This is a genomic window from Glaciimonas immobilis, from assembly GCF_011947285.1.
Classification (GTDB): domain Bacteria; phylum Pseudomonadota; class Gammaproteobacteria; order Burkholderiales; family Burkholderiaceae_D; genus Glaciimonas; species Glaciimonas immobilis.
This window is the reverse complement of sequence record NZ_JAAOZT010000009.1, coordinates 403,698-519,040: the sequence shown is the minus strand read 5'-3', so window position 1 is coordinate 519,040 and position 115,343 is coordinate 403,698. Positions and strand designations below refer to the sequence as shown.

The window sequence follows — 115,343 nt, the reverse complement described above, 5'->3', positions numbered from 1 at the left end:
TGTCCCAATGCCGACCGGAAGTAGTCTCTTTATTTATTCAGAAGCAGGCACACCCCAAAACCCAATAAGCTAGTAGCCAGAAAAAATAAAAATGAAAATCCATACGGACAATCCACACTAAAACCGCTCCGTGGTGCTGATTAAGTCGTACTGAAAGTCTCGATCACACACATTTGTACGGGATTAAAAAATTTCGTTACACTCTGCGCATGAACAAGTCTGCCCCACCTTCGTCACTTGATACCCGCGATCCTGCCAAATCCGCCATCGCGCCTAACGCTTTGATCGGCCAATGGCAACAACAACGTTGCTTTACCCTACTGGATACAGCGTTTGAGGCGGGACAGAATTTTCTCGCTACATGGCAGCTCTGGCGCGACCATCCGGAACAGCCGCAGCAATTGCATTATCTGGCGCTACTGCCAACACCTTTATCGATCGCGGACCTTGCCCAAGCGCATGAAACGTGGCCCGCATGGGCGCAACTTGCTGACGCGTTGCGTGCCGTCTGGCCCATTCTGGTGCCGGGTTTTCATCGCCTGTATCTGGATAATAACGCCATCGTCTTAACGCTGATGATCGGCGACGGTGGCAAATGCTTGCGGCAGATTAGCGCTACCGTGGACGCTTTTTACGTTCATGGTGCGGTTGCCCGTGACTGGGCGCCGCCGATGCTGGCAAGGTTAGGCAGGCTGGCGAATACGCACGCAAAATTAACAATTTTTGACCTGACCGCCGTTAAACAAAAAGTACTGGAAGCAGCGGGGTTTATGTTCGATGCCGCTCTCCCTGCGGACGCGATGCCAGTCACAAGCACCACGAACACCACTAATTCAGCTAACCCAACTAACGCCACCACAAAGGATAGCGATCCTGCGCAAGCTTACTTTCTGCCACGCTGGAAACCAGCGCTAAGCAATTCAACAATCCCAAGTCAACGTCACGCCATTATTATCGGGGCTGGTCTGGCAGGGGCTGCAGCTTGTCAGCGACTGGCATTGCGCGGCTGGCGCGTTACGCTAATTGAACGTCATGCCGCCATTGCACAAGAAGCCTCCGGTAATGCGGCGGGGATTTTTATGCCGGTTCTATCGCGGGATGATAATCCGACCGCGCGTTTAAGCCGTAGTGCCTATCTTTTTGCGCGCCATGTCTGGGATAGTCTGGGCGGCATTGGTGATGCGATCAGCGGTGCGCATTGCGGGGTTTTGCAGATTGCGCGCGATGCGGTTCACGCAGATGCACAGGCGCGTTGGGCACTGCAGGCACATCTTCCAGTCGATTACGCGCGCTGGTTGTCGCAACCGGCAGCCAGCGCACTGCTCGGCACTACCACCTCCCATGGTGGCTGGCTATTTCCGGCAGGCGGGTGGGTACATCCGCTTAGCTTGTGCGCCGCCATGCTTCAGGCGTGCGGTGAGCATGTGCAAACGCATTTTAATATAGCGGTGACCCGCTTGAAAAAAACCGCAAACGGTTGGGACGCGTGCGATGGGAACGGTGCCACCATTGCCAGCGCACCGGTAGTAATTCTTGCAAACGGAATGGGTGCATTGCACTTAGCGCAAACGCATGATTTGCCGCTGGTCCCCGTCCGCGGGCAAGTGACCTATGTCAACGCGGGTAGCGCGCCGACTTTCACGCAAGTATTGTGCGGCGACGGTTATCTGACACCATTGATAAACGGCGTCAGTAGCGCTGGCGCCTCATACAATATGGACCTGGACGCTGGGTTGCGGCAAACCAGCCAGGACGAGAATATTGCGCGGCTTCAAAAAATTCTGCCTGCGTGGAATATTGATGGCGTACCACTGCCGCTTGCCGGACGGGTCGGGTTTCGTTGTGTATCTGCCGACCGTTTGCCGTTGGTCGGCGCGCTTCCGGACCTTCTGGTAAAAGCGGCGATGCGCGAACCGCAACTAAAGCAGGTTCCACGTTTGGGTGGACTATACGGATTGCTGGGATTTGCGTCGCGGGGATTAATCTGGGCGCCGCTCGCTGCGGAATTACTGGCGGCAGAACTAAATGGGGAGCCGTTGCCGATAGAAGCGGAACTCGCAGCAGCGCTGGACCCTGCACGCTTCATGTTAAAAGTGCAACGGCGCGGAAGCGCCCTCACTTGAGAGTCCAGTCAACTGCTAACACGGCGCCACGACGATTATCTTTCCCAGCCATGCTCGCGGAAGCGCCAGTCGCCCCGAGGGTCATGCTCCCACCGAGGCGCGTTGTAGCGATATCCCCGATGCGCACGTAAATAGTGACCGCCTACCCAGATATGGCGTCTGCCGTTCCATCGCCAATAACCGGGTGCCCAAACATAACCAGCGCGCGGTCCTGGTACGATTTCATAGCGCGGCTGTGGCGGCGCGACAACAACATCACCGATGACTTGCGCCTGCACGGAAGTCATCGGTGCCATAAACCCTGCACTGGCGGCGAGCAAACTAACGCAGAGGATTGATTTGAATTTCATGAAAACTCTCCTTTAATCTAGGCTTATCGTCATAAAGAATATAGGCCGAGGAGAACAGGTGAGCTGTAAATTATTGTTTCCAGATTGACCAAAATATCCGGTTTTTTACGGTTTTTGACACAGTTTGAAACACCTGCTGCTTTGCCCCCGCCGTCCCGGGACTAATCCGTTCGGTAAAGGTCGCATTGGAGGAACCCTAATGTAAAATGCCCCCTTGAGCCGTTTAAACGCACAGACAACTCCATTCGATGACGACGGCAACACCTACCAACAAAAAATACCGGAACACCCATGTTGCGATTGAACGAACTACAACTTCCGCTAGACCACCCGGAAGACGCGCTCCGCAGCGCGATTCTGGAACGATTAGGAATTAAAGGGGACTCCCTCCAAAGCTTCACCATCTTTCGCCGGAGTTATGACGCACGCAAAAAAAATGCCGTCACCCTGACCTACACCGTAGATGTTGCGCTGGAAGATGAGGCGAAAGTAGCACAGCGCCTGAAGGCGCATAAGCATGTCACGCCGACGCCGGATATGCAGTACACCTTTGTTGCGCACGCTAACGGCGCTGAGAAGTCACGCCCGGTGGTGATTGGCACCGGGCCTTGCGGTCTGTTTGCGGCCCTTATTCTGGCCCAGATGGGTTTTAAACCGATTGTGCTCGAACGCGGAAAGGCAGTACGTGAGCGCACCAAGGATACCTGGGGGCTATGGCGCAAACGGGAGCTGCAACCGGAGTCGAACGTACAATTCGGTGAAGGCGGCGCTGGTACTTTTTCTGACGGGAAACTCTGGACGCAGATCAAAGATCCTAAACATTATGGCCGCAAAGTACTTACCGAGTTCGTCATCGCTGACGCACCAGAAGAGATAATGTACGTCAGCAAGCCGCACATTGGGACCTTCCGTCTGGTTAAGATGGTCGAAAAAATGCGCGCGTCGATTGAGGCCCTGGGCGGTGAGTTCCGGTTTGAGCAAAAAGTGCAGGATCTCGACATCATCAATGGTCAGATCAAGGCAGTGATACTGAGCAGTGGCGAAACCATCGTCACCGATCACGTGGTACTGGCGATCGGTCACAGCGCCCGCGACACGTTTCGCATGCTGTTTGACCGCGGCGTGTATATGGAAGCGAAAGCGTTTTCCGTCGGGTTCCGGATTGAACATCCGCAGTCGCTGATCGACAAATGCCGATTCGGGCCGAGCGCCGGCCACCCTATTCTGGGCGCAGCCGACTACAAACTGGTCCACCACTGCGCAAACGGGCGCGCCGTTTATAGTTTCTGCATGTGCCCGGGCGGTACCGTGGTTGCCGCGACGTCCGAGCCAGGTCGCGTCGTCACCAATGGCATGAGTCAATACTCACGCAATGAACGCAACGCTAACAGCGGTATTGTGGTCGGGATCACGCCATCCGATTATCCTGATCATCCCCTGGCGGGTATTGCCTTGCAAGAATACTGGGAGTCGCGTGCCTACGAGCTGGGCGGCAGCAACTACAACGCACCGGGCCAACTAGTTGGCGATTTTCTCGCCGGACGCGCTTCTACCGAATTTGGAAGCGTTCTCCCATCCTACAAACCCGGTGTGCAACTCGGCGATCTGAGTCTGGCGTTGCCGGAATATGCGATTACCGCCATGCGCGAAGCATTACCGGCGTTTGACAAACAAATCCGTGGTTTTGCGATGGCCGACGCTGTGTTGACCGGGGTCGAAACCCGTACCTCGTCGCCGGTACGCATCAAGCGCCACGACGATACATTGCAAAGCCTGAACACGGTTGGGTTGTTCCCCGCTGGCGAAGGTGCCGGCTATGCAGGCGGTATTATGTCGGCTGCGATTGATGGCATCCGGGTGGCGGAAGCGGTGGCAATGAGCATGTTAAATTCAGCGCGATAGCATCTGCGAACCGCGTAACCATAGCCCGTTGTGGCGCGGGGACGAAAGATAACCTAGCCTTGCCGCTCGACTTTCTGTCGCCTCCACTACAACGGTCACAGGACTGATTTCAGGACGAGACACTACACAAAAAAGGGCCGCGTAGCGATAAGCTAGCGGCCCTCTTGTTTACACAACGAACCTGCTTGCGGTTCGCTGGTAGTTAAGTACTCAATGACTAAGTATTGAACGACTCAATACTAAAAAATTAATGATTACTTCTTAGTTGCACGTGCAGCTTTGTCGGCTGTTTGAGCGAACTGCGTTGCAGCGTTGTTCACGTTGGCTTCCAACGTTTCAACTGCTTGCTTAGCCGACTTAGTCAATTGCTCGTAACCAGCGTTAGCGTTACCGATGACTGATTTCAATATTGCGATGGCATTTTCTGAACCGGCGGGAGCATTCTTGCTCACTTCGTCGATCAGCGCAGAGACGCGGCGGCTGGTTTCAGCAATTTGTACTTCGGCAGCTTTAGTGATTTCAGCTTGTGTACCAGATGCAATACCTTGCAAATGACGACCATAAGCGGCTGCCTTTTCTGCATTTGGTTTAGCTTGTGATGCCGAAATCGACATAAATTCCTGTGCGTCTTTTGCGCCCATCAATTGCTTAGCAGAGACACTCGACTCTTCCATTGATGCTTTAGCTGCGCTCATATTGAGTTCGATTACTTTTTCTACGCCTTCAAATGCTTTAGAAGTCAGGGTATTCAGTAATGCAAGTTGTGCTTCGAAATGTGCTTTAGTGGCTGCGGAAAACTGCTCTTGAAATGAAAACATGTTTCTTCTCCTAAGTTATAAGTTATTTACCAGGGTCAGCCACCAAATGGTGCGCTGCAACAAATCTTATTTTACAGATAGAAATTATGACGTCAAGATTTATTGTGCGGTGCAGCAAAAATAAAATTTGAATCCGCATTTTTACCACAGAGTGTCTTTATCCCACCACAAACCTATTCAGTCAGGGCGCACACTTTGCCCACTTGAAACACCTTGGGACGGCGGTCCATGCAACGTCTATACCTCACGACGCTTTGTTCAAAATAGGCTCTTCCCTCTTTGATTCCCAATCCTGCCAAGTGTTCCGCCGTTTTCCGACTGACTTGAAAATGCTGATAATCAATAGGTTGATGCCAATTGCCGCCCCATATAATAAAGCCATGGGTGGCAAAAATGTTAACTATTTGATCATCGACCATCCCGCGACGTATCGGTAAACGCTTAGTGTATGGCTTTGCCGCGGGCGGACTCACCATGTCCTGACCGTTGGCAGCGCGATGTACATAGGGGTTTTGCACAGGATTGATATCAATCGCTAAACCGTAAGCATGCAGCGATGGCGCACCGCCGCCGGTGATCACCCTGTTATTGAAAGCGGAGGAATTATTGTCGGCCATGGCGGCATCGTCATCCCCCTGATAATTATCCATCAGGCGCGCACGCGCTAAAGGAAAGCGGCGCGCAAGCAACAAGTCGAATATCTTGCGGACTTCCGGTGCTGCGGCGCCCATCACCATAATTTTACCGTCGGCATGCACCTTGTCGTCGAAACCCAGATATGAAAATCGTACTATTTGCAGACGCGAGCAATCCACGGAAACATTCGGTCCCTTCCGTTCCGTAACCTTGGGTTCCGTTACCACATGCGCGCTTTTAAGGCTTGCGCAACGCGCATCGTCGATTGCTGTAATGCGATCATCGCCGGCTGCCTGGGCAATCACATTGTGTTCCGTGGCGACTGGGTTGACGGCGAACACTTCCAGATGGGATCCACTAATAAGCAGTAAAAAAAACACCCGCACTGCCAACGGTAACCATCTCCGCGCCCGCCCTATTTCAGACCTATAGCGAGCCTCGTGCAAACAGAGCGCAGAAACTCCCGCAACCCTTAAAACCTGTAAACCTTTAAGGTCGTCTGCAGTGCATAGTTCTGTTTTTGCGACAAGCTTCATGGCAAATTTCATGCCAAATTTCATGGCAAATTTCGGGTGACCGCCGCGCAGCAAGTGAAATAAAGTCTGCTGGCATTGGCGTCAAGCAGGTATTTCAATCAAATCGTGAATTACCAGACCTGCATCGCTTTGTCCAAATAATTCCAGATTAGCATTTTTTATTGCTTTTAGTGCATCCTGATAACCTTGGTCCCAGCGCCACGTTACCGAACCGCGTGAGAAATTGACGTCTTTTGACGCCATATTCCAGTCGTGACCGGAATAGCGCAAGCGTACCAGGTGGATGGTGCTGGTATCCGCCAGGCCAGCAAACTGTTTCATATCTGCCTTGCTGCGCTCCTCTACCGGCAATTTATCGTAGAGCGCGCGGGCGGTGCGTCGCAACTGGTGGTTGAGCAAATAGTTATCAATGTGACGCTGCGAGCGCGACGCAAATGTGACATCTTTCTGGCGCGTTTCCACTTCATCCAGCGTGCGTGGCTCGTCGCCTTCAGCGCTCCAGAGGTCTACCATCACGCAGATTGTGTCAACCCGCGGTTTATCGGGCCGGTCATCCTGATCGTCCAATACGATTTCCAGTGGCGTGTTTGAATACAGGCCACCATCCCAATACAGGTCGCCATCAACGCGCACCGGTGCAAAACCTGGTGGCAATGCGCCACTGGCCATGACGTGCTCTACGCCGATCTTGCGCTGTTCGGAGTCAAAACAAACCAACTCACCGCTGGTTACCTTCATAGCACTGACCGTCAGCCGAATACTATCGGGGCAGTTTAAAAAGTCCAGGTCAAGCAGTCGGGTCAAGGTATCTGAGAGCGGCGAAGTATCATAAAAACTTGCCCGTTCCGGTTCGACCGGCAAGCCCAGCGCGAATGGATTGAGTGGGCGCGGCTTAAAAAATCCGGGAACACCGCGCAATACCGTGTCTACAGTTGTCCACCAGGTGCTCGATTTACGCACGGCGTCCGGTACTTTGGCCATATCGACCAAATCGTTATGCGAAACAGAATCCCAGAATTCTTTTAACCGAGACAACCGCAAATCCCGCGAGTTGCCCGCGATGATCGCCGCATTGATGGCACCGATGGAGGTACCCACGACCCAATCCGGCGTCATATTGTGCTCGTGCATGGCTTGATAAACGCCCGCCTGATAAGCACCAAGCGCACCGCCACCTTGCAGGACGAGGACAATTCGCGGCTTGAAGACCGCCGGGTCTTCGGTAACCTTGGCTTCACTGGGGGTGGCGACTTTAATTGGCGGCGCGCTGGCCGCATTAGTAGCGCTGAAAGGGGCCTCAATGGTTGCAGCGCGCTTGCGAGTAACTTTACTGGTCATGTTGACGCCATTCTTTGCAATGATCGAATCCCAATCTTACCCGACCTTTGTGCATGCGCACATTAAATGCCATTTTTGAACATGGTCACATTAATCCCGCTTCCGCGGTTATGCAGAACTCATTTCTTTTTGATTAAATAGATGGCTAATCCAATAATCACCACCACACTAAATTCCAATCCGACCACCACATAGTTCGCTAACATTTCTATTCCACCGTTCTTTGATATCGCTACATTGCCGTTAATTGCTTTAGCGCAGCAGGTATAGCAGACCAAAAATGAAGCTGCATGCCGCTCTGCTCGTCAAACACAAGCATAGCACCAACGCACGTAAAGTCATGTTGAATTAGTACTTAAGCGAGTAGGCTCGGCAAGCCCGAAAAGAGCGTGGAGCGGACGTAAAGCGGGCGTGAAGCATGACCCCAGACAGCAGGGATCGCCGCAAAATATCGGATTATTTCCTTTGGAAAATAAAAATGCAGGCGTGAAGATGATCAAACTGCTATAAAGTCAGCCGCTAGTTTTAGCCGCTGTTAGCCGCCAGTTACAGCGCATCCACGCGCAAGCGGGCCAGGCTCGCCGCTAGCCTGAGCCGCGCGGTCTGTCCCCGCGTCAGCGCCAGAATACGCTGCTGAGCGGAGGCAGCCAGTTCACTTTGGGCCTTTAGTAATTCCAGCATAGTGCCGATACCCGCTTTATATCTTCCTTGCGCGACCACCATCGATTGCCGGGCACTTTGCATCAAAAGTCCGGTCGCCGTGGCGTTCTCTAATTCAGCGTGCAAACTTTGTGCGCTGTTCCATACCTCCAATGCCACCAGTCGTTGCGCCTCCGCCAGAGCAGCTTCTGCGCCTTCCACCTGAGCCAGCGCAGCGCGCACCTGATAGTGGCGACTCACGCCATCCAGCAATGGAATATTAAGCTGGATACCGATGCTACGACTGCTGATAACCTGCCTGGAAGCTGCCGTAGCAATCGGCGTATCGCTGCGATCTCCGCTCATGAATAACGACACCGTCGGCTTGCCTTGCGCCCGCGCCGCCGCTACCTGGGCCTGCGCTGAGCGCAATTGCGCAGCGGCCGCCAGAATTTTAGGATGCACACGCAAAGCCATCTCGATCAGCTCTCCCACCGCTTGCTCAAAAGCGGGCGCTTGCGCCGTGTTTTCCTCACCGGTGCTCAGCTCGGCCAAATGCAAAGGGGTGTCCGGGCGCAATCCGATCACGCTCGCCAGACCGCCAAGGGCCGTTTGCCAGTCACCGCCCGCACGCATGCGCTCTACCACCGACGCCGCGGCGGCGGTCTGGGCCTGCAAACGGTCGGCAAGTGTGCCAGCCCCGGCGGCATATTTTCCGGCCGCCGCGCGTAAACTCTGCGCCGCCGCCTGCTCCGCATCCTGCGTTGCTATCAGTCTGGCCTGCGCCGCCTGCGCCGCATCGAAAGCAGACACAGCACTTAGAAATACCGTTTGCAGTACATCGTCCTGCGTGGCAACCGCGGCATTCAATAGCTCGCGCGCGCTCGTCAGATTGGCGGCGCGCAATCCAAAGTCGTACAACACCCAGTTCAGGCTCAGGCTCACATCACTGTTGTGGGTATTGAGCGTGCTATCTGCAGCGGGGAAGTCAGGAATCGTAACCCGGTTGGCCGATTTAGCGATGTTCCCGCGCGCCTCGACTGTGGGCAAATAAGCGGCCTGACTGCTACCAATCCGCGCAGCCCGTAACTTGACCTCCGACCAGCTTTGCTTGGTTTGCGGGTTGCTGCACAAGGCGCGACTGACCGCGTCGACCAGCGTTAATAACGGCGGTAATTGCCCGCCGCAGAGGCCCGCTTGCGCCATGTTCTTGTCGACCGTGGTCGAAATCGCAGTGCCGCTATTAAATGGATCGTCCAAAAAATTCAGCGCCATCACTATCTGCGGCACTAGCGCAAGCAACCAGAAGACTGGCCAAAGCCGCTTCATACCGGCTGCACCGTCAGCTCCGGCGTCGTCGGACGCAGTGATTTTTGATGCGCAGCTGGCTGCATGAGTTCAATCAGTTTGCCATCCTCCAGCATCAGGACGCGGTCAGCGGAGGCAATGGTTTCGGGCCGATGGGCCACAATCACGCGCGTGATCTGCAGCGATTGTATGGATGCATTGACCGTCTTTTCCCGCGCGATATCGAGATGACTGGTCGCTTCATCAAGAAACAAAATCTGGGGCCGCTTATACAACGCGCGCGCCAGCAACACACGCTGTTTCTGGCCGCCTGACAGCACGGTTCCCATATCCCCGACCAAGGTGTTGTAAGCCATCGGCATGGCAGCAATATCATCATGAATCGCCGCCATTTGCGCGCATTGCGTGATCCAGGTGCGATCAGCCACAGGATCAAAAAAACAGATGTTGTCCGCAATCGATCCGGCAAACAACACGTCATCCTGCAACACCGTCGCCACCATGCCGCGCACAGTCGCCAGGCCGACTTGTTGCAGGTCACGGTGTCCAATCAACACCTGACCTTCAGTCGGCGTCAGCACGCCCAATAAAATATTGATCAGCGTGGTCTTGCCGCCGCCAGATGGCCCAGCGATGGCCACCGACTCACCGGCGGCAACCGTGAACGAAATATCGCTGAGGACATCCGGTTCGCGCTCGCCGTAACGGAAGCGACAATTTTTTACCTCCAGCGTTGCTGGCAGCGCTGCGTCATCTTGGGCGGCGGAAAAATCCATGGCAGAAGTCGGTTGTGGTTCCGGCGCTTGCAAGACAATATCGGCAAGGCGTTCGGCTTGCAATTTCAACATTTTGACTTCAACCCATTTGTCGATCAGCGCGCTCACCCGAGAATCGAACTGCCCTTTATACGCCACGAAAGCGATCAGTACACCGATACTAAAACTGCCATCCATAATTAGTTTGGCACCAAGACTAATAATCAAAATGTTCTCAATACCAAAGATCAGGCCATTCAGGGAGCGGTATAGCAAACTCAGTTTTTGTGTGCGCAAATCGGCGTTAATCTGGTCCACCAGCAACGCCAGCCAGCCCCCGCGACGCGCGTCGCTACGCTGAAACAGCTTGATGGTTTTGACGCCGCGTATGGTCTCCAGAAAATGGGTTTGCTGCACGGCTGCGTGAATAATCTGTTCCTCCGTCGCACGTCGCAGCGGCGCAAACCAGGCCCAGCGTACTAACCCGTATAACACCATGGCACCAACCGCTATCCATGCAAGCAAAGGACTATAAAGAAACATCAATACCAGCGTTAAAGCCGCCATTGCGCCATCCAGCAGCGCCTCCAGAAACGAGATAGTGAGCGTATGCTGAATCGCCCCCACAGCACCAAAGCGCGATACCACATCACCGAGATGGCGCTTCTGAAACCAGTCGACCGGCAAGCGCAGCAAATGGGTGAAGACGTTGCCCTGCCATTGCACATTGAGCGTCGTGCTCATATACATCGTCGCCCAGCTACGTGCCAGGCTGATCAATTGCTGCACCACCAGCAACAGGCCAAATCCCACCGCCAGCGTTAACAGCAAATCGCGATCAGCCGTCACCAGAACATTATCGATCACCCATTGCATAAAGAACGGGCTCACCAGCGCAAATGCCTCCAGCGCCAACGATAGCAAAATAATCTGGCCGAACGAGCGATACAAACCGCTGACACGTCCTACCAGATCGCGCAAATGCACGCGCCGGACTTCCTGCGCTGGCCGGAATCCCGCATCTGGCCAGCATTCCAGCGCGACGCCGGTGAATGCATCGGAGACTTCTTGCAGCGAACATTGACGGATGCCTGCCGCAGGATCGTAAATCGTTACCGTGCGCCGACCCACTTTTTGCAACACGACAAAATGATTAAAGTTCCAATGCAAGACACATGGCAAGCGCAACTGGTCCAATGCATCGACATCAAGTTTGACGGCGCGCGACGCCAGCGACATTTGGGCGGCGACGTGGATTAAATCGCGCAAGGTTGCGCCCTTCAAGGAGATCGGAAAGCGTTGCCGCAACGTCCCCAGATCGCTGCGATAGCCGTGAAAGCCGGCGACCATCGCCAGACAGGCCAGGCCGCATTCTGCGCTTTCGGTTTGCAATATCAACGGTAACGTGGCGCTAAAACCAAAGGACAATGCAGCGGCCATAATCAGATTGCATCCATCAGCGTTTTCCTGTCACTGTATATAACGGCTCAAGCACCCATTCGTACAGATGCCTTTTTTCTTGTGCAATATCGGCCTCCAGCGTCATACCAGCCCGTAGCGGCTGCGGACTTCCGTGGGCCAGTACAGACTGGTTTTGCAGACCTACGGTAATCCGGTACAAGGATGCGCCAGCCGCATTGTCTCCACCGTTAGCATTACTCGCGTCGCCTAATTCGCTGCGCGATAAGGCAGTCCGTGCCACGGTCTCGACGACGCCGTGCTGATGACCAAATTTTTGATAGGGGAAGGCTTGATAGCGCAACAAGACCTGATCGCCCGCATGGACAAAACCGATCGCGCTACTAGGTGCATACAGTTGCGCACGCAGGGTTGCGTCACTCGGCACGATGCTGAGCAAAGGCCGCGTGAGATCGACTGTTTGTCCCACTTCGGCCAGCACCGCCGTCGCTCTACCGGCCTGCGGCGCGGTGACCGCTAAGCGGCGTCGGGCCTCGCTCTCACTCAACTCCTGCACGGCGCTGCTGAGGGTACGTTCGATTTGCGCTGACTGATTTTGCTGTTGCAGGGACAAGGCAGCAAGCGCACTACGCTGGGCCGCCAACTCGCGCATAATCCCCATCCGGTCGCGCTCCAGACTTTGCTGCCGATTGCGTTGATCGAGTAATTCCTCCTGCTTTTGTTGCCACTGTTCCTGCGAGATAAAGTCTTGCTTTAGCAAGTCCTGATAGCGCACCTGTGTCATCTGCGCCAATGCAACCCGCGCTTTCTGACCCTCAATCTGCGCCACCAGATTCTCGCGCTCCGCATCCAGCCCGGCGATCTTATCGACCAGCGTGCCGCGCTCCTGCGGCTGCAAACTATGCAGGGCCTGCAACTCACGTCGCAGACTGACCTGCCGCTGCGCTATCGCGGCGCTGATCGCCGCCTGCGTAGCGCCGCCGGTGGTACTGTCGCGCTCGCTGGATAACACATAAAGGACTTCCCCGGCCGCCACCTCGCGATCCTCGGTGACGTGCTTCTCCACCACGATGCCGGGCTGCGATGCATACACCTTAATAAAACCGGAATCTGGTATTAGTTGCCCCGCCACAGTGCTGTGCCGGGTATAGCTACCCCATGTCAGGAAAGCCGCGAGCAACAACGCCAGCGCCACCGCAAAGCCGGTCAAAAACATCAGAGACGGCGGACGAATCAATAGGATCGAGCCCAGTTGCCTGGTCTGCTGCGCGGCGATTGCTTGTTCTCGGAAAAGGGCCATAGGCAACGTTCAGGAAGCTAATGCGGGTACGCGTATGACACGGCGCACGCTGCGCAAGATTTTTTGTTAGCGTACAAAAAAGTACATGGCTATGAGATTTTTTAGCGGTCTTCCGCCGCTCTGGCAAAGCAATTTTCATTCATTAATTCGGTGGCAATTCGACGATTAATCGGTGACACGTGTGCGCAGAGCATCGCACCCGATTGATCTCGACCCACCTGCGCAACCAAGAATATAAACAGTTGAGGGTCATGAAGATACGTATTTCTATGTCCCCTCGTATAAGTGACAGGAGCAGTCAACATCCTAAATTATTTCCTTGTGGAAATACAAAAAGATTCTATGATTAAATCGTCAGACGCACTACCGATCAACAAAACTTTCAAAGATTTTTGTCGTAAATAGTGTTTTAACTACCTAAAGGTAAATATGATGAATCATCCCAAATTGGTCCTTTTGCAACCGACAGAACTGGATGCTGTCGCTGGCGGTGTGCCCGAAAGTCCCGAGCAACTCGTCGCCAACGTAGTGAACACGGTCAGCAGCAACGTAAGCGATGCTGAGCTTAATATTTTTGGCTAAATAAGTACGTTGCCGCTACTTACTGTTACATCCAGCCCGTGCGTCCAACACCAAATTCGAAAAAAAACCCTGTAAACTATTTCCTTGTGGAAATAAATCAATGTCGTATGCTTCAAAACGTTAGCTGCACTGAAACTTCAGCATGGCCGACAAACCTGAATACCTTGCCGTCGCTGGCAAGGGGAAGAAGAGGCCTCAAACCTCTGACGGAAATCTATCTCAACCAACTGAAAGATAAAAATCATGACGCATAAAAATCTGGCCGTATTGAACGCCTCTGAAATTGATGCTGTGGCTGGCGGAGGCCTATCATTCGCCCAAATAGTACAAAATACTGCAATTCTAGTTAGCGCTGGGGGAGCCTCCAAAGCAGCCACCGTGGTTTCTCAAGTGGGTAATGCCACCACACAAATTGCGCCAACCCTCAACACACAGGGTACCCTCGGAGGCGAAGTGACGCCCTTACAGTTACTACAACTAAACTAGCATCCCGCCGTTGAACCTCAATACGCTGCGGAAAGATTCCTACCAATCCGTGCGTACTGATACCAACTTAAGCGAAAAATTAGCGCATTAAGCGAATATTCGCTAAAAAATTTCTCAATCTACTGAATGGTGAAAATCATGACGCATAAAAATCTGGCCGTATTGAACGCCTCTGAAACTGATGCTGTAGGCGGGGGATATACAAATTTCGCGAACGCTTTGTCAAATGTAACAAATACGCTCAACTCTGGGGGGCTTGAAGCGGAGGCTAGTTTAGTTACAAAGACCGTTGACACCATTGTGACCATAGCGCCGATCGTGAACACACCCATCTCACTGACTGGCAAGACCACCTGACCTTTCAGAGGTGAGGTTGATGACACCTCCTAAGAAAATCAACACTCTCTGGGCGGTCCCAATGACTTGGCTATGTTGATGCTTGCACTGGAAAAAAGTGCACGGCAGTATGGATTGTTGATTAAAAACTCTTAAACTTTAAAGGTTGAATATCATGACGTATAAAAATCTGATCGTATTGAACGCCACTGAACTTGATGCTGTAGGCGGGGGATCTACATATGCAGCTTATCTTGCATCAACTGCGAAAGAAGCATTAGGGGAAGCCGGGTTTTACAGCCCCGAAGTTAGCACAACACTTGACACCGTTGTGACGACAGTGCCGCTCCCTTAAGACCCGCATCTCTCTTTAACTGGCAAGACCAACTGATCTTTTAAAAGGAAGGCTGATATCACCCGCCTAGAAAATCAACACACTCTGGGCGGTCCCAATGACTTGGCTATGTTGATGCTTGCACTGGAAAAAAAATGCACGGCAGTATGGATTGTTGATTAAAAACTCTTAAACTTTAAAGGTTGAATATCATGACACATAATAATCTAATCAAATTGAGCGACACTGAATGCAATGCTGTAGCTGGGGGAAGTTGGCGCACGGTAGCCATTAGTAGCACAAGTAATGCCGCCGATAAAGCCGTCAGTGGCGTGGCTCAGACAGTCAATACTGGGAGTAACACCACTACTACTGCAGTTGGTAGTGCGGGGCATGTCGCCACCACTGCCACCACTGATGCCGCTACGCAAACGCATTTTTGATAGCCTCACGACACAGTGACGTTGCAATAAACATTACTGTGCAAAGATAACTGATCGAGGCCGGCATAACGCCAGTGCCGCCTGCTGCTCTCGATTAAACAGGCTTAAACGTAAAGCATCGATAATGGATTGTTGCATAAACCGTTTTAATGGCTTTGGGGGTTTAATGTTTTGCCTTGCGTGCGTCATGCATTCACCTGACAGGCAAAAGACGGAATGTAAAACCCGTCGTACCGCAATCTCCCCACTTTCCTGGAGTAAAACGTCAACCACGTCAACCGCTCCTATGACGCGTAAAATCGGGCATCAATCAGACTTATTGCCAGTACGGCGAGCCATCCCATGACCGTTCAAATGTGAATTTTGTTTGTCGGCGCTGGATAAAACTGCGTGGCCGTTTGTATTGGATATTTTTTGGCGGAACTGGCGTCACTGCACGCGTGCGGTGACAGACTGTTCAAGTTTGTTGATCGTACTTTCAATCTGAACGTTAAAACCAGTCTGAGGATTCTACAATTCTTTCTCGACAAACTGGAAGCGCAGCCGGAGGATACTGTGTTTGCGCATTTTGAGTTGGTCCCGAACCATTTTGAACTGGATGCTTTCGCTGGCGGTGTGCCCGAAAATACCGGGCAAGTCGTCGCCAACGAAGCGCAGGCGGTCACCCGCGACGTTAACCGGGCTAAGCATAGATTCTTGGCTAAATAATTACGTTGCCCCTGCTTACCGCTACATCCAGCCCGCGCCGCAACACCAAATTTCAAAAACAAACCTGTAAACTATTTCCTTGAAGAAATAAATAAATGTCGTATGCTTCAAAACGTTAGCCGCACTAAAGCTTCAGAACGGCCAACAAAGCTGAACACCTTGCTGTCGCTGGCAAGTGGGATAAGAGGCCTCAAGCCTCTGACAAAAATGTATTTCAACCACTTCAAGGATAAAAATCATGACGTATAAAAATCTGGTCGTATTGAACGCCTCTGAGCTTGATGCCATAGCCGGGGGAGCTACATCTGTCAAGAACATTTTATCAAATATAACAAATGCACTTAACGCATTGGGGCTTCATAGCGCGGCGGCCGAATTTACCACAACGCTTGACACCGCTGCGCTCATACTGCCGTTCCTTGACGCTCCCCTCTCTTTTACGGGCAACACCTAATCGATTAAAAAAGAGGCTAATGCCACCTCCCAGAAAATCAACACACTCTGGGCGGTCCGAATGACGTGGCGGTGGTGATACTTGCACTGGAAAAAAGTGCAGGGCAGTATGGATTGTTGATTAAAAAATCTTAAACTTTTAAAAGTTTTACTCGATAAATAGTGTTTTAACTACTTAAGAGGTGGATATCATGAATCATCACAATATAATCCTTTTGCAACCGGCAGAACTGGAGGCCGTCGCTGGCGGTGCGTCCTCTCCCGATTCGGCCTTGAAAAACCACAGTTGTTATAGCCACTAGCGACGTTAACGGGGCTACGACCAAGGTTTATGTATTTAATGGCGCAGTCACTTCCGATGCCCTAATTGTCGAAGGGATAGCCAACACGACTATCACGCCAAAACCCGCATAAAAAAGTTGGTGCCATCGCTAAAAAAAGCCGACCAGCATTAGCTAAGCCGCTTTTTAATGCTATTTACGATAACTGAACGTCATCAACGTGGTTGCTCAGATATGAGCAACTTTTTTCATGCCTTCACCATATAATCCTTTGATTCTAGCCGTTACCAAAGGCGATATGAGCTTTATGTTATGCGTGCATTTATACCCCCAAAGCAGAGACCCCGCCGTAAACCCCTCAATCCCCAATCTCCCCCCTTCTGACAATAAAACGTCGATCCCTCTCAAGACGCGTAAAATCGTGCATCAATCAGACTTATTGCTCGCACGGCAAGCCCTCACCATGACCATCCTTTTGTCCACGCTTAACGCCCGTTATTCCCATGCCTCGCTAGGTTTACGTTACCTGCAAGCCAATATGGGTGACCTGCGCGATCAAACCCAGTTGCACGAATTTGTCATTGGGGCAAAAACCACCGATATCGTCGAAAAGTTATTGGCCCACAAAGCGACCGACGGCAGCACCACAATTATCGGATTTGGGGTCTACATCTGGAATATCGAAGAATGCACCAAGGTCGTGGCAATGCTGAAATGCGTTGCGCCCGAGATCATCATTGTGCTGGGCGGTCCGGAAGTATCTTACGAGTCTGACCAGCAGCAGATCGTCAAACTCGCCGACTATCTGGTCACCGGTTGGGGTGACATCACCTTCCCCGATCTCTGTCAGCAAATCATCAAAGGCCCCAAGCCGTTGATGAAAACGCATATCGGCAAACAACCGCCGATGGAAGATATCGCGCTGCCGTATTCACTATATAGCGACCATGACATCGCCCATCGCACGTTATATGTCGAAGCATCGCGCGGGTGTCCGTTCAAATGTGAATTTTGTTTGTCTGCTTTAGACAAGACCGCGTGGCCGTTTGCGCTGGATAATTTTTTGGCGGAATTAGAGTCGTTGCACGCGCGCGGTGCCAGACTGTTCAAGTTTGTTGATCGTACTTTCAATCTGAACGTTAAAACCAGTCTCAAGATATTGCAGTTCTTTTTGGATAAACTGGAAGCGCATCCAGACGATCCTGTGTTTGCCCACTTTGAGCTAGTTCCCGATCATTTGCCGGACGCGTTAAAAGAAGCAATTACTAAATTTCCTGCTGGCGCTTTGCAATTTGAGATCGGTATTCAAAGTTTCAATCCTGACGTACAGGCACTGGTCAGTCGCAAACAAAACAATCAGAAAGCCGCCGACAATATACGCTGGCTGATCACTGAGTCGCACGCCCATTTGCACGTGGATTTGATCGCTGGCTTGCCGGGCGAGGACGTCGATAGTTTCGCCCGCGGATTCGATAAGCTGGTGGCACTGGAACCGCATGAAATTCAATTCGGTATCTTGAAGCGCTTGCGCGGGACGCCGATCATTCGGCATACGCAGACTTTCGGTCTGGTGTTCGACCCGCATCCGCCGTATACCATCCTTGCCACCAACCTGATCGACTTCGCCACGATGCAGCGGTTGGTGCGATTTTCCCGTTATTGGGACCTGGTAGCTAACTCCGGCCGCTTTGCCCATACGTTGCCGATCATTTTGGGCGATACACCGTTCTTCAGCTTTATGGCGTTCTCGGATTGGTTGTATAAAAAGACCGATGCAACGCACCGTATCGCGATGGATCGACTGGCTGGGTTAGTCGGACAATGGTTGCGGTTGCAGGGACTGAGTGACGCCAGCGTGAATGCGGTGTTGAGTACGGATTACGCCGGTCAACCGCCTAAATTGCCTAACGCGCCCAAGCCGGTTATCGCGGCAGAGCATGCGCCGACAGTCGCGCCGCAGCGGCAGGCGCGGCATTTGACGGCATGATGTCGGAAACTGAAATTAGCACTGAAATGATGGGGATTACCGGTGCAAATATCGTATTTAACGCATGCCCGGCGGGCTAATCTTCATCGTCAATGTCAACTGCGTTCACCGTTAAGCGGTTTGATGGCTGCGCCACACGGCGATCAACTTTTGGGAAATAGCGTCAATCGACTCCAATGCGATGCTCGATACCTGATTGAAAATCATCAACGCATACACGGTCGCCAAGGCGTTAACCTCGGGTGACAACGCGCACTCCTCACCAATGGCGGGACGTTGGGTGCGCCAATAATTAATGGCTTCTTCGAGCTCAGGCAATGAAATATTCATAGCGTTATTGTACCCGGGGAATATGCCTCTTTATTAAGTTTCCGGGCGTTGTATATTTATTGCTACGCAAATCGTACCTTCAAATTACGGCTCAAAACACCACACCGGCAACTAAAATGATATTCGCATACGGCGTGCATTCGCCGGTCCGGACGATAGCGCGTGCCGCGCGGGTTAATTGCTTGAACTCGGCATGCGATACCACGCGCTGGTCAGGCAAGCCAAAAGTGGTAATTTCCGCAGCCAACTCTGGACTTTGGTCCGATAGCGCGTCAGCAACAATGTGATGCTCCACCTGCATTTCACTCAATGTCGTCTTCAGCGTATCGATAAAGCTGGGCACGCCATGTGTCAGCGCCAGATCGATCAGCGCTACGCCGGGCGGGACCGGCAAACCGGCATCTCCGATCACAACCATGTCACCGTGACCCAGTGAGGCGATTAGCTGCGATAAGGCAATGTTGAGTAGTGGTGTTTTTTTCATGGTTTAATCGCTTTGGTCTATGTATTTAATTTGAATACTCACCATCTTCACATCGCGTGCCAAAGCTTAGTTTGCAGCCGGCAATAAGTCACGGCGGTACGGAATGGAAGTTTGTGCGCCAACGCGCGCCACGCTGCTGGCGGCTGCGCGTTGACCGAAATCAATCGCTGCCTCCTCGCTTTCACCGTCTGCCAGCGCAGCGACAAAGCCACCAATGAAGGTATCGCCTGCGGCAGTCGTATCAATTGGGTTGGCTGGCTGTGCGGTAAAGTGCTGGATACCGTTCGCTAGCGCGGCGCGTACCCCTTTGGCACCCAGCGTTACTAAAATCCTGGCACACCCTATCTCGCGAAGTCTGGCGATGACGGCATCAACCTCGCTATCATCCTCCAGCGTGGTAGCGGTCTGCCCTACAAGCATCGCTGCTTCAATTTCATTGGGAATAAGATACGTCAGCTGGCGCAACAGTGTAGTCGGCAAGGTTTGCGCCGGGGCCGGATTCAAGACCACGATCTTGCCCATTCCGTGCGCCAACCGTATCGCATGCGCTACGGTTGCCATCGGAGATTCTAGCTGCAGCACAACCACGTGCGCCTGTGCAATCAAATCCTGTGCGGCATCAATATGTGCGGGCAGCAGTGCAGCGTTGGCACCGGCGGCCAGCGCGATGCTGTTTTGGCCATTGTCATCCACCGAAATTGCCGCTACCCCCGATGACATGCCAGCAATCGTATGCACATGCGTATCGTCAATCGCTTCATGCCGTAGCGCGGCGCGTAGTTGTGCCCCAAAAGCATCGTCGCCAAGACAAGCGATCATCGCCACGTTGCCGCGTTGCCGACTGAGGCGTGCACACGCAACCGCCTGATTGGCGCCCTTACCCCCGGGAATGGTCTGAAACACGCCTCCCGACAAGGTTTCGCCCGGATGCGGCATGCGTGGCACGCGCATCACCAAATCCATATTAATACTGCCGATGACAACAATCATTTGCTGCTTTCTCATGCTTTAATTTTTAAGTAGCTCAGTGGAAGTCATTCACCTGAAACACCTACCTAATCGCTTACCGTCGAACCTCTGACATGCAACTCCGGCACGATCGTGTGCCTTTGCGATGTCATCTCCGGGTGTGCAATACGCGCAAGTAGACACTCTGCGGTCAGTTGCCCCAATTTACGCGTATTCTGTGCAACGCTAGTCAATGGCGGGTGCACAAATTGCGCAAGATTAATATCATCAAAACCAATCACCGCCAACGCTTGCGGCACCGCAATACCGCGTTCCGCCGCAGCCCGTAACGCGCCGATAGCCATCAAATCGTTACAGCAAAAAATGGCGTCAGGGCGTTGCGATGGCACCAGGTCCAGCAAACCACACGCCGCTGCGTAACCCCCAGCGCTGGTAAAGTCGCCAGAGACACATAGCGCCGCGGACAATAGCGTGCCAGCTTGCGCGAGCGTCTGCCGCAAACCGGCGATCCGCTCGCGTGAAATCGCGATGCTTTCGGGACCGCCAATGCAGGCGATGCGGGTGCGTCCCAGTGTCAACAGGTGCTGGGCAGCCAACGCCCCGCCGCCAGCGTTATCCACCTCCACCAGATCAATCGCCAGATCATCTGCGAGGTCTTTCCTCGCGCGATCCAGCAGCACCGCAGGTACTTTCATTTTGCGCAGCAATTCACTGTCGGCCACACCCAACATCGCAACGATCAGACCGTCGCAGCGCTTGGTCAATAGCATATTCAAATAGTCGCGCTGCTTGGCGGGATCATCGTCCGAGTTGCACAAGATGACGCTATAACCGGCAGCGTAACAACTGTCTTCAATTCCGCGCGCAACCTCTGAAAAATAGGGATTGGTATTATTCGGAATGATCAACCCAATCGTACCGGTCGTCTTACTTTTTAATGACCGTGCTAATGCGCTAGGTACGTAACCCAGCGCATCTGCGGCTGCAATTACACGCGCGCGCGCGTCGTCGCTGACGGGCCGGGTCCGATTGAGCACGTGCGACACGGTGGTGTAGGAAACCCCCGCCTCCCGCGCTACTTCTTTTATAGTAGCCATGTGATTTTATTAAGATGCATCTGTATTTAATCTGAGTTACGTCTACATCAAGTAAAAGCTGAGTTGAAATTGCATCCCTACTAAGTTCTCATTTGCTATGAATTTAAAAAAAATGACTAATCCAGCGACCATTCTGCGCCTGAAATTGAACCCTTATGCGGCACGCTCGTTGCGCCGGCGATACGCATCAAACACGACCGCGGCAACGATCACCACGCCGGTGATAATGCGCTTCATCGGTTCACTAACACCGACTTGCGCCAGCCCTGCTTCCAGTACGGAAATAATTAGTACGCCGATGAATGTGCTCACTACCGAGCCACGTCCACCCATCAGGCTAGTTCCGCCAATGACCACCGCTGCAATCACCTGTAACTCCAGGCCCACGCCACCGTTAGGATCGGCCGCTTCCAGTCGTGACACCTGAAACAGCGCCCCGACGCCTGCTAACAACCCCATCAATGCAAACACCATTATTTTACTAGGACGCGGATTGATACCGGCCAGCCGCATCGCTTCTTCATTGGTGCCGATGCCGATCCAGTGCCGACCCACGACAGTCTTGGTGAGGACCAGTTGCCCGGCGATAACAGTCAGCAGCGCAGCCAAAAATGCGGGAGACAAGCCGAATGCAATTGGCGAGCTGATCGAATCTACCGCGCTGCCGATGTACACGGTGCGAGAATTGGTGACTTGATAGGCCATTCCACGGGCAATCTCCAGCACGCCCAGCGAGACGATAAAAGAAGGTATGCGCCATCCGACCGAGATGGTACCGGTGACCGCGCCGCACAATGTCGCGGCCAGAACACCTAGTACGCAAGCGGGAAACAAACCCCAACCCCATTGCACCATCGCCGTCGATAATACGGATGCCGCCAGCGCCAGTACCGAGCCGACCGACAGATCGATACCGCCAATAATCAGGACGAACGTCATGCCAACTGCCATCACCACCAAAGTCGGAATATCGTTGGAAAGCGTTTTAAAGGTTTCCATCGTCAGAAAGTTTTCGCTCAACACAGAAAACAAAGCACACATCGCCAAAAGCGCACCAATCAGCCCGATGTAATTAATCATGCCGGACATCGCTGTTTTTAGAGAAGTATTTGTCATTATCAGTATTTAAAAAAAGTTATACGCTGGACACAAGAAATGCTCATTGAGCTAGCTATGGAGCAAGCGATAGAGCAAGCGATAGAGCAAGAGAACAGTTTAAGGAGCATAGTGAATCATCCCGCACGCATGGCATTGCCAGCAACCGTCTCTCCAGATGGATCGTCCTTTGCCTTCGCATACCCGCTAAACGCTGCTTGCAAAATCGCGTCCTGACTCCACGCTCCGCGCTCAAAAGTCATCACCATGTGGCCCGCACTCATAACGGCTATGCGGTCACTAATTAGCATCAATTCGCGCAAATCGCTGGAAACAATCACTAATCCTTTACCTTGGCAAGCCAGTTCTGCCAGCAACTGATAAATCTCAAACTTGGCGCCAATGTCGATTCCGCGCGTCGGCTCGTCGAACAACATGATCGGGCAATCGCGGTAGAGCCAACGGGCAATCACCACCTTTTGCTGATTGCCACCCGATAATTCGCCGACCGCTTGGGCGCTACTCCGACAGCGCACTTTTAAACGTCCGATATAGTCGTCGGCTACGGCACCTTCCGCCGCACTATCGATCCAGCCAACACTGCTAACGCTGTCTAATTTTGCCAGCGTCGTATTGGCGGCAATGGATTGCGATAGCAAAAGGCCTTGCCCTTTGCGGTCTTCCGTGATCATTGCGAGACCGGCGGCGATCGCCATTTTGGGCGAGTGTATGTTAGTAGCGGTGGTATTGTCGCCGAAGAATAATTCGCCCTGATCGGCGCGATCCGCACCAAAAATCAGGCGCAGCAATTCAGTGCGGCCCGATCCAATCAAGCCAGCAATACCTAAAATTTCTCCAGCGCGCAGATCAAACGAGGTCGGATGCACAACGCCATGGCGGCCCAGGTCACGAACGCGTAACAACGGCGCACCGAAGGTCCGAACGCTATGTTCGCGCTCAATATCCACGTTACGTCCCACCATTAATCGCACCAGATCGTCGCTGGAATAACCTTGAATGTCGGCGTCGCACACCAGCTCACCATCGCGCAACACGGCAATCCGGTCGGCTACGCGCTTAAGTTCTTCCAGCCGGTGTGAGATGTAGACAATCGCGACGCCCTCCGCCTTCAATCGGGCGATCTGCAAAAACAACAATTCAACCTCGCGATCGGTCAGCATCGCGGTCGGCTCATCCAATACCAGCAAGCGACAATCACCGATCAAGTTACGAGCGATTTCAACCATTTGCTGGTGACCTACGCCCAGATCACCGACCTGCGTCCATGGATCAATATCGGCCAAACCAACGGCAGTCATTTGCGTCCGCGCCATTGCTTCCAGACGCGAGCGGTCAATCCAGCCGAAACGACTTGGTAACTGCTGCAAATAGAGATTTTCGGCAATGCTCAGGGTAGGAATCAAATTCAGTTCCTGCATCACCATCCGAATGCCGAGTTTTTCTGCAGCCTGGCGCGAGGCAGGCTGATACGCCTGACCGTCCAGTAACATGCTGCCTTGAGTGGCTGAAATCAAGCCGCACACAATTTTCGATAGGGTACTTTTACCTGCACCATTTTCACCGGTCAATGCCAATACCTGACCGGCGCAAATCTGCATCGACACGCCGCCCAAAACCGGCACTACATAATTTTTGCCGATGTTGGTGAGCGCTAATAACGGTGCTGCTGCTCCAGTATGCGCATCGATGAACGAGGCTGGTATTTTATTCTGTAAAATGTGCGTTGCAGCGGGCATGCGGCCTCCACCGGCGGTATTGTAAATACATTAATTGGGGCATCAAGCCGACGAATACCGCACTGCGTTAAGATAAGAAAAACAACGCCTGGAAGCAATTCAGACAACGCCGGCCTTACGCAAAACCGTACCAGCGACGGGTTGCCCAACTCTGCCGATGCAGACAGTACGCTAATGCGGCAAGAAAGCAGAACGCCGTCGGTCAGATTTACGTAAACCTGAAAAGTGTTACTTGGTGTCTTTAGTTACTAGCTGTACTTTGGTTTCGACTACGCCCGAAAGACTAGACTGCGACTTCTTGTCAGCGATTGCCTTCAACACCGTCTCGATGCCAAATACCGCTTGTTGCGAGCCAAACTGATCAACGGTCCCAAGTACACGACCATCCTTTAGCATCGGTTTGATGGCATTGATATTATCGTACCCTACGACTAATACTTTGCCCGTTTTGCCCGCTGCGCGTACTGCCGCGACCGCACCGAGTGCCATGTTATCGTTGCCAGCTAACAGCGCCTTAATATCGGGATGCGCATTGAGCATCGCCGCAGCCACTTTGTTGCCCGGGTCGAGCTCCCATTGACCAGACTGGACGCTGACCACGTTTGCGCCGACAGCTTTCATCGCATCCTGAAATCCGGCAGTGCGTTGTTGGGCATTAAAGGTGGACGAAACACCTTCTATGATGCCGACTTTATCGCCGCGTTTGATTTGCTTGCCGAGATAGTCGCCGACCAGTTTGGCACCCATCCGATTATCCGGACCGACGAACGGCACGACGATACCTTTTTCCTTGAGCGCGCCATCGTCGAGCTTGTTATCAATATTCACCACGATAATGCCAGCATCGATCGCTTTCTTGATCACTGGTACCAGTGCTTTTGAATCAGCGGGTGCGATCACCATGCCGTTGACCTTGGCAATGATCATTTGCTCAACGATCTTAATCTGGTTGGAAGTGTCAGTTTCGTCCTTGATGCCGTTGACGATTAAATCATACTTGGAGGCATTAGCTTTCTGATTGTCTTTAGCGCCGGTTTCCATATTTAAAAAGAATTCATTGGCAAGTGACTTCATGACCAATGCAACTTTAGGCTTGGTCTGCGCCATGGCAGGCGGACTAATGGCGGGTAAAGCGCATACCAGAATGGTGGCAGCTATTAGTTTTAGACGGGTGCGGCGGCACATACGCGCATTAACGGTATTCATCAAAAGTCTCCTGTGGTCTTACTATTATCTTTCTATTTATTTATTGATTTACGTGATGCTTAAAATTCACGAAAAGTATAAAAAGTCGCGAAAATCAATAGCGCAAAGGTTTGCGCGGCTTAATAATAGTACTTGGATCAAAAGGCGCAAGGTTTTATTGAAATGGTGAAATCAGGATTAATCGAGTCGAAGAAAGGAAATGCCATGTTGACCAAAATGGCCGCATCGCTCACGGTCATAAAAAAATGGTGCACAGCATTGCGCTGTACACCAGTATGCCAATTCACTCAGGCATTAATCAAACCATTGTCTCGGCCTCAGGCAATTTATCTTTACACTTTTAATTTTGTGAACAATTTGTTACCGCTATCAATGTAAAAATTATCTAATAAATTAAACTGAATATCTACGAGAAAAATCTGAATTTCGCTCAGAAAAATCTCTTTTCGACAAAGAGAAATCTGTACTAATTAAAATATCACTTTTCAAAAAAATGATTTAACGTCCCCATCTACTATCGCGATTAAATTACCACGTCGAGGGCGGTCCGAAATGTAATAAAAACTATGCAGAATTTTTTAAGGGAGCGTGTTCCGCAACAACCAGTCCGTCGCGTCGACCGAAGTATTAAGAGCGGTGACATACTTTTTGAAACCAAAAAATATTCATCCTATGCCATAGGAATGGCAAAAATGACTGACGAATAAAATAGTTAAATGCAGTTATTCATACTTGCGGCACACGATGTGTTTGAATAAATTTTTCATATAAATAAACAGACCGTCATGCCGCTCACAAAAATAAACTACAACCCTTACTTACCCGCTTTGGCGTGCAAAGTTTGATGCGCTACACTAGATTTTCCGGTCACTGGATTGGTCACTTTTAGCGTGACAACTACGTCGAAGTCTTTGGTTGCAACTTCCTTCAGCCGGATCATGGTCGAGACCGAATCAGGGGATTCCAATTCCACCATGTCTGCTTGCGTCACGCTCCATGCATACGTCAGTTCCCACGGCTGAACCTTGCCGTCTGGATCGGTAGAGCCGCTAGCGCCAAGTAAAGTGGAGACCCTGCCAAAAAACGTTGCATCCGTAATGCCACTGATCTCAAGCGCAGCGACAGGTGCTGCACCAATCACGTCCGGCTGTTCAACCACTTGCGCCTGACCGGTGTTGCCAAGGTCACCGCGCCCTTTAGGCCATGAACCCTTAGCCAATGCACTACCGTCACCCTCAATGGCAACAATACATTTGCTCTTACAGCCGATGAAATACACCGTGCCATCCAGTCCAATGGTTAGGGTTTTGGCACCGGCATTGTTTAATTCGGTACGCTTCCATTTTTGCTTGCCGGTGACGGTATCAATGCCATACAGGGCAAGATTGGTCCCAACATAGAGCGTGCCATCCTCACTAACTGCCGGTGTGGTGGTCATGTACTCTTTGGTTTGCCAGGTTTCTGTGTCCAGGAAAGGGAAGGTCCAGCGCAACGTTGTCGCATCGCTCTTGCCATCGTTGAACGTGGCTGCAGAGAGCGCCCATTTGTCGCCTTCTGCGGTATCCATGAAGTAAATGGAATTGCCTGCGATAACTGGCTCGGGCAGAAAAGTGGGGACGTTCTTGCTTCCAAACGTCGCGCCCTGAATCCGTTGAGCAGACTCGTGGTAGGCATCAGCTTTTGGATTGACGGCGTATAGCCCATAATCTTTAAAGCCAAACACGTCCGGATAACCGATCACATACAGCATGCCATCGGGGCCTGGCACAGGATGTCCTGTTAATAACCCCTTCATTGTCGGCCCGCGCACGATGTTGTCTTCTTTTATATTTAAAAAGATAGCCTCTTTGCTCATATCGGGAGATGTAACCGTATGCACGGTACCCTCGGCATCCACCGCGGGCGCAGGCGCATTAAAAACATAGCCTTGTGTAGTCAATGGCACTGTGCAATAGGCATGTTTGTAGGGCCGTTTTTCCCATTTAACCAAGCCGTCGCCGAAACCAATCGCAGTTACTAAAGAGTAGGTCATACCTTCATTAATGCGGGTTTTGCAATTATTGAAGTACAGCGTGCCGTCCCGGCCTAAGGTCATCGGTTTGTCCACCTTTTCAATCTTGTGGTCACCAAGATTGACTTTCGTCTGGCTTGAGACTTTACCGCTGATCCGATCAATCAGCGTGAGGCTGTTCTCGTCCGACGATAGCGTCGCAAGCTTGTCGCCCTTGAGCAGCAGATGTCTAGATGGACCCTCGACTAAAATTGTTTCCGTCCATTTCTGCTCGAAGCGAGGACTGGCTCCTTTGAACGCAAGCACATTGCTCCATCCTTTGGGTTCCTCTGTCGTGTAGAGGTCGCCCTGGGCATCGACTGCAAGATCATAATAACTGGCTTGATCACTACTCACTTCTCTGGTCATCCCGCCATGCTGCCATGTGACATCACCGGGTTTAGCCCAGGCGGTGCCCGAACAAAGCGCAATTCCTATCGCCAAAGGTAACAATCGGAGGGCATTTTGTTTACTTCTTTTTGGTATATTCATATCTTATTCGTTAAATTAAAAAAATAAAAAATCCAATTTAATTCACCCATACCGTGAAAGAGATCCGAAGCGAGCGATAATCCGACACTTCAATAACATCGTGGATAAAATTTTTTGGTCTATTGATATGGAAATATCAGTGGCGCTATTTCTTAGCGCAGGACGGTTAAGGGCGATTCAAAACGGTATCGAATGGGATCAATTTAACCTTGGTACACTCCCACCAAAGTCAGTAACGAAAGTTTCGGATCGCTATTTTTTGAGCCAGTATCAAACGTATAACTGGCTGGCGATATTCGCCATTCAACTTTATTGTCACGAACGGCTTTAGCGCCATCGCAAACGCCATCAGGAACACAGGTGCAATGGTAGATATTTGCCTTAAAGAAAAATAGAGGACTTATCTATATTTGACTAAGAATTTTCTTTAAATGACACAGATAAATCTGTATCAGGCAGAAATATCTGTATTCGTATTAATCAATATTCATCGGAGTGAGGATAAGTTGAAGCGCACCCACATGCGATGCAGCAGCCGCGAGTTGCCATCAAAGTTGTATTGAAACGAAAGAAATTGGAAGAGACCAAAGCATCTATTTTTGGTATCAATCGATCGAAATCGGGAGTTCACTACTTATAAGTCATAGGGCAACACGGAGCATAGTTAAAAAATGGTGTACAGCTATGCTGTAGACCACTCCTGTTAGGTTTTACTTAAAAAACACTCATAATATTAACGACTAAATTACTTATTTTTATAACCTGATCCGTCCTCCAGTACCAGCATCCGTGCTTCCAAATTTTTCATCTTAGTTTCAAGCGCGACAAGACCAGCCAGACGCGCATTAAGATCCGTCAGCTTAGCGTCAATATTACTCAGGTCTTTATCCAGCGGCACGATGACTTCGACCAATTGGCGCACGGTAACCGCATCGCTGTTGTCCGATCCGTCGGCAACGCGTTTGATTTGCCGATGACCACCAACTTCCTCGTTGGACCTGCTGCCCAGATAATAAGAACCGACCGAGACCGCACCTTGACGGCTGTTTTTTGCTAAAAAGTTCAATTTAGCTATATTACCGTTATAGACCACGGTGTCTTCTTGTGGTGTCTGGTCACGGTATTTGTCCAGCTCTGAGTTCGCGCCCAGCGCCACACCACCGTCGACGCGGACTTCGGCATCAGCACCAATCGCGGTCGAATAACTGGCGTACGCATGGCTGCTGTAACCAACGGCCGTGGTGTTGGTAAGAAGATTATTGGCAGAGCCGTCCTTGTCGCCAGCGACCGCCTTGAAACCTAACGCCGTGCCCTTATATCCCCAGGCGTTGGATTGTGAACCCACGGCCGTAGCGTAGGTGTCATATTTGTACCATTTGCTACTTAGGGTGCCTAGCGCGGCCTCAGAATCGAGTGTAGCAAAGGCGAGTGCACCCACCGCCACACCACCTTTTGCTGATGAAACATATCGTCCGGTGGTATTCCAGTTACCTTCTAACGAACCGCCCGCCACCATTGCTATCTCGCCACGTACATTCGACAAATCACCGGGATTAACGCTGAACGCGCTACCAGAAACGGTTAAGGCAATCGCTGCCAATAATATTGAAGAAGTTTTTTTCAGTTTTAACATAATCATATTTCTATTTAAAAAAATGGGAGAAATTCACACTCCGGCGAGGGGCAAGCCGACCGCAGGCAAAATCCGCCGCGCTCGTTGAACTATGCGGTTTTTTCGGCACTATTTATCGCGACCCATGGCAGTAAATGACAGTCATGACAATCGATGGAAGTCAATCAACTACGAATACATGCCGCCAATGGCAGTGCGCTGCGACCAAGGCCTGCAGACCTCGGAAAATATAATCGGCGTTTTCGGACCAGCCCAATATGCCGTCGTTTGAATTATCTTGAGTTATGGATTTAATGCCCGCCTTATTGTGGGCATAACCTTTTAGGGTGTTAATCGGCCTATTCGTACTATCTAATCATCAAATTTTAATAACCAATCGGGCAATTAGATTTTTTTATGTCAAAGGAGCTTACCTTTCATATTGATATACACGCATGCTGTTTTAAGAAATTGCGAATGTGATGGAAATATTGCAGTGATATGCGCCCCGCAATGCATTTACCGTTGCAGAGCACATTTATTTGTGACGCATTGTGAACGTCACGGCACCGTTCGCCACCCCAGCGGTTGGCTTCTCGGATATCTGCAAATAAGCAGCTTGTAATGAGATTGTTTGCTGACTTTCTGCACCAGCATGTCTGCCCATCAGAACGGGCGTGCCAAGATTAATCGGCTTGCCAGCCTCATCGGACAATTGGATACCGATACCTTGTGCGACATCCGGTTCAGGGGTCAACCCGATCACGCCTACAAGATCCCCGATCGGAGTTGTGGTATCTATCTGGGTGTAAATATTGAAGGCGGTGTCCCCTGCTGAAGGACAATTAAGGACAATATAAAACGGGGTTGATTTAGTTTTAGTGCCACTCCCACTAAAATCTGCGCCCTTGCGTTTAACGATTCTGAGAATGTTTTCTTTGCCGGCATCTAACCAGGACAGCGGCGGCGTTACGACCAATGCCGATTTATCTCCCGCCACACGCTCCGGCCCGCGTCGATCCAGGCCTGCACAACGTAAGGCGCATTACCCAGATTACGAATAGAGACAGAGGCCTCCCGCTTAGCCGCGTCGTATATCACACGCGTTCCACCAACGCTAATGCTTGCTGCAGCGTGCGTTGCGCAGCCGAACGACAACAGTGCGACTGCGCATGTGCGTGTAAAGTAATGTGGAAACATAACGGCCCTTAGCAATGCATAGTCGACAGAAATTAACGCTCTGGCCATTTACCAGACGCATTGCATTGTCGCTATAGGAAAATGAATTAACTCTTAGCTGAGTTGAAGCTGGAAGATACGGTCTTCAGGACGAAAGGGACCGAAGAGCGGCGGCATTATCTGCCGAAATATTCTTACTGGTAAGTGATATCGAATTCTGCGATGGCCACTACCTTACCTGCCGTCATAGGAGTGGCGGTCTCGGCTGTACGAACAAAGCGCGCATCAAATAACAGTTTGTTAGACACGCCCAACAATGTAAATTGTTTGGAATCAACACCCAGAATTTGTTTGCCATTATCATCCGCAATCTCAACGCCAACGCGCGTCGCAAATTCAGCACCGGTAGCGTTAACCAGTAACTTAGGATCACCGTCCACCGCTGAGCCGGTAAACTTCACTGTGGCATTCTTACTTGCGAAATCTGTACAATTCTCAAGCTTCAGATAAAAGCGGTTAGCCAGACCTTTTGTCCCTTTGTCCGTCATTGTTGCGTCGCCAAGATTCAGGACACCAAGGTTTACATAGTTCTCACCTTTATTAGTACAAGTCGTTTGTGCGACTTTTCCTTCAAAGTTCACTTTTCCGTCAGAGGCCATAGCCGATTGTGATGCGAAGCCAGCAAGCGTCAACGCTGCGATAGTGGCGGCTAATTTTAATTGCATTACATTTCCTTAAACAATGCGATTCCATACAAAATCCTGAAGATAAAAAACCTCATCAGCAGTGAGCCACAATAGGAAATATTTCCCATCCCAGAAAATAGTAGATTTTTTCTTTATTTGACTAAGACTATTCTTTTTATTGCTCAGATAATTCTGCATTACATAGATTTATCTGAGCGCTAATTATCAAATTATTCAACGGCGTCGTAAATACATTGGTGCGCAAACAATAGCGACGAGGCAGACGTTAGCTGCATCAGGGTGAGATTAAAACCGAAGAGAAATGGAGAGGTTGATAGATGCCAAAAAATCTGTTTTTCTCGAACGAGAGCGAGCGGAAGTTAACTACTGAAAGTGATTGAAATGCAGCGCTTACGCAGAGAATTTTTGGGTACCTGCGGTTTGCAAATGGTGCGTTTTAGAATAGCAGTCCGTTGCGAGCTGCTAAAGTAACCCCCAATAAATGATTGAGGCTACTATCTTTTTTTATCCTATTGCCAGGCAAAAGTACACGCTGAAGCATCTTTATGCATACCCTGTTAATCTTGACGCACGGGCATAAACTAGCGGACCGACAAAAACCTCTCCAGACACTGAACACCCAGTTCGATCCGTTCCACTGAACTTGCAAAGCACCAGCGAATACAGCCTTCGCCTTCTGCGCCAAAAGCACTGCCCGGTGCGAGACCAAGGCCTGCGTCCCGCACCAACTGCTTGCACAAGGCCAGACTATCGGTCACACCCTCCATCCGAAAAAACAAATACATCGCCCCTTTTGGCAGCGGCGCGGTGATGCCGGGCAGCGCGTTCAGGCGCTGGTATAAATAGTCGCGTGCGGTTTGATAGCGCGTCATGGTGGCAGCAATAACAGTATCGCCACCGGCAATCGCGGCGATACCGGCGCGCTGCACAAATCCCGGCGCACAAGACGTGTTGTATTCAATTAACTTGCCCAGGTCCACCATTAAAGATGGTGGCGCAACCAACCAACCGAGACGCCAACCCGTCATCAACCAGGCCTTGGAAAAACTATTGGAGGAAATAAGCAGGTCGTCCGGCTCGGCAATATCCAGAAATGACGGCGCGCATGTTTTATCGTTGCCGTCTTCTGTCTGCCCGCCTGTAGTTGATGAGTTTGTATAGACGACGCGTTCATAAACATCATCCGCGACAATCCAGATACCGTGCTGACGACAATGCGCCAGAACCAGTTTTTGCTGGGTACGCGACATGACCCAGCCGGTTGGATTATTGGGAGAATTAATCATTACTGCGCGGGTGCCGGGTGTCAACGCATCCAGTAGTTGCTGGATATCGAGATCCCATACATCCCCCAACCGCAGTGGCACCCGCACCACCTCAGCACCAAGAATTTTAGGAATTTCAACCACGTTAGGCCACAACGGCGTTACTGCCACGACCCGATCCCCGGGACTGATAATCATTTGAGACAACAGCATCAGCGCCGACACGCCGGATGACGTGACCGCCACCCGACTGGCGTCTACCGGACGATGCAATGCCGATAAGTATGCCGCAATCGCTTCCCGCAACGGTGGGATACCATAGTTGCTGGTATAAAAAGTGTCGCCGTCATCCAGTGCTAATTTGGCGGCATCGCGAATAAACGCTGGCGTGACCTGATCCGGCTCACCGAACCAGAACGGCAACACATCGGCACGTCCGATACCGACGTTAGCGACTTCGCGAATCTGCGAGGCCACAAGATTTTGAACGATAAGGCGTGCTGCGGGAAAGCCGTGCTGAGGCATAGATCTGAGACCTTTCAAGTGAGGGTGCAATGGTTATTCCCCGTGGATTACCAGTAGCGTGCTGGTATTTCCTGCGAGCGTAGAATTAGTGTAACGCATCCGGGACGTTAGTTAGCCACCCAAAGCACGCCAGCGTTTATTAGCGCGGCAGCAACGTTTTTATGACTCACTCTTCAATGCACTCTATCCGTGAAGTAGGCCTATAACCTCCCTAACGCACAGACCCCATTTTTTGCATGAACCAATTTTTATGTACTGATACCGCTTCGATATTAGAAAGTCTAATGTCGTTATCAGCATTAATGCTTAAAAAAAGACCGGTATTAAGATTTTTTAAATGCGCAACGGCGGTAACAGCTTTCTTAAATTGGAAGGTAAAATCCATGCCGTAATATCCACTATCACAAGGTTGCAGATCAGCGGAGTTTGCTTCCGCTCCGTAAACGGATAGACATAAGCCATCTGCCGCCTGCGACGCCAGACGAAATACAAATGGACTTTGGGGAACGTATTTCCATAGCTGATTCATAGTATGGTATTTTTTCCATCCTCCTACCACCGCACCCGTTGCAATCTGTCCGTGCACATCTAGAACCAAGCCAGTCTCCACATTTTGTACAACAAATTCTTCGACCCCGTGTTCCCGAATTTCTTTCGCCCAATAAGCGGTAATATCTGCCCGATTTCTATTACTGTATGTATAGCAGTTACCACGCATACCTATCTCGGCTTCCCGCGTCATAATTGTTTCACACCACCAACCGTTGTATTGCACTTCCGCATAATCCGGATGCCCGCCAAGCATCCACCCAAGCATTGCTGCAGCGGTCTGATAATTGGCGCCACTGGCGATCACAAATCGACCTCCTACAGTAGTCAGACCGAGGCCGGAATAGCTGGAATTAAGACGATCGTTGGTGAACAGCATGAATTTACTTTGATAAACAGGAAAGCCGTCCGCCCATTCTGATACCTTTGTAAGCAGTGCATCGCGGGCAATCTGATATGAAATTCCAGAATCGGAAGCCTTATAGTCTACATCCGTTACTTCCGGAACCTGGGCCCAAAAGCTAAGAAGAATGCCCTGCATGCTAGACACATGTTGCAAAACTTCTTTACTCCACCAGGAGAAATAATCGTCATACACTTGTCCCGCCGTCAAAGTCACATCGTTGTGGATAGCGACATTGATCAGCAATGCGTGGTCGGGAAAAGCCGCGGTTTTCACGGGACGCAATTCGGGTTGAACCTCTCCAATTGTGGTGGCGTCGGGAAGATGCGGGTCATTACTTGACGGTGCTTCCAGACCTTCCGGCGGTTTCTGACTTTTCAGTGTGCGCGTAACGACAAGCGCCTGTCCGGGTTGCAATGTAGATACCTGCATTGATCCTTCTGAATTGGGGCTGACTATTACCAGCTTGCGGTCTCTTAAAATCACTACCGCAGTAAGCTCTCCCTGCTTTCCACTGTATGTCGTTATAGCCTGATCCACGCCTTGAATTTTGACGCGAACATTTAACTGGCGCTCAACACGGATAGTTTGCTCTTGTCCATCAATTTCAGTAGTAATAGAAATCGGTTCGAAAGCGGTTGTATTTAGCCGTGGCGTTTTAATTGAAGACACAGGCAGGTGCTTTAGTACATATGTATAAATTTGATCCGGCGCGACGAATATTGTGGTCGGAGTTTTAGCTTGGACCGCGGGTGAGAGGATCAGTAGCAGAGAGGCAAGCCCTCCCGTCAAGAAAATATTTTTATAAAACTGTTTCATAATTTTGTGCAGTAATGATGTTGTTCTTGAGCTGCAATATATTAGCCCACAATGCTTTTAGGCCGTCTCATTGTGGGTGCCGAAACGAAGAAAATAGAAATCTATCTATCAAAAACAGGAAGTACCTCTATTCTTTTCAGGCATTATCTTTACGCACCCACGTTATAATCTGAGTGGCTGATGGATGTTTTTGCTCCGCTTCAGAAACGTATTTTTGAAATGGATAAATATCGTATCTGCCAATAGTGATAACGGTTTTAATAAAGTTGTACTTCAACCTCGTTGCACCTCTATCAACGGAAAAAGTAAATATGACGACATTACCGGCTGAAAAATTGCGCTGCTTTTATCCCCCTATTGCGCCCCACGCGCATGATTTGCTGGACGTCGGTGAAGGTCACCACATTTATTGGGAGGAATGCGGCAATCCGGCAGGCAAGCCGGTAATATTTCTACACGGCGGCCCGGGCGCAGGTTGTAACGAGAATCATCGACGCCTGTTCGATCCGAGACGGTACCGGGTAGTGTTATTTGACCAGCGCGGTTGTGGCCGCAGTATCCCGCATGCGCACCTGGAAGCAAATACGACATGGCATCTGGTCGACGATATAGAGCGTCTGCGTATATTGTTAAACATTGAGCGCTGGCAGGTTTTTGGCGGATCGTGGGGAAGCACGCTGGCATTGGCATATGCGCAAGCGCACCCGCAGCGGGTGACTGAATTAATTGTGCGCGGCATTTTTACATCTCGCCAAAAGGAGCTTGACTGGTTTTATCAACACGGCGCTTCGATGATATTTCCGGAAGTCTGGCAAGGATTTATCGCCCCGGTTGCGGAGGCCGAGCGCGGCGACCTGATGTCGGCCTATCATCGTTTGTTACATGCCGACGATCAGGTAATCCGACTTGAAGCCGCCCAGGCCTGGAGTACGTGGGAAGGCCACGCGATTAGCTTGTTACCCAATCCTGATTTTGTCGCCGAATTTTCGGAAGCCCACCACGCGTTGGCGATTGCCCGCATTGAGAATCACTATTTTGTAAATAAGAGCTTTTTTGCGCCCGACCAACTGCTGTTAAATGCGGGCAAACTACATAATATTCCCGGCATTATTGTGCAAGGTCGTTACGACGTTATTTGCCCGCCGCAAACGGCGTGGGAACTACATCAGGCATGGCCGCAAAGCGAACTCATCATTGTTCCCGATGCAGGACATTCAGTGACGGAACCGGGAATCCTGGATCAACTCATCAGAGCCACTGATCGGTTTGCTGATTGCTGACGAGTTCTGTGCTCCGCCCATAGAAGGTCTCGGGGTGGATCACGGGTCGTTATATGTATGTCCGAAAACGGCTAGACGCCTTACTTCCCAAGGCGTATAAATAACGCATGGAAACCGATCTCAATCTAGTCCACTCAAAGCATTTAACCTCGCCTGAATTTATCCGGCAGGATGCGAATGCAACACCAGAATCTCTCAATGACGAGAGTTGTTATCGCGCGCTGTCTGCCAAAGACATTCGCTTTGATGGTGTCTTTTTTGTGGGAGTCAGCACCACCGGTATTTATTGCCGCCCTATCTGCACCGCCAAAACGCCCCGCCCTTCTTCTTGTACATTCTATAAAGGCGCCGCTGCCGCAGAGGCAGCAGGCTTTCGTCCTTGCCTGCGTTGCCGGCCAGAAATGGCACCCTACGCGTTACAGCAAAATCTTGCGTATGCGGTATGGCAGCGCATTACCGCAGGTGCGCTGAATCACCATTCTGACGATAACAAAGCGGCAGTCATTGATGACGAAAGTAAACACAGCGTTGATAACACGGAAAGTAGCGCGCTAGAAAAGCTGGCCCAGGAAGTCGGTCTTTCATCGCGCCAGTTACGCCGGGTGCTGGTCCAGCATTTCGGCGTCACGCCGGTTGAACTGGCGCAAACCCAACGCTTATTATTCGCAAAAAAGCTATTGCAGGAGACCGCGCTACCGATGACCCAGCTTGCCGACGCAGCGGGTTTTGGCAGCGTTCGCCGTTTCAATACGCTGTTTAATGCACGCTACGGCATGGCTCCCACGGCGTTACGCAGAAAAAGCGATCCTGCGATCGGCAAGCAATCGGCAGAAGACGCCGTGACCGTCCGCCTGGCTTATCGGCCTCCGTTCGACTGGCTGCAACTACTGGCCTATTTGCAGCCGCGCTTGATTCGCGGGGTAGAATCGGTGCTACTCACCGCGAGTAACCCTGCGTATCTGCGCAGCGTTTGTATCGACAAACTCAATGGGTGGTTACGGGTCACCCATCTGGCTAAAAAACAGCAACTGGAAATACAGATTTCTGCCAATTTGACTCCGATGCTTATGCCGCTGCTGGCGCGGGTGCGCAACCTGTTTGATCTGGATGCGAATCCTGCTTTAATTACCGCCCATTTAGGGCAGGACCCCACGCTGGCCCAGCGTATCGCCCATCTGCCCGGGATTCGCGTACCCGGCACTTTTACGCCATTTGAACTAGCGGTGCGGGCGATATTGGGGCAACAGGTCAGCGTGGTTGGTGCCAGTACATTAACCGCGCGCCTCGTAAGCCGCTTTGGCATGCTATTTGAAACGCCGTTTCCGACGGTTACCCATCATTTCCCGGATGCGGCGGTTTTGGCAGATCTCTCTATTACTGCGGTGGCGGAAATTGGTATTCCTGCGTCCCGTGCGCAGACCATACAAAATATGGCCCGCTATGCCGCCGAGGGCAAACTGCGCGTCAAACCCGGCGCTTCGCTGGAACACACCATCGCACAATTGACGGCGATTCCGGGCATCGGCAACTGGACCGCGCACTACATCGCACTACGCGCTTTACGTTTTCCCGATGCGTTTCCTGTGGGTGATCTGGGACTGCAAAAGGCAATGGCCGACGATGGTGGACGCCTGACCGAAAAACAACTCGCTGCTGCCGCTGGCGCATGGGCACCATGGCGTGGGTACGCAGCACTCCTTTTATGGCAAACAATATGAAAATCTCAGCAGATATCCTCCATCATGCGGACCTCAATCGTAAAGATGTAGACAATTTCACAAAGAAAAACGTCGTCAAAAGTATCACCTACTACATTGAGCACAAGAGTCCGATTGGAACGCTATTGCTTGCAGCAACCGACGCTGGCGTGAGTGGCATGTATTTTGAAGAGCACCGCCATTTCAAGGGTAAACATGGATGGCTAAATCAGCCCTATCATCTACACTTGCAGCTTGCGGCGCAACAACTCGACGAATACTTTGGCGGCACTCGCCAACAGTTTGATCTGCCGCTGGCATTGCAAGGGACGCCGTTTCAGCGCTCTGTATGGGAAGCATTAATCGCCATCCCGTTTGGGCAATCGACTACCTACGGCCATCATGCGGCAGTAATCGGCAAGGCCAATGCGGTGCGGGCGGTTGGCACGGCCATCGGACGAAATCCGGTCTCGATTATTGTGCCTTGCCATCGGGTGGTCGGCGCTTCGGGGGCATTGACGGGGTTCGCTGGCGGACTTGAACGGAAGGCTTTTTTGTTGCGACTTGAAGGGAGTGAGCGTGATGGATGAATCGCGGCTGTTCATTGCCAGGAACTTGCCGCCTGAAGTGCGATTTTTCAAGACTAAAAACTTTTCAATAACTTAACAAATGTTAAGCGCGAGGAGGCCCTCATACAGTGACCGCCCTCGACTTTTACTTCACCGATTAAGACGGCGTTACTTCGGCGAGAACTTTTTGTGAAATTTTTCCAGAAAATGTTCTTCCCGCGCCATCACTTTTAAATGTCAGTGAATTATTGCCGGACAATACCCAACGCAATTCACCATCCTGATATTTTCCCTCTGTATTGAAAGTAAATGTGATCGGCGTTGAATCGCCGGTAATATCAGCCGCGTTTTCTATATGAATAACTGTAGGTGTTAATACATTTTTAGCCACTGGCAATACAATCACTTGGTCCTCGGCAGCAATGTTACGAATTTTTAAGGATGACAAATCAAGAATGTTATTCCGATCCAAATCAACATTAGTAATTTTTTCTAGCGCTGCCAATGGCTCAACGTTAGTAATTTGATTGCCTGATAAATTTATATGGCCCTCCAGACCGGTTAATGATCTTACCGCTTCTATGCTAGTGATAGCATTATCGTGCAAATCCAGCTTCTTAAGATTAACCATATTCTTTAAAGAACTGATGTCGGCAATTTTATTAGTTCCCGCATACAGATAAGTCATTTTATCGAAATTTTTCAGCACATCAATATCGGTGATATTGTTATGAGACAATCTTAAATTCGTTAAATTGGTCAAATCTGCTAACGGACTGATATGGGTAATATTATTGTCCAACACACTTAATGTCTCTAAGTTAGTTAAGTTCTCCAATGCATTCAGGTTAGTCGTCTGGGTCGCCCCCATGTATAACGTAGTCAGGTTCTTCAAGCTTCGCAACGGTGAAAGCGAGGTGATCGGATTGATTGAAATATCCAAAGCGGTTAATGAAGCCAACTCTTCCAGTGCTTTTAGGTCTTGAATTTTGTTTCCCGATATATCGAGATGGGTCAGCCCGGTTAGCCAGGTTATCGGTGCGATATCGACTATTCCTGCGTGATCCGCTTTGAGCATTTCCAATTTTTTAAAATTTTCCAGGACAGAAATTTTATCAATATGATTATAGCTAATATCTAAAGAACGCAAATCAGTGAGCGTTTCAAATTCTTTCAAGCCACGGGAAGATAAAACCGTTTTTGTCACATTCAGGTATTGCAAATTAACCAAATATTTTAATGGTGAAAAGCTCAAAATATTGTTATTACCCATATTTAAATAGGTCAAATTCGTCATCCCTTCGAGTTGATCGATAGTTGAAAAATTATTACGACTCAAAGTTAGTTCTTTCGCAGCAGATAAACATTCCAATCCGGTCAGATTTGTTATTCCCTTGCCGTCAAAATTCAATGGAGAGCGGGAAAGATATTTCAAATTATCTGCGTTAACAGAATGTTCAACCGTAATGTCCATCATGTCCGCGACAGCTTGTGCCAAATTTTTATCTGGAAAAATTTCTCCGAAAGTTTTAGTTCCACTTCCAACAGGGCAGCTCGCGCCTAAATTGGAAGTCTGAATTTGCACTTCCTGGGCTTGCACGGTTCCAGCCAGGAAAGCTGTAATAATAATTAATTTTTTCATTTGTTTATTGGGATGTAAATTTTACATATGCAGTAATAAAGTCGCGTGGACAGCGTAGTTTTCACCGCATGAAAGACATGAATAATAAGATAATAATAATAAATATTATTGTTCAGGCGACTGACCAACTAATAAATACATAAGTGGTTTAATGAAATACTATCTGAAATAGCGAAAAATTATTAAGGCATAAAAAAAATAGAATATTCTAATTCAAAAAAAGAAATGTCTTATATGAAATTCAGAATCATCTCCTATTAATATAAGAAAATTCTTATATTTTTTAAGGTGAATTCTTATTTTCGCTACAGATTATTCTCGAAAAAGAGATTTAAAAATTTCCTATTCTAAAAATCAAGTAAAGGGACGATACTGTTGGACGACGCGAGCGTACTCTCGCGCGTTAATACAAAATGCGTGAAGGCAGGCGTAGGATGAGAGAATAATGCGTTATTGCGCTTGGCGCGCAAGCGGCAATATCTGAAAGAACGGGAAAATTTATGACCAGTCAAATGAAGTCTGCAGATACGCAATCACCATCGGCAGCGTGGACCAGAGAAAGCGAAGACGCACTCGTTAAACTCTGCGTCAATGCTGCGAACGAAAATAAGTCTCCCGCAAGCGCGGATGAAGCGGATATATTTCGTCTGGTGGCACAGCTGGTCAAGACCACCCATCCGGCCGTTGCAGCGGCATTAGAGAGCTTAACAAAAACTTACTTTGATTCGCATCGACCGTTACAACCGCGCTCCTTTCCGGATGTGGTCCAGGCGGGTCTGGTGCGAGACCTGCCGCGTGTTCGTAATCTTTTAGAACGTCAACTTTCCGGGAGACGTACATGGTAGAAGATATTCGTTTTTATATCGATACCGATCTCGCAACCGGTCTTGTAGAACTAGTTAAAAAATTAGGCCAGCATCTGGACCTGAAAGAGCCGCTCAAAATGATCATCGCAGGCGGGATGGCGACGCATCTTTATACTGCGGGTAGGGTGACGATGGACGTAGATGCGGAGTTCTCAAAGCGATTTTTAATCCCGCCAGATTTCCTCGTGGAAACAGCGGAAGGCAATGTATTATTCCTCGACGCTTCGTATAACAGCACGTTCGCCCTGATGCACGAAGACTATCAGCAGGATGCGATCAGAGTGCCTGTCGACACGGACCATATCGATGTATATGTGTTGGGTGCAGTGGACCTCATCGTAAGCAAAATTGCACGATTTTCAGGGCCTGACAGAGGAGATATTGAAAATTTAATTTCGCATAGGCGCGTTACTGCCGAGGAAATAGAGAGGCGTGCTACCGAGGCTTTAGGGGGCTACGTAGGCAATATGAGCGCTGTGAAATTAAATCTCGAAGAGGTACTGCAGATTGCACGAGATTACAATCAAGTACCCGATCAGAAAAGTGAATAGCCACGAACGACTATCCATAATTATTTACACTTTCTGGCTTGAATACAAAACGCCCGATGCAAGGCACCGGGCGCCAACTTCTATGATGTTTACATCGGCGCAATCATCCCCTTAGCGTAAAGCCTGAGACCGGGTACTGACTACAGAGCGCTATGCGGCTTTGGCTTTCGCTATAACGCGCTTCACGGCTGGCTTGGCTGCGGGCTTCACTGTGGGCTTCACCACTGACTTTGCTGCTGCCTTAACGGGAGCCTTTTTGGCGGCCGGTTTTTTGGCAGCGACCTTCTTGACGACGGCTTTTTTAGCCACCGCTTTTACCGCTACATCGACAGTAGTCTCGCTGTCCGCGTCACCTTCCACCGCTGCCGCTTTGGCTTTCCCTTTGGCCGGTGCTTTAGCTTTGCGCTCTTCAAACTCAAAACTAACCTTGCCGTCTTTGCCTTTTACCAGGAAAGCCTTAAACGGTCGACGCGTGCGTTGCGAGACAAAACCCGGTAACAAATCGGTCTTCCCTTCGTTAAGCAATTTGACCATTTGCTCTGGCAAAATTTCTTGCTGCAAAATGATACGACCGCTACGGAAATCACATTCTTTTGGCTTGGCGACGGTTTTTTCGCAAACGTATGCAAGGCCCATTTCAAATACGCCATTGCCGCATTTAGGACAGGGGCCGACGGGCGTCTGGCCAGTGAAGTCAACGCCTTCGCCGTTCTCGCCCTCCTGATCGTTCTGACCAAAGTCGAATTCTAGCTTGAAGTTTTTGATCTCTTCGTCGCGACTTATTTTAAGGATCGCTGCAAACGGTCGTCCCATCTTGGAGCGGAAACCTTGCAATGGTCCGATGGTCCGGTTGATCAGCAAATCTTCGACTTCGGAAATCTCAAACTGGCGACTTCCCGGCGTCTTGCTCATTGAGAATTCGCATTTGGTACAGGCGAAACGGCGATAATTTTCTTTCACTACCGCGCCACAATTTGGACAAGGTGCGACCAGCGTGGAGTAGTCGCCGGGGATTGTATCGTTATCGTATTCTTTGGCGCGCTTGACGATGGTTTGTGTCATCTGGGCTATTTCACGCATGAATTCTTCGCGCGTGATCTGGCCTTTTTCCATTAGCGACAGCTTATGTTCCCACTCGCCGGTCAACTCAGGCTCGGTCAGCTCATCCACCCCCAGACCGTGCAACAGCGTCATCAGCTGAAATGCTTTGGCTGTCGGAATCAGTTCGCGACCTTCGCGCAACATATAGCGCTCGAAGATCAATCCTTCGATGGTGGCGGCACGCGTGGCTGGCGTGCCCAGACCCTTCCCGGCCATCGCTTCGCGCAACTCGCCGTCATCGACCAACTTGCCAGCACCCTCCATCGCGGACAGCAACGTGGCCTCCGTGTAGCGCGCTGGTGGCTTGGTGACCAGGCCGTTGGCAGTGACTTTGTCGGTCTTAACTTTTTCGCCCTTGGCAACTGCGACCAATGTGCCATTGTTATCGGCGTCTTTTTCATCCGCGACTTCTTTGCCGTAAATAGCCAGCCAGCCGGGATTAATCATGACCTTGCCTTCAGTCTTGAACTGATGGCCAGACACTTCGGTAAAGCGCGTCGTTACCTGAAATTCTGCTGCCGGGAAAAACACCGCCATGAAGCGACGCGTGACCAGATCGTACAATTTTTGCTCAGGCTCGGACAAATTCTTTGGTGCCTGCGTAGTCGGGATGATCGCAAAGTGATCACTGATTTTGCTGTTGTCAAAAATCCGCTTGTTCGGCTTAACCCAGCCTTTATTCAAAATCTGCGCTGCAAACTGCTGGTAATTATTGTTCTCAGAGACGGTCTCCAGTGTTTCTTTAACCGTGCTCAGGTAATCTTCCGGCAGATGGCGCGAATCGGTACGCGGATAGGTCAGGACTTTGTGTCGCTCATACAAGGACTGCGCAAGGCCGAGGGTATTTTTAGCGGAGAAGCCAAAACGCGAGTTAGCCTCACGCTGCAAACTGGTGAGGTCGAACAAGCCCGGTGCCATTTGCGTGGTCGGCTTGGACTCTTCCGTAACGTTGCCCATCTTGTTGCGGCAAGCGGCAACAATCGACTCTGCGGCGGCCAGACTCCAGAGGCGTTCGGCGCGCTTCTCAGGATCGTTCTCCACTTTTTTGTGTTGCGTATCAAGCCAGCGACCTTCGTAGATACCGGCGGCGCAGATAAACTCGGCGCGCACTTCCCAGAAGTCACGCGGAACAAATTTTTTGATCTTCTCTTCACGCTCAACCACAATCGAGAGCGTCGGCGTTTGTACGCGACCAACGGTGGTCAGATAAAAACCGCCTTCTTTCGAATTAAACGCGGTCATTGCGCGCGTGCCGTTGATACCGATCAGCCAGTCGGCTTCACTGCGACAACGCGCTGCGTCGGCCAATGGCAGCATGTCTTCATCAGCGCGCAAATTGGCGAACCCATCGCGAATAGCGCCCGGCGTCATCGATTGCAGCCACAGACGCTTGACTGGCTGTTTGGCCTTGGCGTGTTGTGCTATCAAACGGAAAATCAGCTCACCTTCACGACCGGCATCGCAGGCGTTGATCAATGCGGTAACGTCTTTGCGCTTGATTAGCTTATTGAGTACTTTGAGACGCGCTTCTGTCTTGGCGATCGGATTCAACGCAAAATAAGGCGGAATCATCGGCAGATGGGTAAAGGTCCATTTACCGCGCTTGACGTCAAACTCTTCCGGCACTGCGATTTCTAGCAGGTGGCCGACGGCGGATGACAGCACGTATTCATCTGACTCAAAGTACTCATCGTGCTTGGTGAAGCCGCCGAGAGTCTTCGCGATGTCGTTCGCGACAGAAGGTTTCTCGGCGATGATGAGGGTCTTGCTCATAAATATATTCTCGAAAGTGGCGCGCTTTCCCGATTACTGGGTCAGTGCATTTTTCAGCTAAAGGCTTGTTAACTATGAGTGGAACGCAAGCTTCGGTTCGATACGCGTCCAAAAAAAATAGCGGTTTCGAAACAAAGCAGTGCATTGCCATATGACAACTGTTGCATACTATAACAGCCAGCATAGTACATGGCGGTGATTAGGCTTCTTTCAAACCTGCTGCGCATTCGAAAGGAGACTGATAAGCGGCCAATGATAAGCGGGTTACCGGGAATATCGCAAGTAGGGTAATCGTTGCCGGTGCTCGCAACTATAAAGCGAAGTAGCGCTTGGTGCCAATATTAATGCAAGAGACGTGGTTCCGGATCCTCGTCGTCGTCAATAAATAATTCGTCAAACATCAACCCGCCGGGTTCTTTACCTTGACTCCAGAGCACCATCAGGACGATCACTTTCAGCTTGTCCAGCGATACCGGCGACTCGCCAGCGGCCAGCGCACGCTCGACGACGATCTCACGCTGTACCGGATTAAGCATCTTGGCGGACTCAAGAAATTGCACAAAGCCAATCGCGGCAGTACCGAGCGCATCAAGCTCTTGCGGCGCGTAAATCCGCACACCGAACGAGAACGCCGTCTGCTGCGGATACAGACCGGCGTAGATGTGGTTAGTTTCCTTCAGATCTGTCAACCAGCCCAGCGCTTTGGAAATTTCATCCTCTTCAAAACCGATTGCCGACAGCTTCTTCACCAAGGCCTCAGTTTCCGGACAGGCATCGGGACGGTAATAGGTTTCATAAAGATAAACGAGGACTTCAAACATATTTCTACTGTATCGCTATGATTGGACTAAAACAAGATGCTTAGTGTACGTAAACAAAATAAGCATAGTGGCAAATTAAACATTATAACAATAGTGCATAAGATATAACACTTCAACACTCGAACGCCAGTTGTGAACCTTATGTATTATATGGTGGGACTGTCGGAGTATTGCAGGATTTAACAAAAGCTGTCGAACTCGCCATGCCGACTTCGGAACGGAGAGGGGCGCCGACCGCAATGGCCACGCCACCTTACACTATCCTATGCGTCGATAAATCCCACCAGGCAGCATCTCAACACGGCCTTCTAGTTCCAACGTCAATAGCCGGGCATTCAAAATGGCAACATCAAGCCCGCAACGGGCCGCCAGCAGGTCCAGACTGGCGGGATCGAATCCTAGTGCCGCCATGAGTGGATCGTCCTCCCCCTCACTTTCCGCGGTTGAAGAGGAAATCGATGGCGTACCGGCGACATTAAGTTGGGTGGCGGTCGCTCTGACGCTGGTGGCATCCGGCGCGCTGAGAAACGATACCTGCCGGGGTGCCCGTGACGCGCCCACTGAAACACTGTAAGCGGCGATTTCTTCCAGTATGTCTTGCGCCGACTCGACCAGTTTTGCTCCTTGCTTGAGTAGTTGATGACAACCTTTGGATAGGGGCGAATGAATCGAGCCGGGAATTGCAAACACGTCACGCCCCTGCTCCGCTGCCATCCGGGCCGTGATTAACGATCCTGACTGGGCTGCAGCCTCTACCACCAACACCCCGGAGGACAAGCCGGAAATGATGCGATTACGGCGTGGAAAATTGGCGGCAATGCCAGAAACACCAAGTGAGTACTCACTAACAATGCATCCGATCTCAGCGATCTGGTGCGCCAGACTGCGGTTTCGCGCGGGATAGACAATATCCGCGCCGGTCCCGATCACCGCAACCGTGCTGCCGCCATCCGGGTTGTTGGCCATATTGCGCAGCGCACCGTGATGGGCCGCGCTGTCAATCCCTAGCGCCAGACCAGAGACTATCGTCAGACCACACTGGCTCAGCGTTTCCGAAAAACGTTCCGCGTTAGCGATTCCTTGCGCCGTCGCATTGCGGCTGCCCACGACCGCTATAGAAGCCCGCGCCAGCAATTCCATGCGGCCTTTTACGTACAGGATGAGCGGCGGATCGGCAATATTCAGTAGCGTTGCGGGATAGCCGTTATCGGCAAGCGTCAGGATGCAATTACCTTTTTGCTGCGCCCAGATCAATGCAGACTCAATGCGCTGTTTGGCCACATCCGACAGCGGAGCGAGCAATGCCAACGCAATCTTGTGCGACACCACGCTTTGTAAAACCGTGAACGAACTGGCAAAAATGTTCGCAGGAAGGCCGAAGGCCGCTAACAAACGCCGCCCGGTGCTTGAGCCTACTCCGTCGGTTTGCTCCAACCTGAGCCAGTCTGCAAGATCGGAGGGCGACGCGGGCGCATTGCTCTGAGCCAGCCCTGACTGGCCGGAGGTTGCCATCGTCACCATAACTGCAGTGGATCCTGTGTCAGGTTTAAGCGCCGCTTTAACCGCTGGAAAGGAATTGATGTAAGAGTGGTGATTTGTTTCACTGAGCAGGGTTACTCCGGCGAACGGGCGATATCGCCGACTTGCACTGTATCGCGTACCTGCATGATCAGCCCGTAAGAAATATGTTTGAATATGCGGAAAATAAATAGCGTGCCGTAGTGTTCATCCGGTAGTTTGACTGCTTTTTTTTGATCCAGAGGATCAGGAATAGTTTTGCCAAACCGGTATAGTTCCAGCACGTTACCGACTTCCAGATTGTCGTCTGCCCCCTGATTAACCGTCACGATCTGGTTCTGCCCCGCAGTTGCAACGCCGCCGTACACGGAGACAATACGCGCATTAACATCGTGGTCTGGCGGATGCGGTACATAGTTCAAAATCTGTGTCAGCGGCAAGACGACCAAACGGTCGCCGACGCCCAGCTCTTCTTTAGCCTCGCCCACGCGGAACGTATCCGCTTCATTGGCCGTTTTACCAGCGCGTTCCAACTTCAGGGAACCGACATATATCGCCTCGTAAGCAATGACCTTGCCGGTGACCGGATCTTTCAATGGTTTGCCGGTTTGAAAGGCTTGAAACGACGTCCCGCCCTTAAGATCGCCGCGCACAAACGCAAGATCGTCGCGTCCCAGATTAATGTGACCTTCTTGAACTGCAACTATATGTGGCGCGTTCAGTAAGCCATCTTCTTCTATGATTAACGGCTGAGAAAGAAAGGGTGCGATTTGCTCAGCGGGGATTGCGGAGATCGCTTCCAGACCCAACCCTTCGACCCTGACGTGAGGTGACAATTTGATCGTGCCGGAAGGGCCGCTGCCGGTCGGCGTACCAAGGCGTAATCGTCCCGCAGCCCGATCAAAGTAGACAATTTGTCCCGGATAGATCCAATGCGGGTTGCGAATTTGTTCTTTGTTCATTCCCCACACTTGCGGCCAGCACCATGCATTTTTTAAAAAATGAGCAGAAATTCCCCACAGCGTATCGCCGCGTACCACGGCATGCTGATCTGGGGCATTGGGCAAAAATGCACAGCGGCCCGAAGCTGTAGTCTGCGCATAAGCGCCAGGCAAGACGCCCATGCCTGCTACAAAAGCGAGAAGGACTGCAGCTGTGCTAAAATTTTTCATATTGGTCCCAATGGGTGGTGCGATGAATTAAATATGCGCTGGCGCGAATCGCTTTTCCATCCCGAACGAACAAAGCGCCGATCTGCGTTGTTGGTACGGGCAGGCCGATTCCATAACGCGGTTACGAAGATCTCGCTGGCAACTAAAGTTATTACAACTTTAATTTCAATGTGACAGCCGTTGCTTTGGCGCATAATATAATGCTTCGGACGCGCATAATCGTCGAGAGCGAAGCAAACTACATTGCAAACATAGTGCGAAAGACCTGCAAAATAGTTGCCAAATCGCATCAAATTTTGCCTAAAAATGTTGAAATTAGCAAGTCAACAAGCAAGAGCGGAAAAACAGCGCAATAACAGCGAAGCAGTAGCAAAATAAGTGCCAGATAGCGGTGAGGTACGTCAAAATGATTTACTAAACCAACATCCACATTAAAAAGGCGTCAAACCTATTTCAGAATATTTTTGAAATATTATGAAATTGCCTTTTTACTACCTCTCTAATCATTTTTTAAAACTTTGCCGTCCAAAACAGTATGTCTTTACTAAATATTCTGCGTTACCCTGACTCCCGCCTGCATAAAATTGCCCGTCCGGTCACCGTTTTTGACGCCCGTCTGAAACGATTAATCGCCGACATGGCAGAAACCATGTATGAAGCACCCGGCGTCGGCCTGGCCGCGTCGCAAGTCGATGTCCATGAGCAACTGATCGTCATTGATACCTCAGACACCGGACGCGATTTACTCGTTTTTATAAACCCGGAAATCCTCTGGTCCAGCGAAGAGCGGCAGACTTATGACGAGGGCTGCCTATCGGTTCCCGGTGTCTATGACGGCGTTGAACGTCCAGCCCGCATCAGAGTACGCGCCCTGGATGCCGATGGCAAACCATTTGAACTTGATGCAGAGGGACTGCTCGCAGTTTGTATTCAGCACGAAATGGACCATCTTAAAGGCAAAATGTTTGTCGAATACCTGTCACCGCTGAAGAGGAACCGTATCAAAGCGAAGATGCTGAAGGAAGAGCGTGAGTTGAAAAAAGACAAGCAATACGCCAATCGGTAACAGAAAAGTTAGGGTAATTACTTAAGCATTGACTGTCGTTAATTTGCCACCATCTGCCACAAATGGTCACCCGTTGCCACCATTGGTCAACCTTAGTCGCTTGATTGGTCGCTTGCTAACCCAATGTGGTGGCATTTACCGCAGCCATTTGGATTTTTTGGTACTGCCTGAACCGTAGCCGCTTAAACATTTAATGGCCTGTGTTTCCGGGCAGGCAATTCAATCCAATTTGATGCTGTTTTTGATAACGTTGAATTGTTAAAAAATCATTTTCTGCCGATGGTGAGTTCCGCTCCTCTCTTAAAAGGTAAACGTAACGTGGCAGTCGGAAAACGTTTATCGCCAATGGCACAGAAACTAGCGCATCCGTAATAAAATCCCGCCATGAAAATAATCTTTGCCGGAACACCCGAATTTGCCGCCGTAGCGCTCACAGCGCTTCACGATGCGGGTCACGAGATAAAGCTGGTACTGACCCAGCCCGACCGCCCTGCGGGTCGCGGTATGCAGCTGCATGCGTCAGCCGTGAAGCAATTTGCCCTCGCCCACGACATCCCGGTGGCCCAGCCAGTCTCGTTAAGACTCGATGGAAAATACCCCAACATCGCGCATGAAGCGCATGCGCTGTTGCAATCGACTCCGCACGACGTCATGGTGGTGGCCGCTTATGGTTTAATATTGCCCCTTAGCGTTCTGACAATCCCAACCCGCGGCTGCATCAATATTCATGGCTCAATTTTGCCACGCTGGCGCGGTGCAGCGCCGATACATCGCGCCATTGAAGCGGGTGACACAGAAACCGGCGTCACCATTATGCAGATGGAACAAGGCTTGGATACAGGTCCAATGATGCTACTTGAACGTATAACGATTGACGATGAGGACACGACTGGCACCCTGCACGACAAGTTAGCAGCACTTGGCGCGCGCATGATCGTCGATGCGTTAGAGAAATTAGCACGCGATGCGTTGCCCGCGACCCCGCAACCGGAACTGGGCGTGACCTACGCGGCTAAAATTACCAAGGACGAAGCGGCGCTGGATTTTCACTTAAGCGCCACAGCACTAGGCAGAAAAATCCGCGCATTTAATCCGTTCCCGGGCGCATCTGCGACATTAGGTGGCGTAACGTTAAAAATCTGGGGCGCAGAGGTGGCCACGCATGATGCGGTGAACGGCAACTACAGCGCCGGTCGGATCATCAGCGCAGATGCGCAAAACGGCGTAGTGGTAGCGTGTGGCCTAGGCGCTTTACGACTGACTATATTACAAAAGCCAAACGGCAAGCGCCTACCGGCTTCAGAATTTTTACGTGCGTTTCCGATGGCTGAGGGGCAGTTTGATTAGCTGAAGCTTTTAACCGACGTCGCCATGGCGTTTCCAATTTACGTGATCTGGTTGCACAAACGGAAGAAGAACCAACCAAAAAGAAACGTTTAAAGACTATAACCAGGCTTTACACATAGACATCAAGTACTTACCGCAAATGACAGATAAAACGTCACGACGTTATTTATTTGTCGCCATTGACCGTGCAACGCGTTGGGTCTACATGGAAATCTATGCTGATCAAACTGAAAACAGCAACACCGACTTTCTCATCAAAGTAAAAAAGCCTGCCCCGTTAAAATCACTAAGCTTCTCACCGACAACGGCAGCCAATTTACGGATCGCTTCACCACTAAGAAAAAAGAAACTAGTAGCAAGCATTTATTTGATCGTCTTTGCACGCAATTTGAGATTGAACATCGCTTGATTAAACCCGTCATCCACAAACGAATGGCATGGTCGAGCGCTTCAATGGGCGCATTAGCGAGATTGACAATCAGACCCGTTTCAACTCTGCAGCCGAGCTCGAATCAACACTGCAAAACCATCTCAGAATTTATAATCACAACATTCCTCAGCGTGCTTTAAAACATTAAACACCAATTCAGGCACTTAAAGAATGGCACAACAAAAAGCCTGTTTTGTTCGTTAAACGCGCATATAACCAAACGCGTCTTGACACATAGTGACGGGTCAACAGGTCACACCCGGGTAGGAAAATTCTGCTAGTCGGCCAGGGCATCAAGCCCGCTATTCAAATAAGAACCCCGCCCGCGAATACCATCAGGGCCAGCAGGGAAAAGCCTGCGAAGACAGGCCGTATATAAAACTGCAACCTTCGCTGAAACTTCACGCTGTTATGTCTTGCTTTCCGGGAGACGTCCACATAAAGGCCGACTATTTACGACACTTTAAAGTAAGCTTTGGCGCTGTGTTCGGATGCGTGAAGTCATTAATCATCCAGGATGAACTATTCTCGCCTCTGTCAATTGACCTCCCATGAATTAGCATGGCCAATCTCAACCGGCACTTTTTCGAAAAATGGAAGGTAATGATCTAAAACTTCCCGCATTTTATTGTCATATGGGCAATTGACAATATGAACTGACAAACCTGAATATTGATACCTATCAAATAAATCATAATAGTCTGGCCGATATTTTTTTAGGACGTCATTACACATTCCAGGGCCAGTACGTTCAAAAACCTGCCTAGCATAAACGCGCATTTCTTCTTCCGAACCTACAATAACATTGCCCAATGCGTTTCTGATGAGAACCGGGCGCGCTTTATCATAAAATGATCTGTCGGCATTATAAATATTGGTCATTTTTTCTAATATTTTAATCACTACCGGATTATTTGCCAGACTAGCAAAAATACTAGAGTTATAGCCTTCAAATCCAACATTGTAGTTTACTACCACTGGTCCTAATAAAACATCACCATGTGCTGCAAAAATATCAATGTTTTCTATGGACTGTTTGAATGCGTCGTCTACATCCATATAAATTCCACCATATTCATTAATCAATCGCCAGCGCATATAGTCGGCTGAATTAACATACCTTTTAACTTTTTTAGCGTGAGTATAGAGTCCACTATTTTCGGTTGGCAGGAAATTCTTAAAAAATTTCTCATCATTAAGATCAGATATTGTTATACCAGACCCTTCAAATTGTTTCTGAATTTCTGTTAATACATTTTTTTGGATAGCATCGACATGTATGATCGATTGAAAACCATGACTATTGCTCCGATTTTTTTTTATGTTTTCTACCATCTTTTCTGGCAGTGCTTCATCTCCTACCCAAACATAATGGATTGTTTTAGGTATTGGTTGAATATTATCTGGGAGTTTTGGTATGCGTGGCATCTCAACTGCCTTAATTTCCACAGCAACTGGTAGCGTTGTTGCTATTTTCTTGTATTGATCTACCGATCCAGTTTCCCATTTTGCCGGAGATGTTGAAATCAACCATACAGGGTTTTTTAACTGATCATTCCAGCCATTATATTTTCTCCAGGCTCCAAGAGCAGCATCATACTTCACCAGAGAAGTTCTATCTCCTATAGTGACTGCGGTCTTAAAATTGTGTCTAAAAACAATGCCATCCATAGGAATATTTTTTGAATATGGCTCTAGCAAAGGCTGCAATATAATCCCGTCTCCCTGTATGCTTTTATAAATAGTTTGATCGTTAACATTGACGTAACTCGCTTTACCTGTATCACAACTCTCCGGAGTAAGAGTGGCTTCATCATATTTATCACGCGGAGTTAAGTCGTTCTCTACGGTAATTGTTAAGCTGTCAGGAATATCTTTGAATGCAACAAAAGTTTTTTCATGGTGTGCAGAGAGTTTTGCTCTGTTATTGTTAAACTTTAGTAAAGGGGTACTGGGGTGACCAAAATCGCTTGAAATTTTTTCTTCGGGAGCCTGCGTCGCAGACGTCATTGGTTCAACCGACAGAATTGCTGTTACCAGTGTGCCAGTTTCAGTATTCCTGGACTGTTGTACTGAGGGAGACCGAATCATGCTGGTTTTTGAAAAGAGCGTAGGGAAGCTATGTACTGCATGTATATTGTGTATAAATTTTTTGTCTCCACGCATTACATGTGTATCTCTATTATTACCTCTGAGTGGATAAGATTGAGTCAATTGATGGCACGGTAAAGGGAATCGCATATATTTTCAGAATTATTTCTTAAAAATAAAAACTATACCAATAATATCGATTTTTGCTATCAAAAAAGCGGCATCGCTGTATATTTTATCTGGATCGGACACCCAATAGAGAAAACGAAATTTTTCGAGCGCCTTTTACTTACGTTTTTTCGATTAGTCTCCCATTAATGCAAATGACCCATCTTAATCGGAGCTTTTCTGTAAAATGGGAATTCATCCATAACTGCATGCAGATCTTTGCTATATTGGATATTGATAATATACTCGGTATTATGTTTACTATAATTATGGCTAATTATCCGACATTAGTTAATCGTACGGTTCATCTAACGTATCACGGTATTCTGTCTCGAATTAATTAAAATAATCATGAGTCTGGATGATTACAGCCTCATTACTTGGTTCTCTTCCAAAAATGACTTTTCGCATTTTCCATACCGCTCATTTTTTTGTTTCCATCCAGAAGTTGGTTTATCCCTTCTGAGAGCCTGTTTAAAATTTTTTGCCAATGTAGAAGTAATTGTGTTTTTGGGCTGCATGCGAAAAAAATACCCAAGCGATATAGTCGAGAGATGTTCGAATAAATAGCCCCGCTGTTGTTGAGTGCGGGTAAGCGCCCGAAGCCCGGGAAAATTGATGTGGACGACGTATTTTGCACGATTCTGTATCTGCTGAAAAGTGGGTGTCAATGGGACATGATTCCGAGTGATTTTCCGAAGAAGAGCACGGTCTATTATTACTTTCAGCTATGGAAAGAGAGGCCGTCGGAGGATGGACTAAGTCTGCTTGAGCAGGCTTTTAAAAAATGTGGCTGGCGCGGTCCGCACCAGCAATGGACGGAGCGCGTTGACCACGTTCTTCATCGTTGATGCGCAGAGCGTAAAAAATACGGATACGGCAAAGTACAAAGGATATGACGCGGGTAAAAAAGTATCTGGTATCCAGCGCCATATTGCCGTGGATACACAGGGCTTACCGCATGCGATTTCGGTGACGACGGCCGATGTCACGGATAGAAAAGGCGCTGTGGAAGCGCTGACACGGCACAAAAAAACACTCTCCAAAGTCGTTAATATAATGGCCGATGGTGGGTATACCGGACAGCCTTTTGCCGATGCCGTATGCGAAATAGTGGGAGCCTCTGTCAGTGTTGCAAAACGCAGTGCGCTTCATACCTTTGCGGTGATGCCTCAGCGGTGGGTGGTAGAACGTTCTTTTGCCTGGCTTGAAAAATGCAGAAGGCTGGGGAAAAACTGTGAACGGCAGCTTAACACCAGCCTTCAATTCGTTAATTTGGCATTTCTCGTTTTGCTCTTGAGAAGATGTTGAAAAGATTTTAAACAAGTATTTAGGGGCCATGCATATATGACTCACGAGATACCTTCCCCCAAATCGCATCTCAATAGGCTTGGGAAACATATTTTATATTGCGCGCTGACCCGATTTCCATACTTGCAAAATCACGGGGATGTCATCGACCACGCGCACCCGTAGAAAATCGCCACGCAAACCGGGAGCGATTTCACCACGGTCCTCAAACCCGATCATGCGCGCTGGATTACGCGATACAGTATTGATAGCTTTCGGCAGGCTGTAACCTTCTTTTTGCAACAAAAAGGCAGCGTGCAACAAGCTGGCCGGAACGTAATCTGATGACAGTACATCCAGTAAATCTGCGCGTGCCAGCTCAGCCGCAGAGACGTTGCCTGAGTGGGATCCGCCGCGCACCACGTTTGGCGCGCCCATAATGGTGCCTAAACCGTGCTTGCGCGCAGTCTGTGCTGCAATCATGGTGGTCGGAAACTCGCAAATTTTGATACCCTCTGCAAACCCTGCGGTTACGTGCGCAATAGTGGTGTCGTCATGGGTCGCCATAGGCTTACCAATGGCATTGCAACTCTCGACGATGCGACGACGATTATCGTCTGCGTAGCGGACCTGGCGCTCGCGCATGTCCTCCAGCATCGCATCGACTTTTTCGTTGCTCCATCCACGCTTGCCAGTAGTATATATCCGGTAGTGGCTGAGGTCCGTCCATTGCCGCTGGCCGGGGGTGTGGTCCATCAATGACACCAACTTCAGGGTCGGGTCATTCACGAAAGGCGAGAACATGTCGAGCAGGTTTTCTTCTGCCAGTTCCAGTCGCAGATGCAAATAATGTTCAACGCGCAGCAAGCCGTTAGCACGCGCCTGTTGCAGGTTCGTCACACAAGCTGCCAGCATGGTACTGCGCACGCTTTCGGGGTCAATATCACCAACCCCCAGTGCGTCCAGAACCGTCGTGATCCCCGCTGCTGCAATCTGCGCGTCATGGGCTAGAATAGCTGGCAATATCGGCCAGTTAACTTTGGGACGCGGCATCAAGTGTTTTTCAAGATTATCAGTATGTAGCTCGACCAGGCCTGGAATCAAATAGTCGCCATCCCAATCCTCTCCCACTTGCGATGCACCAGCGGAGAGCTCGTTGATAATGCCATCGGCAACAGATAGGTTGCCGATAAAGTGCTCTTCCGAGCCGACGATACGCGCGTTTTTGATGGCGAAGATTGCGGTCATAATAGATATAGATGATTAAAAGTTAGCCATTCGTTCAGCCGTTTGTGCCAATAAAATTCAGCTGTTTGTGCTGCTGATTATGCAGCTTCCAACCGCTACTATAAACGCAAATAAAAGCGCAAATAAAAGCGCAGCTAAAAAGCAGTTACAAGCCCCACATTACGGACCGCGGTTTTTGAAGTGCCGCGAACAATCTGGTAATGATGCCACAAGCGTAAATTTACGCTTCCATTGCTACCGATTGTATTGCCTCTAGCGGAAACAACCGGGTAGCCAAAGCGCGCCGTACGTATTCGTCGTGAAAGATGCCCACCACTGCGGTGCCACGATCACAAGCCTCCTGAATCATCGCGATGACGGTATCGCGATTGCCTTCGTCTAGCGAGGCAGTCGGCTCGTCAAGCAACAATATCGGAAAATCGCTGATCAGTGTGCGGGCGATATTGACGCGTTGTTGCTCTCCGCCAGAAAACGTCGCCGGTGGCACTTGCCATAGCCGCGGCGCAATTTTCAATCTGGCGAGCCACGACTTAGCCTGATCCTGCGCCTCGTCGACGGCCATGCCTCGACTGATCAACGGCTCGGCCACCAGATCAAGCGTAGTGATGCGTGGTATCACGCGCAAAAACTGCGTGACAAAGCCGAGCGTCGTACGTCGTACGGCGTGAATCTGCTGTGGCGATGCTGTGGTTAAATCCACCCAGTCGCCATCTCCACCACCATTGCGATCTGGCACATGCCGGATATTGACGCTGCCGCTACTGGCGCGATAGTTCGCGTACAGGCAACGCAGCAAGGTACTCTTGCCCGCGCCAGAGGGTGCATGAATAACTACGCACTCACCGCCGTCAACATCCATGTCGACCAAAGAAAAAATCGGCATGTGCAAGCCATCTTGCAGATGCAATACGAATTCTTTTGAAAGGTTTCTTACTTCAATCTGTCTTAATGGCTTCATCCGATTACCATCCATGTTCTCATGCCTGTAAAACTGACGAGACTAGTAACTGTGTATAAGGGTGTTGCGGGTCATCAAGTACCTGATCCGTCAAACCCTGCTCAACCACCTGCCCCTGACGCATGACCATTAATCGGTGCGCCAACAATCTTGCCACTGCCAGATCATGCGTAACGATCACCGCAGCGACGTGCAATTGGGATACCAGCTGGCGCAGCAAATCCAGTAACCGCGCCTGCACCGACACATCAAGACTTGCGGTCGGCTCGTCCATAAAAATTAAGCGTGGCTTAGTCACCAGATTGCGCGCAATTTGCAAACGCTGCTGCATACCACCCGAAAAATGACGCGGCAGATCATCAATCCGATTAGCATCGATTTCCACCCGATCCAGCCAATGCAAGGCCTCTTCACGGATATTGCCGTAATGGCGCGCGCCAATCGCCATCAAGCGCTCGCCCACGTTCGCGCCTGCCGATACATTTGCCCGTAATCCATCGCGCGCACTTTGATGTACGAAGCCCCAGTCGGTGCGCGATAACAAGCGCCGCCGCGCTTCGCTGATTTTATATAAATCGACCACGCCTTCATGCCGCGTAGAAAACATTACCCGGCCCTCGCTCGGTGCCAGATGGCCCGCCAGACAGTTCAGCAAGGTACTTTTACCGGAGCCGGACTCACCAACAATACCCAGGACCTCGCCCGGATAAAGCTGCAAATTAATATTCTCGCAGGCTGATAACGCACCGAAGCGATGCGTCAAGTTTTCAACCGCTAGTAGAGGAGAAGACAAAGGCAAAGATAAAGGAGAAGAAATATCGGGGATCATGATTTTTGCGGCGTTTGTGCGACCACCCGCTGCTGACAATAATCGGTATCGCTGCACACATACATGCGTGCGCCATGGTCGTCGACAATGATCTCGTCAAGGAAACTTTCCTCCGCGCCGCATAAGCTGCAACAGTGATCCCACTTCTCGATCTCGAACGGATAGTCTTCAAAATCGAGACTTTTAACCGATGTGTAAGGCGGCACCGCATAGATCCGTTTTTCACGACCAGCGCCGAAAATTTGCAGCGCCGGACTATGATCAAGCTTGGGATTATCGAACTTAGGAATAGGCGACGGACGCATCATATACCGATCATTGACCACCACCGGATAATCGTAGGCCGTCGCAATTTTACCCATGCGCGCAATATCCTCATACAACTCAACGCTCATGAGACCGTAGTCGGCCATCGCGTGCAATTTACGGGTCTGCTGCTCGCTTGGTTCCAACCAGCGTAACGGCTCGGGAATCGGCACCTGATAGATCATTATTTGCCCTGGGGATAGCGGTGTTTCGGGGATACGATGACGGGTTTGAATCAATGTCGCCTCGGTCGTGCGCTCGGTTGTCGCCACGCCGGTGGTACGTCGGAAAAAGCGACGAATATTAACCGCGTTGGTGGTATCGTCCGAGCCTTGATCAATCACCTTCAACACGTCATTCCGGCCGATTACTGCGGCGGTGACCTGGATACCGCCAGTGCCCCAGCCGTAAGGCAATGGCATTTCACGGCCACCAAAAGGCACCTGATAGCCGGGAATCGCAACCGCCTTCAAGATGGCGCGACGGATCATGCGCTTGGTTTGTTCATCCAGATAGGCGAAGTTATAGCCGGGTTCTGGCTGCACCGCTGGCATGAAGTGTAAAGATTGCGGCGACTGCGGCAACGCAATAGTCGGGGCCTCCATCATGCGGCCTTATCGAATCGTGCGCCATTGGCATTGGCGTCATCTGCGTGGTTATTTTGGGTGACTGCCGGAGCGGCATCCATAACATCCGCGGTTTGGCGACGTAATGCACGGATCAAATTAAGCTCTGCCTGAAAGTCAACATAATGCGGCAACTTCAAATGCTGCAAAAATCCGGACGCCTCCACATTGTCCGAGTGGTACAACACAAATTCGGCCATTTGCGCTGGCGAGCTGGCCTCTTCACCCAATTCCTGACAACGCAAGGTGCGGTCCATCAATCCCATCGCGATGACCTTCCGCTCGTTGTAGCCAAAGGTTAATCCATAACCGCGCGTGAAGCGCGCCGGCTCCGTGTGCGAACCTGCAAATTTATTCACCATCTGACATTCAGTGATTTCGATGTCGCCAATCTCGATAGCAAAACCAAGCTCTTCCGGCACTACTTCTACACTCACTTTTCCGTGCCGGATTTCGCCAGCGAACGGATGACTATTAGCGTAACCGCGCTGAGTAGAATAGGCCATAGAAAGAACGAACCCTTCATCCGCTCGGGCCAGATTTTGCAAGCGGATATCGCGTTGTGCCGGGAACTCAAGCGGGTCGCGGGTTAAGTCGCCCGGTGCCGGATCACCTGCCGGAATTGACTCCTGCTCAATCAACCCTTCGGCATTGAGAAAGTCCAGTACGCGCGGCATAGCGGCGGTCGCTGTCATGCTGGCCGCGCCCTCTGGTACCGTATCAACGCAGGATGGTGGCGTTGTCGTGCTCTGCGGGCTGACCTGCAAGGTCGCTTCTGCAGCCAGTGAAAAGTCCAAAAGACGCTGCGTATAGTCGTAAGTCGCGCCCAATATCTGACCGCCCGGTACGTCTTTAAATGTCCCCGAGATTCGTCGCTCAATTGCCATCTTTGCGGTGTCGATTGGCACCGTAGATAACAATCGCGGCAGCGTGGTCCGGTAAGCGCGCAACAAAAATATCGCTTCAATCAAATCGCCGCTGGCCTGCTTGATCGCCAGCGCCGCCAGATCGCGGTCATACAACGACCCTTCAGTCATCACGCGCGCGACCGCCAGTGGCATTTGTTCACGTATCTGGTCTATCGATATTTCAGGCAGCGCCGGATCGCCGCGGCGGACCCGCGCTAAGGCCAGATACGATTCTTCGATGGCTTTCTCGCCACCTTTGACTGCAACATACATAAATTTACTCCATTAGCTGGCGTGGTTGCGGTGCCGGTCCCCGCTTTCAGTTAACAATTCTGGTGGTGCGTGGCAGGCCAAGAATGTGTGGTCCGTGACAAAATATCAAATCGATTCCGCGTGGAAATCCATCGACATTTTTTTGCCACATTGCATCGAAATTGACTGGCAAGCCCGCTACGCGTACCGCACGCTGACCATCAATCCCGGGGCCGCTGAAAACACGCTGTGGCCCACCGGTTAAATCGGGTACCTGCAAAAATAACATGGCCGAACGATCAGGATATTCCATCGTCCCGAGCGAAAATTGCGAGAAGAAGTGTTCGCTCTCCAATTGCTGCGGATCGGTCACCACTGCAAAGCTCGCCTGCGCCAGATCTTCCACCAATGGACAACCGCAATGAAAGCGCAAGTAGGCGTTAAGCGAGTTTGTGTCAGCGCCTGGGTCCAGCCATACCGGGGTTTCCACATCTGCCAGCGCAAGGCAAAGTGCGGTGGTCGATAAAAATAGCGGCGGCGGAAATTCGATATCGGCACCAATAGTCTGGACCAATCCTGGCTCCGACAACGCCTTCAAAATGGCACGGAAAGTAGCCTGGGACTCGCGGACCGGATCGTCCCACGCTGGTAGCAGCGCGACTTCTGGAAGGGCACTCATTCGTTTTCTCCTCGGACCATCGTCATGAATTCGACCTTGGTAACCGCCGCCTGCGCATCGACTGCCGCACGTTGCGCAGCCAGCGCGTCTTTGATTGGCAGCAAGATCATTTGCTCAACCTGCGCCGCGGTGTCGGTCTGCAATAACGCATCAAATAATGCGGCCCACTCGGCATGTTGCGCGTCCCGTCCCGCGACGTAGGACACGCCCATTTGACCGCAGGCAAGACGCAACGCACAACGCGTGAGCGACATTTCCCCCAGATTAAACTGCTGACCGGTGCCGCCAGTACGTGCGCGCACCATTGCCAGTCCAATCTCTGGACGCCGCAACCAGATATGCGTCGGAAGCACGCCATGTTGTCGCGTGTAACGAGCAACCGCATCGATCAAAACAGGACCCGGTGCTTTAGCCAGTAATGACATCCATGACGCGCGTGCAATGTGCGCCGAAGCAAGTGTGTTTGATTCCATGCGATCATTGAAACATCGGAATGTTAACGCTTGATGACATTGAAGCTGGCGCCATCCCTATGACACGAAATATATTGGTCACAATGTCAATCAGCGGTAACATTTAAGCAGTACTATTTAAGTCATTCCAATTATCGCCACACCTAGCCACTGACGCACAACAGGCGCACAACAGAGGTCAGCAGCAAAGCATTGTGGCGGTAATTTTTATTGGTTGTATTCGACTCTTTTCAGTGCGCTTTTTTTAACAGATTTGCCAACAATGCCTTCGACCCCAGCAGCGCCAATGATACCAATGACATCCCTCGCACCGATGCTAGCGCCCGATACTATCCCGGTTATTGGGACTGATAGTGGCAACGAGTGTCAGCCTCCCGGCCTAAAGCAGGAGCGATACGCGATTTATTTTGCGCCGCTGCATCACGCCGACTGGTGGCACGCAGCCAGCCAATGGTTGGGACGCGACGCTATCACCGACCTGCCGTCGATACAGCCGGAAATTGCAGAATTATCACCCGGTGCGCTCGGTCATCTGACCAGAGATGCGCAGCGCTATGGCTTTCACGCCACATTAAAAGCGCCGTTTCGGTTAGCAAAAGGATTTTCGGAAGAGGATCTGCTGAAGATGGCAGCTTTCTTTGCCACCCGGCAAAAGCCGGTTCCTGTCCTTGATATAGGCGTTCACGCACTTGGGCATTTTCTGGCACTGCAAACGACCAACGCCGCCAGCAAAAGACAAATCGGTGCCCTCGCTACGCGATGCGTACGCTATTTCGATTTATTGAGAGCGGCGCCGACAGATGCCGAACTATCCAAGCGGCACAAGGCTGGCTTAAGTGCGCGCCAGGAAGCACTTCTCTCACGTTGGGGCTACCCCTATACAGAAGAGGAATATCGCTTTCATTTGACCTTGACGGATAGCCTTGCAGCGTTGGAAAAATCTGATATTGCAGCATTGCAGACAGCCGCTGATGCATGCTTCGCCGATGCAATCGCTGCATCGGACGCGCCCTTAGTGATAGATGGCCTGACGATTTTTAAGGAGTCGTCACCGGGCGCGGCGATGATGGTGTGGCGACATTTTCCGTTCACGCAAAGTGCTGAGACGGTGTGTGCAGATGTGCCAGATTTACCCGCCGAAGGCCGCTTATTCTTTGTAGTCGGACCATCCGGCGTCGGCAAAGATACCTTGCTGCAATGGGTGCAAGCACAATTGCCGCACGATCACGGAACCGTCTTTGCCAGACGCTGCGTGACCCGTCCCGCCCACGTCAGCGAAGCGCACCACGCCATGACAGAAGATGAGTTTCAACTATGCCTGCATGACGGTCACTTCAGCCTGCACTGGCAGGCAAACGACACACGGTACGGCATAGCAAGAAAGATCGAAGCAGATTTAAAAGTGGGTCGAGATGTTGTCATCAACGGATCACGCGCGTACATACCGCAGTTACAGCAATTATTTCCTGAGGCGCAGATTATCTGGATTTATGCGGATAAAGAATTAATCCTCAAGCGCATAAAAAATCGACAACGCGAATCTGAGGCTGCGCTGCAAAGTCGCTTACTCCGCAGCGCAGGATTCAACCCCGAGAAAGTGGCTGGCATTACGTATATCGACAATAGCGGCGCGATTGAGATTGCGGGACGCCAGCTATCCGAAATTTTGCGCCGTCCGCAAATATGATTACTTATGGATAACGGATTACGCTAATTCAAAATCTCGTAAATCCATGCTGGTCAAACGCTGATCAATCAACATGCGCGATCGGCTTAACCAGAAATTCCTGATGACCACGCCATTGCACCCCCGGCGCGAGTGTCACCGGGTGTTCGATGGTAGCCGCTTCAACGCATACAAAATGTTGGTACGCGTCAGGCATCAGATCTCCAATTTTTTCCGTGCCTGCGACCCACGGATTCCACACCACGATATCCTCAAATCCGCCCTGCTGAATCTGCATGACCATATTACTGGTAGCTAATTCCACCGTAGCGGGAGCCTGAAAGAAAATGCTATCTACCTCAGAGGTAATGTGCAATGTGCCATTTCCATCAAAATTAAGCGGGTCTGCGGGGATACTATTTTCATAGCGACATGTAGACAAGCCGAGGATTGCTGGCTGTGAAGGTACTGCGGCAGGCGATCCTGCGGCAGGCGATCCTGCGACAGGCGTCCCTGCGGCAGGCACCTCGGCGGCTAAGTAAGTATGTAAGGCGCAGGTAAAATCGAATGATTGCTCACCGGTATTAGTCACCAGCAACGCGGTACTAAGCGAGGCACCGGCAAAGTTCGCCTGTAAGTCAAGTTTGAAAGCGAACGGAAACTGTGACCTGGTTTCGGCCGTATCGGACATCGTCATGTGTACAAAGCCCTCGCCATTAGCGCGGAGTTCAGAGGCGATCAGAGTCCACTGCGAAGTGCGCGCAAAACCATGCTTGGGCAACGGACCGCGACCGGCAAATTGGGGGAAGACCACAGGAATTCCACCGCGAATCGCAGACGGCGCATCCCACTTTGTCAACGGACTTAAGAACAGACGTTCTATACCATCGGCTGTGCGCCAGGAACAAATATGACCGCCATGTAGCGACACGGAAATTTGCGCACCGTCGCTAGACGACAAGGCTATTAAATCGGCATGCAAAGGATGCTCTGCGTGCGCTGGATATGATTGACTGGCATGCATTATTGGACCCTTCCGGTTGGCAGAAATAGAGATGATGCGGATTGTCTGGAGAGTTGTCTAGCGCATTGTCCGATATTTTCAATCTTTGATTATCAATCTTTAAAGATAGTCTTACGCGCCTCTCAAATTTATCTTCAATATCATCAGCGCAAATAATTTTTAACATGATGACTTGAAATCCTACAACGGCAATGCAAAGCTAATCCCGTGCTGTTGAAATCCATAGCTGTCATAAAATCGATGCGCGTCCATGCGTTGCAGACTGGAGGATAGCGCTATTTTGTAGCATCCGGCATCAGCAGCTATTTTGCATGCATGTCCCAGCATTACGCTACCGATGCCCTGTCCCCTACAATGCGGGCTGATCACGACCGCATCCAGCACCGCCTGTTGGCTGCCTCCGTGCGCCAGACTGCAAAATATCAATAGACTGAACGTGCCGACGGCAACGCCATCGGCACAAATCAACAATACGTTAAAGTTGGGATAAGTCGCCATCTGCGCAATAACCCGGCGCGCGCCGTCGCTATCGAGACGCTTCAGTGCACCCATACTGTCGTGAGGTTTAGCACTGTTCGCTTGCTGGTCCGAGGATGCCTCGGAATCCGCCTTTATATCGTGGTCCATCTGCGCCAGCAACGCCACCAAAGTATCGGTATCGTCAAGTGTTGCAAGTCGGACCGTAATGGTAGGAGAAGCAGGATTAACAGCGCTGGGAAGTGTCATGAGGAATAGGGGAATTTGATTTGCTCCCCCTAACAATAACAGTTTATTACCAAGGTTGGGCATAGCCCAGAAAACTTTTGGGCTGTCAAATCCAGCACTAAATAAACAGTTTGCGCAGGCGTGAAGAGCAAAGATCAATCAAGGTTACCGCGATAACAATCATCAGCAATACCGCACAGGTTTGCGCGTATTCAAAGCTGCGGATGACTTCCCACAGAATCACGCCTATCCCGCCCGCTCCCACCATGCCGACGACGGTTGCGGAGCGCACGTTGGCTTCAAAACGGTATAGCACATAAGAAATCCACAGCGGCATTACCTGCGGTAACACGCCAAAAACAATTTCTTCCAGCGCATGCGCGCCGGTGGCGCGAATACCCTCAACAGGTTGCGGATCAATGGCTTCAACAGCTTCGGAAAACAGCTTGGATAACGTCCCTGTAGTGGCGACAAATAAAGCCAGGACACCGGCAAATGGCCCCAGACCGACCGCCACCACAAACAACATTGCAAATACCATTTCATTGATCGCACGCGCAGCATCCATCAGGCGACGTACCGGCTGACTAACCCATGGCGGTGCGATATTCGACGATGCCAGCAAGCCGCACGGCACTGCGCACACTACTGCCAAAGCGGTGCCCCAGACTGCAATCTGCAACGTCACCAGCATTTCTTCCAGGTAGATGCGCCAGTCACGAAAATCTGGCGGAAAGAAGCTGGCGGCGTAGACGCCCATGTTACCGCCATCGCGCAGCAACTCCATGGGCCGCATGTCCGCCCCGCGCCATGAAGCAAGCAAGATCACCACCAGCACACCCCAAAATAACGTACGTGCAAGGGGTTGCTTAGGCGGTGTCGGCAGCGCTGGCTGGGCGCTGGCTTTTTGCATTTTTGATGGCGCTAACGTGGTCATTGTTTACGCTTTTGCCAGTTCAGTCAGTTTGCGATTGATGTCATCAAGTTTAGCTTTCTTGTCATCAAGGTTCAGCGTGGTATCGGCTTCAATCTTATTTTTATCTTTGAACAGTTCAAGCTGACGCACTGGGTTCAATTGCGCATCGGTGGAATCTTTGAATCCGCTAAACTGTAGTTTTTCAAGTTGCGCTTTTTCTTGCACTGCGTTCGGACCGGTCTTGCCATAACTCAAGAAAAAGTCCTTAATCTTGCTCTTGGTTGCCTGCGGCAGATCTTTGCGCCATACCAAGGGATCGGCGGCGATCAATGGCGACTTCCAGACTACGCGCACTTTACTCGCCATATCCGGCAAGCGCGCAGTAATGCGGTCCATCGTATCGGAGGCAAAAACCGCAGCATCGACTTGTTTATTGGCGATTGCCAAAATATTTGATTCGTGATTAGCGCTACGAATCGTTTTGAAGGCGGTCTTTGAGTCGAGATTATTTTTAGCAAAAATGTAATAGCCAGGCACCAAAAATCCAGAAGTTGAGTTAGGATCGCCGATGCCAAAGTTGAGGACTTTCGCATTCTTTACGATGTCGTCAATGCTTTTGATCGGGCTGTCTTTTGGTACACCGACCATGCTGTAATAACCTTCTGAACCATCCGGATTAACGACGTGCGCAAAGACTTCGCCACCGGCACGATCCACAGCCTCCATGGCGGATTTATTGCCAAACCAGGCCATCTGGACTTTGCCAAAGCGCATGCCTTCGATTATGCCTGCGTAATCGGAAGCAAAGAAGGCATTCACTTTCATGCCTAGTTTTTTGCTCATTTCGTCCAGAACTGGCTGCCAGTCCTGCTTAAGATTCTTCGACGACTCAGTGGAGATAATGCCGAAATTAAGCGACTTTTCGGCCTCTTGCGCGTGCACGGCACCAGCTGCTAACACAGCAAAAGCCAGGGCTGCGGTAGTCATAAGTTTTTTAAGCATAGTAAGTATCTCGATGGAAAGTTGGACCAAAAAATGGGAACAATAACTTGGGGATGATGCTTTTATTTGTATAGCGTTCTTGTATGTGGATGCGCCCACATTAGCGTGAACCAAATGACCCGGGCGTCAATACGATATCAGCATGATCGATTCAGGCTACGGCGGCCAACGCTCGCGTCGCATCGAAAATGGTCGGCACATCGCTCTTTGGACGGGTCAGTGTGTTTGAACCGCTAATAATATCGTCAGCTTCCGTGCCGTACAGGTCACGCAGCATCTGCTCGGTCAAGGCACTGGATGGACCGTCGTAAACTACACGGCCATTACTTAGCGCCACGGTACGGGCACAAAAACGCAGCGCGACATCGACCTGATGTAACGATACGATGACGGTGGTGCCATCTTCACGATTGATGTCGGCCAGCGTTTGCATTACGCGCCGCGCCGACTCGGGATCAAGTGATGCAATCGGCTCGTCGGCTAGTACGATGCGCGCCTTTTGCACGATGGTGCGGGCGATGGCGGCGCGTTGTTGCTGACCGCCGGACAACGCCGACGCACGTTTGTAGGCATGCGCGGAGATACCCACGCGGGCTAAAGCGGCCAGTCCGGCGGCTTTTTCTTCTGCGGTGAATAATTTGAAGCAACTGCGCCACAATGGAATGCGCGACAACCCGCCGGTCAGTACATTGGTCAAGACCGGCAATCGGCCCACCAAATTAAATTGCTGGAAGACAAATCCGATGTTGGCGCGGACGGCACGTATGTTGCGGTTGATCACGCCGTTTTGTTGCACTGGCTGGCCATCAAGATGTATCTCGCCGCCGTCTATGTCGGCCGACATCAATCCTGACAGGTGACGTAACAGGGTCGACTTACCGGAGCCAGACGCACCTATCAGGGCGACCATCTCGCCTGATTTGAAGGACAAGCTAACGTGGTTCAGCGCTTTAAAGCCTCCCCGGAATGTTTTAGAGAGGCCTTTGATTTCAAGCATCATTTTTATAACCAATCTGTGTAGAACAAAGTCGGAGTGCCCAACAAGAAGACGCGCAGCATGAATGATAGAAGTATCACTACCAAATATGTCGGGCGTGTGAAGGTTTTGTGACGGTTTAATGACGTGGACGGACAAGTTGGCAGGATTGGAGTACCGGACGGGGGGGTAGAAGGTGGTGGTGGCCAAATTACCCATTAAATAGTAGGTGCCGATCGTCTTCACGATTGGCTGAATCGGAGCCTAATGGGGCGTCATATAGAAGGCGTGGACAGCATTTATTTCTGGCTAATTTTCTTCCGAGGTGTGAGCGCGTCGGTTAGACGGTCGAAAACGGAAATGGTGGCCACTCCGTAAAGGCTGGTCGGCAGTATGTGCCCACCCGCTCTGATGCGACGTAGTGCGACGTGGTGCGACGACGAGATAGGGGCGCGCGATCGACAGATAAAATGCCGCCTCGGGCAATCGAGTAACCAATAACTTTTAACGCATGACTATAATAGGATTCACTATGCCACGTGATCGTACTAGCGATGCCGCATTTTCTGCATCTGAACGGTTAGCAAATGGCCCTGCGTACAGGCGATAAACGCCACCGATCTCAACGTCTTGCACCGCTGTGACTACCCCGGGAAACTGATCCAATAGCTTTTTTCGCGCCAGTCCCGCATTCAACTGCTGAGAAAATGCCCCGAGTTGTAGGTAAAATCCCGATGCCGCAGGCGTCGTTGCGGCAGGCAGGCTATTAACATCCGGCTTGATCGTATCGTCCGCGCGTTTTACATCCTGGCTCGTTGACGTTGATGTCGTTGGTAAAGATTGTGAAACTGGTGAAGCCGATTGAGGCGAGTCCAACGCCAGCAGAGTACTTTCGATCGTCGGACTGTCCACGCTCATCGCGGCGGGAGTGGAACTACCGGTTCGATCCGCAACGGTATTGCCCGGCTGGTTCATTGCGACAATGTCGGCCGGCAGCAGGCGCTCAACCTCCAACTCACCGCTCCCCTTGCCCAAATATCCCAACTTCAATGCGGCGGTGTAGGACAAATCAATAATTCGGCTGGAGTGAAAAGGACCGCGATCATTGATGCGGACAATAACTTGCTTGCCGGATTTTAGATTGGTTACGCGTGCGTAGGATGGAATCGGCAGGGTCGGATGCGCCGCGGTCATCTTGTACATATCGTACGGTTCGCCGGAGGAGGTACGTTGCTTGTGAAATTTCTTACCGTACCAGCTGCCAATCCCGCGCTGCATAAATGGTTTATTGTCGATTAACGGCGTGTAGGTTTTTCCAAATACAACGTAAGGCTTGTTTCCGGTGCGCGAGTAAGGCTCAACCGTAGGTATCGCGTTGGCGACGTTCTCCAAGCCGTCAGGGATATTGTCACCGGGGCCGTCATCCTTATAATAACCGCCGCGGCCTGAACCGGCAGCGGGCATTGCGGGCGTATTATTTGCGGAGGTGGCTGGTTTGGTGCGCGTTACAGCGGCAGCGCGGTGATCACCTTGCGTCGGCGCGGTACTACACCCAGCGACAATCAGCAGTGGCACCAGCGCGCCTGCCAAACGGACCAGACCGCTGCGAAGATCAACGTACCGGCTGCAATGAGGGGAATTGACGTTGCAAATTGTCATGACATTTTCCTTGGCGAGCGGATGGTGATGGAGGGCAGGACCTCCTTTGGAACCTGCGGCGGCGCGCGAAACTGCAGACTGCATTGTGCGGTGCTCACGATCCTCACGGACCAGGGACTAGTCCGATTGGTGTAATTAGTGCACCTTAGGCACATTTGAAACGATTAGGTCTGGATTAATTTGCGATGGCGTTGGATGCTCATCAAAATTCCCGCGCCGAGTCCCAGGGTTACCAATGCGGTTCCACCATAACTCATAAATGGCAACGGCACCCCGACTACAGGAAGAATACCACTGACCATTCCCATATTCACGAAAGCATAAGTGAAGAAAATCATCGTGATCGATCCTGCCAGCAAACGCGTGAACATGGTCGGCGCATTAGCTGCGATCATCAGGCCGCGTGCGATCAGTAGCACATAGAGGAATAACAAAATGCTATTTCCCATCAATCCGAACTCTTCCGAGAAGACCGCAAAAATAAAATCGGTGGTGCGTTCAGGTATAAATTCCAGATGCGACTGCGTGCCTTTTAACCAACCTTTGCCAAAAATTCCACCTGAACCAACCGCGATGGTCGACTGGATGATATGAAATCCTTTGCCCAGCGGATCGGAGGTCGGATCAATCAGCATCATCACACGCTGACGCTGGTAATCATGCAGCACGGTCCACACCACCGGCAAGCTTGCTCCCACCGCAATCACCAGACCGACCAGCACACGCCAGGACAAGCCAGCCAAAAAGATGACATAAAATCCAGCTGCCAGCACCAACGTGCCGGTACCTAAATCCGGCTGTCGAATAATCAGGCCTACCGGCACCACCAGCAATAGCCCTGCAACCACGTAATCGCGCCACGAAATCATGCCTTCGCGTTTTTGAAAATACCAGGCCAGCATCAATGGCATGGCTATTTTCATTATTTCAGAAGGTTGAATGACGACACCAAAATTGATCCAGCGACGGGCGCCTTTTTTTACCATACCGAACATCGCCACCGCGATTAACAGGGCCACGCCAACAGTGTAAATAGGGACGCAAAAACGCATTAAGGTTTGCGGCGGAATGCTGGCGGCGACCCACATGACTACAAACGCCACCATGATATTGCGCAACTGGTCTTCTACCCGCCCGGGAAAGTCGATCCCGGCCGAGTACAAAGTGACAATGCCGACCGATAAAATCAGAAAAATAATCAGCGACAATGGGCCATCAAAGATCGCGACATGCGACCTGATCTGACTCCACCACGAATTTTTAGGGGACAAATACATTATTTAGTTCTACTTAAAATACGGATTTCTAACTATCGGACGAACACGCAACAAACAGTATTTGACCAGGTTTTCTGGACCGCAGACGCAATAAGCGCCACGTATTGCCAGCGCAAGTATCCTGCCAGATCGTCACGCTCGCCTGCTTTGCAAGCCCGCTGCAATCACGTCTTATTCCGCTAGCACAGTTACTCGCGATTACCTGCCGTTTCTGCGCCCGGCTTATAAGTGCGATCTTCGCTCGGGTCGGGTTTAACATCCTCGGCATCTTGCTCATCCGCTCCGGGCAAGACGACGCTCGGCTTATCGGTATCACCAGGCCGCTTACCGAGCAAATAGTAATCTAGCGCCTTACGCGCAATCGGCGCTGCGGCGGCGGCACCGAATCCACCGTTTTCGACAATGACCGCAATCGCGATACGCGGTTTATCAACGGGCGCAAACGCCGTATATAACGCGTGGTCGCGAAAACGCTCGCCGACCGCGTGCTGATTGTATTTTTCGTTTTGTTTAATCGTGAATACCTGCGCGGTACCGGTTTTGCCACCCGACTCGTAACCAGCGCCGGCAAACACTCGCGCTGCCGTACCTTCATGCGTCACGGCCACCATGGCACGTTTAACAAAATCGATATTTTCCTGCTTTAATGGAATCCTGAAACTTTCTTTTGGTACCGTCACAGTATGCTTATGCGTAACGCCATCTTCAATGATTTTTACCAGATGGGGTTTCATAACGATCCCATTGTTCACGAGCGTGGCGGTTGCATGCGCAATTTGCAGCGGCGTAAAGGCATTAAACCCCTGACCGATTCCTAACGAAATTGTATCGCCGCCCTGCCACTTTTGCCGTGCCGCGGTTTTAAAGGCAGAACGTTTCCAGGCGGTCGACGGCAGTAAGCCGGTGCGTTCATGTTCAAGATCGATACCGGTGAGCTGACCGAAACCGAACGGCTTCATGAAGTCATGGATCGGATCAACGCCCAAATCATTGGCTAGCATATAGAAATACGTATCGCAGGATTCAACTATCGCCTTGAACATATCAACTATGCCATGACCGCCTACCTTATCGTCGCGGAAGCGATGGCCGCCGAGCATGAAAAATCCCTGATCTCTGATGGTTTGCTGTGGTGTGCGCTTACCCAGTTCCAGCCCTGCCAGTGCCATAAACGGTTTGTAAGTTGAACCAGGCGGATAGGCACCGTTCATTGGTCGGTTGATCAGCGGATGATCCGGCGATTCAAGCAACTCATTCCAGCTCTGCTGATCAATACCGTCAACAAAGAGATTCAAGTCATAGCTCGGTTGCGATACATACGCCAGAATGTCACCTGTCGCTGGATCAATCGCCACCAGCGCGCCACGATGATCGCCGAATGCTTTCTGAACTATCTTTTGCAGCTCGATATCAATCGACAAAATCAGATTATTGCCGGGAATCGCGGAGGTGCGCGACAAAGTCCGCACAGCACGTCCGCTTGCCGAAATTTCAATTTCTTCGTAACCGGTGGTTCCATGCAGCTGGCTCTCGTAGCTTTTTTCGAGACCTTCCTTGCCTATGTAATCGGTACCCTTATAGTTGGCGGCATCGTCGCCATCGTCGATGGCTGCGGCGTCCTTCTGACTGATCCGACCAATGTACCCGATCACGTGCGCGGCTACGTCACCGAGCGGATATTCGCGGAATAAACGCGCCTGTACGTCAACGCCGGGAAAACGATAACGCTGCACCGTAAACTTGGCGACCTCTTCATCAGTGAGGCGTGTACGAATCGGCAAGCTGGCAAAGCTTTTGGAGTCGTCCATCAATTTTTTGAAGCGGCGTCGATCCTTGGGTTCTATCGTGACTAATTTCGACAGATCGTCAATCACGTCTTCGAGTTTGCCATTAATCTTGGAGCGCGTGATCTCTAGCGTATAAGCAGAATAATTACGCGCCAGAACGACGCCATTACGGTCCAGAATCAACCCCCGATTTGGGACCACCGGCACTAACGAAATGCGGTTTTCTTCCGCTTGCGCCGCATAGACATCATGCCGGACTATTTGCAGCCAGACAAAGCGGGCGATCAAAAGTGAAAAGCAAAACAGGACAAACACCACTGCCGCGGTGATCCTCATGCGGAAATTATGTAGTTCGCGTTCGGTATTTTTAAATTCCGTCATGGATATATTATCGATGTATACCGTCAGTTGCTGGTGCAGAAGTACTGGCTCAAATGTACTGGCCCAGAAGTCGATGCCTTGCCTGTAGCCATAAATGCGGCAGAAAGCGACGCATAAAGCGCTGCACAAGGCAGCGCATAAAACGGCCCAGATAAGTTAAATCGGACGATTATCATCACGATTAATGGCGCGTCGTTGAGGCGCCAATAACATCCAGCTCAGCAGCGGCCATAAAAGCATACTCACCAGACTTTCGGCAAAGTAGAACCAACCGGGAAATTTGCCGCTGATGAGCAAACGCAATACCAACTGTACTGCCTGCGTTAATAACAGCAAGGGCAAAATGTGGAGCGCCTGGCCGAGCGGGGAGAACCACAATACGCGGCGGTGCATCATGATCGCAAAATAAGAAAGCAGCGTATACGCTAGAGCGGTTTGGCCCAACAACGTCGCATCATGAACGTCGATCACGAGTCCCATACAGAACCCGATCACGATCCCGATCTTGCGCGGCTGATGAATGCTCCAGAAAACCAGCACCAGCGCCACAAAGTCGGGGACGCCGTCCCATTGCCCCCACGGCAGTAAATTGATAAAAAAAGCTATCAAAAAGGTCATTGCGATAAACAGCGGGTTCGCGGGCAATAAAATATAGTGAGGGCGGTTCATCGCGAACGCTCTTGCAATTTTTTACGGGCCAGTTCCGCACGTGCTTCATCTGCGCTTTTCTTGGCTGCATCCTTATTGGCTTCTTTAGTCGCCTCCTGCGCTGCCTCCTGAGCCTTTTCTCGCGGACTGTCACTCAGACGACGTTTGCTCAAGGTATCTACTTTTCCACTACTCGGTTTTACCAGATCAGCCGGGCGCGGGGTTGGCTTCGGATCGACTAGTAATATTAACAATTGTTTATGGCGGTCAATACCGGCCGCTGGCTCGCAAACGATATGCGCAAAAGCGTCGGAGGACTTGTTTTCAACCAGTACTACTTTAGCAACTGCAAGGCCGGGCGGATAGATGCCGTCTATCCCGGAAGTAACCAGTATGTCGTCTTTTTTGATATCGGCGTTGGCGGCCATGAAGCGCAAATCCAGAAACCCTGACTGGCCTCGACCATAGGCGACGCTCCGCAATCCGTTGCGCAGCACCTGCACCGGGATGGCTTGATCTTTATCGGTTAATAATGTGATTTCGGCTGTAAAAGGGAACACGCGTGTGACCTGTCCGACTATGCCGGCGTCATCAATTACCGGCTGACCGGCCAGTACGCCTTGCTGCGAACCCCGATCAACGATGACTTTGCGGGTGAACGGGTCGCGTGCATCGTAAAGAATCTCACTCATCACGGATTTCACCGGCAATTGTTGCTGAGCGCCCAACAGTTTACGCAATTGGACGTTTTCTATTTCTAACAGTTGTGCTTGTTGTAATTGCTGTGCGCGCATCGCCTGAACGGAGCGAAGTTCCCGGTTTTCTTTTTCTACCGACGACAACGAAGAGAAATAATCGATCATGCGGTAGGCAGCATCGCGCGGCATCAGGGCAATGGCCTGAACCGGATACAGAACGGTGCCGACCGCCTGGCGGACCAATATGAGCGCATGCAAACGCGCATCAAGAATTAATAGCGTGAGTGCCAGCAACGTACAGACAATTGCCTTTACGCGTGCCGAAGCGCCTTGCTTAAATAGTGGCGGCGGACTGTATTCCATTGATGGCAAACAGGTTATCAGTATCTAAATAAATGAGAAAAGTCTGCATCACAAGATCGCGCATTCTGGCCCGCGGTCAGGTCACGATGACCGGGTCGCAAATGACCGCGTCGGCACCGGTCGGGTCACGAGCTGCCCGGCAGCAGCAGATGAACCCGGAAACCGGTCTCAGCCGTTGCCACCTTACCGATGCGAGACCTAATCCGGAAATCGGCAGAATACTTGATATCGTGCAATTATTCGTAAGAGAAGATCGAACCCAGTTTGTCCATCCGCTCAAGCGCCATACCCGAACCGCGCACGACGCAGGTTAGCGGATCTTCTGCAACGATCACCGGCAAGCCCGTCTCTTCCATCAGCAACCGGTCCAGATCGCGCAACAGCGCGCCGCCGCCGGTCAGCATCATGCCTTTTTCGGCGATGTCCGCACCCAGTTCAGGTGGCGTTTGCTCAAGAGCGTTTTTTACCGCAGAGACGATGTTATTGAGCGGATCAGTCAATGCTTCCAGGATTTCATTGCTGGAGATCGTGAACGAGCGCGGAATACCTTCCGACAGATTACGTCCCTTCACTTCCATTTCCCGGACTTCGGAGCCAGGGAACGCAGAGCCGATGGCTTTTTTGATCGCTTCTGCGGTCTGCTCACCGATCAACATTCCGTAGTTGCGACGGATATAGTTGACAATCGCTTCATCAAATTTGTCGCCGCCGACACGTACTGAACCTTTGTAGACCATGCCACCGAGGGAGATGATGCCGACTTCGGTCGTCCCGCCACCGATATCGACGACCATTGACCCAGTCGCGTCCGAGACCGGCAAACCGGCACCGATTGCTGCTGCCATTGGCTCTTCAATCAAAAATACCTGCGAGGCACCGGCACCAAGTGCTGATTCGCGGATAGCACGGCGCTCGACCTGAGTGGAGCCGCATGGTACGCAAATGATAATCCGCGGCGATGGCCGGAACATCTTGGTGTCGTGGACCATGCGAATAAACTGCTTGAGCATTTGCTCGGTGACAGTAAAGTCGGCAATAACGCCGTCCTTCATAGGGCGGATGGCCTCGATATTACCGGGAACTTTGCCTAGCATCTGCTTGGCTTCACGTCCCACTGCCTGAATTGTCTTTTTGCCATTAGGGCCGCCTTGCTGGCGGATCGCGACAACGGATGGCTCATCGAGAACAATACCTTTATCACGTACATATATAAGCGTGTTCGCCGTACCCAGATCAATCGCTAGATCGTTCGAAAAGTAACTGCGTAAAAATCCAAACATGAATTATCCTGATGCGCAACGATAATGCGCCTAAGCGATTTAAAAGGGGTGTCTATTAACTGCACGCGGCCGACTCCGGCACCCTTTAAAAACCCCGTGTTCGACCCAATTCTGATATTTCTGATAATTAGAGCGGTTACAATAAATGCTGGCAATTGAATGCATGGCGATTCGGTTGCAGGTACTGCCCCAATCTGCTGCAATATCGTTGTAAAAATTGCAAATTTGCAGCAAAAATATCTGACTTAGCTCTTTTACTCTGGTTTTTAAAGCTGCACTTAAGTGACATGCGGCATGGACCCGACATTCTACCTTATAATTTGAGGGACACTGTTCGACAAAGAGCCAGAAATGCGGGCCTTTATAAAGCTTTAAGAAGTTTTTACCGACATTAAAGCATTTTTCACAACACTTTTAGCTTCGCGCATTGTGCGCTCTCATAAAATGTCCTTAGCTCTCTCCGACGTTAAACGTATTGCCCATCTCGCACGCCTTGAGTTGACTGAAGGTCAAGCCGCGTCCACCCTTGACAAACTGAATGGTATTTTCTCTCTGGTAGAACAACTACGCGCCGTTGATACCGAAGGTGTGGAACCGCTGAGCCATCCGATTGCCGCCATCCAGGCCGAGTTGTCCTTGCGTTTGCGCGACGATGTTGTCACTGAAACCAATCGACGCGAGGATTATCAGCGCACGGCACCAGCAACCGAGGATGGACTCTATTTAGTTCCTAAAGTAATAGAATAATTTCCACAAATAAATATTCCGTGCCAGGTCGTGAGATATTAAACAATAAACATTCGTTGTACTTCGCGGCTAGTGAGTGGGGAAAAACTTGTTATTGACTCGTTATTGACCCGTTAATAATTAGCTAATGACCTGCTCATAAACTTAACGCATGCAACAGGCGCTGGTCTGTATCAACATTGCAATATCATCGGCAACAACACGCGGAAATTTTCGTTGCCAGTTACATCACCTGCGCCCCGCAACGAGTCTCCAATTACCCGGTAAGTTACGAATCTATGCATACAAAAACTCTTAAACAGCTGTCAATATTACTGCACGCCAAGAAAATTTCTTCCGTGGAACTTGCCACCCATTTTCTGGCCCGAATCCAGCAAAGCGATCTCAACGCTTTTTTACACGTTGACGCTGATCTGACATTACAGCAGGCAAAGGCTGCGGATCTGTCGCTGGGGCAAGGCAATAGCACGCCGTTGACCGGTTTGCCGATTGCGCACAAGGATATTTTTGTCACGTGTGACTGGCGCTCGACTGCTGGCTCCCGCATGCTGGAGAATTACGTCAGCCCTTTCGATGCAACCGTGGTGTCGCATTTCAAGGAAGCCGGCATGGTTCACCTTGGCAAGCTGAATTGCGACGAATTTGCGATGGGCTCTTCCAACGAAAACTCGTATTTTGGCGCGGTCAAAAACCCGTGGGATAAAACCGCGATCCCTGGCGGTTCTTCAGGCGGCTCAGCAGCAGCAGTTGCGGCCCGTCTGACCCCTGCCGCCACGGCAACGGACACCGGCGGCTCAATCCGCCAACCCGCGTCATTGTGCGGCGTCACCGGCATCAAACCGACTTACGGCAGCGTATCGCGCTTTGGCATGATTGCGTTTGCATCGTCGCTGGATCAGGCCGGACCAATAGCCCAAACTGCAGAAGATTGTGCGTTATTGCTCAACGCCATGGTGGGTTTCGATCCGCGCGATTCGACCAGCCTGGAGCGCCCAAAAGAAGACTTCACCCGTAATCTGAATAACGACATCAAAGGTTTGCGCATTGGCATACCTAAAGAGTATTTCAGTAGCGGACTGGCCCCCGACGTTGAGCAAGCGGTACGTGCCGCCTTGCGCGAATATGAAAAACTAGGCGCGGTACTGGTTGATATTTCTTTGCCTAAAACGGAGTTGTCCATCCCGGTGTACTACGTGATTGCGCCAGCGGAAGCGTCGTCCAACCTGAGTCGTTTTGACGGCGTGCGTTACGGTCATCGCGCTGCCGATTACAAAGACCTGGCCGACATGTATCAGAAGTCACGTGCAGAGGGATTTGGCGAGGAAGTCAAACGCCGCATTCTGGTGGGTGCGTACGTGTTGTCGCACGGCTATTACGACGCGTACTATTTGCAAGCGCAAAAGATACGTCGCCTGATCGCGCAGGATTTCCAGCGCGCCCTGACGGGACCAAACCGTTTATGCGACGTCATCATGGGTCCGGTGTCACCGACAGTGGCGTGGGATTTGGGTGCCAAAGCCGACGATCCGGTCGCCAACTATCTGGCCGATATTTATACGTTATCCAGTAGCCTGGCAGGCTTGCCAGGCATGTCTGTTCCGTGTGGCTTCGGCCAGGGAGAGAAGAATGCGCGTCGTCCGGTTGGCCTGCAGATTATTGGCAGCTATTACGATGAAGCACGGTTACTAAACGTAGCGCATCAATACCAGCAAGTCACCGATTGGCACGTGCAGGCCCCTACTTAACCGCAGTTTATTAAGACCCATCATGCGCCGTCACTTTTTTCTTCGTCATTTTGCCGCAACGATAACGTTATTCTTTAGCGCTGCACTATTGCACCCGGTGAATGCGCAGGAACTGCAGACCAAATTCGGATGCAATACGACCCGCACTGAAAACGGCGAGAAAGTGATTTATGCGGATGACGGCGAAATACATTTGAACGGCAATAAGATCGATACTTTTCGGTGGGAATCGGATCAATACCGCACCCTGCACGGTTTTGATTGCAGCGTGGATGAGAGCGACGAACCGGTAGCAGAAGTGACCGAAAGCGGCACCACCCCCGGCTGGCGAGTTACCCTCAAAAATGCGGCAGCAGCACGAGACCGGCGTGGCTTTGACTTCTACAACCATGGCAAAAACTGCAGCATCCGCCTGCAACGCGAGGGCGACACGTTAAGTATTAAACCGACCTGTCCGGCGCTATGCGGTTCACGCGTAAATTTTACGGAATTATCGGTTAATTTAAAAACCGGCGTTTGCCAACATGAGGAATAAATTTCTTTCAAAACCGTAGAGTGCGTCGTGAAGATTAAGCGCGACAGGTTCCGTAAGCAGACTCATAAATGCAGCACCAGTACAGGCGTCAGGCGGCCAAAATAACAGTGGCTATAGCCCTCGCCCGTACCTACAAATAAAGCGAGAAAATTATGCAATGGGAAGTCGTCATTGGTCTGGAGACGCATGCGCAACTCTCGACCAGATCTAAAATTTTTAGCGGTTCTTCTACCCAATTCGGTGCAGAACCGAACACCCAGGCCAGCCCGGTTGATCTTGCCTTGCCCGGGGTGTTGCCGGTACTTAACCGCGGCGCGGTCGAGCGGGCGATCCAGTTCGGTCTGGCGGTCGATGCAGTGATTGCGCCGCAATCTGTTTTTGCGCGCAAGAATTACTTCTATCCGGATTTGCCTAAGGGCTATCAAATCAGTCAGTTTGAAATTCCAGTGGTTCAGGGCGGCAAGGTTTCCTTCATACTGGAAAAAGATGGCAAGAGTGAGGTCCGCTCGGTCCAGCTGACCCGTGCGCATCTGGAAGAAGACGCCGGTAAATCGCTGCACGAAGATTATCAGGGCATGACCGGTATCGACCTCAATCGCGCCGGTACGCCGTTACTCGAAATCGTGACCGAGCCTGACATGCGTAGCGCGGCAGAAGCCGTAGCCTATGCCAAGTCTTTGCACGCCCTGGTGATGTGGCTGGGGATTTCCGATGGCAACATGCAAGAGGGCTCGTTCCGTTGCGACGCCAACGTTTCGGTGCGTCCGGTCGGACAAAAGGAATACGGCACGCGACGCGAAGTAAAAAATCTGAACTCGTTCCGATTCCTCGAAGAAGCCATCAACTACGAAGTTCAAAATCAAATCGAGACGATCGAAGACGGCGGGACGATACGCCAGGAAACGCGCCTTTACGATCCGGATAAAAAAGAAACACGATCAATGCGTAGTAAGGAAGACTCGCAGGATTACCGCTACTTTCCTGATCCTGATTTACCGCCGCTGGTGATCTCGCGCGAATGGGTGGAGCGCGTGCGCGCCACCATGCCGGAGTTACCAGGCGCGATGCGTGCGCGGTTTGTGCGCGATTTAGGTCTGTCTGACTATGACGCCGTGGTCCTGACGCAATCCAAAGCCATGGCGGCCTATTTTGAAGCAGTCGTGATGAAAGCGGGTAAAGATCAGGCCAAGCCTGCTGCAAACTGGCTCATGGGCGATATCGCGTCAACCTTGAATCGCGAAAACGTGGAGATCAACGCTGCGCCCGTAAGCGCTGTGCAATTGGCGCTGCTGTTGCAACGCATTGCCGACGGCACCATTTCCAACAAGATTGCGAAAGAAGTTTTTGCCGCAATGTGGGAGGCAAAAGCGCCGCAAGAATCGTTGGCCGACGAGATCATCGAGAGCAAAGGGTTGAAGCAAATTTCTGACAGCGGCGCGTTAGAAAAAATCATCGACGATGTCCTCAGCGCCAACACGAAATCAGTGGAAGAGTTCCGCGCCGGTAAGGAAAAAGCGTTTAATGCGTTAATCGGCCAAGCTATGAAAGCCAGCAAAGGAAAAGCAAATCCTGCGCAATTGACTGAGCTGTTGAAGCAAAAACTGGCGTTGTAATAACCGCCATCGCAAACGCCGTCAGGCAATGGGCAACGGATGACCAGCAATTGAATCGATAAGTTTCAATATAATTGCTGGCCCGTTTGCGATGAGGTTCGTTGTGCAAGAAAAAAGTTTTAGCATGGGTGCCACAATCAAAAATAGACTACAAATCTGATCTGCTTAAATTAATGCGACCAATGCGTATTACTTTTTCGGTTCGGGTATGATCGAACGAAACGCATCGCGCGCCAATAATCGCAGCATCTCGGCATACCAGTCTTTTGGCGGCGCATCGCGCTGCGGCCTCGACTCTGCTCCGGCTTCTGCTGCCCCCGCGCCTTTCAGTTTAGGTAGTCCTTGCGCCATATGCTGAAACAATCCAACATAAAAATCTGGCATCAGGAATGCCTTAATTTTTATATGCGCTGGTCCTTCATAAAGTGCAATTAAGAACTTCTTAAAGCGGCCCATATCGATATTAGTCTCCGAAATTCCTTCTGGAAAATGACGTTTCGTAAGCTCCGGAATAACATCCATACAGTGCTTCAGAAAGTTTCCCGTAACCGAGGAATGATACTCTGCGTACTTCAAAAATGCTGCATGCGACTCGAGTAACACGTCCGCCTGACGACGCAAGCCACCCGTAGAATAGTGTCCGTACTTCGATCTATCGGCAAAAAGATAAATTTCTTCTGCACTGTCCGGGACGGCCAAATGGGCTAATTCGTGCTGCAGGGTTTCTCCCAACTCGGCGGTGCCAGCGGTCGGGGATAAAAATGTTGTAGTCGTCACAAAAAGCTTACCCTGGCGCTTGCCTCCTAAATACGTGTACCCGGCCACAGAATTGCCAAATAGCGATGCTTCCTGAGGAATGCCTTGCGCGTGTTCTTCCACATTGTATTTATATTGGGTCCCTTCTGGATTGACTGACGGAGCGATAACGCGCAGGTTCTCCATGTTAACCGGATGCGTGGCATCCTCAAATTTTGACACCGCCTCTACTAAATCACTTTCGCCTATCGGCGACCGTTCATTAGAAACATGAAAAAAGCTGGCACTACGCTGCCAGAAAGCGTCGGGGTCAAGATCGTACCAATCCATCATCTGCCCCGCAAGTTCATGACTTTCGCTGTAAACAGCGCTTATTTCATGCGCCACCTCCATACCAAATTTGGTGCGTGTTTGTGATATGCCTTTCGCGATTAACTCGTATGTCCAACCTTCAGAATTGATAAAGCGTGATGTCATCACAGGGCCTATTACCCTCCTCCAAAGAAGCGGCCACAGTTTTTGCATGGGTTTTATAAATTGATTGTTATACGCGTTATCCAGGCGATTCAATTCGCCTATTTTTTCCGAGTACTGTCGTCCCAGGCTACTGTAAGACCGCAAATTTTTGCTAAATTGCAGCCCTAACCTGACAGACTCGTGTAGCGCCGGATCATAAACATTAGACCTGCCAGCGGAATTGACTAATAGTTGCGCCTGCGCTTTTTCCCAAAATTCTGGCAGCTTCGTCAAGGCGTCAACAGCGACAGCACCGCGGCCTTGCATCACGGATGCCATTTTCTGCATGGCCTCCGGCAGGTTCAATGTTGGTTTACTTTCCATACGACTTATTAAAGCGAAGAACTGGTGTCCAAGTCCGGGGTATTTCTCGAACAAAGTCCTAATTTTTTCTGCATCACGCACGACGTAAAGTCGCAAAAATTCGCGCTCATAATAAGGACGCGCTTCCACATCCAGCGTAACAATGCGATCTAATGCGGCAGTCCGCGCAGCCTCGGACGACAGCGCAGAGATGTGCGCGCCCAGCGTACTGCAACTGGCCTGAGGGAAGTTACTCGGTGAGCGCCGTACCTTATTGCATTGATTTTCATCAAAATCCTCTTTACTTAATTCTTCGAAAGCATTTCTTTGATTCGGTCCGCGGCGAAATACGGTGTTCTCTTCACTATCCTTAAAACTAATAATAACTTGTTCGCTGTTGTGGTTATCAATGTAGGCTCCGGTCGCCTCCCATCCGTGTGGCAAATTAAACCCCTCTTTTAGCGCCCCCTCAAACGAGGTGACACTCTCAGGGAGATTTAAAACAGGCGTGATCAAATAATCTTTCGTTATACGCCACGTGGTGCCGTCAAAGTACACGTCAAGTTGTAAATCTGCCGGCATCCTTTCTCCCACAATCCGCTCGGTTGCAGTCGACTCAAGGGTATTTGCCAGTAGGTAAAATTTGTTCCCGTGCTTCAGATAACGTTGCTGTCTGATGGTGTAGACACCGCGCTCAGCCTCCGGCAGCAGGTAAGGAATATGGCTATGGTATGACTGCTGATGTAGCCTGCTAAAACATTTATTCTCGTATAACCTGTCAGATATATACGTTGACGATAAACGATGCGGAGAGTCTTCGGTGAACAAGGCCAAAACCTTCGGATCGCGATCTATCAACTTTTCATAGAAGCTAAGCCATTCGTTACTCTGTCGCTCCATTTGTCCTACTGCCTCGTTCCACCTATAACCCACTCTTTCTCTGGACTTAACCTCGCTCAGGACCAAAAATACCGGGCCTCCTTCCGACTTTTGTATAACGCCCTCGGGGACCAGATTGGACGGTAGGTTTAGCGCGTTTTGGTGCATTAAAATGATGTCGGGATATTCGCTTGCCCTCAATGGAGAAGGATCAAAAAATTCGGTAATACCGGTCATAAAGAGCAGGTCTTTTGACGGGGTAGCAAAGTGTGCACTCGCCGTGGCCGCTGCTGATTCAACATTCTCATCGAACAAACCAGACTCCAGGTCTGCTTCGTGCGGCTGTTCGATTTTCTCCGTTAAGTCTTTATCCGCGGCGAATGTTTCTGAAGTCATGTAACGCATAAGAGGGCGGTAAGAACGTATGAGAGCACGTGTTGACCCGGCCTTAAGCATGCCGGTGGCACAAAACATGCCATCTGTTACCGTCCTAATTTCTTGCTCAAACCATTCGGCGTTTGTTTTTCCTGGCGCGAAGATCATTTCTGCGATGTCCCCTGCGACTATGAAACAAGGCCCCCATGGGAGAAAACCAATAAAGGTTTCGCCTAAAACATAAATTTTGGAATGAAAGAATTTTTCTGCACCCGTGGGACCCTCTGGTTGCGGAGGCGACAGGTTGCTAAATTTTTTATTTAATTCCAAGGGATAACTCTGCAGATCACTTACCTCTAGGGCAAGTTCGTCTAAGTCTCCAGCCTTAATATCCACGCTCTCGGTCTCAAATCTGGTTTGATTAGAAAAACTAATGCCACTGGTAAAAGCTGCATGGTTTTTGCTGAAATATTGATTGATCCCGCCCGCTTTACGTATTGGTTGTGTGACTTTGTATACCACCGGGGCGGCCCAGGCACGCGCTTCGGAGAATCCATAATACTCTGCGTCTTTTTCAACGTCTGTCGGACCGGTGCGCAAGATGAGTCCTGACATCGCATTGAAAGTAGCTTTATGCGCGACACCATCGGATAAGATCGCTCTGGGCAGGTAGACCCTTAGCTGATTTCTTTGGCACGCGTTGAGGATGTTTTGGCGGTCCCTTAACGGCATCCGCTCCAGACCAAGGCTATATAAACTATATTTACCTGCAGCAAGGAGCCGTGATGCGTCCGCCGATTCCTGCTGGTGAAGAGCGTCTTCATTGCTCTGATCGTTCACCTTGGCAAGCAACGCTTTTGCCAGCGCCTCAACCGTGTGCAGCCTCCGAATTTTTTCCATCTCCGGCGCAATCAGGAAGGCAAGTGCAGCCCGCTTCCGATCGGCAACACTTGCGGAAGGCTGGCCAGGGATCACTCCTGACAGTGCATTTCCCAGGTCCAACAAAACCGCGCCAACGGCTCGCGGCCAGTTTTTGGAATCCATATCCATCAAGCAGTGTAATGCTACCTCTCGCAATATCTCCGGCGTCAGCATGGCTTGGGATTTGGTAGGAAACTGGTTGATGAAACCGGCACCGACACGCATCAATACGGTCTCAGCGCTTTTATAACGTGTTTGACCAAAATCAGTGTGTCTAAGGTTTATGCGTGAGCTAAACAAGGGGTCAATAGCAATTAACCTGGCCTCGACAAACCATTTTGCCAGCTTATTCAGCGTGGCACGCTCGCGGGCGTCAAGCGAGGGGACCAGTTGGAACAATTCCTCAATAATCTCTGCCTTGATGCGATCAACGAGCGCTGGCAATGACCGCAGCGCAGGGTTGTTAGCCAACGCAATCTGTAGCCTTTCGCGGATCAATCCTCGGAGGGCTTCCGCTCCCACGGATACCGAAATTTGCCCGAGCGCACAGAAAAAGATCCGTGCAACCTCGGCTTGCAGCGTTGCCTGCGATGGCACAGGTTGTGGCCGCGCCGGGTCAAGCGGCTCCACATCACTAAAGCCGGAAGGAAACTGATTTTGTATCGCATATTTCAACACGGAAAACTGATACGGATTGACTAGAACGGGAGTACCCGTTAACCGCGGCAATATAGATTGGAAAACATCGACAAGTTGATTAAAATCCAGCGTTGAATCGTTGGGTCGTTCAGTTGCTATCCCTTTGAGTCGCACATCCGGCGCCAGATCCGGGGACCAGCGCTGAAAAGCAATGATGCCTTTCAGCGTCGCCTCCTGAAGTATAGGCGTCCAGGCAGGTCCTTTTACAAAGGCTGTCTCGATATTAAAATGATGTTCGGAGGGCGGCGGATTGGGCGCTGTTGTAGTAGTTGTTGCGATGCTTGCAGCCCCGTGCCGAGGTTTTACACCGACTTTCTGATGGCCCCAATCTCGCAATGGTTTAATATCTGACAGGACTTCAGCAGAAGCAGTCGGCAGTATTACTGGCCAGAACGGCAGCGCGTTAACTATTTTCTGCCCGCATTCTAAAATGCTGCTTCCAATATTACTAAAGGAGGGCAATTTTAATACCAAGGATGCGGGGTTATCGTTGCCTATAGACGCAATATTTTCCCTTCTGCAGGCCGCGCTTGGAGCCTGAGTCCGCGTCGGCGATGGACCAATGGGGTTGACCACTGGCGGAAATTCAAGGCCGTTGTGCGCCCGAATTGCTGCCCAGATCGTCGCTGGCCTGAGCATAGAAAAAACACCGATACACGCTGAAGATATGGTCGGCTTGCCAGCCGCTGGTACTACGCGCATGTCCTGGTCAAGGCCCGAATAGAATTGCCGGTCTATTTCTCTTAACCCGGCCTCTTCTGTCTTTATCGCGATCTCTCGCTCACGGTCTTTAATGACTTTTCGTTGTTTACGATTTAGGTGAGCCAACTTCGCATTGCCAGAATGTCCTCGGTCTGCCATCTGCCTGGGGGAGCTGCGACAAGCTTTGACATTCTGACTCAAAGGCGGATAGGCGCTTGGCCTGGTACCCGCTTTATTCGGCGCAGAACACGCTGCAAAGGAAGAAGGGGAAGTGGAATGAGACAAAAAAGTGGTGGCACAAGACGCCGAAACGGAACTGGAATTAGCCATGACCATCCTAGGAAAGGTTGACGAGGAGGCCCAACCGGCCTCAACGGATACCAGTTTCCTGGTATTTACTCCCAGGAATTAATTAAAAAAACGAATACTCACGACATCTTCAACAAAAATCGCAGTCAGCAAAACTGCGCTAGAAATCTTGAATTGGCATCTTTACCTTATGACGCGTCTCAAAATATCACCGCTCCCCGCGTATGTCGTTAGGACTAGAACGAATATAGTATTAGCGTAGTATTGTTAATTCCCGAGGATTCGCCCGGCGACTTCATTTAGTTGTTCGATCATTTCTGAATGGGCATCGTTTAAACCCTCTCCAACATCTAACGCATATCACCCCTTTCGCTCACATCGACCCTGACGGAACGCATCGCGTACCAGAAGTCTCTGCATCGGGTTATAAAGGTCATTAAGTGTCTCTTCTCGCTTGGGTCTTGCCTGTGCGCCGGCACCCGAGCCACCTGCTGTGTCGAGGAGCCCTTCTTTCATGTCCTCAAGCCATCCGACAAAGAAATCTGGCATCAGGAATGCCTTGATTTTTATATGAGCTGGTCCTTTATAAAGGGCAAAGAGAAACTGTTCAAAACGGCCAGTGTCGACGTTGCCGTTTGCAATGCCTTCAGGAAAATGGATTTTCATAAATTCGGGAATCACGTCCATGCAATGTGCCAGAAAACGTGGCTTTACTGCCACGTTATCCTCTGCGAACTTTAAAAATGCCATGGGTGATTCCAACAACACGTCAGCCTGACGCCGCAACGCGCCTTCGGGGAGGTAGCCATACTTGGATCGGGCGGCATCAAGATAAATTTCCTCTGCACTATTCGGGATGGCCAAATGTGATAATTCGTGCTGCAGGGTTTCCGGCAACTCGGAGGTACTGATGGTCGGCGTTGAAAATGTTGTGGTCGTCACAAAAAGCGCACCCCGTTGTTTTCCTTCCTCATACGTGAAAGCGGCAACCACATTCCCAAACAGCGATGACTCCTGAACAATACCTTGCGCATGTTCTTCCGCATTGAATCGGTACTCCGTCCCGTCTGGACCGATTAATGGCTTGATGACGCGTAGTTTGCGCATGTTGTCGGGATGCGCGGAAGTCCGGAATGTGGCAAGTGTCTCCATCAACTTATTTTCGGAAATCGGAGACCGTTCTTCAGGGACATGAAAATACTTGGCGCATCGCTTCCAGAATAAGTCGGGATGAATCCTCGACCAATCCCTTATCTTTCCCGCAAGTTCATGACTGTCGCTGTACACTTCGCTCATTTTATGCGCCACCTCTTCACCGAATTTACTGCGTATTTCTGGAAGTCCTTTAGCGACTAACTCGAAGGTCCACTCATCAATAGCCATGAAGCGTGATCTGTTCACGGACCCAAGCGCCGTGCGCCAAAGTCGTGTCGACAGTTTTTGCTTTTGCGTGATGAATTCTTTTCTGTAAGCCTTATCCAAGTAATTCAATTCTCTTACGTCTTTAGAATATATGCGTCCCAAGTCACTATGAGACAGCAAGTTATTGCAAAGCTGCTGACCTAGCCTGGACGCCTCGTGCACCACTTCATCACCGATATGGAAACCATCGGGAGAATTGACCGTTATCTGCGCCGCGATTTTCTCCCAAAACTCTGACACCTTCATCAAACTCTCAACGGGGTCCGCACTGTGTGCAGGTCCTTGCATCAAGGACCCCATATTCAGGATGACACCGGGCAAGTCCAATATTGGTTTGGTTCTCATATCGCTAACTAAACCCATGAGCCGTCGACCAAGTTCTGGATTTTTTTCGAGCAAATTATTAATTCTCTGAACATCACGGACAATTTCAAGCCGCAGAGGCACCCGCTCATAATAAGGACGCGTTTCAACATCCATCGCAATAATGCGATCTCTTGCCACTTTTCGTACTGCCCCGGACGAAAGCGGTACGATGTGAGATCCCAGCGTACTGCAAGCTGCCGAAGTTAGATGAACTGGTGAACGCCGCACCTTATTGCATCCCTTTTCGTCAAAATCTTCCGGCAATAATGTTTCAAGCGCATTTTTTCGATTCGGTCCGCGCCGATGGACGATGTTCCCCTCCCTATCTTCAAAGGAAAAGATAAATTGTTCGCTGTTGTGGTTGTCAATGTAGGCTCCGGTCGCCTCCCATCCGTCTGGTAAATTAAAACCCTCTTTTAGCGCCCCCTCAAAAGAGGTGACACTCGCAGGGAGGTTTAATACTGGCGTAATCAAATACGTTTTCGTTATGCGCCACGCGGTGCCGTCAAAGTACACATCAAGTTGTAAATCTTCCGGCATCCCTTCTCCCACAATGCGCTCGGTGGCAGTCGATTCAAGCGTAGTGGCCAATAAGTAATATTTGTTCTTGTGCTTCAAATAGCGTTGCTTTTCGACGGTATAGACACCGCGCTCCGGCTCCGGCAACCGGTAAGGAAGATGACTGTCGTATGGCCGCTGATGGAGCGTGTTAAAGCATTCATTGTCGTATAACCTGTCTGAAATATACGCTGACGATAAGCGATGCGGAGAGTCTTCCGTGAACAAGGCCAAAACCTTCGGATCGCGATCCATGAACTTTTCATAGAAGTTAAGCCATTCTTTGCTCTGTCGCTCCATTTGTCCTACGGACTCGTTCCACATATAACCCACTCTTTCTTTGGACTTAACCTCGCTCAGGACCAAAAATACCGGGCCTCCTTCCGGCTTTTGTATAACGCCTTCGGGAACCAGATTGGACGGTATGTTTAACGCATTTTCGTGAAGTAAAATAGTGTCGGGATATTCGCTTGCTTTTATTGGAGAAGGATCAAAAAATTCGCTAATACCGGTCATGAAAGGTAAGTCTTTTGACGCAGTAGCAAAGTGTGCGCTCTCCACAGGCCTTCCCCTGTCCGTGAACAAGCCAGCCTCCACGCCCGTTTCGGACGGATGTGCTAATTTCTGCTTCAAGACCTTATCAGCAGCGAATTTTTCTGGAGTCATGTAACGCATAAGAGGGCGGTAAGAACGTATGAGTGTCCGTGTTGACCCGGCCTTAAGCATGCCGCTGGCACAAAATAATCCATCTGTTCCGAATGCCATTACTTGCTCTGCTTTTTCTTCGTCTGTTTTTCCTGGCGCGAGGACCATTGCAGCGATGTCCGCGGCGACGATGAAACAAGGCCCCCCTGGGAGAAAGCCAAAAAAGGTCTCTCCTAATAAAAAAATCGTGGAATGAAAAAATTTTTCTGCCCCCGTGGGACCCTCTGATTGCGGAGGCGACAGGTTGTGAAATTTTTTATTTAATTCTGACGGATAGCCTTGCAGGCTGCTCACTACACGGGCAATTTCGTCCAGGTTTGCGGCCTTAATATCCACGGCCTCGGTCTCAAATCTGGTTTGATTAGAAAAACCGGTACCTCTTGTAAAAGCTGCATGGTTTTTTATCACATATTGGTTTATCCCGCCCGCTTTTCGTATTGGTTGCGTGACTGTGTGGACCACCGGGGAGGCCCAGGCACGTCCTTCAGAGAGCGCATAATACTCGGCGTCTTTTTCAGTGCCGAGTGCGCCAGTTCGCAAGATAAGACCGGACACAGCATTGAAAGTAGCTTTATGCGCGACGCCCTCGTGCGTGGCATCGTATAGGATCGCTCTGGGCAGATACACTGTTAGCTGATCTTTATGGCAGGCGTTGAGGATGTTTTGGCGGTCCCTTAATGGCATCTGCTCCAGACCAAGGCTATATAAATTAAATTTACTAGTAGCAAGGGCGTGCGCCGCCGCCTGCGCTTCCCGCTGGTGAAGACCTTCGTCACTACTCGGATTACTCACCGTGGCGAGATACTCTTTTTCTTTGACTTCGACCGCCTGCAGCCGCCGGATCTTTTCCATCTCAGGCGCAATCATGAAGGCAATGGCAGCCTTCATCCGCTCATCAACGGTGCCGGAAGGCTGGCCAGGATCGGTAGCGGCGAACGTCTTATACAGGCGCAATAAGGCCGCGTTAACGGCTGGCGGCCAATGGCTAGGGTCCGTATCTATTAAACCATGCAAAGCTACTTCTTTTAATATCTCAGGCGTCAGCATCGCCTTGGATTTAGCGGGGAACTGATTGATGAAACCCGCGCCGATACGCATCAATGCGGCGTCATCGCTTTCGTAACGCGTGTGATCAAAATCAAGGTGCCTAAGGTTGATTCTGGAGCTAAACAATGGGTCAATAGAAATTAACCTGGCCTCGACAAACCACCTTGCGAGCTTATGCAGCGTGGCATGCCCACCCGCATCAAGCGTGGGGATCAGGCGATCCAGTTCCTTGATAATTTCTGCCTGAATGCGATCAACAAGCGCGGGGAGCGACCTCATCGTCGGGTTATTCACCAACGCAATTTGCAACCTCTCGCTGATTAATTTTTGAAAGGCTTCAGCGCCCGCTAATATTGAAATTTGCCCGAGAACATTAAAAAATAGCTGTGCGGCCTCGGCTTGCAACGCTGCCTGTAATTGCGCGGGTTGCGGCCGCGCCGGGTCAATCGGCGCACCATCACCAAAGCCCGAGGGTAACTGATTTTGTATCGCATATTTCAACACTGAAAACTGATACGGATCGACCAGCGCCGAAGCACCTATTATCCGTGGCATGACAGAATCGAAAGCCTCTATCAGTTGATCCAAAGCTAGCGTTGAATCATTGGGGCGTTCGGATGCGATTCCTTTGAGTCTTATATCCTGCGCAAAATCGGCTGGCCAGCGCCGAAAAGCAATAATGCCGTTCATGCTCGCTTCCTGAACTATGGAAGACCAGAGCGGGCCTTTTACGGGCAATGGACCGAAATTAAGAGGATGCCCGGAGGGTACCGGAAGAGACGCTGTCATAGTAGCCGTTGCGATGCTTGCGGGCACAAGCAGAGGTTGTGCACCGACTTTCTGATGACGCCAATCTCCCAATGGGTTCATATATGCCCTAACCTCGGCAGAAGCTGTCGGCAATAATGCAGGCCAGTACGGCAGCGCATCACCTATTTTTTGCCCGCAGTTTACAAGGCTGGTTACGACATCGCCTAGTGTAGGGAACCTCGTGGGCAAACTTGGGGGCAACTCTGAGGCCCCGGGTGCTGCGTTATTGTTGCCAACAGACGCAACATATTCACTTCTATAGGCAGTGTCTGGGGTCGGAATGCGCGTCGACGATGGACCATTGGGCTTGGCCACTTGCGGAAATTCAAAGCCGTTGTGCGTCCGAATAGCTGTCCAGATGGCCAGTGGCGTGAAAGAAGAAAAAACACTGACACACGCCGACGATATTGTCGGCCACCCAGGTGCCGGTACTGCACGCATGTCCTGGTCAATGCCGGAATAAAAATGCCAGTCTATCGCGCATAAATCTGCATCTCGTGCTGCTATCTCACGATCTCTAATAGCGCTTAGTTGTCGTCGATTCAGATGACGCGGCTTCGAATGAACAGAATCTCCTCCGCCTGGCACATGCCTGGGAGAAGTGAAGCAGCCTTTGAAGTGTTGATGCAATGACGGATAGGCGCTCAGTTTGGTAGCCGCGTCGGGCAAGGGACAAGTTGCAAAAGTAGTTGTAGATTGAGGAGCAGAGCAAGAAGCAGAGTGAGGAGGAGCAGCAGCAGGAAAAGTAGCATAGGACGCCGAAGTGGAATTAATAATCGCCATTATTTCCTTTGGAAGTTTGATGCTGTAACGGTGTCACCGGTCGCTACGATTTGCTGATTTGCTTGTACCGTTGCAGGTAATTAAGCTAAATAATGGCGTGCTGATGACATCTTGGGCAGAAATCGTAATTACGCGGAATAATCCTAAAAAAAACACACCTTTACCTTACGACAAGTCTCAAAAATAGCACTGCGCCCATCGCCTGTCACTAGGACTAGAACGAAAGTTATTTGCGGAGTACTTTTTTGATTAGGGGAGACGAAGCCATTTGGTCAAGGCGTCTGACGGCGATGTATCATGCGCCGCGCGATGTGGCGCAAAAAAACAACCACTACATATTAACTATTTCGTTTACGTCTCCCCTCACGGAACGCATCGCGCACCAGAAGTCTCTGCATCGGGGTATAGAAGTCATTAAGTGTCTCTTCTCGCTTGGGTCTTGCCTGCGCTCCGACACCCGCGTCACCTGCTGTGTTGGGGAGCCCTTCTGCCATGTCCTCAAGCAATCCGACAAAGAAATCTGGCATCAGGAATGCCTTGATTTTTATATGGGCTGGTCCTTTATAAAGGGCAATGACAAACTGTGCAAAAGAGTCCGTATCGACATTGCCGTCTGCAATGCCTTCAGGAAAATGGGTTTTCATAAACTCGGGAATCACATTTATACAATGCTTTAGGAAGTTTTGTTTTACTGACGGGATATCCTCTGCGAACTTCAAAAAAGCCGCGGGTGATTCAAGTAACACATCAGCCTGATGACGTAATGCGCCTGCGGGGAGGTAGCCATACTTGGATCGGGCGGCATCAAGATAAATTTCCTCTGCGCAATTCGGAATGGCCAAATGCGATAATTCGTGCAGCAGGGTTTGCCGCAACTCAGAAATACTCACGGTCGGCGTTAAAAAAGTTGTGGTTGTCACAAAAAGCTCACCCCGTCGCTTACCGCCCTGAAATGTGAAAGCGGCAACCGCATTCCCAAACAATGATGCTTCCTGAACAACACCTTGCGCCTGTTCTTTAACGTTGAATCGGTACTGATTCCCGTCTGGACTCATGTTTGGTTTAACGATGCGTAATTTACCCATGTTGTCGGGATGCGCGGAAGTCCCGAATATGGAGACTGCCTCTACCAAATCACTGAGCGCAAGCGGTGACGGCTCTTCAGGAACATGAAAATACTTCGCGCATCGCTTCCAGAATGTGCCGGTTTTATCCTCCGACCACTGCACCATGTCTCTCGCCAATATATGGCTTTTGCTGTAAACAGCGCTAAAATCATGCGCCACCTCTTCGCCAAATTTACCGCGTATTTCTGTGATACCTTTGGCGGCTACCTCGAATGTCCAGTCCCCGGTAGTGATAAAGCGTGATCTCATCACCGAATTAAATACCATTCTCCATAGTCGGGTCGATACCTTTTGCTTTTGCGTGATGAATTCATTTTTGTAAGCGTTATCCAGCGCATTCAACTCAATCATTTTTTCAGAATAGGTGCGCCCTAACTTGCTATAAGTACGCATATTTTTACTAATCTGTTGCCCTAAGCGGGACGTCTCACGTACTGCCAAAGCATTGGCATGGAAACCGCCAAGAGACTCGATCATTATCTGCGCGTCGACTTTCCCCCAAAAGTCTGACACCTCCCTCAACATCTCAACAGGCACAGCTCGGCGTTCTGGTCTTTGTATCATGGACTGCATCTTCTGGATGACCTCTGGCAAGTCTAATGTTGGTTTAATTTTCATGCGGTCGATTAAGCCGTTGAGCTGTCTTTCAAGTCCTGGGGTGTTCTCAAGCAAATTGTTAATTTTTTCAATATCACGCGCGACTTCAAGTCGCAAAGGCCAGCGTTCATAGAAGGGACGCGTTTCAACGTCCATTACAACAATGCGATCCATTGCCGCTTTGCGCCTGGCCCGGGATGAAAGCGGTGCGATTGGAGATCCCAGCGTGCCGCAACCCGCCTGAATTACATTGACTGGAGAACGCCGCATCCTGTTGCATAAAGTTACGTCCAACTCTTCCGGTGCTATTGTGTCAAGCGCATTTTTTTGGTTCGGTCCGCGGCGGAATACGGTATTCCCCTCACTATCCTTAAAACTAAAAATAAATTGTTCGCTGTTGTTGTTGTCAATGTAGGCCCCGGTCGCCTCCCATCCTTCGGGTAAATTAAAACCCTCTTTTAGCGCACCCTCAAACGTGGTGACGCTCTCCGGAAGATATAATACAGGCGTAATCAAATGCGTTTCCGCTATACGCCACGCGGTGCCGTCAAAGTACACATCAAGTTGTAAATCTTCCGGCATCCTCTCTCCCACAATGCGCTCGGTCGCAGTCAGTTCAAGCGTATTTGCCAGTAAGTAAAATCGGTTCTCATGCTTCAGGTAGCGTTGTTTTCCGATGGTATAAACACCGCGCTCTGCCTCCGGCAGTGGGTAAGAAAGATGACTATGATATGGTTGCTGATGGAGCGCCCTAAAGCATTTATTGTCATATAGCCTGTCAGCAATATGCATTGACGACAAACGCTGAGGCAATGCTTCGGTGAACAAAGCCAAAACCTTCGGATCGCGATCCATGAATTTTCCATAAGACATAAGCCATTGGGGAGTCTGTCGCTCCATCTGTCGTTCTGCCTCGTTCCACATATAACTCACTCTTTTTGCCGCGTCACGTTCGCTCAGTACCAGATATACCGGGCCTCCCTCCGATTTTTGTATAGCGCCCTCAGGGACCAGATTGGGCGGTATGTTAAGCGCATTTTCGTGCAGTAAAATAATGTCAGGATATGCGCTTGCCTTCAATGGAGAAGGATCAAAAAATTCGCTTATCCCGGTCATGAAAGTTAAGTCGTTTGGCGCGGTAGCAACGTGTTCACTCGCCGCCGCTGGTTTTACACCCCCCTCAAACAAACCAAATGCCAGGCCTGCTTCGGACGGATTTTCGAGTTTTCCCTTTAAGACTTTGTCTGCGGCGAATTTTTTTGAGGAGGAGTAACGGAAAGCGGGGCGGAGAGACTGTACGAAGGTGCGTGTAGACCCTATGTTTGGCATTCCAGAGACACAAAACGCCCCATCTATTCCTAACGCGATTTCTTGCGCTGCCAGGTCGGCATCTGTTTTTCCTGGCGCAAAGATCATTGCGGCTATATCCACGGCAGCGATTAAGCAAGCTCCCCCGGGGAAAAAGCCAAAAAAAACTTCGCCCAGTAAAAGAATATCAGAATGGAAAATATCTTCTGGCTCTTTGCTTTCGGATAATTGCGGCGATGCCGAAGATGGCGGCCGGTTGAACAATTTTTTATTTAACTCTGAGGGATAGCCCTGCAGGTCACTTACGGCACGGGCAATGCCATCCAGGTTTTTGGCCTTAACTTCCATGACCTCGGTCTCAAACCTTGTTTGCTCTGAAAAACTAATCCCACTCGTAAAGGCGGCATGGTTTTTGCGCAAATATGGGAGAATTCCACCAGCCTTCTTTACCTTTCGCGTGTCTTTGTAAATCACCGATGAACCCCAGGCACGCCCTTGGGAGAACGCGTAATACTCGGCGTCGTCTTCGGATCCCAACGGTCCGGTTCTTAATATAAGACCAGAAACGGCTTTAAAGGAGGCTTTATGCCCGACACCATTATGCATGCCATCATATAAAATCGCTTTGGGTATATAGACTTTTAGCTGATTTTTGTGGCAAGCTTCTAGGATGATGGCGCGGTCCTTAGATGGCAGCCGCTCCAAACCAAAACTATACACTTCAAATTTACCTGCATTAAGTGCCCGTGACGCCGCCTGCGATTCCTGCTGATGCAGACCGTCGCTGCTACTCTGATCACTCACCTTTGCAAGATACTCTTTTTCCAGTATTTCCACCTTCTGCAATCGCCGGATACCTTCCATCTCAGGCTCGATCACGAATGCTAATGCGGCCCGCGTCCGATCAGCAACACTTCCGAAAGGCTGACTTGCATCCGCTCTAGCCAACGTATCACCGAGTCGCAACAAAGCGGCGCTAACGGCTGGCGGCCAATTCTCGGGATCAACATCCATCAAACCATATAGTGCTACCTCTCGCAATATCTGGGGCGTCAGCCTCACCTTGGATTTGGCGGGAAACTGATTAATAAAAGCGGCGCCGATACGCATTAATGCAGCATCATCGCTTTCATAACGCATTTGACCAAAATCACAGCGCCTGAGGTTTATTTGGGAGCTAAGCAAAGGATCAATAATACTTGCCTCGGCCTCCACAAGCCAGCCTGTGAGCGTGTTCAGCGTGGCACGCTCATCGTCATTAAGCGCGGGGAGCAGGTGGCCCAGTTCCATAATAATTTCTGCCTTGATGCGATCAATGAGCGCTGGGAATGCCTTTAACGTAGGGTTTTTTTCCAGCACAATCTGTATGCGTTCCCGAATCAATCCTCGGAAAGCTTCTGCTCTCACGGATTCGGAAATCTCTCCGAGTATATTGAAAAACAGCTGTGCGGCCTCGGCTTGCAACGCTGCCTGTAATTGCGCGGGTTGTGGCCGCGCCGGGTCAATCGGCGCACCATCACCAAAGCCCGAGGGTAACTGATTTTGTATCGCATATTTCAACACTGAAAACTGATACGGATTGACCAGACCGGGAGCGCCCAATTGCCGCGGCAATACCGAATTAAAAGCGTCTACCAGTTGATCAACATATAGGGTGGGATCACTGGGGCGTTCGGTTGCTATCCCCTTAAGCCTGTCGTCCTGAGGAGTATCCACGGACCAGCGTTGATAGGCAATGACGCCTTTTATGCTCGCTTCCTGAACTATGGAAGACCAGAGCGGGCCTTTTACGGGCAATTGACCGAAATTAAGAGGATGCCCGGAGGGTACCGGAAGAGACGCTGTCGTAGTAGCCGTTGCGATGCTTGCGGGCACAAGCAGAGGTTGTGCACCGACTTTCTGATGACGCCAATCTCCCAATGGGTTCATATATGCCCTAACCTCGGCAGAAGCCGTCGGCAATGATGCAGGCCAGTACGGCAGCGCATCACCTATTTTTTGCCCGCAGTTTACAAGGCTGGTTACGACATCGCCTAGTGTAGGGAACCTCGTGGGCAAACTTGGGGGCAACTCTGAGGCCCCGGGTGCTGCGTTATTGTTGCCAACAGACGCAACATATTCACCTCTATAGGCAGTGTCTGGGGTCGGAATGCGCGTCGACGATGGACCATTGGGCTTGGCCACTTGCGGAAATTCAAAGCCGTTGTGCGTCCGAATAGCTGTCCAGATGGCCAGTGGCGTGAAAGAAGAAAAAACACTGACACACGCCGACGATATTGTCGGCCACCCAGGTGCCGGTACTGCACGCATGTCCTGGTCAATGCCGGAATAAAAATGCCAGTCTATCGCGCGTAAATCTGCATCTCGTGCTGCTATCTCACGATCTCTAATAGCGCTTAGTTGTCGTCGATTCAGATGACGCGGCTTCGAATGAACAGAATTTCCTCCGCCTGGCACGGGCCTGGGAGAAGTGAAGCAGCCGTTGAAGTGTTGACGCAATGACGGATAGGCGCTCAGTTTGGTAGCCGCGTCGGGCAAGGCACAAGTTGCAAAAGTAGTTGTAGATTGAGGAGCAGAGCAAGAAGCAGAGTGAGGAGGAGCAGCAGCAGGAAAAGTAGCATAGGACGCCGAAGTGGAATTAATAATCGCCATTATTTCCTTTGGAAGTTTGATGCTGTAACGGTGTCTGACCTGTCGCTACGATTTGCTGATTTGCTTGTACCGTTGCAGGTAATTAAGCTAAATAATGGCGTGCTGATGACATCTTGGGCAGAAATCGTAATTACGCGGAATAATCCTAAAAAAACACACCTTTACCTTATGACTAGTCTTAAAAATATCACCGCTTCACCCGCCTGTCATTAGGACAAGAACGAAAGTGCTATGAGCGAAATAATTTTCTAATTTGATTTAATCAGGCTAATTCGTTGGGATGTATGAAGGCGATGCGTCGTGCGTCATGCTCATCTGAACGGTGATGCTGCGTCCGAGTGCGTCGATAATGCGAAAAAATTGAGATTAAAGATTGTGCAAACAATACATGACTCCCTCAAGGGAAATCACAGAAAAAGCCGACCGAAACGTCGGCATTGATACACGGTCACCGACTGGTAGCCGAAAGCGCATTGCCCCTCAAGACACGGTAACGCGCTAGCATAGCGTCAAATTTCGTATTGATCCCGCCGATTTCATTTTGATGTTCGATCATGTCCGGACGGGCATCGTTAATAGCCGTCTGTGCATCGTTCAACCGCTTTTTAAGCGCGGAAGGGAGCTTTTTATTTTTATAAAATTCGGTCTCGGCCTGGGCTTCTTTTAGCTGTCTTTCGGCGTCCAGTATCCATTCTTGATCACGTTTAATCGTATCTTTCGACAGGGTCAGATAATATTGGCGCGAGGTTGCAATATCATTTTCGCTCCGATAGCGCGCCAGCAAGGCCCGGCCCTGTTGCCGCTCCTCTTCCAGCAGAATGTTAGCGGTATGGCGTTTTTCTTCCTGCACTTGAAGCTGACGTTTTTGCTCCGCATTGAGTGGCGCAGAAATCTCACTTTTAAGAATGCCAGTGTTACTAAATTCACGCGTGGCGCGATCAGCGCATTTCGGCATCAGACGGTCGGAGGAGATCGTCCGTCCCGCAGCGTCCTTGCAAGAATAAATCTGACCCATCACCGCCCGGGGGAGCAAGGCAATCCACACAATAGTAAGAAACGGCAGCCACCGCAGTCCTGACGCACCGGGGACGCACGGCGTTCGCAACGTCGGTAATCTTTTTTTTGTGCCTGAGCTCATACGCTTATCCACAATTGAATGTCTTAAATTAATATCCCTATTTAATAATCTGCGTCCCACCTGAGCAGACTGATGCCGCGACACCTGATCAATTGCGAAGCGACGCGTCATCTGCTGTCAAAACCACGGCCCAACGCCACAGAAAAGGTATTGCTTAGGTCCCAATACACATTCAGTTCACGCCATACCGTGTGCGGTAGGCCGCCACAGCATCTTTATACTGCGCCAATTGCGGATCGGCACTGGCAGCAGAAATATAAGTCAGCAGGTCATTCAAATTGCCGATCGAAATCACGGGCAAGCCGAACTCGCGGCCGACTTCATCCACTGCCGATTTTGCGGAAAGTGCGTCATCCTTACCTGATCGCTCCATCCGGTCCAGCGCAATCAATACCGCGCAAGGAGTCGCTCCGGCCGCACGTATCATTGCCACCGATTCGCGCACCGAAGTACCGGCAGAAATCACATCATCGATAATCACTACGCGCCCTTGCAGCTTGGCGCCGACAATGGTGCCGCCTTCGCCGTGATCTTTGGCTTCCTTGCGATTGTACGAAAATGCGACATTGCGCCCTTCTGCCGCCATCGCGACGGCGGTTGCAGAGGCTAGCGTAATGCCTTTGTAAGCAGGTCCAAACAGCATGTCAAACTCAACCCCGGAGTCCAGCAGCGTTCGTGCGTAAAACTGCGCTAACTGCGCCAGCGTTCCGCCCTCATTAAACAAACCCGCATTGAAGAAGTACGGCGACGTGCGTCCCGCTTTGGTCACAAACTCACCAAACCGTAAGACACCGGAAGCGACCGAAAATGCAATAAATTCCTGGCGTAAATTATTCAAAATAGTTTCCATATAGCAAGCACGAACATTAAATTACGAACCCGGTGACCAATTTTGTCGGTTTTAACGCAAAATCGGCACTTTGGCGTTATTTTAAATGTTGTTCACACTAGCAGGGTAGCAATTGCAAACAACGTGCCTGGTGCGTTGCACCCTCAAAACTATAATCTTTAAGAGTGGCGTCTACCTGATTGCAAAAATTCGTCTGTCTCGTTCGTTACTGCCTGAAAACTTGCCCAACCTTTCCGCACCGCTGGATCTTCGGTACACTACCGAACATGCCCTTACCCCCTCCTCCAGAAATTCTTCAGCGTGGTCTCGAACCGTATCAAGTCAGCTTTGACGCCATGCGTGCATTTACCGCTGCGCGCACGCCCGATACACCCGATCAGCTGTGGATCGTCGAACATCCACCGGTTTTTACCCTCGGGCTGGCGGCGGATCCCAGCCACGTGCTGGCGGCGCATGATATTCCGGTGATCCAGACGGATCGGGGTGGTGAAGTCACTTTCCATGGTCCGGGTCAAGTTATCGTTTACCTATTAATCGACCTGCGCCGTAAACGTCCCGAAAGTCGGCTTTTTGCCAGAGAATTTGTGCAAGTCATTGAAGACGCAGTGATAGAGACGCTCGCAGCGTATAATCTGCTTGGTGAGCGCAAGGCAGGAGCACCAGGCATATACATCGCCTCTGGCCCATGTCAAGGGGCCAAGATCGCAGCGCTCGGCTTGAAAATACGCGCCAGCGGCTGCACCTATCACGGCGTGTCGCTCAATGTAGCGATGGATTTGAGGCCTTTTTCTTGGATCAATCCTTGCGGTTATAAAGGTTTGGCGACCGTTGATATGAAAACCCTCGGCGTTAATGCCTCTCTGCCTGCGGTACAGTTAGTACTCGCTCACAAATTGATTGCACGCCTCAGTTGATGCTTCATGACCCCAAATTGCTAATATTATGACAACCGAAACCACACCGCTGCCTGCTGCTGAACCCGCCCCTTCCGCAACCTACAATCCGTTAGAGAAGCAAAAAGGTGCCAGCAAGACCGCCCGGATTCCGATTAAGATCATTCCCATTGAACGCCTGAAAAAGCCGGACTGGATTCGCGTCAAAGCCGCATCACCGACGACCCGTTTTTATGAAATCAAAGACATCCTGCGCGCCAACAGTCTGGTGACCGTATGTGAAGAAGCCAGCTGCCCGAACATCGGTGAGTGTTTTGGTAAAGGTACGGCGACCTTTATGATCATGGGTGACAAATGCACCCGTCGCTGCCCGTTTTGCGACGTAGGCCATGGCCGCCCCGATCCTCTGGATGTCAACGAGCCCGAAAATCTGGCAAAAACCATCGCGGCGTTGCGTCTGAGCTATGTCGTCATTACCAGCGTTGACCGTGATGATTTGCGCGATGGCGGTGCCGGTCACTTTGCCGAATGTATCCGTCGCGTGCGTGAGTTGTCGCCCAATACCCGTATCGAAATCCTGACGCCCGACTTCCGTGGTCGCATGGATCGCGCCCTAGAGATTCTGAACGCCGCACCGCCGGACGTCATGAACCACAATCTGGAAACCGCACCGCGCCTCTATAAAGAAGCACGTCCGGGCTCAGATTATGACTACTCGCTGAATTTGCTCAAACGCTTTAAAGCACTCCATCCCAACGTGCCAACCAAATCCGGCATCATGGTTGGCTTGGGCGAAACCGACGAAGAAGTACTGCAAGTAATGCGCGATCTGCGCGCCAACGATGTGGACATGCTGACAATCGGCCAATATTTGATGCCTAGCGGCAATCACTTGCCAGTGCGCCGCTACGTCCATCCTGACACGTTCAAGATGTACGAAGTTGAAGCTTACAAAATGGGCTTTGTGCATGCCGCAGTCGGCGCGATGGTGCGCAGTTCATATCATGCGGATGAGCAGGCGGAAGGTGTTTTGGCTGCAGCTAAGGGTGCGTAATTGTTGCGCCAATTGAGCGATGAGTTAAAAAATTAGTTAAAAGATTTAATCCGTCGCATATCTATGCGACGGATAGACATGCTTTCCAGGTTACGCATCCATCATTAAGCAAATTTCCCCCATCTTCTTCCCTAAAACTGCAATCCGCGCGTGCTGACTCTGACAGGCTAAGTACTGGTTTGATCAAACTCTCACTGAAGCAGACATCATAATGGCATTGATCTGAGAGTGGCTATTCGCTACAATTATGACCATAATCATGTGACCATAGGCACAAATGAATACCAATCGAGTATCAAAATCTCAGTTCAAATCACGGGCTCTTGAATTCTTCCGTCAGATTGAAACTTCCGGGGAAAGTTTGATCGTTACCGACCACGGGAAGCCAACACTGGAAGTGCGTCCTTATCGGAATACTGCTAGAAAGCCGCTAGATATACTGCGTGGTTCAGTTGTCCGCTATGACAATCCGACTGACCCTGTTGCGGAAGATGCGTGGGAGGCAGCGCAGTGATTGTTCTGGACACTCATACGTTAGTCTGGTGGTTAACGGGAGACCCCACTTTAAGCAACAACGCAAAAGCCGCGATTGCACTTGAACAGGAAGGAGGAGAGATCATTGTCTCCACCATTTCGACATGGGAAATAGCAATGCTGGTCCAACGTGAAAAATTGCTTTTATCAATGGATGTTGATAGCTGGCTTGCCACCGCCGCACAAATAGAAGGCCTCCGCTTCATACCGGTCGACGTGGAGGTAGCGATAAAATCGGTCACGCTTCCCGGAGATTTCCATAAAGACCCCGCAGACCGTATGATCGTAGCAACCGCACGAATATTGGCGGCTCCCTTAGTGACGAAAGACGAAAAAATTCGCGCCTACGCTCATGTAAAAACCATTTGGTAACCGATAGAAATCCAAGCAATCCGCCCGACTCCCCCTACCAATTCATCAAAAAATACAACAAAAACACATTCACCACCAACAGCACCAGCGCGGTCGGCAACTGCGCTTTGATCACGGCATTGCGATCCGGTAGCTCTAGTAATGCTGCCGGGACAATATTGAAGTTGGCCGCCATCGGTGTCATGAGCGTGCCGCAATAACCAGAGAACATGCCGATGGACGCCATTACGGCGGGATTCGCACCATAGACACCTACCAGTACCGGCACACCGACGCCGCCCGCCATGACCGGAAACGCTGCGAACCCGTTGCCCATTACGACGGTAAACAGTGCCATGCCGAACACATATACCATCACCGCGACGAACTTATAATCCATATTGATATATGAGGTCGTGATGTGAGCGACTGCCTTGCCCACCCCGGCGTCAGAAAACACCAGACCGAGCATCCCCAGCATCTGCGGCAATACCACGGCCCAACCGAGTGCTTCGGTCAAACGGCGGGATTCGCGCATGGATTGCGCGGGGGTATCGTGCGTCAGCCAGCAAGCAAGTCCTAGCGCAACGATACAACCGATCCCGAGACTTACCAGCGTGATATTTTTGGGATCGAGCAAAAAGCTGCCCCCGATTTTGACGTTATGCAAAAGCACCGTTCCGATGACCGTTACCACAGGAATTGCCAGTGCGGGCACAAACAGCTTATTGCCGAGTCGCCCGGCGCTAGCTCGCGAGGCTGCCTGTGGGAGTTCAACGTGCTTGCCGGCGCGCACCCCGCCCAACCCGGCGATCAGCGCCATCAGTATCACGCCCAGACCAACCAGCGCTGGCGGTAAACGGTCGCCGATCAAAAATGCGAGGGCAAATAACCCCCAGAACAAACCGCTGGACCAACGGCGCGGATTACTGCTGTCGCGTAACGTCATGATGCACGTGATGGCCAGAATCACACCGACCAGATAATACAGATAGGTAACGGAAACGATCATGGCTGCATCCCGTCGTTGTTAGCTGGCACCGGGGACGCCACCAGACCTGGCCCCTGCTTGTATCCCATTTCCCGGTCCAGTGCAGCATCCAGTCTGGACAGCCGGTAACCATGAATAATGAAAGCGGAAATTGCCGTAGGAATTCCCCATAGCGCGATATGCAAAGGCTCGACATCGATACCGGCTTCATGCAGAAACGTGGACATCAGCACAATGGCGCCGAAGGCTACAAAAATATCTTCGCCGAAGAACAGCCCGACGTTATCCGTCGCTGCAGCATATGCCCGCAGCTTGAACCGTACGGCATCGGTGAGTTGGCCATAGCGGGTTTCTGCTGCGCCCTCGGTCATGGGTGCCAACAACGGTCGCACCATTTGTGGATGGCCACCAAGACTGGTCAAGCCCATGGCGGCGGTCAGTTCACGTGCCGCCAGATAGACGATCAGCAGGCGCCCCGCAGTGGCGGACCTGATACGTGCAATCCAGTTTTGCGCATGGATGCGCAGGCCGTGACGTTCCAGCAAACCAATGATGGCAAGTGGCAGCAGGATAATGAGCGGCAAATTGCGGGTCTTGATAAAACCTGTGCCGATTTCCGCGAGTACCTGTTCTGCGGGAAATTGTGCCGCAACCCCTGTCACGATAGCGGCGATGGCCACCACAAGCATCGGATTAAAACGCAATATGAATCCAGCAATGATGACAACAACGCCAATTAATGGCCAGAGACTGACGGCAGCGTGCATATTTTTTCCAAAGTGTGAGAATTAACGGACGGCTGCAAAATGTTGCGACGTGTATTTATTTGAGTAACGGAAATACTGAGAACTGATCCGGCATGACCGCACTCTGCGTTGCGCGCGGTCCCGTGGCTTCTGAACTTTCCGCGACTCCTGCCCCTCCTGCAGCCTGGGAATCTTCCGGCGCCGCAACAACAATGCCTTCCTGCGCCAGACGGGTCCGAATACGTTGAGCAAAAGCTAAGGGATGCGCACCGTCGCCGTGCAGGCAAATGGTGTGTGCAGTCAGCGGCACCCAGCTACCGTCTATCGCATGCACCTTGCCTTCACGTAGCATCTGCATGGTTTGTGCCAGCGCCTGCTCCTCGTCCTCGATCATGTCGCCGGGCGTACCGCGTTTGACCAGGCTACCGTCAGCGTTATAGCCGCGATCGGCAAAAACCTCCTCCACTGCTCTCAACCCTACCCGCGATGCAGCGTCAATTAATGCGCTGTTGGCAAGCCCGAACAGCGCTAGCGAAGAATCAAAATCGCGTACCGCAGCAACAATTACATCGGCCAGTTTTGGGTCACGTGCAGCCTGATTGTACAGCGCGCCATGTGGCTTCACATGCGACAGGTGCGCGCCCTGAACTTTGGCAATCGCGGCCAGCGCGCCGATCTGATACAACAAGCCGCTATAAATTTCTTCCGCTGATAAATGCATCTCCCTGCGCCCAAAATTTGCGGCATCAGGAAAGCTTGGATGCGCGCCGATGGCAACACCGTAGCTGATCGCCCAAGCCACCGTCCGCTGCATGAATACGGCCCCGCCAGCGTGCCAGCCACAGGCGATATTAGCGGAACTAACCAGCGCCAGCAACGCTTCATCGCTGCTGCCGCCTTCACCGATATCGGCGTTAAGGTCTACGCTGAATCGGTTAGCGGTTGTTATACTGGCTTCGGTCAATAAGGACGAAGACGCCGTGACGGGGGCCGAGGCCGGCCCCGCTGTGGTCGGTGATACCGCAATTACCGGCGGTATAGCCGCACCGCCCGCGAGTGGAGGCGGGGCCGCTTTACTGTCTTTTTTAACGATCTTTTTCACCTCATCCTCCGTTATTTTTTTGCAGGTCCGAGCCAGGTCATGGCCAGGTCGATTTGCTCCAGAAATAACCTTGCGTCAACGCGCTCCTGCTGCGCCTGTTTGATATCACACTTCACAAACCGCAATGCGCGGTTAAAGCGCAGCTGGGCAAGCCTTGGAATATCTGCATCGATCACCACGCCTATTTTTGGATAACCGCCCGTAGTCTGCGCATCAGCCATCAAAATGATTGGCTGCCCTGCGGGAGGTACCTGAATAACGCCCGGAAATACGCCATGCGATAACATATCGATGCTCTTCCTGATTTTTAATTCCGGGCCAGCTAAGCGAAACCCCATCCGGTTGCTTTGCGGTGTCAATATCCAGGGATCGGACCAGAAAGCGCTTTGTGCGGCGGCAGTAAACGCGTCATATTCCGGCCCGGGAATAACGCGGATCGGCATCGGTTGCGCGCCCGCCAACGCTCCTCCGCTAATTGCGCCAGGTAAAGTATCGGACTCGGGCGATCCCCATGCGAGATCATACCAATCAGGCGCACGCACGCCAAAACGCGGAGCGCTGCGGATACGGTCAGTGCGCGGCGATGGGTCCCGCATACCGATAGGCAATTGGTCGCCCTCTATAATTGGCCGTCCAAGGTGACCGCCAAATCCAGCCGAGATATCGGTCGCGCGCGATCCCAACTGAATTGCCGCATCTATCCCGCCAGCAATCGCGACATAGGCGCGCATGCCATGACGTGCACCTGCCAAGGTCAAGGTCTGACCGGCTGCGACCGGAATACTCCACCACGGCGCGACACTTCTGCCGTCAAGCGTGGCAGCAAAGTCGGCACCGCCGACAGCAATGCGCGTATCAGCAGTAAACCGTAAGACACAAGGGCCGAGCGTCATCTCCAGCGCGGCAGCGTCGGTAGCGTTACCAACTAACTTATTAGCGATCACGAGTGCCATGCGATCCAGCGCGCCAGCCTGGCAGATGCCCAGATGCCGATAACCGCTGCGCCCCAGATCCTGGACCGAATTGATGCGTCCCGCGCGAATAACATCAATCATGACGCTCCCTTGGTTGCTACAAAGCGCACATGATCGCCCGGCTGTAAAAGTGTCGGCTTTTCTGAAAATGGATCAAATAAACGTACCGTTGAGTGACCGATTAATTGCCAGCCGCCAGGCGATGAGGCGGGGTAAATAGCTGTTTGACTGCCGCCAATGGCGACCGAACCTGCTGGGACCACCAAGCGCGGCTCTCGTCGACGTGGTGTCGCCAACGCCGAATCCAGTCCGCCCATATAAGCAAAACCCGGTTGAAAACCAAGAAAGAAAACGACATAGTCAGCCGCTGTATGGCGTTTAATAACGTCAGCAATCGAGAGTCCGGTGTGATCGGCAACAACCCTCAGATCGGGACCGCCTTCACCACCGTACGCGACAGGAATTTCTATTTGACGTCCACTCTTGGCGACAGCAACACCTGTATTCCAGGCCGTTAATACCCTATCGGCTAACATATCCGCATCCAGAATTAACGGATCAAACAGGATCGTCAGATTGTTCATGCCCGGAACAACCTCAAGCACATGCGCCCACTTCGCAGCATTTGCTGCAATCACCCACAACCGTTGCTGGCAACTGAGGGTAGCTTGCGCTCCTGCATTCAGCACTAAAGCGTTCTCGCCAAGAAAGTGTATTTGAGCTGGATGCTCTGTCGACTTAGGAGAGGGATCAACCTCTGAAGCTTGCGCTAAAGTGGACCCGGTCATCGCCCATGCTCCTTGCGCGCTACTTGGCAGCGCATGATGGTGAGAGAGTTGAACGCCATTACGGGCGCAATGAGATTGCTCATGAATGCCTCGTCAAAAATTCTTCCTTCCGTCCATCAACTGTAACAAACCAGCGCCGAACGATTAGAACTGGAGTACGCCTGATTATTGCCCAGAAGGACGCTAACCACGGCTTTGCTTTATATTTTTTGCAGCTAGCGAATTGAGACAGCCGCTGAGGTATCTTTATTACATCACGTTTTTGACCGTAAATGGAATAAGAAAATTGTTCAGTCTGGACTACTAAGGACGCTCACCTGCCCAGCCATGCTGTAAAAATTGGCTAACAGCGACGTTATGCAAAACGGAAATTTGGAAAAAAGTTTGTTTTTCGGTCACAGAAAAAGTTTTGCCTAATCTCTTGGCTATTCCCGGTAAGAGACTAAAAAGCTCAGGAAGCCCAACCTTCAAGCAGCGACCGCCAGTTATTGGGCTTTAGCATCGACGCCTCTTTGACCCCACGATGCTAAAGCACAAAGGTTCAGATTCTACGTTCCACGATTGCACAGATGTGCCTAAGCAAATAAAAAGGCGCGAGGAAATTCCATCGCGCCTTTGGGTGTGCTGAATTTATCGGCCTGCGATCAGGCGGCCTGCGATCAGGCGGCCAGCGCCTTGTCGAGCAATTGATGTAGCTCATCAAACGAGGGCTCACCTACATAACGCTTGATAATGTTGCCCTGCTTGTCAATGACAAAGGTGGTAGGTGTTAATTTAACATCACCAAATGCATTGGCGATCTTTTCATTGGTATCCAGCGCAACCTGAAAGGGTAAAGCGCGCGTTTTAACAAAATTGACAACATAATTAGGGGGATCATAACTCATTGCCACCGCGACAAAATCCAACCCCTGTGCTTTATATTTGTCATAGGTTGCGATCATCTTTGGCATTTCACCAACGCATGTAGTACAACTGGTAGCCCAAAAATTGACCATGACTACTTTCCCGCGCAGGCTCTTAAGCGAAATCTTTTCGCCTTGCAGGTTGGTGAAGCTGACATCCGGGGCGGGATTTTTATGTGCGAAGGATAGGGCAAAAAACAATCCCGTTGCCACAACGACAACCGCGATCCCCAGCTTTATCCATAGGGACTTGCGGGGTGCTGCATCTACTTGAGATTGCATAATTATCCAATAACGATCGGGCCAGAAAAGCCCCATTATAGTCATCTGAAAAAAGTCTGCAGAACATGCCGCAATACTTAATAAAGTAACAAATTTTAGCCAAGTTTACCGCGTTAAATTGAATTTGGCTTGCGCCTGACTACAGCGAATCTGGGGCGCAAAGGGGCTTCATTCAATAAAAAAAGAGCTGTCGGCAAATCCCGGCAGCTCTTGTTCTCAGACAAAACTCTCACACCTTTTGTCTCAGTTAATACTTTGCAGCGGCGCGAACAACCAGAGCAGCGCGGAGCGATTAAAAAGACCCGCGAATCTCCGCGCTATTTTTAACGCAACCGTCCGCAACAAGCGTGTGCGCTAATGCCACATTACGACGGTGCATTTTTCACTGAGGTGAACCCATTACCGCGTTTGTATTAACCCGCTTACTGCTTTGGCGCTGACGATAACTGCGTCAATTCGTCTTCGGTCAGGTATTCAAATACTTTGACGACCTTGAGCACGCCTGCAACCCCGGCAGCGATTTCTGCTGCGCGTTTGGCTTCGCGTTCGGTGGCCTTGCCCATTAAATAGACAACGCCGCGCTCGGTAACTACTTTGACAGAGTTACCAAATACATCCTTGGCGTCAAGCAGCGAAGCCTTTACTTTGCTAGTGATATACGTGTCGTTAGAACGTTGCCCAAAGCTCGATGGCTCAGCTATCGTTAATTCATTCAATACCGAATGCACACCTTCGATCGCTTTGGTTTCTTTTTCCGCCGCCGCTTTGGCTGCCTCATCCCGGACTTCGCCGGTTAACAATACCCTGCGATTAAAGCTGGTGATATTAATATGACTTGGCTCACCGACAACGCCGGGAAGGCGCGCCTCGCCCTTGAGGGCAATCGTTTTGTCATCAGCCTGTGCACCTAGCGTCCGGCGATCTGTTGCTGCAAATCCGCCGACAACTGCACCGCCAAGTAACAAGCCAACGCAACCTTGGACGCTCATCGCGACCATGCCGCATAAGGCCATTGTTGCCAATGGACGTCGCAAACTATTCCAACGACTTTTTACACTAATCATTCACATCTCCTCCAAATAAAGCGACATCGATGCCGTCGCACAAGCAGTGTATTGTCAACAGGTGTACTTCCTGAATGCGCGCAGTACGATCATGCGGCACGCAGATATGTACATCTGCCTCGGTCAGTCTTTGGTTCATGGCACCGCCACCTTTGCCGGTCAACGCCACCACCCGCATATCGCGCTCTATCGCGACATCAATCGCGGCCAGAATATTGGCTGAATTACCTGACGTGGTAAAGGCCAGCAATACGTCCCCCGCTTGTCCAAATGCCTGGACTTGCTTGGAAAATATCTCGGTATAACTATAATCGTTAGCAATCGCAGTGATAATCGAGGTGTCGGTACTAAGCGCCATTGCTGGCAGCGGCAACCGTTCACGCTCGAATCGACCAACCAGTTCTGCCGCAAAATGCTGGCTATCGGCAGCAGAGCCGCCGTTACCGCAACAAAGAATCTTGTTTCCATTTGACAACGCTGAGAACATTAGTTCCACGGCGGCTGCAATTGGTTGCACTAATTCCGCCGCCGCGTTGGATTTAAGTTCGGCACTTTCTTGAAAATGGGCCAGGATACGTTGATTGATCATGATGGGCAGTCTAGTAAGCAGTATAAAAGAGTTAAATAGGGTAGCAGATTGGGCGGTAGAGTTTCAATAGACTTCTTTCGACAAGTGCTGCACGTATGGGACGCAGGCTCGGGACCTCCGAAAATCGGTATGGCTATGCGTGATTATGTACGCGCTGTGCCTGTGATTACTCAGGCATCGAACGCATTTTTAATCCACTCGATGGCGTCGCCATCCATCGCTATGACATCAAACCGGCATGCAGGTGGTTGCCGGTATCGTTGCAAAAAATGTTGTGCGGCAATGATCAAACGGCGTTGCTTGCTGACCGTGACGCTTGCGGCCGCGCCACCGTGGCGCTGGTCAGCGCGATGGCGGACTTCCACAAACACTAGCGAATCGGACGGGTCTTCGGTTGAGCGAGGGGATTTGCCGGATTCGAGCATAATCAAATCGATCTCGCCGCCTTTGCAACTAAAGTTGCGCTCAACCAATACAAGTTTGCGCTGCAACAGGTAATGCAAGGCGGCATCTTCGGCCATCTGACCCCTGATCTGGCGCGCACTGCGCCGATCCGGCGAGGTCGCTGAAGGTGGGTTATTCGCAGGCTTTCCCAAAGGAAATAATTTAAAAAAATTCATGGCGCCTGCTACCGCTCAGGGTCCATCAAGTGGCACAACCGTACCATCCCGATACACTGCCCTGGGTTCGGTCCGCGAAAAAGCAGGCGTTCCGAGGCCAAAGCCAATGTTTAATCTACCGGTAGCCCCATTGATCTGAAATGCCGCATTGCGTGCAGCAACTTGACGGGTCACGTTAAACGCATCGATACCCAGCGCGTACAGCCGCTCCAAATCAGCATTGCGTGCAGCGCCATCATTAACGATCGGACGAGGATAGGCGCTGATGGCCGGGTCGCCCGGCGTCAGGAGCCACGGAAGTTCCAGCAGTCGAACACCGTTGAGGTCGGTCAAGCTGTTATTACTATCGCTTTTTATTAATGAATTTAATTGGGAGATACCATACATCGGCGTATCTGGACCGACTCCGCTGCGTACCTGTACCGCCTGCTCAGCGGTCAGCGCGACAAAGAGTGCGGTCGGATTTTCCGTCTGAATCCGCTGATTGAGTTGCTCCATCGCACCCTGATTGGCGATACCGTTTGACATGCCCAGCGTAAGGACCTCAGTCTTTAGTCCGAGGCTCGCCGCCTGCTGCGCAAACGCGGTCGCGACCCGACGCTGCCAACTGACGGCGGTCGCAATCACAAAGACCTTGCCAAAACCTTTCTCGGTGCTGACCAAGTTGGCAACCTGACGGGCTTCGGCTTCCAGAGACAGGCCGATGGGCAGCAATAGCGTCGGCAGACGCGACTCGTCGGCATCACTAAAGTCCGGCTGGGTCAAAGCGATGGTCGGCTTGCTGATCTGGCCGTTTTTTAAGATGGCAGTAACGCCTGTCCGGGATAACGGGCCCACCAGAATATCAAATTTGGGGCTCGCCGCAAGATAGGCAGAGAGCATCTCGGCTGGCGTATCTGCGGCCTCAATGATGGTCACCGCCAGACCACCTTTATCGCGTTCGTAGGCGGCCAAAAACCCGCTCCGAAGAGCATCGGCGGCGCTACCCAGCGGCCCCGAACGCATAGGCAAAATTAAGGCAATGCTCGCCAGCGGGATATGATTGGTGCCAATATCATTAGCGACCTGCTCCACAGTGGTTGTATTTGCCAGCGCCGCGGGGCACAATCCGTGCATCAAGATACCCGCCAAGATTGACGATAACGGCTTTGCCCATTTGTATAACATTAATAACTCCCATGACTGAACAATCTGCCAGCAACCTTTTTTCCCTACCGATTATGTCGGAGGTAGGGCTGCAAACATATCCGCTGTCGACATTATATGTGCTTGCCACACCAATCGGAAATGTCTGCGATATTAGTCTGCGCGCGCTGCATGTCTTGTCGCTAGTGGATGCAGTCGCCTGTGAGGACACCCGCAATACTGCGCATTTGCTGAATCGCTATGGCATTTCCAAGCCACTTCTGGCAGCGCATCAACACAACGAGCATGAGGCGGCAGAAAAGATCGTGGCCAGACTGCAAGCCGGGGAACGTATCGCGCTGGTTTCTGACGCCGGGACCCCGGGGGTGTCCGATCCGGGTGCGCGGATCGTCGACGCCGTGCTTAAAGCAGGCTTGCGGGCGCTGCCGTTACCGGGACCATCAGCCGCTATCACGGCGTTGTCGGTCAGCGGTCTGGTCAATGATCAATTTCAATTCATCGGATTTTTGCCGAGTAAAGCGCGTCAGCGTGAAACGATGCTGGCCGGTCTGGCCAATGTCGCTGCGACGCTAGTACTATACGAAGCACCACACCGGATCATTGAGACCGTTGACGCGTTGCTGCATGCTTTCGGTCCGACCCGTCAAGTCGTCCTGGCGCGAGAACTCACCAAACTGTTCGAGACCGTACACCGCTGCCCGCTAAGCGAAGCACCCGCATGGATAGCTGCCGACCCGATGCGCCAAAAAGGAGAATTTGTTTTGCTCATAGAGGCGGCCCAGGCAGTGGTCGATGACGGCGCTGAAGCAGACCGTATCCTGAATATCTTATTGGCTGACTTATCGGTAAAGCAGGCGGCTTCGCTCGCAGCACAGATTACCGGACATAAAAAAAACGCATTGTATGACCGGGCCCTGGAAATAAAAGCTGCATCAGATTAAGGGTTGATGCGTAGGTGCAAAACTAAAATTATATGACCAGCTCACGCAATTATTACTCGCCGGTAAGTAGGACCATGCTATGGTTGATTTAGAAACAATTGTGAATATAAATGAATGTTTTATCGCGAAGGTGCAGTATGTTACGGGATGGCGTGATCTCCCGCTTTTGAGCAGCCTCATACATAGTTAATGACGTTACGATAGCGCAAGCAAACTCAGAAAGAGTTTCTTGTAATGTCAACTTCGTTGCAATCACGAGCAGGGACAGATGTATTTTAGCAACGACCCATAGGCACGACTGGTTGGGACTCGGGTTCAAGCGTAGAATCCGGCAGATTGTGCGGTGCGCCACAATCACAGAATAACAACATTAGCAATGCAAACAACGGGCCAAAGCGCAGCGAACGGGGCATCCACCTGATTGCGCCACCCCTTAGTGACATAGATAAGAAAGAAACCATGAGCAATGCGCAAATCCCACTTCAAGCACCTTTTAGTTCAGCGCGATTACACGTCATCACCCTTGGCGCATTGGGCGTCGTGTTCGGCGATATCGGCACTAGTCCGCTGTATGCGCTGAAAGAGAGCTTTAGTCCCGAGCACGGCATCCCTTTTTCATCCAATGCAGTCATGGGAATTATCTCCATGCTGTTTTGGGCGATCATGATCGTCGTGACCCTAAAGTATATCTATCTGGTGATGCGGGCCGACAATAATGGTGAGGGCGGCGTACTGGCGTTAATGGCGCTCGCTTTACGCACTGCAAAAAGCGGCTCGCCCTGGGCCAAATGGCTGATGATGCTGGGTGTCTTCGGGGCCTGCATGTTTTATGGCGATGTGGTCATTACACCCGCAATTTCGGTTCTCTCCGCGGTTGAGGGTTTGGGTATTGCCACCCCGAAACTCGCTAATTTCATCATCCCGCTGACGGTCGCAATCATCATCATGCTGTTTTTAATCCAGCGTCATGGCACCTCAATCGTCGGCAAACTGTTCGGTCCCGTGATGCTCGTGTGGTTTGTTTCTCTCGGCCTGCTCGGCGCGTATAACATCGCCAAGGCACCGGAAATTCTTGCGGCAGTCAATCCTTACTACGCCATTCAGTTTGTCATCGAGCATGCGCAACTGGCATTTGTGGTTCTTGGCTCCGTTGTGCTGGTGCTCACGGGCGTCGAAGCGTTATATGCGGACATGGGACATTTCGGTGTAAGGCCGATTCGTTTCGCCTGGCTATATACGGTCATGCCTTCGTTGATGCTGTGTTATTTTGGTCAGGGCGCCAATTTGATTATAAACCCCGCTGCAGTATCGAATCCGTTCTATCTGATGGTGCCCGACGCACTGCTCCTGCCGATGGTAATCCTGTCCACATTTGCAACCGTGATCGCATCGCAAGCTGTTATTTCTGGTGCTTTCTCACTGACCAGTCAGGCCATTTTGCTCGGTTTCGTGCCACGTATGAGAATTTTGCACACCTCAGAAGATGAACGCGGTCAGATCTATGTACCCGTCATCAACTGGATGTTGATGGTATTGGTCGTGGCCGTGGTGCTGGCTTTCAAAAAGTCCGACAATCTGGCGGCCGCTTACGGTGTCGCGGTCACCGCCACCATGCTGATTACAACGATGCTATTAGCTGTCGTCATGCGCACGTTATGGAAATGGCACCCGTTAGTAGTTGCGGTGATTATTGGCGCAATCTTTTTGATTGATTTTGGCTTCTTCGCCGCTAATCTGATGAAGATCCCTGACGGCGGCTGGTTCACGATATTGCTCGGCGTAATTACTTTCTTTCTACTCATCACCTGGTACTCGGGCCGCATGTTGTTGCGCGAGCGGAGTCAGGATGAAGGTATTCCACTTGAACCCTTCATTGACGGTTTGCTAGCCCACCCGCCGCATCGGGTTGATGGCACCGCAGTTTTTCTGACCGGCAACGTCGCGACGGTTCCGGTCGCTATGCTGCACAACCTGAAGCACAACCGGATTCTGCACAAACGCGTCTTTTTCCTCAAAATCAGTATCTGGGATATTCCGTTTGTGGACGATAACAAACGCCTGACGCTAAAGGAATTAGGCGGCGAGGTGTATTTGCTGCGCGCAGCCTTCGGCTTCAAGGAAGCGCCCGACGTCAATACCGTCATGAATTTGACCAACGCCCAGTTTGGACATGAGTTCGACTTGATGGATACGTCGTTCTTCCTCGCCCGCGATACGATAGTGCCAAGTAATTTACCCGGCATGTGGCTCTGGCGTGAGAAGCTTTTTGCGTGGATGTACGCCAACGGCGCCAAACCTTCAGACTTTTTCCATATCCCCATCAATCGGGTGGTGGAGCTAGGGACCAAAGTAGAAATCTAAGCGTTGGTACGCCTGTCAGCGGATCTGAATAAAACAGATCCGCACAGGTGGCGTGCAATACCGCACATAAAAAAGGGGAGCCCATTCGGCTCCCCTTTGTATTTATTTCGCAGATTAAAGCTTATTGCAACGTCACTGGCTGACTCATCAAAGCATCATAGTTACCGAGAAACGCATCGATATCTTCAATAGTGGGCTCCGAGGCAATGAGTTCTTCAACTCCCTGACGGAAAAATTCCGCTAAAGCGCCCGCAATAAAGATTTCACGTTTAAAAGATTTGTCGACAATTTCGTATCCGCCAAAGCGAAGTGCTTCTCTTTGGTCATCCGCCCCGAATTCGACGACGCTGTATTGGTCACTGTTGTAGATCAGGTTCATATGCGCTCCCTGTAAAGTTAGACAGAAGGTGATGATCAATAAGCAGTTTTCAAGCCAGCCCGTGTAAATAGTTGCTTTGCTCCTTTTTTCAAGACAGAGACTGTAATTAAAGTACTTCAATTCTATACTACCCCATGTCGCGTTTTTGTCACGTGTTTAATGCAAAACGTTAACGTCAATTGCAAGCAGATGTGACAGCGGGCCTTAATTATTCGAAAAAAAATTGTGGTTTTATGGCGAAAGATAATTAATATTTAATGGTTTTATAGCAATTCTTTTATGTGCCGTATATTCAATCGGTATCAGAAAGTGAAATTCCTCAGAAGATCTAAAGGTTAAGTAATCTGCAGTTTAGACTCCTTGGTCCACATTATTTCCAAACTAAGTAAAACACCTAACTTTAGGCATTTTCACATTCATTTCTTCCGAGAAATTAAAAAATCATACATGCTTTCAAAAATTCTATTTGAGAGGTGCAGCCTATGCGACCAGTTGACCAGAAAAAAGAGTCACATCCACCAATGTTTAACACGGGTACGAACTCACGCTATCAAAAGAACAGAAATTCTGATTTAACTGCACCAAGTTCGAGTAAAAGATTAGGAGCTATGACCTATTCTTCTCATTTTATCAAACGTGGATCCCAAGCTCTTACTTATAGCCTCCCGAAGCCAAATCTTAATCCTTTCGATAAACAAGCGGAAATTGCATAAGTATGGAAAACGCTGACACCCTCTACCCCGTACAGGAAGAATATCGCGTAAAACGTACAGCTGACGGTGCCCGCTACAATAAAGACGAAGTCAACGCTGTCATTGATGCCAGCTATTTGTGCCATATTTCG

Annotated in this window: 88 protein-coding genes and 4 pseudogenes (1 of these 92 only partly in view); 31 read left to right on the top strand and 61 right to left on the bottom strand. The window is 50.8% G+C overall.

What is annotated here, in order from left to right; all coding sequences use genetic code 11:
• Window positions 1–209: 209 nt before the first annotated feature.
• On the top strand, window positions 210–2,123 hold the full coding sequence (mnmC, locus tag HAV38_RS16470) for a bifunctional tRNA (5-methylaminomethyl-2-thiouridine)(34)-methyltransferase MnmC2/FAD-dependent 5-carboxymethylaminomethyl-2-thiouridine(34) oxidoreductase MnmC1 (RefSeq protein ID WP_168056449.1): 1,914 nt from the start codon (window positions 210–212) through the stop codon (window positions 2,121–2,123).
• A gap of 35 nt (window positions 2,124–2,158) precedes the next feature.
• On the opposite strand, the gene HAV38_RS16465 is transcribed toward mnmC, so the two are convergent.
• Window positions 2,159–2,473, bottom strand: coding sequence for a YXWGXW repeat-containing protein (locus HAV38_RS16465; protein ID WP_168056448.1), 315 nt, complete (start codon window positions 2,471–2,473; stop codon window positions 2,159–2,161).
• Between the two features lie 291 nt (window positions 2,474–2,764).
• Between HAV38_RS16465 and HAV38_RS16460 the strand changes: the two genes are divergently transcribed.
• Window positions 2,765–4,375, top strand: coding sequence for an NAD(P)/FAD-dependent oxidoreductase (locus HAV38_RS16460; RefSeq protein WP_168056447.1), 1,611 nt, complete (start codon window positions 2,765–2,767; stop codon window positions 4,373–4,375).
• A 254-nt stretch (window positions 4,376–4,629) separates the two neighbouring features.
• Here HAV38_RS16460 and phaP read toward each other — a convergent pair whose 3' ends face one another.
• The 6 genes from phaP to HAV38_RS16430 form a co-directional block, all read right to left on the bottom strand.
• On the bottom strand, window positions 4,630–5,193 hold the full coding sequence (phaP, locus tag HAV38_RS16455) for a TIGR01841 family phasin (protein ID WP_168056446.1): 564 nt from the start codon (window positions 5,191–5,193) through the stop codon (window positions 4,630–4,632).
• Window positions 5,194–5,366: 173 nt separating this feature from the next.
• Window positions 5,367–6,365 (bottom strand): M15 family metallopeptidase, encoded by a 999-nt coding sequence (locus HAV38_RS16450; protein ID WP_168056445.1) that lies wholly within the window; start codon window positions 6,363–6,365, stop codon window positions 5,367–5,369.
• 81 nt (window positions 6,366–6,446) lie between these two features.
• A complete protein-coding gene (locus HAV38_RS16445; RefSeq protein WP_168056444.1) occupies window positions 6,447–7,703 on the bottom strand; it encodes a patatin-like phospholipase family protein in 1,257 nt (418 codons plus the stop codon).
• Window positions 7,704–8,249: 546 nt separating this feature from the next.
• On the bottom strand, window positions 8,250–9,671 hold the full coding sequence (locus HAV38_RS16440; protein ID WP_168056443.1) for a TolC family protein: 1,422 nt from the start codon (window positions 9,669–9,671) through the stop codon (window positions 8,250–8,252).
• On the bottom strand, window positions 9,668–11,851 hold the full coding sequence (locus HAV38_RS16435) for a peptidase domain-containing ABC transporter (RefSeq protein WP_168056488.1): 2,184 nt from the start codon (window positions 11,849–11,851) through the stop codon (window positions 9,668–9,670). The genes HAV38_RS16440 and HAV38_RS16435 overlap by 4 nt, the downstream gene beginning before the upstream one ends.
• A 10-nt stretch (window positions 11,852–11,861) precedes the next feature.
• Entirely contained in the window at window positions 11,862–13,124 is a 1,263-nt protein-coding gene (locus HAV38_RS16430; protein WP_168056442.1) for an HlyD family secretion protein, read from the bottom strand.
• A 429-nt stretch (window positions 13,125–13,553) separates the two neighbouring features.
• Here HAV38_RS16430 and HAV38_RS16425 point away from each other — a divergent pair, with 429 nt between their 5' ends.
• The 7 genes and pseudogenes from HAV38_RS16425 (at window position 13,554) to HAV38_RS16395 (ending at window position 18,734) form a co-directional block, all read left to right on the top strand.
• A complete protein-coding gene (locus HAV38_RS16425) occupies window positions 13,554–13,706 on the top strand; it encodes a hypothetical protein (RefSeq protein ID WP_168056441.1) in 153 nt (50 codons plus the stop codon).
• Between the two features lie 243 nt (window positions 13,707–13,949).
• A complete protein-coding gene (locus HAV38_RS16420; RefSeq protein WP_168056440.1) occupies window positions 13,950–14,192 on the top strand; it encodes a hypothetical protein in 243 nt (80 codons plus the stop codon).
• Between the two features lie 138 nt (window positions 14,193–14,330).
• Window positions 14,331–14,549, top strand: a complete 219-nt coding sequence (locus HAV38_RS16415; protein WP_168056439.1) for a hypothetical protein — start codon at window positions 14,331–14,333, stop codon at window positions 14,547–14,549.
• Window positions 14,550–15,074: 525 nt separating this feature from the next.
• On the top strand, window positions 15,075–15,305 hold the full coding sequence (locus tag HAV38_RS16410) for a hypothetical protein (protein ID WP_168056438.1): 231 nt from the start codon (window positions 15,075–15,077) through the stop codon (window positions 15,303–15,305).
• A 346-nt stretch (window positions 15,306–15,651) separates the two neighbouring features.
• Window positions 15,652–15,923 (top strand): annotated as a pseudogene (locus HAV38_RS16405) (B12-binding domain-containing radical SAM protein); the annotation flags it as partial.
• Between the two features lie 328 nt (window positions 15,924–16,251).
• Window positions 16,252–16,467 (top strand): hypothetical protein, encoded by a 216-nt coding sequence (locus HAV38_RS16400; protein WP_168056437.1) that lies wholly within the window; start codon window positions 16,252–16,254, stop codon window positions 16,465–16,467.
• A gap of 743 nt (window positions 16,468–17,210) precedes the next feature.
• A complete protein-coding gene (locus HAV38_RS16395; protein ID WP_168056487.1) occupies window positions 17,211–18,734 on the top strand; it encodes a B12-binding domain-containing radical SAM protein in 1,524 nt (507 codons plus the stop codon).
• Between the two features lie 111 nt (window positions 18,735–18,845).
• Here HAV38_RS16395 and HAV38_RS16390 read toward each other — a convergent pair whose 3' ends face one another.
• The 14 genes from HAV38_RS16390 to HAV38_RS16325 all read right to left on the bottom strand — a co-directional run bounded on the left by HAV38_RS16390 (window position 18,846) and on the right by HAV38_RS16325 (window position 35,273).
• Entirely contained in the window at window positions 18,846–19,064 is a 219-nt protein-coding gene (locus HAV38_RS16390) for a DUF3717 domain-containing protein (RefSeq protein WP_168056436.1), read from the bottom strand.
• Between the two features lie 91 nt (window positions 19,065–19,155).
• Complete coding sequence (gene rbsD, locus HAV38_RS16385) at window positions 19,156–19,548, bottom strand: D-ribose pyranase (protein ID WP_168056435.1); 393 nt, start codon at window positions 19,546–19,548, stop codon at window positions 19,156–19,158.
• A 66-nt stretch (window positions 19,549–19,614) separates the two neighbouring features.
• The gene (rbsK, locus tag HAV38_RS16380) at window positions 19,615–20,538 is read right to left on the bottom strand and encodes a ribokinase (protein ID WP_168056486.1); all 924 of its coding nucleotides are present in this window, start codon (window positions 20,536–20,538) and stop codon (window positions 19,615–19,617) included.
• A 65-nt stretch (window positions 20,539–20,603) separates the two neighbouring features.
• Window positions 20,604–21,614, bottom strand: coding sequence for a LacI family DNA-binding transcriptional regulator (locus HAV38_RS16375; protein WP_168056434.1), 1,011 nt, complete (start codon window positions 21,612–21,614; stop codon window positions 20,604–20,606).
• A 153-nt stretch (window positions 21,615–21,767) separates the two neighbouring features.
• A complete protein-coding gene (locus HAV38_RS16370; RefSeq protein WP_168056433.1) occupies window positions 21,768–22,730 on the bottom strand; it encodes an ABC transporter permease in 963 nt (320 codons plus the stop codon).
• Between the two features lie 116 nt (window positions 22,731–22,846).
• On the bottom strand, window positions 22,847–24,466 hold the full coding sequence (locus HAV38_RS16365) for a sugar ABC transporter ATP-binding protein (protein WP_168056432.1): 1,620 nt from the start codon (window positions 24,464–24,466) through the stop codon (window positions 22,847–22,849).
• A gap of 228 nt (window positions 24,467–24,694) precedes the next feature.
• Window positions 24,695–25,651, bottom strand: coding sequence for a sugar ABC transporter substrate-binding protein (locus tag HAV38_RS16360; RefSeq protein WP_168056485.1), 957 nt, complete (start codon window positions 25,649–25,651; stop codon window positions 24,695–24,697).
• An 835-nt stretch (window positions 25,652–26,486) separates the two neighbouring features.
• The gene (locus HAV38_RS16355; protein WP_168056431.1) at window positions 26,487–28,214 is read right to left on the bottom strand and encodes a PQQ-like beta-propeller repeat protein; all 1,728 of its coding nucleotides are present in this window, start codon (window positions 28,212–28,214) and stop codon (window positions 26,487–26,489) included.
• 745 nt (window positions 28,215–28,959) lie between these two features.
• Complete coding sequence (locus HAV38_RS16350; protein ID WP_168056430.1) at window positions 28,960–29,847, bottom strand: hypothetical protein; 888 nt, start codon at window positions 29,845–29,847, stop codon at window positions 28,960–28,962.
• Between the two features lie 517 nt (window positions 29,848–30,364).
• Window positions 30,365–30,826, bottom strand: a complete 462-nt coding sequence (locus tag HAV38_RS16345) for a fimbrial protein (RefSeq protein ID WP_168056429.1) — start codon at window positions 30,824–30,826, stop codon at window positions 30,365–30,367.
• Window positions 30,796–31,026, bottom strand: a complete 231-nt coding sequence (locus HAV38_RS16340) for a fimbrial biogenesis chaperone (RefSeq protein ID WP_209216782.1) — start codon at window positions 31,024–31,026, stop codon at window positions 30,796–30,798. The genes HAV38_RS16345 and HAV38_RS16340 overlap by 31 nt, the downstream gene beginning before the upstream one ends.
• A gap of 173 nt (window positions 31,027–31,199) precedes the next feature.
• Window positions 31,200–31,730, bottom strand: a complete 531-nt coding sequence (locus tag HAV38_RS16335) for a fimbrial protein (RefSeq protein WP_168056427.1) — start codon at window positions 31,728–31,730, stop codon at window positions 31,200–31,202.
• Window positions 31,731–32,293: 563 nt separating this feature from the next.
• Entirely contained in the window at window positions 32,294–33,502 is a 1,209-nt protein-coding gene (locus HAV38_RS16330) for a pyridoxal phosphate-dependent aminotransferase (protein ID WP_168056426.1), read from the bottom strand.
• A 211-nt stretch (window positions 33,503–33,713) separates the two neighbouring features.
• Window positions 33,714–35,273: an RICIN domain-containing protein gene (locus HAV38_RS16325; RefSeq protein WP_168056425.1), complete on the bottom strand. Its 1,560-nt coding sequence runs from the start codon at window positions 35,271–35,273 to the stop codon at window positions 33,714–33,716.
• 311 nt (window positions 35,274–35,584) lie between these two features.
• Between HAV38_RS16325 and pip the strand changes: the two genes are divergently transcribed.
• The 3 genes from pip to HAV38_RS16310 all read left to right on the top strand — a co-directional run bounded on the left by pip (window position 35,585) and on the right by HAV38_RS16310 (window position 38,840).
• Window positions 35,585–36,553, top strand: a complete 969-nt coding sequence (gene pip, locus HAV38_RS16320; protein WP_168056424.1) for a prolyl aminopeptidase — start codon at window positions 35,585–35,587, stop codon at window positions 36,551–36,553.
• A gap of 107 nt (window positions 36,554–36,660) precedes the next feature.
• Window positions 36,661–38,271: a DNA-3-methyladenine glycosylase 2 family protein gene (locus HAV38_RS16315; protein ID WP_168056423.1), complete on the top strand. Its 1,611-nt coding sequence runs from the start codon at window positions 36,661–36,663 to the stop codon at window positions 38,269–38,271.
• On the top strand, window positions 38,268–38,840 hold the full coding sequence (locus tag HAV38_RS16310) for a methylated-DNA--[protein]-cysteine S-methyltransferase (RefSeq protein WP_168056422.1): 573 nt from the start codon (window positions 38,268–38,270) through the stop codon (window positions 38,838–38,840). Before HAV38_RS16315 ends, HAV38_RS16310 begins: the two co-directional genes overlap by 4 nt.
• Window positions 38,841–38,976: 136 nt before the next feature.
• Here the strand turns inward: HAV38_RS16310 and HAV38_RS16305 are convergent, their stop codons facing one another.
• Window positions 38,977–40,461 carry a leucine-rich repeat domain-containing protein gene (locus HAV38_RS16305; RefSeq protein ID WP_168056421.1) on the bottom strand — a complete coding sequence of 495 codons (1,485 nt, stop codon included), beginning with the start codon at window positions 40,459–40,461 and terminating at the stop codon, window positions 38,977–38,979.
• A 500-nt stretch (window positions 40,462–40,961) separates the two neighbouring features.
• Between HAV38_RS16305 and HAV38_RS16300 the strand changes: the two genes are divergently transcribed.
• Together HAV38_RS16300 and HAV38_RS16295 are read left to right on the top strand one after the other, a co-directional pair.
• Window positions 40,962–41,306 (top strand): hypothetical protein, encoded by a 345-nt coding sequence (locus HAV38_RS16300; protein ID WP_168056420.1) that lies wholly within the window; start codon window positions 40,962–40,964, stop codon window positions 41,304–41,306.
• Window positions 41,300–41,878 (top strand): DUF6036 family nucleotidyltransferase, encoded by a 579-nt coding sequence (locus HAV38_RS16295; RefSeq protein WP_168056419.1) that lies wholly within the window; start codon window positions 41,300–41,302, stop codon window positions 41,876–41,878. Before HAV38_RS16300 ends, HAV38_RS16295 begins: the two co-directional genes overlap by 7 nt.
• Before the next feature lie 150 nt (window positions 41,879–42,028).
• On the opposite strand, the gene HAV38_RS16290 is transcribed toward HAV38_RS16295, so the two are convergent.
• The 4 genes from HAV38_RS16290 to HAV38_RS16275 all read right to left on the bottom strand — a co-directional run bounded on the left by HAV38_RS16290 (window position 42,029) and on the right by HAV38_RS16275 (window position 48,263).
• Entirely contained in the window at window positions 42,029–44,752 is a 2,724-nt protein-coding gene (locus tag HAV38_RS16290; RefSeq protein WP_168056418.1) for a DNA topoisomerase III, read from the bottom strand.
• 341 nt (window positions 44,753–45,093) lie between these two features.
• The gene (locus tag HAV38_RS16285; protein ID WP_168056417.1) at window positions 45,094–45,573 is read right to left on the bottom strand and encodes a Smg family protein; all 480 of its coding nucleotides are present in this window, start codon (window positions 45,571–45,573) and stop codon (window positions 45,094–45,096) included.
• Window positions 45,574–45,831: 258 nt separating this feature from the next.
• A complete protein-coding gene (dprA, locus tag HAV38_RS16280) occupies window positions 45,832–47,085 on the bottom strand; it encodes a DNA-processing protein DprA (RefSeq protein WP_184013477.1) in 1,254 nt (417 codons plus the stop codon).
• A 101-nt stretch (window positions 47,086–47,186) separates the two neighbouring features.
• The gene (locus tag HAV38_RS16275; RefSeq protein WP_168056415.1) at window positions 47,187–48,263 is read right to left on the bottom strand and encodes a LysM peptidoglycan-binding domain-containing protein; all 1,077 of its coding nucleotides are present in this window, start codon (window positions 48,261–48,263) and stop codon (window positions 47,187–47,189) included.
• A 535-nt stretch (window positions 48,264–48,798) separates the two neighbouring features.
• On the opposite strand from HAV38_RS16275, the gene def reads away from it, so the two are divergent.
• The 3 genes and pseudogenes from def to HAV38_RS16260 form a co-directional block, all read left to right on the top strand.
• Window positions 48,799–49,329, top strand: a complete 531-nt coding sequence (def, locus tag HAV38_RS16270; protein WP_168056414.1) for a peptide deformylase — start codon at window positions 48,799–48,801, stop codon at window positions 49,327–49,329.
• Between the two features lie 384 nt (window positions 49,330–49,713).
• Complete coding sequence (gene fmt, locus HAV38_RS16265; RefSeq protein ID WP_168056413.1) at window positions 49,714–50,676, top strand: methionyl-tRNA formyltransferase; 963 nt, start codon at window positions 49,714–49,716, stop codon at window positions 50,674–50,676.
• Window positions 50,677–50,693: 17 nt separating this feature from the next.
• A pseudogene (locus HAV38_RS16260) lies at window positions 50,694–51,344 on the top strand (integrase core domain-containing protein); the annotation flags it as partial.
• Window positions 51,345–51,643: 299 nt separating this feature from the next.
• Here HAV38_RS16260 and HAV38_RS16255 read toward each other — a convergent pair.
• Window positions 51,644–53,272, bottom strand: coding sequence for a glycosyltransferase family 32 protein (locus HAV38_RS16255; protein ID WP_168056412.1), 1,629 nt, complete (start codon window positions 53,270–53,272; stop codon window positions 51,644–51,646).
• A 612-nt stretch (window positions 53,273–53,884) separates the two neighbouring features.
• Here HAV38_RS16255 and HAV38_RS16250 point away from each other — a divergent pair.
• Window positions 53,885–54,676 (top strand): annotated as a pseudogene (locus HAV38_RS16250) (IS5 family transposase).
• A gap of 93 nt (window positions 54,677–54,769) precedes the next feature.
• Here HAV38_RS16250 and HAV38_RS16245 read toward each other — a convergent pair.
• The 7 genes from HAV38_RS16245 to phnG form a co-directional block, all read right to left on the bottom strand.
• Entirely contained in the window at window positions 54,770–55,903 is a 1,134-nt protein-coding gene (locus tag HAV38_RS16245) for an alpha-D-ribose 1-methylphosphonate 5-triphosphate diphosphatase (protein WP_168056411.1), read from the bottom strand.
• 220 nt (window positions 55,904–56,123) lie between these two features.
• Window positions 56,124–56,861 (bottom strand): phosphonate C-P lyase system protein PhnL, encoded by a 738-nt coding sequence (gene phnL / locus HAV38_RS16240; protein ID WP_168056410.1) that lies wholly within the window; start codon window positions 56,859–56,861, stop codon window positions 56,124–56,126.
• Between the two features lie 19 nt (window positions 56,862–56,880).
• Entirely contained in the window at window positions 56,881–57,690 is an 810-nt protein-coding gene (gene phnK / locus HAV38_RS16235) for a phosphonate C-P lyase system protein PhnK (protein ID WP_168056409.1), read from the bottom strand.
• On the bottom strand, window positions 57,687–58,550 hold the full coding sequence (locus tag HAV38_RS16230; protein WP_168056484.1) for an alpha-D-ribose 1-methylphosphonate 5-phosphate C-P-lyase PhnJ: 864 nt from the start codon (window positions 58,548–58,550) through the stop codon (window positions 57,687–57,689). Before HAV38_RS16230 ends, phnK begins: the two co-directional genes overlap by 4 nt.
• 50 nt (window positions 58,551–58,600) lie before the next feature.
• On the bottom strand, window positions 58,601–59,803 hold the full coding sequence (locus HAV38_RS16225; protein ID WP_168056408.1) for a carbon-phosphorus lyase complex subunit: 1,203 nt from the start codon (window positions 59,801–59,803) through the stop codon (window positions 58,601–58,603).
• 46 nt (window positions 59,804–59,849) lie between these two features.
• On the bottom strand, window positions 59,850–60,461 hold the full coding sequence (gene phnH / locus HAV38_RS16220) for a phosphonate C-P lyase system protein PhnH (protein ID WP_168056407.1): 612 nt from the start codon (window positions 60,459–60,461) through the stop codon (window positions 59,850–59,852).
• Window positions 60,458–60,934 (bottom strand): phosphonate C-P lyase system protein PhnG, encoded by a 477-nt coding sequence (gene phnG, locus HAV38_RS16215; RefSeq protein ID WP_168056406.1) that lies wholly within the window; start codon window positions 60,932–60,934, stop codon window positions 60,458–60,460. The genes phnH and phnG overlap by 4 nt, the downstream gene beginning before the upstream one ends.
• A gap of 295 nt (window positions 60,935–61,229) precedes the next feature.
• Here phnG and phnN point away from each other — a divergent pair, with 295 nt between their 5' ends.
• On the top strand, window positions 61,230–62,621 hold the full coding sequence (gene phnN / locus HAV38_RS16210; RefSeq protein ID WP_168056405.1) for a phosphonate metabolism protein/1,5-bisphosphokinase (PRPP-forming) PhnN: 1,392 nt from the start codon (window positions 61,230–61,232) through the stop codon (window positions 62,619–62,621).
• Window positions 62,622–62,685: 64 nt separating this feature from the next.
• Here the strand turns inward: phnN and HAV38_RS16205 are convergent, their stop codons facing one another.
• From HAV38_RS16205 to HAV38_RS16155, 11 genes are all read right to left on the bottom strand, one after another.
• Window positions 62,686–63,624: a D-hexose-6-phosphate mutarotase gene (locus HAV38_RS16205; protein WP_168056404.1), complete on the bottom strand. Its 939-nt coding sequence runs from the start codon at window positions 63,622–63,624 to the stop codon at window positions 62,686–62,688.
• A 180-nt stretch (window positions 63,625–63,804) separates the two neighbouring features.
• The gene (locus HAV38_RS16200) at window positions 63,805–64,350 is read right to left on the bottom strand and encodes a GNAT family N-acetyltransferase (protein ID WP_168056403.1); all 546 of its coding nucleotides are present in this window, start codon (window positions 64,348–64,350) and stop codon (window positions 63,805–63,807) included.
• A gap of 97 nt (window positions 64,351–64,447) precedes the next feature.
• Window positions 64,448–65,242 (bottom strand): phosphonate ABC transporter, permease protein PhnE, encoded by a 795-nt coding sequence (phnE, locus tag HAV38_RS16195; protein ID WP_168056483.1) that lies wholly within the window; start codon window positions 65,240–65,242, stop codon window positions 64,448–64,450.
• A 27-nt stretch (window positions 65,243–65,269) separates the two neighbouring features.
• Window positions 65,270–66,247, bottom strand: a complete 978-nt coding sequence (gene phnD / locus HAV38_RS16190; protein ID WP_168056402.1) for a phosphonate ABC transporter substrate-binding protein — start codon at window positions 66,245–66,247, stop codon at window positions 65,270–65,272.
• A gap of 151 nt (window positions 66,248–66,398) precedes the next feature.
• On the bottom strand, window positions 66,399–67,253 hold the full coding sequence (gene phnC, locus HAV38_RS16185) for a phosphonate ABC transporter ATP-binding protein (RefSeq protein ID WP_168056482.1): 855 nt from the start codon (window positions 67,251–67,253) through the stop codon (window positions 66,399–66,401).
• 474 nt (window positions 67,254–67,727) lie between these two features.
• Entirely contained in the window at window positions 67,728–68,882 is a 1,155-nt protein-coding gene (locus HAV38_RS16180; protein WP_168056401.1) for a septal ring lytic transglycosylase RlpA family protein, read from the bottom strand.
• Window positions 68,883–69,046: 164 nt separating this feature from the next.
• A complete protein-coding gene (gene rodA, locus HAV38_RS16175) occupies window positions 69,047–70,159 on the bottom strand; it encodes a rod shape-determining protein RodA (protein ID WP_168056400.1) in 1,113 nt (370 codons plus the stop codon).
• Between the two features lie 188 nt (window positions 70,160–70,347).
• Window positions 70,348–72,327, bottom strand: a complete 1,980-nt coding sequence (gene mrdA / locus HAV38_RS16170; RefSeq protein ID WP_168056399.1) for a penicillin-binding protein 2 — start codon at window positions 72,325–72,327, stop codon at window positions 70,348–70,350.
• A gap of 156 nt (window positions 72,328–72,483) precedes the next feature.
• Window positions 72,484–72,996 carry a rod shape-determining protein MreD gene (mreD, locus tag HAV38_RS16165; RefSeq protein WP_168056398.1) on the bottom strand — a complete coding sequence of 171 codons (513 nt, stop codon included), beginning with the start codon at window positions 72,994–72,996 and terminating at the stop codon, window positions 72,484–72,486.
• Window positions 72,993–74,036 (bottom strand): rod shape-determining protein MreC, encoded by a 1,044-nt coding sequence (gene mreC / locus HAV38_RS16160; protein WP_168056481.1) that lies wholly within the window; start codon window positions 74,034–74,036, stop codon window positions 72,993–72,995. The genes mreD and mreC overlap by 4 nt, the downstream gene beginning before the upstream one ends.
• Window positions 74,037–74,272: 236 nt before the next feature.
• Entirely contained in the window at window positions 74,273–75,316 is a 1,044-nt protein-coding gene (locus HAV38_RS16155; protein WP_168056397.1) for a rod shape-determining protein, read from the bottom strand.
• A gap of 444 nt (window positions 75,317–75,760) precedes the next feature.
• Between HAV38_RS16155 and gatC the strand changes: the two genes are divergently transcribed.
• From gatC to gatB, 4 genes are all read left to right on the top strand, one after another.
• Entirely contained in the window at window positions 75,761–76,063 is a 303-nt protein-coding gene (gene gatC, locus HAV38_RS16150; RefSeq protein WP_168056396.1) for an Asp-tRNA(Asn)/Glu-tRNA(Gln) amidotransferase subunit GatC, read from the top strand.
• A 278-nt stretch (window positions 76,064–76,341) separates the two neighbouring features.
• On the top strand, window positions 76,342–77,808 hold the full coding sequence (gene gatA, locus HAV38_RS16145) for an Asp-tRNA(Asn)/Glu-tRNA(Gln) amidotransferase subunit GatA (protein WP_168056395.1): 1,467 nt from the start codon (window positions 76,342–76,344) through the stop codon (window positions 77,806–77,808).
• A 22-nt stretch (window positions 77,809–77,830) separates the two neighbouring features.
• A complete protein-coding gene (locus HAV38_RS16140; protein ID WP_168056394.1) occupies window positions 77,831–78,343 on the top strand; it encodes a hypothetical protein in 513 nt (170 codons plus the stop codon).
• A 152-nt stretch (window positions 78,344–78,495) separates the two neighbouring features.
• The gene (gene gatB, locus HAV38_RS16135; RefSeq protein WP_168056393.1) at window positions 78,496–79,956 is read left to right on the top strand and encodes an Asp-tRNA(Asn)/Glu-tRNA(Gln) amidotransferase subunit GatB; all 1,461 of its coding nucleotides are present in this window, start codon (window positions 78,496–78,498) and stop codon (window positions 79,954–79,956) included.
• Window positions 79,957–80,145: 189 nt separating this feature from the next.
• Here the strand turns inward: gatB and HAV38_RS16130 are convergent, their stop codons facing one another.
• From HAV38_RS16130 to pyrE, 5 genes are all read right to left on the bottom strand, one after another.
• Complete coding sequence (locus tag HAV38_RS16130) at window positions 80,146–85,107, bottom strand: hypothetical protein (RefSeq protein WP_168056392.1); 4,962 nt, start codon at window positions 85,105–85,107, stop codon at window positions 80,146–80,148.
• Between the two features lie 669 nt (window positions 85,108–85,776).
• Complete coding sequence (locus HAV38_RS16125) at window positions 85,777–91,107, bottom strand: hypothetical protein (protein WP_168056391.1); 5,331 nt, start codon at window positions 91,105–91,107, stop codon at window positions 85,777–85,779.
• A 338-nt stretch (window positions 91,108–91,445) separates the two neighbouring features.
• A complete protein-coding gene (locus HAV38_RS16120) occupies window positions 91,446–96,791 on the bottom strand; it encodes a hypothetical protein (protein WP_168056390.1) in 5,346 nt (1,781 codons plus the stop codon).
• A gap of 448 nt (window positions 96,792–97,239) precedes the next feature.
• Window positions 97,240–97,929, bottom strand: a complete 690-nt coding sequence (locus tag HAV38_RS16115; RefSeq protein ID WP_168056389.1) for a hypothetical protein — start codon at window positions 97,927–97,929, stop codon at window positions 97,240–97,242.
• A 172-nt stretch (window positions 97,930–98,101) separates the two neighbouring features.
• Window positions 98,102–98,767, bottom strand: a complete 666-nt coding sequence (pyrE, locus tag HAV38_RS16110) for an orotate phosphoribosyltransferase (protein ID WP_168056388.1) — start codon at window positions 98,765–98,767, stop codon at window positions 98,102–98,104.
• A gap of 278 nt (window positions 98,768–99,045) precedes the next feature.
• On the opposite strand from pyrE, the gene lipB reads away from it, so the two are divergent.
• From lipB to HAV38_RS16090, 4 genes are all read left to right on the top strand, one after another.
• Window positions 99,046–99,693 carry a lipoyl(octanoyl) transferase LipB gene (gene lipB, locus HAV38_RS16105; protein ID WP_168056387.1) on the top strand — a complete coding sequence of 216 codons (648 nt, stop codon included), beginning with the start codon at window positions 99,046–99,048 and terminating at the stop codon, window positions 99,691–99,693.
• Window positions 99,694–99,721: 28 nt separating this feature from the next.
• On the top strand, window positions 99,722–100,726 hold the full coding sequence (gene lipA, locus HAV38_RS16100) for a lipoyl synthase (RefSeq protein ID WP_168056386.1): 1,005 nt from the start codon (window positions 99,722–99,724) through the stop codon (window positions 100,724–100,726).
• Between the two features lie 277 nt (window positions 100,727–101,003).
• Entirely contained in the window at window positions 101,004–101,240 is a 237-nt protein-coding gene (locus HAV38_RS16095; RefSeq protein ID WP_168056385.1) for a type II toxin-antitoxin system Phd/YefM family antitoxin, read from the top strand.
• Window positions 101,237–101,632: a type II toxin-antitoxin system VapC family toxin gene (locus tag HAV38_RS16090; protein ID WP_168056384.1), complete on the top strand. Its 396-nt coding sequence runs from the start codon at window positions 101,237–101,239 to the stop codon at window positions 101,630–101,632. Before HAV38_RS16095 ends, HAV38_RS16090 begins: the two co-directional genes overlap by 4 nt.
• Window positions 101,633–101,666: 34 nt before the next feature.
• On the opposite strand, the gene HAV38_RS16085 is transcribed toward HAV38_RS16090, so the two are convergent.
• From HAV38_RS16085 to HAV38_RS16060, 6 genes and pseudogenes are all read right to left on the bottom strand, one after another.
• Window positions 101,667–102,623 (bottom strand): DUF979 domain-containing protein, encoded by a 957-nt coding sequence (locus HAV38_RS16085; protein WP_168056383.1) that lies wholly within the window; start codon window positions 102,621–102,623, stop codon window positions 101,667–101,669.
• Complete coding sequence (locus HAV38_RS16080) at window positions 102,620–103,369, bottom strand: DUF969 domain-containing protein (protein WP_168056382.1); 750 nt, start codon at window positions 103,367–103,369, stop codon at window positions 102,620–102,622. The genes HAV38_RS16085 and HAV38_RS16080 overlap by 4 nt, the downstream gene beginning before the upstream one ends.
• 178 nt (window positions 103,370–103,547) lie before the next feature.
• Window positions 103,548–104,297, bottom strand: a pseudogene (gene pxpA, locus HAV38_RS16075) (5-oxoprolinase subunit PxpA); the annotation flags it as partial.
• A 164-nt stretch (window positions 104,298–104,461) separates the two neighbouring features.
• Window positions 104,462–105,505: a 5-oxoprolinase subunit C family protein gene (locus HAV38_RS16070; RefSeq protein ID WP_168056381.1), complete on the bottom strand. Its 1,044-nt coding sequence runs from the start codon at window positions 105,503–105,505 to the stop codon at window positions 104,462–104,464.
• Window positions 105,502–106,212 carry a 5-oxoprolinase subunit PxpB gene (gene pxpB / locus HAV38_RS16065; RefSeq protein ID WP_168056380.1) on the bottom strand — a complete coding sequence of 237 codons (711 nt, stop codon included), beginning with the start codon at window positions 106,210–106,212 and terminating at the stop codon, window positions 105,502–105,504. The genes HAV38_RS16070 and pxpB overlap by 4 nt, the downstream gene beginning before the upstream one ends.
• Window positions 106,213–106,871: 659 nt before the next feature.
• Window positions 106,872–107,399, bottom strand: coding sequence for a TlpA family protein disulfide reductase (locus tag HAV38_RS16060; protein ID WP_168056379.1), 528 nt, complete (start codon window positions 107,397–107,399; stop codon window positions 106,872–106,874).
• Window positions 107,400–107,528: 129 nt separating this feature from the next.
• Here HAV38_RS16060 and HAV38_RS21685 point away from each other — a divergent pair, with 129 nt between their 5' ends.
• A complete protein-coding gene (locus HAV38_RS21685; RefSeq protein WP_209216778.1) occupies window positions 107,529–107,726 on the top strand; it encodes a hypothetical protein in 198 nt (65 codons plus the stop codon).
• A gap of 95 nt (window positions 107,727–107,821) precedes the next feature.
• On the opposite strand, the gene HAV38_RS16055 is transcribed toward HAV38_RS21685, so the two are convergent.
• The 4 genes from HAV38_RS16055 to HAV38_RS16040 all read right to left on the bottom strand — a co-directional run bounded on the left by HAV38_RS16055 (window position 107,822) and on the right by HAV38_RS16040 (window position 110,839).
• Complete coding sequence (locus tag HAV38_RS16055; RefSeq protein WP_168056378.1) at window positions 107,822–108,463, bottom strand: BON domain-containing protein; 642 nt, start codon at window positions 108,461–108,463, stop codon at window positions 107,822–107,824.
• On the bottom strand, window positions 108,456–109,052 hold the full coding sequence (locus HAV38_RS16050) for a phosphoheptose isomerase (RefSeq protein WP_168056377.1): 597 nt from the start codon (window positions 109,050–109,052) through the stop codon (window positions 108,456–108,458). The genes HAV38_RS16055 and HAV38_RS16050 overlap by 8 nt, the downstream gene beginning before the upstream one ends.
• A 170-nt stretch (window positions 109,053–109,222) precedes the next feature.
• Window positions 109,223–109,672 (bottom strand): YraN family protein, encoded by a 450-nt coding sequence (locus HAV38_RS16045; RefSeq protein ID WP_168056376.1) that lies wholly within the window; start codon window positions 109,670–109,672, stop codon window positions 109,223–109,225.
• A gap of 15 nt (window positions 109,673–109,687) precedes the next feature.
• Window positions 109,688–110,839: a penicillin-binding protein activator gene (locus tag HAV38_RS16040; RefSeq protein WP_168056375.1), complete on the bottom strand. Its 1,152-nt coding sequence runs from the start codon at window positions 110,837–110,839 to the stop codon at window positions 109,688–109,690.
• Window positions 110,840–110,850: 11 nt separating this feature from the next.
• On the opposite strand from HAV38_RS16040, the gene rsmI reads away from it, so the two are divergent.
• Both rsmI and HAV38_RS16030 read left to right on the top strand, forming a co-directional pair.
• Window positions 110,851–111,759: a 16S rRNA (cytidine(1402)-2'-O)-methyltransferase gene (gene rsmI, locus HAV38_RS16035; protein ID WP_168056374.1), complete on the top strand. Its 909-nt coding sequence runs from the start codon at window positions 110,851–110,853 to the stop codon at window positions 111,757–111,759.
• A 459-nt stretch (window positions 111,760–112,218) separates the two neighbouring features.
• Window positions 112,219–114,120 (top strand): potassium transporter Kup, encoded by a 1,902-nt coding sequence (locus HAV38_RS16030; protein ID WP_168056373.1) that lies wholly within the window; start codon window positions 112,219–112,221, stop codon window positions 114,118–114,120.
• A gap of 121 nt (window positions 114,121–114,241) precedes the next feature.
• Here the strand turns inward: HAV38_RS16030 and HAV38_RS16025 are convergent, their stop codons facing one another.
• A complete protein-coding gene (locus HAV38_RS16025) occupies window positions 114,242–114,499 on the bottom strand; it encodes a BTH_I0359 family protein (RefSeq protein ID WP_168056372.1) in 258 nt (85 codons plus the stop codon).
• Window positions 114,500–115,214: 715 nt separating this feature from the next.
• Between HAV38_RS16025 and HAV38_RS16020 the strand changes: the two genes are divergently transcribed.
• Window positions 115,215–115,343, top strand: the 5' portion of a protein-coding gene (locus HAV38_RS16020) for a pyridoxamine 5'-phosphate oxidase family protein (protein WP_168056371.1). 564 nt of this gene lie beyond the right edge of the window; 129 of the gene's 693 nt are visible here — the first part of the coding sequence; the start codon lies at window positions 115,215–115,217; its stop codon lies beyond the right edge, outside the window.

Excerpts from the sequence above, each read along its gene's own strand:
- fmt (WP_168056413.1), top strand. The coding sequence starts at position 49,714 with ATGAAAATAATCTTTGCCGGAACACCCGAATTTGCCGCCGTAGCGCTC.
- HAV38_RS16275 (WP_168056415.1), bottom strand. The coding sequence starts at position 48,263 with ATGAAAAATTTTAGCACAGCTGCAGTCCTTCTCGCTTTTGTAGCAGGC.
- phnH (WP_168056407.1), bottom strand. The coding sequence starts at position 60,461 with ATGAGTGCCCTTCCAGAAGTCGCGCTGCTACCAGCGTGGGACGATCCG.
- phaP (WP_168056446.1), bottom strand. The coding sequence starts at position 5,193 with ATGTTTTCATTTCAAGAGCAGTTTTCCGCAGCCACTAAAGCACATTTC.
- HAV38_RS16095 (WP_168056385.1), top strand. The coding sequence starts at position 101,004 with ATGAATACCAATCGAGTATCAAAATCTCAGTTCAAATCACGGGCTCTT.
- HAV38_RS16205 (WP_168056404.1), bottom strand. The coding sequence starts at position 63,624 with ATGCATGCCAGTCAATCATATCCAGCGCACGCAGAGCATCCTTTGCAT.
- HAV38_RS16050 (WP_168056377.1), bottom strand. The coding sequence starts at position 109,052 with ATGATCAATCAACGTATCCTGGCCCATTTTCAAGAAAGTGCCGAACTT.
- HAV38_RS16370 (WP_168056433.1), bottom strand. The coding sequence starts at position 22,730 with ATGACAAATACTTCTCTAAAAACAGCGATGTCCGGCATGATTAATTAC.
- HAV38_RS16045 (WP_168056376.1), bottom strand. The coding sequence starts at position 109,672 with ATGAATTTTTTTAAATTATTTCCTTTGGGAAAGCCTGCGAATAACCCA.
- HAV38_RS16400 (WP_168056437.1), top strand. The coding sequence starts at position 16,252 with ATGACGTATAAAAATCTGGTCGTATTGAACGCCTCTGAGCTTGATGCC.
- HAV38_RS16310 (WP_168056422.1), top strand. The coding sequence starts at position 38,268 with ATGAAAATCTCAGCAGATATCCTCCATCATGCGGACCTCAATCGTAAA.
- HAV38_RS16360 (WP_168056485.1), bottom strand. The coding sequence starts at position 25,651 with ATGTGCCGCCGCACCCGTCTAAAACTAATAGCTGCCACCATTCTGGTA.
- HAV38_RS16425 (WP_168056441.1), top strand. The coding sequence starts at position 13,554 with ATGATGAATCATCCCAAATTGGTCCTTTTGCAACCGACAGAACTGGAT.
- HAV38_RS16180 (WP_168056401.1), bottom strand. The coding sequence starts at position 68,882 with ATGACAATTTGCAACGTCAATTCCCCTCATTGCAGCCGGTACGTTGAT.
- HAV38_RS16245 (WP_168056411.1), bottom strand. The coding sequence starts at position 55,903 with ATGACCGCAATCTTCGCCATCAAAAACGCGCGTATCGTCGGCTCGGAA.
- HAV38_RS16375 (WP_168056434.1), bottom strand. The coding sequence starts at position 21,614 with ATGGCTACTATAAAAGAAGTAGCGCGGGAGGCGGGGGTTTCCTACACC.
- gatC (WP_168056396.1), top strand. The coding sequence starts at position 75,761 with ATGTCCTTAGCTCTCTCCGACGTTAAACGTATTGCCCATCTCGCACGC.
- def (WP_168056414.1), top strand. The coding sequence starts at position 48,799 with ATGTCTTTACTAAATATTCTGCGTTACCCTGACTCCCGCCTGCATAAA.
- HAV38_RS16125 (WP_168056391.1), bottom strand. The coding sequence starts at position 91,107 with ATGGCGATTATTAATTCCACTTCGGCGTCCTATGCTACTTTTCCTGCT.
- HAV38_RS16040 (WP_168056375.1), bottom strand. The coding sequence starts at position 110,839 with ATGTTATACAAATGGGCAAAGCCGTTATCGTCAATCTTGGCGGGTATC.
- HAV38_RS16340 (WP_209216782.1), bottom strand. The coding sequence starts at position 31,026 with ATGTTTCCACATTACTTTACACGCACATGCGCAGTCGCACTGTTGTCG.
- phnL (WP_168056410.1), bottom strand. The coding sequence starts at position 56,861 with ATGAAGCCATTAAGACAGATTGAAGTAAGAAACCTTTCAAAAGAATTC.
- HAV38_RS16060 (WP_168056379.1), bottom strand. The coding sequence starts at position 107,399 with ATGCAATCTCAAGTAGATGCAGCACCCCGCAAGTCCCTATGGATAAAG.
- HAV38_RS16450 (WP_168056445.1), bottom strand. The coding sequence starts at position 6,365 with ATGAAGCTTGTCGCAAAAACAGAACTATGCACTGCAGACGACCTTAAA.
- dprA (WP_184013477.1), bottom strand. The coding sequence starts at position 47,085 with ATGGCAACCTCCGGCCAGTCAGGGCTGGCTCAGAGCAATGCGCCCGCG.
- mnmC (WP_168056449.1), top strand. The coding sequence starts at position 210 with ATGAACAAGTCTGCCCCACCTTCGTCACTTGATACCCGCGATCCTGCC.
- HAV38_RS16335 (WP_168056427.1), bottom strand. The coding sequence starts at position 31,730 with ATGCAATTAAAATTAGCCGCCACTATCGCAGCGTTGACGCTTGCTGGC.
- HAV38_RS16365 (WP_168056432.1), bottom strand. The coding sequence starts at position 24,466 with ATGCCCGCTGCAACGCACATTTTACAGAATAAAATACCAGCCTCGTTC.
- gatA (WP_168056395.1), top strand. The coding sequence starts at position 76,342 with ATGCATACAAAAACTCTTAAACAGCTGTCAATATTACTGCACGCCAAG.
- HAV38_RS16055 (WP_168056378.1), bottom strand. The coding sequence starts at position 108,463 with ATGATTAGTGTAAAAAGTCGTTGGAATAGTTTGCGACGTCCATTGGCA.
- HAV38_RS16115 (WP_168056389.1), bottom strand. The coding sequence starts at position 97,929 with ATGAGCTCAGGCACAAAAAAAAGATTACCGACGTTGCGAACGCCGTGC.
- pip (WP_168056424.1), top strand. The coding sequence starts at position 35,585 with ATGACGACATTACCGGCTGAAAAATTGCGCTGCTTTTATCCCCCTATT.
- HAV38_RS16350 (WP_168056430.1), bottom strand. The coding sequence starts at position 29,847 with ATGTTAAAACTGAAAAAAACTTCTTCAATATTATTGGCAGCGATTGCC.
- HAV38_RS16295 (WP_168056419.1), top strand. The coding sequence starts at position 41,300 with ATGGTAGAAGATATTCGTTTTTATATCGATACCGATCTCGCAACCGGT.
- HAV38_RS16120 (WP_168056390.1), bottom strand. The coding sequence starts at position 96,791 with ATGGCGATTATTAATTCCACTTCGGCGTCCTATGCTACTTTTCCTGCT.
- phnD (WP_168056402.1), bottom strand. The coding sequence starts at position 66,247 with ATGCTTAAAAAACTTATGACTACCGCAGCCCTGGCTTTTGCTGTGTTA.
- rodA (WP_168056400.1), bottom strand. The coding sequence starts at position 70,159 with ATGTATTTGTCCCCTAAAAATTCGTGGTGGAGTCAGATCAGGTCGCAT.
- HAV38_RS16465 (WP_168056448.1), bottom strand. The coding sequence starts at position 2,473 with ATGAAATTCAAATCAATCCTCTGCGTTAGTTTGCTCGCCGCCAGTGCA.
- HAV38_RS16315 (WP_168056423.1), top strand. The coding sequence starts at position 36,661 with ATGGAAACCGATCTCAATCTAGTCCACTCAAAGCATTTAACCTCGCCT.
- HAV38_RS16445 (WP_168056444.1), bottom strand. The coding sequence starts at position 7,703 with ATGACCAGTAAAGTTACTCGCAAGCGCGCTGCAACCATTGAGGCCCCT.
- HAV38_RS16390 (WP_168056436.1), bottom strand. The coding sequence starts at position 19,064 with ATGAATATTTCATTGCCTGAGCTCGAAGAAGCCATTAATTATTGGCGC.
- HAV38_RS16305 (WP_168056421.1), bottom strand. The coding sequence starts at position 40,461 with ATGAAAAAATTAATTATTATTACAGCTTTCCTGGCTGGAACCGTGCAA.
- gatB (WP_168056393.1), top strand. The coding sequence starts at position 78,496 with ATGCAATGGGAAGTCGTCATTGGTCTGGAGACGCATGCGCAACTCTCG.
- HAV38_RS16290 (WP_168056418.1), bottom strand. The coding sequence starts at position 44,752 with ATGAGCAAGACCCTCATCATCGCCGAGAAACCTTCTGTCGCGAACGAC.
- HAV38_RS16200 (WP_168056403.1), bottom strand. The coding sequence starts at position 64,350 with ATGACACTTCCCAGCGCTGTTAATCCTGCTTCTCCTACCATTACGGTC.
- HAV38_RS16440 (WP_168056443.1), bottom strand. The coding sequence starts at position 9,671 with ATGAAGCGGCTTTGGCCAGTCTTCTGGTTGCTTGCGCTAGTGCCGCAG.
- HAV38_RS16430 (WP_168056442.1), bottom strand. The coding sequence starts at position 13,124 with ATGGCCCTTTTCCGAGAACAAGCAATCGCCGCGCAGCAGACCAGGCAA.
- rbsK (WP_168056486.1), bottom strand. The coding sequence starts at position 20,538 with ATGATTGTTGTCATCGGCAGTATTAATATGGATTTGGTGATGCGCGTG.
- HAV38_RS16420 (WP_168056440.1), top strand. The coding sequence starts at position 13,950 with ATGACGCATAAAAATCTGGCCGTATTGAACGCCTCTGAAATTGATGCT.
- HAV38_RS16130 (WP_168056392.1), bottom strand. The coding sequence starts at position 85,107 with ATGCGCGTAGTACCAGCGGCTGGCAAGCCGACCATATCTTCAGCGTGT.
- phnG (WP_168056406.1), bottom strand. The coding sequence starts at position 60,934 with ATGGAATCAAACACACTTGCTTCGGCGCACATTGCACGCGCGTCATGG.
- HAV38_RS16080 (WP_168056382.1), bottom strand. The coding sequence starts at position 103,369 with ATGCACGCTGCCGTCAGTCTCTGGCCATTAATTGGCGTTGTTGTCATC.
- HAV38_RS16395 (WP_168056487.1), top strand. The coding sequence starts at position 17,211 with ATGACCATCCTTTTGTCCACGCTTAACGCCCGTTATTCCCATGCCTCG.
- lipB (WP_168056387.1), top strand. The coding sequence starts at position 99,046 with ATGCCCTTACCCCCTCCTCCAGAAATTCTTCAGCGTGGTCTCGAACCG.
- HAV38_RS16085 (WP_168056383.1), bottom strand. The coding sequence starts at position 102,623 with ATGATCGTTTCCGTTACCTATCTGTATTATCTGGTCGGTGTGATTCTG.
- lipA (WP_168056386.1), top strand. The coding sequence starts at position 99,722 with ATGACAACCGAAACCACACCGCTGCCTGCTGCTGAACCCGCCCCTTCC.
- HAV38_RS16155 (WP_168056397.1), bottom strand. The coding sequence starts at position 75,316 with ATGTTTGGATTTTTACGCAGTTACTTTTCGAACGATCTAGCGATTGAT.
- HAV38_RS16225 (WP_168056408.1), bottom strand. The coding sequence starts at position 59,803 with ATGTATGTTGCAGTCAAAGGTGGCGAGAAAGCCATCGAAGAATCGTAT.
- HAV38_RS16285 (WP_168056417.1), bottom strand. The coding sequence starts at position 45,573 with ATGTTTGAAGTCCTCGTTTATCTTTATGAAACCTATTACCGTCCCGAT.
- HAV38_RS16325 (WP_168056425.1), bottom strand. The coding sequence starts at position 35,273 with ATGAAACAGTTTTATAAAAATATTTTCTTGACGGGAGGGCTTGCCTCT.
- pxpB (WP_168056380.1), bottom strand. The coding sequence starts at position 106,212 with ATGACCGGGTCCACTTTAGCGCAAGCTTCAGAGGTTGATCCCTCTCCT.
- mreD (WP_168056398.1), bottom strand. The coding sequence starts at position 72,996 with ATGAACCGCCCTCACTATATTTTATTGCCCGCGAACCCGCTGTTTATC.
- phnE (WP_168056483.1), bottom strand. The coding sequence starts at position 65,242 with ATGCAAAAAGCCAGCGCCCAGCCAGCGCTGCCGACACCGCCTAAGCAA.
- HAV38_RS16355 (WP_168056431.1), bottom strand. The coding sequence starts at position 28,214 with ATGAATATACCAAAAAGAAGTAAACAAAATGCCCTCCGATTGTTACCT.
- HAV38_RS16415 (WP_168056439.1), top strand. The coding sequence starts at position 14,331 with ATGACGCATAAAAATCTGGCCGTATTGAACGCCTCTGAAACTGATGCT.
- phnK (WP_168056409.1), bottom strand. The coding sequence starts at position 57,690 with ATGATCCCCGATATTTCTTCTCCTTTATCTTTGCCTTTGTCTTCTCCT.
- rbsD (WP_168056435.1), bottom strand. The coding sequence starts at position 19,548 with ATGAAAAAAACACCACTACTCAACATTGCCTTATCGCAGCTAATCGCC.
- HAV38_RS16025 (WP_168056372.1), bottom strand. The coding sequence starts at position 114,499 with ATGAACCTGATCTACAACAGTGACCAATACAGCGTCGTCGAATTCGGG.
- HAV38_RS16255 (WP_168056412.1), bottom strand. The coding sequence starts at position 53,272 with ATGCGTGGAGACAAAAAATTTATACACAATATACATGCAGTACATAGC.
- HAV38_RS16030 (WP_168056373.1), top strand. The coding sequence starts at position 112,219 with ATGAGCAATGCGCAAATCCCACTTCAAGCACCTTTTAGTTCAGCGCGA.
- phnN (WP_168056405.1), top strand. The coding sequence starts at position 61,230 with ATGACATCCCTCGCACCGATGCTAGCGCCCGATACTATCCCGGTTATT.
- HAV38_RS16410 (WP_168056438.1), top strand. The coding sequence starts at position 15,075 with ATGACACATAATAATCTAATCAAATTGAGCGACACTGAATGCAATGCT.
- HAV38_RS16070 (WP_168056381.1), bottom strand. The coding sequence starts at position 105,505 with ATGATTGATGTTATTCGCGCGGGACGCATCAATTCGGTCCAGGATCTG.
- rsmI (WP_168056374.1), top strand. The coding sequence starts at position 110,851 with ATGACTGAACAATCTGCCAGCAACCTTTTTTCCCTACCGATTATGTCG.
- mrdA (WP_168056399.1), bottom strand. The coding sequence starts at position 72,327 with ATGACGGAATTTAAAAATACCGAACGCGAACTACATAATTTCCGCATG.
- HAV38_RS16460 (WP_168056447.1), top strand. The coding sequence starts at position 2,765 with ATGTTGCGATTGAACGAACTACAACTTCCGCTAGACCACCCGGAAGAC.
- HAV38_RS16300 (WP_168056420.1), top strand. The coding sequence starts at position 40,962 with ATGACCAGTCAAATGAAGTCTGCAGATACGCAATCACCATCGGCAGCG.
- HAV38_RS16140 (WP_168056394.1), top strand. The coding sequence starts at position 77,831 with ATGCGCCGTCACTTTTTTCTTCGTCATTTTGCCGCAACGATAACGTTA.
- HAV38_RS16230 (WP_168056484.1), bottom strand. The coding sequence starts at position 58,550 with ATGCCAGCGGTGCAGCCAGAACCCGGCTATAACTTCGCCTATCTGGAT.
- HAV38_RS16330 (WP_168056426.1), bottom strand. The coding sequence starts at position 33,502 with ATGCCTCAGCACGGCTTTCCCGCAGCACGCCTTATCGTTCAAAATCTT.
- mreC (WP_168056481.1), bottom strand. The coding sequence starts at position 74,036 with ATGGAATACAGTCCGCCGCCACTATTTAAGCAAGGCGCTTCGGCACGC.